Raw genomic sequence first — 114,403 nt, 5'->3', positions numbered from 1 at the left:
CACATCAACAACGCGGACTACCTGGCCCGCCCGCTGCGGCTGGCCGCCGCGGAGGCGCTCGCGCTGCTGACCGCGCTGCGGACGCTGCGCGAGGTGACCGCCGGCCCGGACCGCGACGCGGTCGACCGGGCGATCGCCAAGCTGGAGTGTGCGGCCGGTGAGGCGGCCGCGGCCAGTGAGGGTGCGGCGGCGCACGTCCACGTCGAGCCCGCGGCGCCGGAGATCGCGGCGATCGTCAACCGCGGACTGGCGGCGAAGCAGCGGTTGCACCTGACGTACGACGTACCCTCGCGGGACGAGACCACCGAGCGGGACGTTGACCCGATGCGCCTGGTCGTCTCCGAGGGCCGCACGTACCTCGAGGCGTGGTGCCGGCTGGCCGAGGACGTGCGGCTGTTCCGCCTGGACCGCATCGCGGCCGTCAAGCTGCTGGACCTGCCCAGCGAGCCGCCACCCGAGGCAACGCCCCGCGACCTGTCGAACGGCATGTTCCAGCCGTCCGAGCAGGACCTCCTGGCCACCCTCCAGCTGGCGCCTCCGGCCCGCTGGGTCGCCGAGTACTACCCGAACGAGTCCGTCGAGGAAGGCCCCGACAACTCGCTCATCGTCAAGCTCCGGGTGGCCGACACCGCCTGGCTGCAACGGCTCGTCCTCCGCCTGGGTGGCACCGCGACGGTCCTGGATCCGCCCGACCTCAGCACTCAGATCGCCGCCACGGCCCGCGAGGCGCTCTCGGCGTACGACGACCAGCTCAGCCCTGGCTGAGCAGCTTCTCGAGCGGGGAGCGGAAGCGGGGCGTGACGCGGACGCCCGCCAGCCAAGCGGTCCAGCGCTCGGCTTCGGCCTCGATCATCGCGGTGATGTCGGAGCCGACGTCTTCCAGCAGCTGAAATCGGACCTCACCGGACTCGGGCTGGCCCCAGCCGCCGATGATCTGGCCGTTGGACCAGATGGTGGGGCCGACGTTGCCGGTGGTGTCGAACAGCTTCGACTTGTGCGGGCCGAGGTACCAATCACGGTCCTTCCAGCCCATCGGAGTCGGGTCCAGGCCGGGGAGGAACGCCACCCACGGATCCACCGGGACCTCGGGCGCCTCGTCCCCGGGCAGCACGTAGCCGATCTGGCCGTCCAGGTCCACGGCGACGGCCTCCACCGCTGCCAGCGCCTTCTTCGTCTGCCCGAGCGTCCAACCGGCCCACCACTGCAGATCGGCCGCAGTGCCCGGCCCGAACGACGTCAGCCAGGCCCGCGCCAGCAGCTCCCGAGCCTCCTCGGCGGCGGGCTTGTCGGCGGGGCCGTCAGGCAACCAGTCCGCCGCGGGCGACCACTGGTGCTGACCGCTCAGCCACGTCCCGAGCGGCCTTCCGCGCACGATGCGGCCCTCGGCGGACAGCTGGAACAACACGCGACTCGTCACGTACGGCTGAGCGGCGTACGACTTGCCGGTCGCCATGTTCAACCGTGTCCGCAGCCGGGGCTCGTCGGCGGACAGCTCCTGCGCCGTCGCCGACCCACGCAGCGCCAGCGCGGTCGCTGTCGACTCCTCGACCGCGGCGAGCCAGCGCCCGCAGCCGTCCGCGTCCTCGGCCACCCCTGCCTCGCCGAGATGCTTGACCAGCAACTTCCGCTGCTTCACCGCGATGTCGTCCGTGCACGCCGCCTGCACGACCGGCGCGAACGGCGTCGGTACGACGAACACGGTCCGCCGCATGCCCAGCATCCGGATCAGCGACCGATCGTCGTACAGTGCACGCTCCGTGCCCGCGACGTCACTCCCCGGAACGCGGGCGGCAACGCTGAGATGCACGGTGGCCGGATCGGTGGCGTGCAACGCGACCATCGCCGCGGCCGCCTCGACCGGGTCCGCCGCCTGGCAGCCCGCTGCGAGCCGGTGCCGCCGCCCGAGCCGCGTACGCCGCTCCTCGATCCCGATCCGCACCATCAACGACCCTCGTCTCGCTCGGAAAAGCACCCGGACCACGCTCGGAACAGCTCATCACGCGTGGGTTCACCCCTGCGGGACACTCGGTTTTACCATCACGTTCCGACACCGTTGTCCACCGAGACCCACCGCGGGACGTGGGTCCCGGGCCGGATCGGGTTAGGCTCCTGGGTATGTACTGGTTCCTGCTCTTCCTCGCGGTGGTGGCGGTGTGGCTCCTGGTCCTCGCCCTGCTCGGGCTGAAGCTGTGGGGCCAGGGCAAGGCACTGACGCGTGAGTTGGTCGCCGCCCAGTCCAAGCTGGAGGCAGCGCAGTCCTCGGCCGGGTCCGGACAGACCCGCGGGGACGGCTGGAACCCGGCGTAGTATTCGGCCACGAACTCAGGCTCGAGCCCCGAGTTTGATGTTGGCAGTGTTTGATGGGAAAGGGAGATCGACATGGCAGCACCGCTCCTCGGTATGCCCCAAGGCGCAGAGTGGCTCGTCATTCTCGCGATCGTCGTGCTGCTGTTCGGTTCGGCCAAGCTGCCGGCGCTGGTGAAGCAGCTCGGCAAGTCGAAGAAGATCTGGGAAGAGGAGGTCGGCCCGCGCAAGAAGGACGGTGAGCTGACCGAGAACGCCTCGCAGCCCCCGGCGCAGCAGGCGGCCCCGCAGGCCCAGCAGGCCCAGCCGCAGGCGAACCAGGTGAACGGCCAGGCGCCGGGCGACGGCCTGCCGCCGACGCACACGGCCAACTGAGCCGAACGCCGCACTCGTGTCAATGGTGAAGTTCGGGCGGCGGAAGGAGAAGAAGGACCGCCACCCGAAGGACCCAGAGGGTCGGATGACCCTGCGCGAGCACATCGTCGAGCTCCGGAACCGGCTGCTCATCGGTGTGCTCGCGATCGTGGTGTGCACGGTGATCGGCTGGATCTTCTACAACGACGCGTTCAAGTTCCTGACCCAGCCGTTCCACACCAGCGTCGGTGACATCGCCCGGGAACAGGGCAAGGAGCCGATCCTGACGTTCCCCGGTGTCGGTGACGCGCTGACGTTCCGGATCAAGATCTCCGCGTTGTTCGGTCTGGTGCTGGCCAGTCCGGTGTGGCTGTACCAGCTCTGGGCGTTCGTCGCGCCCGGTCTGCACCGCAACGAGCGCAAGTGGGCCTACATCTTCTCCGGGATCGCGGCACCGCTGTTCGCGACCGGTATGGCGGTCGCGTACTGGACGCTGCCGAAGGGCATCGCGATCCTGATCAGCTTCACGCCGCTCGACATCCAGAACCTGATCGAGCTGCCGACGTACCTGGACTTCGTGATCCGGACGATGCTGGTGTTCGGTGTCGCGTTCCTGATACCGCTGGTCGTCGTGCTGCTGAACATGGTCGGCGTGGTGCCGGCGGCCGCGCTCGGGAAGTTCCGGCCGTACATCATCCTGGTCATCTTCGTGTTCGCGGCCGTCGCGACCCCGTCGGGTGACCCGTTCACGATGTGTCTGCTGGCGATCCCGATGTGTCTGCTGTTCTTCGCGGCCGAGATCATCTCGCGGATCAACGACAAGCGCCGCGCCTCCCGCTCCGAGGAACTGCTGGCGGACTGACGTGAGCCGAAAGATCGCGCTGGTGGTGAATCCCGCCGCCGGCCGGGGGCATGGTGCCCGGATCGCGCCGGCCGTGCACGCACGGCTCGTGAACGCCGGGCTCGCCGTCGACCGGTACGAGACGACCTGTGCCGAGGATGTCGGGACGATCGCGGCCGAGGTGGTCGCGTCCGGTGCGGACGCGGTCGCGCTGATCGGTGGCGACGGCACGATCCATCTCGGCGCCCAGGTGCTGGCGAACTCCGGGATGCCGTTCGGCGTCATCCCGGCCGGCACCGGTAACGACTTCGCGCGCGGGATCGGCGTACCGCTGAAGGACCCGGTCGCGGCGGCGGACCTGATCGTGGCCGGTAAGACCCGTGTGGTCGACCTCGCGGTCGCGAAGGACCGGTTCATCACCACCGTGGTGGCGGGCGGCTTCGACTCGCTGGTGAACAAGCGCGCGAACGCGATGAGCTGGCCCAAGGGCAGCTCCCGCTACACGGTCGCGACTCTCGCCGAGCTGCGCACGTTCACCCCGCTCGAGTACGTCGTGAGCGTCGACAGCCAGGTGATCGAGACCAGGGCCATGCTGGTCGCGGTCGGCACCGGGCCGACGTACGGCGGGGGACTGCAGATCTGCGCCGGCGCCGCGATCGACGACGGCCTGCTGGACGTGACGATCATCGAGCCGGTGTCCCGGCTGACGCTGCTGCAGCTGTTCCCGAAGCTGTCCAAGGGCACGCACGTCGGCCATCCGGCGGTCCGGGCGTTGCGCGGCCGCTCGGTACGGCTCGAGTCGCCGGGGATCACGGCGTACGCCGACGGCGAGGTGCTGGGCGCGCTGCCGGTGGACGTGTCGATCGCCCCCGCGGCCTTGACCGTCTTCGGCTGAGCGGAAACCGTAACAGTCCGAGCTGTTCTCATCTCCGGGCTCCGTCTGATAGGAAAGCTTCCTAACAGTTCATTCCTCGGACGCCCCTCGGAGGATCCACATGGAGAACCGCCCCACCCGCCGGTCCGCGCTGCTGCTCGGTCTGTCGCTCGCCGCCGTCCCGGTCACCGGCCTCGCCGTCGCGCGCTACGCACCGCAGGCCGACGCGGCCGAGTTGTCAGGAACGGTCCAGGCGACCGGGCTCGACGATCCCGCGAAGAAGGAGATCGCGATGCAGATCGTCTGCAGCGCGGAGAACTCCTCGCTGGACTGGAAGGCGCAGTACAAGTACATCGAGGACATCGACGACGGCCGCGGCTACACCGCGGGCATCATCGGGTTCTGCTCCGGGACCGGTGACATGCTCGACCTGGTCGAGCTGTACTCGGACCGCAAGCCGGGCAACGTGCTGGAGAAGTACCTGCCGGCGCTGCGGAAGGTCGACGGCAGCGACTCGCACTCGGGTCTGGACCCGAACTACACCAGGGACTGGAAGACCGCGGCCAAGGACACCGTCTTCCAGGGCTGCCAGAACGACGAGCGCGACCGGGTGTACTTCAACCCGGCCGTCAAGCAGGGCAAGTCCGACGGGATCCGCACCCTCGGGCAGTTCTGCTACTACGACGCGATCGTCATGCACGGTGACGGCGACGACGGCACCAGCTTCGGCGGGATCCGCAAGCGTGCGCTCGGCAAGGCCAAGCCGCCGTCGCAGGGCGGCAACGAGACGACCTGGCTGAACGCGTTCTTGGATGCCCGGGTCTGGGCGATGAAGCAGGAAGAGGCGCACAGCGACACCAGCCGGGTCGACACCGCGCAGCGGGTCTTCCTCCGCAACGGCAACTTCAACCTGGACACCCCGCTGGACTGGAAGGTCTACGGCGACCCCTACCACATCGGCTGAGGCTAGGGCTTCGCCTTCGGCTCGGTGCGGTCCGTCCGGTGATCGGCTTCCGCGCGCTGTCGCAGCATCGACAGTGACGTGGCGAGCTGGTCGAGAACCGGCGCGGGCAGCACCGAGCCGACCCATGTTCGCAGTTCCTCCTCGACGGTGGGTTTCGCGGCGTTCAGCACTCGTTCCCCTTCGTCGGTGAGGGCGACCAGCGAGGATCGCCGGTCGTCGGGGTTGGCGGTACGCCGGACGCGCCCGGCGGACTCGAGCCGGTCCACGGCCTTGCTGGTGGCGCCGACCGTGATGGCCATCTCGCGGGCGATGTCGAAGACCCGGGTCGTCCCGTGCGCCTCGATGAACCGCAGGAACTCGAACTGCCCGAGCGGGAGCTCGTGCTCCGCCTTCAGCCGGACGTCGAGAACGTTGTAGAGGCGCGTTTCCAGGCGGACCAGATCCGTGAACAATGCTGTGAGATCAGTCACGGAATTAGATTCCTCGGAATGTAGTTGGTGAGAACTATATTCCTCGGAATCTATCATCAGGAGATGGACCCATGGGCGCTGAAGAACGTGAAGCAGCACGCGGCATGATGCGGAAGGGTGCGGTCGGGCGATCGCCGCAGGAGCAGCGCGCCGACTTCGACAAACTGTTCGCCGACCTCCCGCTGGGTGACGACGTGACGCTGGCCGAGCGGACGCTGGGCGGCGTACCGGCGCTTGATGTGCGGGTCGAGGGTGCGGACAAGGCGGGCGTGATCCTGTATCTGCACGGCGGTGGTTACGTGATCGGCTCGGCGCGGACGGGGGCCAACCTGGCGGCGCCGCTGTCCCGGCGCAGCGGCGTTCCGGCGGTCTCGCTGGAGTACCGGCTAGCGCCTGAGCATCCGTTCCCGGCGGGGATCCATGACGCGCTGGCGGCGTACCGGGAGTTGGTCGAGAGTGGCCAGACAGTGGTGATCGCGGGCGATTCGGCCGGTGGTGGGCTGGCGCTGGGGACACTGCTCGCGGCCCGGGCCGAGGGGCTGCCGCAGCCTGCGGGCGTGGTGCTGTTCTCGCCGTGGACCGACGTCGCGCTGACCGGTCCGAGCATCGACTCGCGCGGCGCCTTCGATCCCTTGTTCAGCCGCCCCAACATGGCGGAGTCCGCCGAGCTGTACCTCGGTGGCGCGGATCCGCGGAACGAGCTGGCCAGCCCGGTACTCGCGGACCTCGAGGGCCTGCCGCCCCTGCTCGTCCAGGTCGGTACTGCGGAAGTGCTGCTCGACGACTCGCTCCGCCTGGTGGCCCGCGCCGCGGAGCAGGAGGTCGACGTCAGCCTCGACGTGGTGGCCGGGGCGCCGCACGTGTTCCAGTACTTCGCCGGGCTGATGCCGGAGGCCGACGAGGCGCTCGACCACGCCGCGACGTTCATCGCGAACCGCCTCCGCGACAAATCTGTAGGTGCCGTCGCATAGATTGGTGCCATGGGCGAGCGGAGCGAGGCCATCATTCAACAGAGCGAGCTGTGCTCACGGGCGCCCGCAGCGAAGCGAGGACGTTTGTGAGCACCCCGTCCGAGAAATATGCGACCTTCCGCTCGGACCAGGAGCATCCCGCTGTGAAGGAGTTCCGGGGGCTCTACGACTTCGAGCTGGACGAGTTCCAGCTCCGCGCCTGTGCCGCCCTCGAGGACGGTCACCAGGTGCTGGTCGCGGCGCCCACCGGCTCCGGGAAGACGCTGGTCGGCGAGTTCGCCGTCCATCTGGCCCTGCAGCGCGGCCAGAAGTGCTTCTACACGACCCCGATCAAGGCGCTCAGCAACCAGAAGTACTCCGATCTCGTGAGCCGGTACGGCGCGGACAAGGTCGGCCTGCTCACCGGTGATAACTCGGTCAACTCCGAGGCCCCGATCGTGGTCATGACCACCGAGGTCCTCCGGAACATGCTGTACGCCGGATCGAGCACCCTGCTCGGCCTGTCGTACGTCGTGATGGACGAGGTGCACTACCTGGCCGACCGGTCCCGCGGCGCGGTCTGGGAAGAGGTGCTGATCCACCTGCCGGACTCGGTGAGCGTGGTCTCGCTGTCGGCGACGGTCAGCAACGCCGAGGAGTTCGGCGACTGGCTGGAGACGGTCCGCGGTAACACCGTGGTCGTCCTGGAGGAGAAGCGGCCGGTGCCGCTGTTCCAGCACGTGATGGTCGGGAAGCGGCTGCACGATCTGTTCGCGGGTGAGGCGCCGACCGCTCGGGTCGGCGCTCCCGCGAAACCGGCCAAGTCGGGGAACCCGGCGAAGGCGGCCGCGAAGGGCGACCTCAAGGACCTGGTGAACCCGCAGCTGGTCCGGATCGCGCGGGACGACAACCGGATCTTCCGGGACGACTCGCGCAAGCCGCGGCGCCGGCGCGACCTCCCGAAGGGGCGGCCGTCGAAGAGCCACTTCACGCCGTACCGCTCGGATGTGGTGGAGGAGCTGGACGCCGGGGCGCTGCTGCCGGCGATCTACTTCATCTTCTCCCGCAAGGGCTGTGAGGACGCGGTCGTGCAGTGCCTGCGGTCCGGGCTGCGGCTGACCAAGCCGTCGGAACGCGACGAGATCAAGCGCGTGGTCGCCGAGCGGACGGCGGATCTCCCGGACGAGGACCTCGGCGTGCTCGGGTACCACGACTTCGCCGAGGCGCTCAGCCGCGGTATCGCGGCGCATCACGCGGGCATGCTGGCGGCGTTCAAGGAGGTCGTCGAGGAGCTGTTCGCGCGCGGCCTGATCAAGGTCGTGTTCGCCACCGAGACGCTTGCCCTGGGCATCAACATGCCGGCCCGTACGGTCGTCCTCGAGAAGCTCTCGAAGTGGAACGGCGAGGCGCACGTCGACATCACGCCGGGGGAGTACACCCAGCTCACCGGGCGCGCCGGGCGGCGCGGGATCGACGTCGAGGGGCATGCGGTCGTGCTCTGGCAGCCCGGGTTCGACCCGCGGGAGGTCGCCGGCCTGGCGAGCACCCGGACGTATCCGCTGCGGTCGTCGTTCTCCCCGTCGTACAACATGGCCGTCAACCTGGTCCGCCAGGTCGGGCGGACCAGGGCGCGCGACATGCTCGAGCTGTCGTTCGCGCAGTTCCAGTCCGACCAGGCCGTGGTCGGGCTGGCGCGGCAGGTGCAGCGCAACACCGAGGCGCTGGAGGGGTACAAGGAGTCGATCGACTGCCACCTCGGCGACTTCCTCGAGTACGCCGATCTGCGCCGCCGGATCGGTGAGCGGGAGGCGTCCGGTTCGAAGCGGCGCAAGCTCGACCGCCGGATCGAGGCGCAGGAGTCGATCGAGAAGCTGAAGACCGGCGACATCATCCGGATCCCGGCCGGCCGCAGCGCGGGCTGGGCGCTGGTGCTCGACCCGGGGATGCGGTCCGAGCGCGAAGGACCGCGGCCGACCGTCCTGACGCTGGACCGGCAGGTCCGCAAGCTGTCGATGGTCGACTTCCCGACCCCGGTCGAGGCGATCGGGGTCCTGCGGATCCCGCGGAAGTTCAACCCGCGCAACCCGCAGCAGCGCCGCGAACTGGCACAGGTCCTGCGGACCCGGACCGATCTCCTCGGTGAGGACGGACCGCCGTCGCGGACCCGTGGCCGGGACGTCGTCAGCCACGCGGACGACCCGGAGCTGCAGGAGATGCGGGCGCAGTTGCGCGCACACCCGTGCCACGGGTGCTCGGACCGTGAGGACCACGCCCGCTGGGCGGAGCGGTACTTCCGGCTCGACCGGGAGAACCGGGAGGTGCAGCGGAAGATCGAGCAGCGGACGAACACGATCGCCCGCCAGTTCGACCGGGTCTGCCAGGTGCTGGACGCGCTGCACTACCTGGACGGCGACAAGACGACGGAGGCCGGCGACCGGCTGGCGCGGATCTACACCGAGCTCGACCTGGTCGCGGCCGAGTGCCTGCGGCAAGGAGTGTTCGACGACCTCACCGTGCCCGAGCTGGCCGCGTGCCTGGCCGCATTGGTCTACGAGTCGAGGTCGAAGGACGAGCCGACGTCACCGCGGTTGCCGCGCGGCGACGTACGGCTGGCGCTGGAGCGGATGGGGTCGATCTGGCGAGACCTGTCGGCGCTGGAGCGGGACATGCGGGTGGACTTCCTGCGCTCGATGGACCTGAACTTCTGCTGGCCGGCGTTCCGGTGGGCGTCGGGTGCGTCCCTGGCCGAGGTGCTGTACGAGTCGGACCTGGCCGCGGGTGACTTCGTCCGCTGGGTGAAGCAGCTGATCGACCTGACCGAGCAGATCGCGGACGCCGCCGGCGACAGCGAGCTGCGGCGGACGGCACGCGCCGTCGTCGACCAGATCCGCCGAGGCGTGATCTCCTACGCGACCGTCGTCGACTGACACACCACCCCCACGCCACCGCCCGGAAAAGGGCCACCACCCCAATCGCGCCGTCAGCCTTTCGGTGGCCTCCGGCGGCGGGATACCACCGTGATGCGGCATGTGTCTACCGTAGGCAAGACCGCACCGTCGGGTTCGGTCCGCCAGTCGGCACATCAGTTCCGCGTTCCGCCCTCGCCGGGGATGATTCTTCGAGATCGCCTGGAAAACAAGGGATTCTTCGGGAAACTGTCGGTGGTGGTGGGTAGGGTTTTCGGTATGGATGTTCTCGGTGGGCGGTCGGTGGTTGCGTTGGGCAACCATGAGCTGCTGTCTGCGCTCGATGAGCTGGACGCGGAGATCATCCGGTTGCAGGGACTTCGGTTGCAGGTCGTCGCGCGGGTGGAGGAGAGCGGTTACGCGCAGGAGCTCGGTGCGCGGGACACGGTCGAGTTGCTGGCGTTCCGGCATCGGCGGGACCGGTCGGAGGCGTGGCGGGACGTGCGGCTGGCTCGCGCACTGCCGAAGTACGCGGCTGTCGATGCCGCGCTCACCGCGGGGATCGAGTCCGACGGTCTGGTGCAGCCGCTGCAGACCGCGCAGGCGGCGGCAATCGTGTTCGAGCTCGAGCGGGTCCGTTCGCGGGTGCGGGTGGAGGACCTGGACGTCGCCGAGGCTCAGCTGGTGTCGCTGGCCGCTCATCTTGCGCCGAAGGAGGTGCGGTCCGCAGCGAAGCAGCTCTGCGACCTGCTCGACGCGGATGGTCCGGAGCCTGCAGAGCAGAAGGCGTATGCCCGCGAGTCGCTGACTCTGGCCGCGGCCGAGAACGGCGTGAACTTCAGGGGCTACCTGGCCAACGAGAATGCGGAACTCCTGCGTGCCGTCGTCCATGCCGGTGCCCGCCCTCACAAGACCGTCGACGGCGAATACGACCCTCGCTCGCGCGACAAACGCCAGGCCGACGCCCTCACCACGGCGCTCACGATCGCCGCCAACGCCTGGGACACCAACACGGCGGCCTCCGGACAGGTGCCCGGGCACGGCGCCAAGGCGAACATCACGTCACCATCGACCTCGACGACCTCAAGTCCGCCACCGCCACCGCCACCGCCACCCGCACAGCCACCGCCACAGCCACAGCCACCGCCACAGCCACCCCCACAGCCACCGCCACCGGTACCCCCACAGCCACCCCCACCGCCACGGCCACCGGCGCGACCGCCACGGCTCATGCCACCGGTCAGACGGTGTACGGCGATGCCCTGTCCGCCGCGGTCATCCGTCGCTTGGCCTGCGATGCGAACGTCATCCCGATGGTCCTGGGTTCGAACTCCGAGCCCCTGGACGTCGGTCGCCGCGAACGCCTGGTCACCAAGGCGATGCGGCACGCGCTGAACACCCGCGACCGCGGCTGCGTAGTGTGTGCTGCACCGCCGGTGATGTGCGATGCCCACCACCTGATCTCCTGGCTCGACGGCGGCGGCACCGCCCTCACCAACCTCGCCCTGCTCTGCCGCCGCCACCACGTCGACCTCCACGCCGGCCGCTGGACCATCACCATCACCAACGGCCAAGCCCACGTAGCCCGCCCGACCTGGGCGACCCGATCACCCGCAGTCCCTGCCCAACCTGCAGGCCCAGACCCCACTCGCCCTGCTGGTGTGTGCGTCGCCCGACCTCCTGGCGCGGGTCCCACCCAACCTGGAGATGCAGATCCTGCCGGTGCTGCCCGTGCTGCCCGTGCTGCCCGTGCTGCCCGTGCTGCCCGTGCTGCCCGTGCTGCTGGTGCAGCCCGTGCTGCTGGTGTGCTGGCCGCCGGCTGCGATTCGCCGGTCGGCAAGTGCACCACGCCGTTCGAGTCTCTCGGGTCGACAGGCGGTCCTTGGGGCGACGCAGATCTGGCCGCTCCGCGGGACGGCCGTTGGAAGGCTGACGGAGCGACCCTCAGTGCCGCGGCTCGGTTCGCTGTTTGGGGTGAGCGCAGCGGCACGGAGTCCGACACCGGGCCACCGTGCTTCGCAACCATCTGAGTCCATTGGCTCGGGTTGGACGAGAGATACCAACACACGGTCGCCGCCCACCCGCGAACCCGACCACGCCAGACCACGCCCACCCGCGAACCCGCCTGCGCCCGACCGCGCCCACCCGCGAACCCGCCTGCGCCCGACCGCGCCCACCCGCGAACCCGCCTGCGCCCGACCGCGCCCACCCGCGAACCCGACCATGCCCACCCGCGAACCCGACCGCGCCCACCCGCGAACCCGACCGCGCCCACCCGCGAACCCGACCGCGCCCACCCGCGAACCCGACCGCGCCCACCCGCGAACCCGACCACGCCCGATCGCGCCCGATCGCGCCCGACCGTGCGCTGTGAGTCGGTTGAGCTGAGACGGGTTGGTTCTGTGCGGCGGAGTAGACCTCTTGGGTGAAAGACTTTCCGGGTTAGCTGCTGCCCCTGTGTTGAAGTTGAAGGAGAAGGCGTTCGTGGAGTTGTCGCGGCGGAGTTTCGGGAAGTTGGCTGTTGCTACTGGTGCTACCGCTGCGGTAGGTACTGGGGCCGGGTACCTGATCGGGCGGCCCGCCGATGCGGCCGCGACCTGGAAGACGACCGGGACCGCGGTCTCGGCGCTGGCCGGGTTCGACAATCAGATGAAGGCGTTCATGCAGGCGCGGGGGATCACCGCGGGGCAGGTTGCGGTGACGTACAAGGGGCGGCTGGTGCTTGCCCGCGGCTACAGTACGTCGACCGCGCTGACCGTGCAGCCGACCTCGCTGTTCCGGATCGCGAGCCTGTCGAAGTCGCTCACCGCGGCGGCGATCGTGAAGCTCGCGCAGGACGGGAAGCTGAGCCTGTCGACGCCGGTCGCGAACATCATCGACATCACGCCGGCGACCGGGCTGACGCGCGACCCGCGCTGGTCGCAGATCACGCTGTGGAAGGTGCTGCAGCACCTGGGCGGCTGGGATCGGGACGTGTCCGGCGACCCGGAGTGGAAGGACGCCACGATCTCCCGGACGCTCGGCGTACCGATGGAGCTGCACACCGCCGACGTGATCAAGTACGTCGCCGGCCAGAAGCTCGACTTCGACCCGGGCACGAAGTACGCGTACTCGAACTTCGGCTACACGCTCGCCGGACGGGTGATCGAGAAGGTCAGCGGACTGAGCTACGAGCAGTACGTGCAGCAGAAGCTGCTCGCGCCGCTGAAGATCAAGCGGATGGCGCTCGGGTACTCGATCGCGAAGCACAGCGGTGAGACGTCGTACGAGTCGCAGTACTCCGGACCGACCGTGCTGGACATGTCCGGGAAGACGGTGCCGGCGCCGTACGGGTCGTTCAGCATGCGGATCCAGGACGCGAACGGTGGCTGGATCGCGAGCGCGCCGGACCTGGTCCGCTGGGCGAAGATGTTCGACGCGCCGTCGAGCGTCCTGAACAGCACGTCCCTCGGCCGGGTCTGGGCGAAGCCGTCGATCGGCGTGAACGCCGACGGCTGGTACTACGGTCTCGGCTGGCAGATCCGCCCGGTCAGCGGCGGCACCGGGCGGAACACGTGGCACACCGGCAGCATGCCGGGCACGTACTCGATCCTCGTCCGCACGTACAACGGGATGAGCTGGGCCGCCGTGTTCAACCGGCGCGACGACCCCAGCGGCAAGTCGTACGGCGACATCGACGCCGCGCTGTGGACCGCGGCCAACGGCGTGAAGTCGTGGCCGACGAACGACCTGTTCCCGCAGTACTTCAGCTAGGGCGTGCCTCCCAATCCCCCGCCTACTGCGCGGGATTGGGAGACACGCCCTAGAACATCAACGCCCGGAAGTGCGGGCTGCTGATCTGGGCCTCGCCGGCCATCTCGGTCAGCACCTCGCGCAGGGTGTCGATCGCCGCGTCGCCGAGGCGCTTGCGGAGCCGGCGTTCGTAGGACTGGTGGAACTTCCGGGCCGCTGACAGGGCGGCCCGGCCCCGGTCGGTGAGGTGCAGGAGGCGCGCCCGCGCGTCGGCGGGATCCGGGCGGCGCTCGACGTACCCGCGGCGCTCCATGTCGTCGACGATCTGGCCGGCGCCCTGCTTGGTGATCTCGAGCCGCTCGGCCAGGCCACTGATCGTGGTCGGGCCGGCGGCCAGCGTCCGGAAGACGAAACCGTCCGACCGGCCTTGGTCCTCGTACCCGAGGCCGGCCACGTGTCCACGGAGTTCGCGGACGAACTCCTGGTCCGCCAGCAGTAACAGGATCCCCAGATCAGGCTTGCCCGTGTGTGTCATACGGGTCATGATAGTCAAGCTGGCTTGGTCAAGTCAGCTTGACTATATGGATGGGGGAACGATGCACGTGACGCATGCGGCCGACGCGCCGCGCTTCCAGCTGCCGGGAGTCGAGTTCGCCGGGCTCGCCGCGCCGAGCCGCGGGTCGGCAGGGCTGTGCACCTGGCGGCTCACGGTCGAGGCCGGGCACGGCGGCGACGCGCCGCACACGCTCGACCGCGACGAGGTGTTCATGGTGATCAGCGGTACCGTCCAGCTCGCTCCGGACGGCGACAAGCTCGGTCCGGGCGACGCAGTCGTCGTACCGGCGGGGGAGCCGATCTCGCTGACCAACCTCGGCGAGGACAAGGCGGAGCTGTACGTCGCCATCACCGCAGGATTCACCGGCTACCTGGCCGACGGTACGGCGGTCCAGCCGCCCTGGGCCCAGTAGAAAGCCCAGTAGAAAGCCCAGTAAGAAGCCCAGTAAAAAGCCCAGCAGCCGTCAGCAGCGCCGGATCGGTGCCGTGTACGTCGTGTTGCTCGCAGTGGCGACGTAGTAGTCGGTGACCCAGCTCCCGTCAGTGAGGCGGTCCCAGACTGCCGTAGTACCGACTCGCGAACCGGCCTGCTGGCAGGTGATCCACGCCAGCGCCCCGCCGGGCAGCGCGCCCGGGTACGTCGCGTACGCCGTACCCGGGCCGTGCCGGCGCGACAGACCGTTGACGGTGGTCTGGAACGGGAAGCTGCAGCCGGGGATCGGTGCGCTGTACCCGGGCTTGCTCGGAGTGCGCGTGTAGTAGTCGGTGATGTAGGTACCGTCGATGAGCTTGTTCCAGACGGTGGTGGTGCCGATCTTCTGGCCGAAGGTCTGACACACGACGCGGACCCCTGCGTTCGCCGCGATCGTGGAGCGGACCGGGTACGCCGTCGACGGGCCGCTGTACGAGTGGACCGTCGTACGGACGCTGTAGTGGTAGACGACGCTGGCGACCGGCGCGTCGAAGCGGTCGTTGTCGATGTTGAGGGTCACGCCGCCGTACGTCTCGGTGTGGTCGCCGCGGTACTGCTTGCCGCGCTGCCCGACCGCCCAGAAGGTGTCGGGGATACCGGCCCAGCCGGTCAGCGCACTGTTGCCGTCCCAGCGGGCGATCCACAGCGCGTCGGGCCGCGCGTACAAGGTGGAGTTGTACACCGCGGCCAGGTCGGGTGCACCGGAGGCCAGGTTGGCGTAGACGCCGGAAAGGTAACGCTGGACGTGCAGCTGCTTCGTCCACGCGGACAGGTAGTGCAGTACGGCGTTGCGGCAGACCGCGTTGGTCTTGTCGTAGTTCTCCATGTCGTTGTAGATCGCACTGCCCGGCAGAATGCCCAGTGCCTTCGCCTGCGCGACCGCGTCATCCGCGTTGCGGACCGCGTCGCGGTTCGACGCGGCTGTCGACATCTTGTACTTCCTGGTGCCGCAAGGAGCCTGGAGGCCCAGATAGATGGGCACCAGCCGCCAGCCCATCGCGGTCACCGACGTCACCCAGGACGCGGTGAGCTGCGGCTGCGCACAGGTGCGGTTGACCCCGCCGATGTAGATACCGATCGCCTTGTACGGCGAGGTGCGCCAGGCGGTCATCTGGGCGAGCGTGGGCGCCGTACAGGTGTCGAACGCCAGGCCGGCGAATCGGGTCGCGGTGGTGCCGGCGTTGTACGTGATCGGCGTCGTCGGCTCGGCGAACGCAGGGGCCGAGGGCCCGGCCAGCAGAACCGCGAGTGCAGCCACCACAACCTTGACCTTGAACACGGCGGTCACCCCCCGAACTCATTACATGCCGAGCAGCCCGCCCGCGCCAGTAGTCCGGCGTGGATCGCGCTAAGTTGTGCCCAGGACCGAGTTGGGAGGATCGATGCCGGAGATCGTAGAAGTCGGAGAACGCCCGTACGTCGCCCTGCGCGGCAAGGTCGCGATGGACGGGATCGCGGCGTTCGCGGACCGGTTGCGCGAGGTGATCGACTGGCTGGCGGCCAAGGAGATCGCTCCGAACGACGCACCGTTCTTCAAGTACGACGTGGTCGACATGGACGCCGGCCTGGTGCTCGAGATCGGGTTCCCGGTGGACGACCTGCACTCGGGTGAAGGCGAGATCGTCACCGGCGTACTCCCGGCCGGTCGGTACGCACAGGTCAGGTACCACGGCCACCCCGACGGGCTGCGGGGCGCTACGGGCGACCTGCTGGCGTGGGGCGAGGAGCAGGGCCTGGAGTGGGACGCCAACGGCGACCGGTGGACCGCGCGGCTGGAGATCTACCGCTCCAACCCGCGTGAGGTCCCGGACATGAACGACTGGGACACAGACCTGCAGTTCAAGCTGAAGGACTGACGGCGTGCCGACTGTCCTCGCTGGGGTCGGTCGGCTCGACGGAGAGCGGATCCGGCATGTGGCGTCGCCGCTGATCGAGCTCGGCTGTGCCCTGCACGTGCTGGCCGAGCCCTCGCACCATGAGCGGGTCGAGTGGGCAGCGTCGGCACCACTGTCCGCGGACCTACGCGCTGAGCTGACGCAGTGGGCGTGGACCGTACGTGCGGTCCGGGCGCGGTTCTTCGCCACCACGTCCGCTACCGGCCTGCCGTCCTGGTCCGACGAGCTGGCCGCGCTCCGCTCGCGTCCACCGGAGGAGGTGGCGGCCGAACTGGTCCGGCCGTTGCGCGGGCGCCCATTGAGCAGCCGGCACGTCGACTCGGACGCCGTACTCCACTGGGCGCGCAGTCGCGGCCGGTCCGTCGCCGCGCTGGTCGAAGCGCTGCTGACCGATCCCGCAGAGCCGGTACGGCGGTTTGTCGACCTGCTGGACGCCTGCTGGCAAGAGTGGTTCCGTGACGTCTGGGAGTCGTCGCGGGACACGCTGGCGGCCCGCGGCCGGCACGATCGCGACCTGGCGATCCGGGACGGTGCCGGGGCGATGCTGTGTTCGCTCGACGGCTCGATCGTGGTGCGGGACGGCGACAGCGTCGTCGTACAGAAGGTGCAGAGCAAGCGGATCGACGTCAGTACGCGGTCGCTGTTGCTTGTGCCGAGCAACTACATCGCGCCGCACCTGTTCCTCGGCGAGATCCCAGGTGAGCCGGTGACGGTGATCTACCCGGCCGACGGGCGCGCGGCCGTCGTACCGACGGCTCAGCAGATCCGCGCTCGCCTCGATGCGCTCGCCTCTCCCGATCGGCTCCAGGTCTGCCGGGCCGTCGCCAGCGAAGCCCGTACCGCCGGTGAGATCGCCGCGCTGTGGGGCCTGCACCCGACCCAGGTGACCCGTCACCTGCGGGCCCTGACCCGGGCCGGCCTCGTCACGGCCGAACGCCAAGGGCGTTTCGTCGCCTACCGCTTGGACAACACCGCGCTGACGACCCTGGGCACCGATCTCCTGACCCTGATCCTGCGCTGATGGTCAGGCGGCCACGGGCTTGAGGAGGTCGCGGAGGTCTCGGGCGGCGCTGAAGCCGGCCCGGTTGGCGCCGATGGTGCTGGCGGACGGCCCGTAGCCGACGAGGTGGATGCGTGGGTCGGCGACCGTGGCTGTGCCGTTCATCCGGATGCCACCGGACGGCTCGCGGAGGTGCAGCGGCGCGAGATGGGCCAGGTCGGCGCGGAAGCCGGTCGCCCAGACGATCGTGTCGACGGACTCGCGGCGGCCGTCGGGCCACTCGACACCGTCAGGCGTGATGCGGGCGAACATCGGCAGCCGCGTGTACACGCCACGGTCCCAGGCGGCCTGCTCCTGCTGGCGGATGTGCAGGCCGGTCACGCTGACCACGCTCCGGGGCGGGAGGCCGGCCCGGACCCGTTCCTCGACCCGGGCCACGACCTGGCGCCCGTACTCGGGGGAGAAGTCGTCGTTCGTGCGCCACTCCGGTGGTCGGCGCGTCACCCAGGTCGTGGTGGCGACCTCGGAGATCTCGGCGAGCAGTTGGACGGCAGAGGCCCCGCCACCGACCACGAGCACGAGTTGCCCGGCCAGCTCGGCGGCCCCGCGGTAGTCGGCGGTGTGCAACTGCCTGCCCTGGAACGTCTCGATGCCGGGGTACCACGGAATGAACGGCCGGTCCCACGTCCCGGTCGCATTCACCAGTGCAGCGGTCTCGTAGGTCCCGTTGGACGTCTCGACCACGAAACCTTCGTCCGCGGGCCGCACGCTCTCGACTGCCATCGGCCGCAGTACCGGGAGATCGAAGGTCTTCTCGTAGTCCGCGAAGTACTCCGGTACGAACTCGTTCGCCTGCTCCGCACCCGCGCTCGGCGGCACCGGAACACCCGGCAGGTTCGCGATCCCGTGCACGTCGTGCATCGTCAACGAGTCCCACCGGTGCTGCCACGCGCCACCGGGCCGCTGGTTCCGGTCCAGCACGACCACCTCGTCGTACGGCGTGAATCCCAGCCGCACGAGATGGTACGCGGCCGACAGTCCCGCCTGTCCCGCACCGATCACCGCTACCTCGAGCACATCATCACCAACGCCCGGTGCGGCTGGTGTCTTCCCGGCTACCGTGACGACCATGGACCTCAGCGCGGCGTACGGCTTCCGGATGGACTGGCTCGTCAGCTTCGTCGCCGTCACCCGGTACGGCGGGTTCTCGGCGGCAGGGAAGGCGGTGCACCGGGGGCAATCGCGGATCAGCGAGCATGTGGCGGATCTCGAGCGTGCCCTCGCCGTACAGCTCTTCGACCGCGGCTCGCACCCGCCACGCCTGACGCCCGAGGGCCGCGCGCTGCTGCCGCGGGCCGAGGAGATTCTGCGCGGCGTGCAGACCCTGGCTGCCGGGGGAGAGGTGCGCTTCGGTGCCTACCCGAGCGCCGCGGCCTGGCTCTTCCCCCAGGTCGTACGGCGGCTCCCGGACGGCATCCGGCTGCTACTCGTCGAAGGCCCGAGCATCGACCTGGAGGCCGCGCTCGTCCGCGGCGACATCGATCTCGCGATCCGGCCGGTGCATCCGCTCGTCGCCGACGAGTCGTTGATCCACGAAGTCCTCTGGACGGAACCGCTGACCGCCGTGTTCCCCGAGCGCCACCCGCTGGCCGCCGCCGAGTCCGTCACCCTCGGGCAACTCAGCGAGCTCCCGCTGATCTCGATCGGCGAGAGTGACGACCCGCGGCAGTTCGAGTCGCACCTGGCCTTCGCGTCGAAGGGACTCACGCCGGAGTTCGCGTTCCGCACCAACCAGCCGCAGACCCTGCTGTCCTTGGTGCGGCACGGGCTCGGTGTTGGCGTCACCAACCAGTTGGCAGTTACCACGGCCAACCTGACCGGTGTGCGCCTGGTACCCATCCACGACGCCGGGGTGGCGCGTCAGGTCGCCCTGTTCACGCGTCGGGACCACCCGTCGTCGCCGGCGTTGCTGAAGGTAGTCGAGGTGGTTCAGCGGATGAACTGGTCGACGTAGCCCGCGCCCAAACCGTTCGCGCCGTAGTGGTCCCGGCACAGCTGGATCTTGGTGAAGGTGTCCTCGTAGCCGGTCTGGTTCCCGGCCTCGTCGACGTAGATCATCGCGCCCGAGATGTTGAAGAACGTGATCATCTCCGTGCAGTCCTCGGGGACGCGCAGCGTGTGGATCTCGCCTGGCGGCTCGTACACGAAGGACCCGGTGTCCGCGACCCAGTCGTGTTCGTCGTACTGCCACTTGCCCTTGATCACGTAACCGAACACGGCGCTCGGGTGCCGGTGCCGGGAGACGACGCCGGCCCGGGTGACCTTGAGCAGGTTGCACCACTGACCGGTGATCGTGTTCAGCATCAGCGGCCGGAACCATACGTCCGGGGCCTGCGGCACCCAGAGCCGGTCGTCGTCGGGGACCGCCTGGACGGCGATCTCCGCGGGGACACCGGTAGCGACCGGGATCATCTGGTTCTCCTCACATGCTCAGGTAGCCGCCGTCGACGGGGACGACGGCGCCGGTGACGAAGCCCGCATCCGGTCCGGCGAGGAACGCGATCACGCCCGCGACCTCGTCGGGGGTACCCCACCGAGCCATCGGCGTACGGGAGAGGATCCGGTCCGAGGCGACCGCGTCGGACTGCAGTGCGGCGGTCAGGTCGGTGGCGATCCAGCCGGGCGCGACCGCGTTCACCCGGATGCCGTCCGCGGCCCAGGCGACCGCCAGCGACCTGGTCAGCTGGACGATCCCGCCCTTGGAGGCGCTGTACGCGGGAACCAGCGGCCCGCCGAAGTAGCTCAGCATCGACGCCACGTTGACGACACAGCCGCGACTCGCGGCGAGCAGCCCGTACGCCGCCTCGGCCGCGCGCATCGCCCCGGTCAGGTTGATCTCCACGACCTCCCGGAAGACCTCCGGCCGGTGCTCGTCCCCGCGCCGGATGACGCCGGCCGCGTTCACCAGGACGTCGAGACTCCTCAGCGACCCGATCAGCTCCTCGAGTGCGCCGTCGGCCCGTAGATCGAGCTCGACCTCGGAGGGGCCCGCTTCGAGCCCGGCCGCGACGACGTGCAGTCCGTCCGCGGCGAGCCGCCGTACCGCGGCCGCGCCGATGCCACTGGTGCCGCCGACGACCAACGCTGAGCGGACTGTCATGCCCGTCATGGTCTCGGGCGCCGCGGGTCGCGGCAAGGAAAACCCGGAGGGCGGATCGATGCGATCCGCCCTCCGGTACCCGGCTGCCTCCCCGCCCCGTGCCGATCGAGAGTCGGCACCGGGCGGTGGATCAGCCGGCGCTCACGTCGATCCGCCGGTGGTACCGCTGGCCGGCCTTGCCGCCGATCAGCGCCGCGAGCAGCGTGATCACCACGCCCGCGATCAGCGCCACCACCCCGCCGGACGTCAGCGTGTCGGTGGCGATCGGAACCGACGGCAGGTCGACCCGGTCCAGTACGTCGTACTGCGAGCCCGCCAGTGCCGCGACACCCGCGACGACCGCGGTCACCACGACACCGATCATCCAGACGCCGAAGCCTTGCCGGGCACCGTCGAAACGCGCCAGCCGCCCGGCGACGTACCCGCCGTTGTAGTACCCGATCGCCAGGATCAGCACCAGCACCACGCCGGACGCGATTCCGATCGTGCCGGCGTTGGCGCTGTTCCACGCGATCGGGCTGTTCCACGAGTTCGGGATGGCGTAGTCGATCGCCGCCGCGATCGCCCCGGCGATCCCGGTCAGCAGTGTGGTCAGTCCGATCGCGACCAGCCAGCCGAAGAACGCCGCGCCGGCCTTGTACCCGCGGTACGCCGGATCCACCTCGGCAGCCGGCGACGTGGTGACGTCCGCCCGGTGCCGGCTGTACCCAGCGTCCCCGGCGTCCCCGGCGTCCCCAGCGTCCCCAGCGTCCCGGTGGTCCTCGTACGTCGCGGACGGGTCCAGTCGCTCGACCCGCGTGTCTTCCTGGTGTTCCTGAATCATTGTCAGCTTCTCCTCACCGGACAAGCCCCGTGTGACCACCCGGTACCCCGGTGTGAAACCGACAGATTCAGACTGCCGGTCAGAGCAGCTGGTCGATCCGGTCGTGGTAGCGGCGGCCCGCCTTGCCGCCGATGATCGCGGCCAGCAGCGTGAGCAGCAGCAACGCGGCCGCGGCGGCGATCCCACCGAGGGCGAGGGTGCTGTTCGACAGGGCGACGTCCGGGCGGTTCAGGTCGCTGATCACGCCGTACTGGTGGTCCAGGAACCAGCTGCCGCCGCCCGCGACGGCGCCGACGAGCAGCGCGATCATCCAGACGCCGAAGCCCTGCCGGCCGCCGTCGAACCGCGCGAGCCGGCCGGCGACGTAACCACCGGTGTAGAAGGCCAGGGTGAGCATGAAGATGCTGACCGCGGCAGCGGTGATCGCGGCAGCGCCGGGCTGCGCCTTGGCGTCGCTGGTGCTGTAGTCGAGGATCTCGGCGGTCCCGAGCGCGGCGGCGGACACCGCTGCCATCAGCAGGACCGACATCGCGATCGCGATCAGCCAGCCGAAGAACGCGGCGCCGAACTTGAACCCGCGGTACGACAGCAGGTCCGGATCGACGTCCGGGTCCGCGCCGACGGCACCCGCGGAGCCCTGCCGGTCCGGGGTGACCGAGATCGTGGTCATCGCCCGGTTGGCGGCCGCGCGAGCCTCCTCGTAGCGCTGTGTGCTGGTCGTATCGCCCGCGGGCGGGGTGATCGTCGCGGTGTCGCCGGGGTACTGCTGACTCATGTCCGCTGGCTCCTCACTGGTGGGGCTTCGGGGCGGTCCCTACCCGTCCGCACCGCAGCTGACACGGGCGGTGCCCGGATTTAACCGACTCCTGGCGTGGTCTCACTGACCGTCGCCGGGTATCGGCGCGGAGTGATGACCAGCGGTCCGGCCGGGCGGGGCACAGTACGGGTCTGTGACGAGCCGACCAGGAGCAGACACCGCATGTCAACGGTTTCCGGTACGAGTTCGGCCAGCGTTGTCACGGTGATCATCTCCTCCGGACCGCCCACGTCGCGGCCGACGACCACCGGCGTACCGGGGGCGCGGTGCTCGAGCAGCAGGTCCCGGGTCGCCGCCACCTGCCAGGTGCGGGACTTCGACGCCGGGTTGTAGATCGCGATCGCGAGGTCCGCGGCCGCGGCGGCGCTCAGCCGCCGGGCGATCACGTCCCACGGCTTGAGCCGATCCGACAGCGACAGCACGCAGTAGTCGTGGCCGAGCGGCGCTCCGACGCGGCTGGCGACGGCCTGCGCGGCGGTCATCCCGGGCAGCACGTGAACGGCGATATCGGCGTACTCCGGCTCGGCGGCGACCTCGGTGACCGCGCTGGCCATGGCGAACACGCCGGGGTCACCGGACGAGACCACGACGACGGTGGAGCCCTTCCGGGCCAGGTCCAGCGCGAAGGCGGCGCGTTCGGACTCGACGCGGTTGTCCGAGCCGTGCTTGCGCTGCCGCGCGCGGTCGGGCAGGCGGTCGACGTACGTCGTGTAGCCGATCACGTCGTCGGCACCGGCGATCGCGGCGCGGACCTCCGGGGTCATCCACTCGGGCCCGGCCGGTCCGAGGCCGACCACCGTGACGGAGCCTTCGGTGGCGGTCCTGGTCGCCGGGGGAGCGAAGGTGTTGTTGATCGGGCTGGGCAGGAGCGCGAGGGAGAAGTACGGGACGTCTTCCGGGTCGACCGCGGTGAGCGGGGCGGTCCGCTGGGCATCGGTGGTCGCGCGTTCGACGTACCAGGCCTCGTCGGCGCGGCCGGCCAGCTCGAAGGCCTCGCGGACCCCCGCGAACGTACGGCCGAGCTTCAGGACGGCGGCCGCGTCGGTCGAACGGAGCCGCTCGGCGAGGACATCCGGCGGGAGCGTGCCGGGCAGGACAGTGAGGATCTCGTCGCGCTCACACAGTGGGCGCCCGAGCACGGCGGCTGCGGCGCTGACCGACGTCACGCCGGGAACGACCTCGCACGGGTAGCGATCGGCCAGCCGCTTGTGCATGTGCATGTAGGAGCCGTAGAACAACGGATCGCCTTCGGCCAGCACGACGACGTCCCGGCCGGCGTCGAGATGCGCGGCCAGCCGGGCGGCGCAGTCGGCGTAGAAGTCGTCCATCGCGCCCTGGTAGCCGCCGGGGTGGCCGGTCGTCTCGGTGGTCAGCGGATAGACCAGGTGCTCCTCGATCTGGCCGTCGGTCAGGTACGGCGCGGCGACCGATCGCGCGATGCTCCGCCCGTGCCGTGCACTGTGGAACGCGATCACGTCGGCGGCCCCGATCAGCCGCGCCGCCTTGACCGTCACCAGTTCCGAGTCGCCGGGCCCGAGCCCGACTCCCCACAGCCGCCCACTCATTCGGCCTCACTCGCGATCGCGTTGACGGCGGCCGCGGTGATCGCGCTCCCGCCGCGGCGGCCCCGGACCACCAGGTACTCCAGGCCGAGGTCGTTCGCGGCCAGCGCGTCCTTCGACTCGGCGGCGCCGATGAACCCGACCGGGAGCCCCAGCACCGCGGCCGGACGCGGCCCACCCGCGGCGATCACCTCGAGCAGCCGGAACAGCGTGGTCGGTGCGTTGCCGATAGCAACCACCGCGCCCGGCAACCGGTCCAGCCACAGGTCGACGGCCGCGGCGCTGCGGGTGGTTTCCAGCTCCTGCGCCAGCTCGACCGTCCGGGCGTCCTGCAGCGTGCAGATCACCTCGTTGCCGGCGGGCAGCCGTCGCCGGGTGATCCCGGCCGCGACCATCTGCGCGTCGCACAGGATCGGTGCACCGCCCTGGAGCGCGGCTCGCGCGTTCTTCACCACGGTGGGCGACCAGGCGAGATCCGCGACCAGGTCGGTCATGCCGCAGGCGTGAATCATCCGGACGGCGACCTGCGCGACGTCCGCCGGCAGTCCGTCCAGCGCCGCCTCGCCGCGGATCGTCGCGAACGACCGCCGGTAGATCTCCGCGCCGTCGCGCACGTACTCGTAACTCACAACCGCACCCCGTCCACCAGATACCCGTCACTCACCGCAAGAACATCCACGAACGCCGCAGCCGGTTTCCCGCACCGCCGCTCGCACCCGGACCAATGCACCCGCCGCCCATCCCTTCGCATACCTGGCATCAGCTGCGTCGCATCCGCCCGGACGTCAGCCAGCGCCTTCGCACACCGCGGTCGACCCGCGCAGGCCGTGACACCCTCCCAGACCGAGTCCGGCGTCGTCACCAGCCCAACGTCCTCCAGTCCGGCGTCCTCCAGTCCGGCGCTGTCCGCCGGGACCACGACGGAACGCCAAGGCGTCACTCGGATCTCGCCTGCCACCTGAGTGAGCGCAACGGCCTGCTGCTGCGTCAGACTGCCCAGCGGCACGGTCACGACCAGCGCGGTCCCCTGTACGCCGGCAGTCACGCGCGTCGCGTGACTCGCAGCGACCTCCTCTGAGGGCAGTCGCAGTCGGTCGAGAATGCGCTCAGCGCCCTCAACGAGCTCAGCGATCCGCCACTCCTGATCACGCATCGCGAGAAAGGCCTCCGCCGCAGCCAGCATCAGCTCGGGCATCTGACTCCACTCGACTCGCGCTCCGCGAGTCCCGAGGCTCAGTACGCCGGTCCGCTCGTCAACCGCCCGCACCGCGACATCCGCCTTCACGTCCGCGAGATCGCCGCGCCCGTCGTCGAGCGCGAAAAGAAACCGCCCAGGCAGATCTGCCAGCGCAGGGCGAGCACACAGCGCCTGATCCAGCGCGGCTGCCATCGGAAGTACGTCGTACCGCGTGTGTTGGTCCAGACCGGAGAGTGGTGAGGCGAGGACGTTGCGGACGCGCTCGTGGGCTATCGACGGGAGCAGGCCGGCTGCGAAGAGCCGGTCGGAGAGCTCCCGCGGCCCGTCGGTGTTCAGCCCGCGGATCTGGATGTTCCCGCGCGACGTGAGCTCCAACCGGCCGTCGCCGAGGTCGGCGGCCGCAGTTCGCAGTACGTCGAGCTGTACGGCGGTCAGCAAACCGCCGGGCACGCGGACGCGCGCGAGACCACCGTCGGCCGCCTGGTGCACCGCCAGCACACCAGGGCATCGATCGCCTTCAGTCCTCGCCACAGCCGTGATGCTACGTGCCCGAAACTTGCTGTGTTCTGGACCACAGCAGCACCCCGACCGTCAGCACCGCGCACGCGCCACCCGCGACCATCGCGACCGACACCGACCACGCGTCCACCACGAGTCCTCCGAGCAGCGCTCCGATCGACAACACCGCCTGGAACGAGGACGTGAACCACACGGTCGCTGCCTCCCGAGACTCGGGTGTCGCCTGCGCGAACATGGTCATCGAGCAGACAGGTATGCCGCCGTACCCGAGGCCCCAGATCACCAGCAGTAGCAGGGCTCCCGGCGTACTCCGGCCGACGACTGGCATCAGAAGCGTCGCGACGGCGATCAAGGCAGCGCAGGTGATGAAGGTGCTGTTGAGGCTGCGTGCGACGGACAGGCCGGCGATGACGTTACCGACCAGGCCGGCCGCGCCGTAGACGAGCAGGAAGAGGCCGATGAGTTCTGGGCGCACCACGTCGCGGAGGAACGGTGTGACGTAGGTATAGGTCGCAAAATGCGCCGTCACGATCAGGCAGGTGACCAGGAGCGCACTTCGACTGCGAAGGAGGGCTTTGCGCAGTACGGCGGCCCGCGTGACCTGCAGGGGAGGGAGCGGCGGCACTGTGGCGCGTAGCGCTACCAATGCGAGCAGAGCGAGGACTCCGAGGGCGAAGAACGACGTACGCCAGCCAGCGAGCTCTCCGACGAACGTACCCGCTGGTACACCGAGCACCGAGCCCAGTGGGACTGCCGAGAAGATGACTGCCGTCGCTCGCGTTGCCCACCGCTCCGGGACCAGCCGGCCGGCCAGACCGGCTCCGATCGACCAGAAGCCTCCGATAGTCAGTCCGACGAGGATTCTGGCGACCAGCTCGAGACCGAAGACCGGCGCGGTCGCCGCGAGGAAGCCCGCAGCGGCCAGCAGCAGCATCAGTGTGCAGAGCATGAGCCGCCGGTCCAGTCGTGCTGTGACGAGGGTGACGACCGGTGCGGCGATCGCTGCGACCAGTCCGGGGATGGTCATCAGCCAGCCGGTCCGTCCCGGAGTGAGGGCGAAGTCGGCGCCGATCGGGGTCAGCAGTCCGATCGGGAGGATCTCGGTGGTGACGATCGCGAAGATCCCGAGCGTCACCGCACCGACGCCGAGCCATCGGACGGTCGCCGGCCGGGTTGCGGTCAGGGTTGTCATGGGTTCCAGGCAACCGCCCGCGATACGCGGCGGCTCGCGGTTTCGCGACACCGCGGTCCCGCGCGAGATAGCCGTCGCTTTCCCGCGACTGCCGGTGCGGGGTTACCGGCGGTCGCGGGGAATGATCCGGCTCGGGATCATCTGCCGGTAGATGATCCCGCGTTACCCTCGAAGGTATGGCGCAGCTCCCGGAACGTACCGTCCCCGACCTCACCGGCTACCTCACGCATGCCGGTCATGTCCTCGAGACGCAACTCTCGGCGGCGCTCGCGGAGGTCGGTCTGACGCTGCGCATGCAGTGTGTACTGCGGCACGCGCTGGAGGCGGAGCGTACGCAGATCCAGATCGCCGAGCTGTCGTACCTGGACAAGACCACGATGGTGGTCACCGTGGATGCACTGGAGAAGGCCGGGTACGCCGAGCGGAAGCCGTCCGCCACCGACCGCCGGGCCCGGATCATCGCGGTCACCGAGGCCGGCGCGAAGATCGCCGCCGAGGGACAGAAGATCGTCGACCGCGTGCACGCCGAAGCCCTCGCGACCCTCACCGCCCCCCAGCGCCAGACGTTCGTCGACGCTGTCACCACCCTGGTCGACGGCCCGCTGGCCACCCCGGTCTCCGCCCAGCCGGTACGCCGCTCCCGCCAGCGCGCAAGCTGACCACCCGCACCAGCCACTCCACGGCATTAGTCCGATAAGAGATCGTCTATTACGGGACTATCTGTTAGGGTCCTTCTTGTCGGATTCGAGGACAAGGAGAGACCTGTGAGTGTGGACGTGGTGGAAGCGGCCGTGGGGCGCGGGCGGGCCCTGGTCGTGCTGTGCGTGATGCAGCTGATGATCATCCTCGACGGGACCGTCGTGACCGTGGCGCTGCCGACGATCCAGCAAGACCTCGGGTTCTCGCAGGCGGGGCTCGCCTGGGTACTGAACTCGTACCTGATCGCCTTCGCCGGGCTGCTCCTGCTGGCCGGCCGGATCGGGGATCTGATCGGCAGCAAACGCGTGTTCGTCGCGGGCCTCGGCCTGTTCACCGCGGCCTCGCTGCTGTGTGGCCTGGCGGCGAACGCGGAGGTGCTGATCGCCGGCCGGTTCCTGCAGGGGGTCGGCGGCGCGCTCGCGTCAGCGGTGATTCTCGGGATGATCGTCAACCTCTACCCGGCACCGGGCGAGCAGGCGCGGGCCATGGGGGTCTACAGCTTCACGGCGGCCAGCGGCGCGTCCATCGGGCTCATTCTCGGCGGCGTGATCACCCAGACCATCGGCTGGCACTGGGCGTTCCTGATCAACGTCCCGATCGGCGTGCTCTCGTTGGTGTTCGCCGTACGGGTGCTCGGTCACCAGCCCGGGCTCGGTCTTTCGAAGGGCGCGGACGTCGTCGGCGCCGTGCTCGTGACCGCCGGCCTGTCACTCGGCGTCTACACGATCGTCCAGACCGCTGAGCCGCAGGCGACGCTGACCCGAACTCTCCTGCAGGCTGCTGCCGCGCTCGTGCTGCTGGCGGTGTTCGTCGTGCGCCAAGCCCGCATCAAGAACCCATTGCTTGCCCTGCGCATCTTCCGGCGCCGGCAGCTCAGCGTCGCGAACCTAGTCGTCGTACTGCTCTTCGCGGCCGGCTTCGGCTTCCAGTTCACCACCGCGCTGTATGTCCAGCGGGTTCTCGGCTACGACTCGCTCACCACCGGCCTCGCCTTCCTGCCGGCGCCGCTCATGAACGCACTGATGTCACTGTCCATCGCACCGCGGCTGACCGTCCGCTTCGGCCCTCGCAAGATGCTGGTCGCCGGACTGATCGTCTTCCTGCTGGCCCTGCTCTGGATCAGCCGCGCACCGGTCGACGGCTCGTACGTCGTCAACGTCGGCCCCGTGCTCGCAGTGATGGGTGCCGGCATCGGAGTGGCCATCCCGGCGTCGATCATGCTCGCCATGTCCGGTGCGGACCCCACCGACGCCGGGCTGGCCTCCGGACTCAACAACACCGCACAACAAGCCGGTGCGGCCATCGGCACCGCCGTACTCGCGACGCTGGCCGCCTCGACCACCACCCGCCGCCTGGGCCAGCACGCCGGCGACCTGCTCGCCCTGAGAGACGGGTACGGCGCTGCGTGGCTCGCCGCGGCCGGATTCGTTCTCGCGGCGGTACTGCTGTCGATCGGTCTACTGAGGGCGGCCCCAACCGACCAGTAGTCTTTCGGCCGTGAGTACGCCGAGAGATCCCGATCGCCTGGTCCTGTTCACCGACGCAGTCGTGGCGATCGCGATCACGTTGCTCGTGCTGCCGCTGGTCGACCTGGTCCCGGAGGTCAGGTCGGACGGCGGCGACGCGGTCTCGGTGATCACCGACCATCGGCAGGAGCTGTTCACGTTCCTGCTGAGCTTCGTGGTGATCGCCAACTTCTGGCTGGGGCACCACCGGGTGTTCGAGCACGTCCGCGCCTACAACCCGCTGCTGATGCGACTGAACCTGCTCTGGCTGCTCGCCATCGTCGTGCTGCCGTTCCCGACCGAGATTATCGGTACGTTCGACAGCGACCGCTTCACCGCCGGCATCTACGTGGGGACGATCCTGGTCCTCAGCATCCTGCAGTCCGCGATCACCTGGCTGGTGCACGGGCACAAGGAGCTGGAGGACCCGGACAACCCGGTCAGCAAGCGCCAACTCGTTGGCACGCTGCTGCTGACCGGGCTGACCGTCGTCGCGTTCCTCCTGGCGGCCCTGGTGCCGGGAGTGAACTTCTACGCGATGCTGCTGCTACTGCTGTCCCCGTTGCTGATGCCGGTGTGGAGCAAGCGCTTCACGCGCCAAGAGCAGTCCACAACCCACACTGGTGCTCAGCAGTGAGGTTCACCGGCTGAATCCCGTTCTGGTCGGTCGGCGCGAGCGACAGCCCGTTGACCGCGCGGACGCCGGTCGGTGACCAGTGCGGCCGGTCCGGTCCGTTCGGGTCGCCGGTCCGGGCGAACGCGGTCCAGTAGTCGATCATCTGGTCCGACAGCTTCTGCTGCGTCGCGGTCAGCGGCAGGTCGTTCCCACCGAGCCGGAACAGGTACGGCAGCTCCGACGCGTGGACGGCGCCCAGTCCGGCCGGTGCGATCGGCGAGTGCTTGTCAGCGAACTCATAGGCGTACACCGGTACCTTGCGCGCCGCCTGCTGGTCATTCGCCACCTGAGTGCACGACCAGATCCGATCTGTCGTGACAGCACCCCACGCCGCGGCCGGCGTCCCGTAGCGGGACTGCGGGTAGTGCCGCAGTACCACTGGTGCCTGCTTCGGGCCGACCATGTTCTCGACGAGCTTCGGGTAGTCCTTGATGTCGCCGAACGCGGCCAGCCAGGCGTTCGCCTCGTCGTGGTTGTTCCCCGAGACGATCGGCACCCGGTGGAACAGTCCGGCCTTCATCGCCCTCGCCGGGCTGAGCGGTACGACGGCAGTCCCGCCGTACCCGATCTGTGTGAACTGGAGCGTGTCGTCCACGAGTACGTCGGACTTCGCGGCGCGAAGGCAGTCGAGCATGGACTGACCGGGCTTGCAGGCCAGCTCGGACTTCTTGCCGGCCGCCCACTCCTTGCCGTTCGCCTGCACCTGGCCGGCCGGGATCCACGGAGAGTCCGCGGCCTGGCCCGGGTACTGGCTGTTGTCGGCCCAGTTGAACGCGCACGAGCCGCTCTGCATGATCGCCTTCGCGAACAGGCCCGTCGAGGTCGGAGAGGTGAGCTGGGCGCAGACACTCATGCCACCGGCCGACTCACCGGCGACCGTGACGTTGCTCGGGTCGCCGCCGAAGGCCCGGGCGTTGCGCTGCACCCAGCGCAGGGCGGCCTGCTGGTCCTGCAGACCGTAGGTGCCGGATCCCGCCAGGCCCGGGTATCCGAAGAAGCCGAAGATGCCGAGCCGATAGTTGACCGTGACAACGACCACGTCACCGCGGGCGGCGAACTTCGACGCCTCGTAGCTGCTCCCCGCGCCGGAGAAGAACCCGCCGCCGGGCAGCCACACCACGACCGCGCGCGACTTGGTCGTGGGCTTCGCGGGCGTGGTCACGTTCAGGTACAGGCAGTCCTCGGTGGACGACCCCTTCGGGGCCTCGGAGTTCGCCTGCTGCGGACACACGTTCTGGACCTTCGACTGCCGTACGCCGGTCCACGCCGCGGCCGGCTGCGGCGCCTTCCAGCGCAGCGCGCCGACCGGGGGAGCGGCGTACGGAATCCCGTCGTACACCAGGGCGTCGCCGACCGTCCTGCTCGCGACGAGCCCTTTGTCGGTTCGTACATCCGGTTGGGCCGCTTCACCGGGACCGGCGAAGGCCACCAACAGTCCGAGCGGCACCACGGCGGCCGCCATCGTTGCCAAGAGTCTGTTCGTCATGCGGTTCGTCATACTGGCAGCCTCGGCCAGATGACGCTTCGGCCGCTTCGTCCCGGCGGCCAGGGTGCCTAAGACTTTGGTCTACGTCTGAGCAGGTAGGTGTCCATGATCCAGCCCTTGCGGTCGCGGGCCTCGGCGCGGACCTTCTCGATCTCGCCCGCGACCTCGCGGAGCGGGCCGGAGATCAGCAGCTCGTCGGGAGTGCCGAGGTACGCACCCCAATAGATGTCGGCGCCGGTGTCGAGATGCTCGGTGAACGCGGTCTGCGCGTCCAGCATCACCACCACATCGTCCACGTCCTCCGGCCACTGCTTCGCGAGCCGTCGCCCGGTGGTGATCTGGATCGGGCGGCCGACCTGGTTCAGCCCCACCCGGTGCCGGGCCGCGAGCGTCGACACGCTGCTGATCCCGGGGATCACCTCGACCTCGAACGTGAGCTCGCCGCGGCACAGGATGTCGTCCAGGATCGCCAGCGTGCTGTCGTACAGCGACGGGTCGCCCCAGACCAGGAACGCGCCCACCTGGTCCTCGCCCAGCTCCGACGCGATCAGCTCGGCGATCACGTCGGCACGGCGCCGTCGCCAGTCGTCGACGGCCTCGACGTACGCCGAGGTGGTGCGGTCCCGCTCCGGGTCCTGGCCGACGACGACGCGGTACTCCTTGCTCGTCGCGTACCGGCGGAGGATCTCCGACCGGAGGTCGACCAGTTCCTGCTTGACCTCGCCCTTGTCGAGCACGAAGAACACGTCGACCCGGTTCAGCGCCGACACGGCCTGCATCGTCACCTGCTCCGGATCGCCAGCACCGACTCCGACGACCACGATCTCGCGCATGCGGCAGACCTTACTGCCCGCTTACTGCCTGCCTATTGCCTGCCTATTGCCTGCCTATTGCCTGCCTATTGCTTGGCCTCCCGCCACTCCCGCTCGAACGGCAGCCGCCAGGCGCGCGGGGCGATCAGCTGGTGGATCGCGTTCGGGCCCCAGGTGCCGGGCTGGTAGGTCTTCGCCGGCGGCGGGTCGTCGAGCAGCGGCGTGGAGCGGTCCCACAGCGACTCGATGCCCTCGGCCGTCGTGAACAGCGTGTGATCACCGCGCATCGCGTCCAGGATCAACCGCTCGTAGGCCTCCAGCACGTCGGCCGCGTTCTCGGTCTCCTGGGTGGAGAACTGCATCGACAGCTTCTCCAGCCGCATCCCGGGTCCGGGCCGCTTGCCGTAGAACGACAGCGACACCCGCGACGAGTCGGCCAGGTCGAAGGTCAGGTGGTCCGGGCCCTCGGAGCCGACGCCGGAGCCGGACGGGAACATCGTCTTCGGCGCCTCCTTGAAGGCGATCGAGATGATCCGCTGGCCCTCGGCCATCTTCTTGCCGGTGCGCAGGTAGAACGGCACGCCGGCCCAGCGCCAGTTGTCGATCTCGACCTTCAGCGCGATGAACGTCTCGGTGTCGGAGTCCGGCGCGACGCCCTCCTCGTTGCGGTACCCGGAGTACTGCCCGCGGACCACGTCGGTGGGGTGGATCGGCAGCATCGACCGGAAGACCTTGTTCTTCTCCTCCGAGATCGCCCGCGGCTCCAGGGCGGTCGGCGGCTCCATCGCGACGAACGACATCACCTGCATCAGGTGCGTGACCACCATGTCCTTGAACGCGCCGGTCGGCTCGTAGAACGTGGCCCGCTGGTCCAGACCGAGCGACTCCGGGATGTCGATCTGCACGTGGTCGATGAAGTTCCGGTTCCAGATCGGCTCGAACAGGCCGTTGGCGAACCGGAACGCGAGGATGTTCAGCGCCGCTTCCTTGCCGAGGAAGTGGTCGATCCGGAAGATCTGCGCCTCGTCGAAGGTCTGGTGGACGAAGTCGTTGAGCTTGATCGCGCTGGCCAGGTCGTCACCGAACGGCTTCTCCATCACGACCCGTGCCCGGTCGACCAGGCCCGCGTCGCGGAGCATCGCGATCACCGCCTGCGCTGCCTTCGGGGGCACCGACAGGTAGTGCAACCGGCAGGCGTCCGGGCCGAGCAACTCCTCGGCCTTCTTCACCGCGGACGCGAGCGCCTCCGGCCCGGCGGTGACCGGCACGTACTCGAGCCGCTCGGCGAACTGCGCCCACTGCTCGTCGGTCATCTTGTGCGTGCCGAACTTCTCGACCGCCTGCTTGGCGCGCTCCCGGAACTCGTCGCAGCTGAGCTCCTCGGTCGCGGTGCCGATGATCCGGACGTCCGGCGCGAACCGGGACTGCTGCAGGTAGGCCAGCCCCGGCAGCAGCTTCCGCTTGGCCAGGTCGCCGGTGGCGCCGAACAGCACGATCACATGCGGCGCCAGCGGCTCCGGATCCCGTCGCGACGGCCGCGATCCGGGGGACGGATACGCAATGGTCTGAGTACGGTCAGGCATTCAGTCCTCCCGAGGACGCCACCGGAGCCAACACACCTCGCAGTCTAGGCACTCGGGAGTGAACTGGCGGTGTACGTCGGCCGGCAGCCCGCCGCGGCCGGGTGGCGCGCGAGCGGGTTGCCGGTTCTCCGGTTGCCGCCGGCAACCGTGGGACGCGACCGCTACGCGGTCTGCCAGAGGCCGAGGATGTTGCCCTCCGGGTCCTTGAAGTAGGCCGCGAAACCCATGTCGCCGACCGGTAGCTTCTCGCCGATCGGCTCGCCGCCGAGACTCTCGATCGTCTTCCAGGCCGCGTCGATGTCCGGGACGTCGACGGTCAGGATCGGCCGGGTGAGCTCGGCGGTGCGCTGGAACATGCCGCCGTTGATGAACCCGGGCTCGGACGGCATCGACTGCTCGTCCACCGGACCGGTCGAGACCATCGTGTAGTTCATTTCGGGCATCTCCATCAGTTTCCACCCGAACGCCTCGCGGTAGAACGCCCGCGCTCGCTCCGCGTCGTCGTACGGCACCTCGAAGTGCACGATCCGGCCTGTCATCGCAGCCCCCTCCCACTGGTAACGCCACTACGGCCGACGCTAGACCCGGTACGTCGGTGCGGCCACCCCTGAACCGATTACCGTTTGGGTGTCTGTCTCCGGCGTACCCGTTCGTCGGTGGGATGACAGAGAGGACGGGCCAGATGAAGTACTTGCTGATGATCTGTGGTGACGAGTCGCACGCCAACGACGGGTGCGGCGGCTGGAGCGAGGAGATGACGGCGCGGGGCGTGGTGGCCGGTGGCGCGGGGCTGCGGCCGCCGAACGAGGCGACGACGGTCCGCGTGCGCCACGACGAGGTGCTGCTCACCGATGGGCCGTTCGCCGAGACGAAGGAGCAGATCGGCGGCTTCGTGCTGATCGACTGCGCCGACCTGGACGAGGCGATCGAGATCGCGGCGAAGCACCCCGCGGCCGGCTACGGCACGATCGAGATCCGGCCGGTCCTGGAGCCGCCACCAGGAGTGGTGTGACGTTCGAGGACGTCTACCGGCAGGAGTGGGGCCAGGTGGTCGCCACTCTGATCGGGATGACCGGTGACTGGGAGCTGGCCGAGGAGTGCGCACAGGAGGCGTTCGCCGCGGCCCTGGAGCGGTGGCCGCGGGACGGCGTACCGGACCGGCCTGGTGCGTGGCTGACCACGACCGCACGCAACCGGGCGATCGACTGGCTGCGCCGTGAGGCCGTGGGCGCCGCGAAGCTCAAGGAGGTGGCCGCGATGCAGGAGGAGCCGGAACCGCCGTACGACGTACCGGACGATCGGCTGCGGTTGATGTTCACGTGCTGCCATCCGGCGCTGGCGATGGAGGCGCGAGTGGCGCTGACGCTGCGGACGCTGGCGGGCCTGAGTACGACGGAGATCGCGCGGGCGTTCCTGGTGCCGGAGTCCACGATGTCGAAGCGCCTTACCCGCGCCAAGCAGAAGATCCAGCACGCCGGCATCCCGTACCGCGTCCCGCCCGCGCATCTGTTGCCGGAACGGACACCCGCCGTACTGGCGGTCCTCTACCTCCTCTTCAACGAGGGGTACTCCGATGTTGTCCGTAGCAACCTCAGCGGTGAAGCGATCAGACTCGCGCGCCTGCTGGTCCATCTGATGCCAGACGAACCAGAAGCCGGCGGACTGCTCGCGCTCATGCTGCTGCACGACGCCCGCCGCGAGACGCGCCTGGCGCCCGACGGTGCGCTGATCACGCTCGAGGACCAGGACCGCACGCGCTGGGACCACGCCCAGATCACCGAAGGCGTGGACCTCCTCGACTCGGCGCTCCGGCGCGGTGAGCCCGGCCTTTACCAGGTCCAGGCCGCCATCGCCGCCTGCCACGCCACCGCCCGCACCGCGGCCGACACCGACTGGCCGCAGATCGCCGCTCTGTACGCCCAGCTCCCGCAGACCCCTGTCGTCGCGCTCAACCGAGCCGTAGCGATCGGTATGTCCGACGGACCGGCCATCGGCCTTCGCGTCCTCGACGACCTGTCCACCGGACCACTGGCCGACTACCACCTCCTCCCAGCCACGCGAGCCGACTTCCTGCGCCGACTCGACCGTCACTCCGACGCAGCAACCGCCTACCGCGAGGCGCTGGCGCTGGCCGCCACCGAGTCCGAACGGCGGTATCTCCAGAAAAGACTGCGCGAGGTGTCTGCATCGGCCTGACCCGTTCGTCGGTGGGTCATGACGGATATCAGAAGTGTGGTGACCGCCGAGCGGTCCGAGTTCGCGGACGTGCTCGCGGGGCTGACAGCGGACCAGTGGGACCAGCCGACGCTCTGTGCCGGATGGCGGGTCCGGGAGTTGGTGGCGCACCTGACCATGCCGTTCCGGACCTCGACGCCGCAGTTCATCGCCGGGATGGTGCGCGCCGGCGGGAAGTTCGACCGGTACGCCGATCGGCAGGCGCACCGCGACGCGGCGGAGTTGTCGTCGGCGGAGCTGCTCGACTGCCTGCGGCGGAACGTGAGCCACCCGTGGAAGCCACCGGGCGGCGGGTACGCCGGCGCACTTTCACACGACGTGATCCACGGCCTCGACGTGACCGTTGCGCTAGGCATCGACCGCCGCGTGCCACTGGAGCGGCTGCAACTCGTCTTCGACGCCGTGAAACCCCGCCAGCTCAAGTACTTCGGCGTCGACCTGAACGGCGTGCAACTGCAAGCCACCGACCTGGACTGGTCCTACGGCACCGGCACCCCGCTGCAACGCCCCGCGCAGGAACTGCTCCTGCACCTGTGCGGCCGGACGACGGGAGTCACCCGATGATCATCTGCCTCCCGATCGAGGACCGCCCGCGCTCGTACGCGTTCTACCAGGAAGCGCTCGGCCTGAAGCCCGTCGGTGAACCGGACGAGGACGGGATTCCCGAACCGCTGCGGTTCGCGCTCGCGGACGACGTGACCATGATGCTGATCCCGACCGGTGGCTTCGGCTGGGTGCTCGGGGACCAGCCTGCCGCGCCGCGTGGGCAGAGTGAGTGCATTCTGAGCGTGCGCGCCGACAGTGCGGATGCTGTCGACGCGCTGCATGCTCAGGCGGTCGCCGCCGGGGCAGTGCAGGTGACGGCGCCGACCAGAAAGCCGTGGGCGTACCTGGCCACCTTCACTGACCCCGACGGACACCTGTGGATGGTCACCACCGGTTAGAGCACGCGGTGCCGGAAGGTCGTGGTGCTGCGGGCGCCCGCGGCGTGGTGGCGGAAGAGGCGGCCGCCGTAGCGGAGCCACTCGACCTGACCGTCGTCGCCGCGGACGAAGTTGACGCGCACGTGGGTCGGCGTACCGTCCGGGTTCTGGGCGAGCGCGTAGTCCTTGCGGTAGAAGGCGAAGCGGAACAGGGCTTGTCCACTCGCGCTCGCGGCCAGCTCGCCCTTGTCCGCGGTGACGTCGAGTCCGAGCTCCTCCGGCTTCCCGTCGAAGCCGATCTGCTGTGACACGTACGTGCCCTCGAACTCCGCCAGCTGACGCGCCGGCAGCTCCCGCGGTACGGCGGGCAGGTTGTTCACGCCGGCGAACTCCCGCAGCGCCCAGTCGTCGGCGAACAATTCCGCCACCAGCAACGGACCAGTCTCCGAGTTCGTCAGCAGCGTGATGGCGAAGTCCCGCTGCGGCACGAACAGGAAGCCGGAGTGCTGCCCGTTCCAGTCGCCGCCGTGCTGCACGACCGTCGGGCCCTGGAGCGTCGGCCGCAGCATCCAGGTGACGCCGACGCCGTTCAGCTCGACGAACAGCGTGCCGCCGGGCCCCGGGTGCGACTGCATGGCCAACCGCGCTCGATCGCTGAGCAGGCGCGGGAATCCGGGGTGACCCATGTGGAACCGCGCGTACCGCAGCTGGTCGCGGGGGCTCGAGATCAGCCCGCCGATCGAGTGCAGCGCCCGCGGCATCGCGTCGAACGAGGGCTCGACGACCGCCTTGCCGTCGACCACGTTGTGCGACGCGGCGACGCTGAACCCACCGAGCTCGCTGTGGAAGAACCGGCTGTGCGCGAGCCCCAGCGGGTCGACGACCAGTTCGCGGGCGGCGGTCTCGTAGGGCTTCCCGGTCACCACCTCGATGATCCGCCCGGCCACGCCGATCGCGGCGTTGTTGTACGAGAACACCTTCCCGAGCGGAGTGAGCTGCGGGATCTTCGTCATGTCCGCGACGTACTTCGCCAGCGCGCCGGTGTCCTGGCCGGTGTCCTCGAAGTAGTCGCCCTGCCAGCCGGCCGAGTGGTTCAGTAACTGCCGGACGGTGACCCGGGCGGCCACCGACTCGTCCTGGGTCGCGAAGTCCGGCAGGTAGGCGCGCACCGGCCGGTCCAGGCTGATGCGGCCGCTCTCGACGAGCCGCATGATCGCGGTCGCGGTGAACGTCTTGCTGGTCGAGCCGATCCGGAACACGGTGTCGGCCGACACCGGCTCGTTGGTGTCCACGCTCGTCACGCCGAATCCGCGGACGTACTCGCGGCCGCGGTACCAGACCCCGAGGCCGGCGCCGGGGATCGCGTACTTCGCCATCGCGGCCTCGATCTTCTCGGCGAGCCGGCCGATCGCGGCGGGTTCCCGGACACCGCCGGCCGCGACCGGCAGAGTGGAGAGAGCAGACCCGGCGGCGAGCGGTACGCCGGCGGCCAGGGACTTGAGCACGGTACGACGGGTGAGCGACACGTCAACGTCTCCTCGGGCGATGGGGAATGCTTCCGATGCCGCTATTATTACCATCGATGGTATCAATGGATACCCTGAAAGAACCCTGATGGAGAGCCGATGGAGGAGTCGCCGACCCCGGTGCTGGACGTCCTGCTGCACCCGATCCGCTGGCGCATCGTGCAGCGCGTGCTCGGTCGCGAGGTGACCACCACCGACCTGAAGCGCGACCTGCCCGACATCCCCACGACGACGCTCTACCGGCACGTCGCCGCGCTGATCGACGCCGGCTACCTGACCGTCGTCCGCGAGCGCAAGATCCGCGGTACGACCGAACGCACGCTCAGCCTGGACCAGACCAGGGTCGGCCGGATCGACGAGCGCGAGGCGCGGGCGATGACGCCGGAGCAGCACCGTCAGGCGTTCCTGCTGATGCTCACCCGGCTCGCGGCGGACTTCGACCGCGTGGTCGACAGCGGCGACCTGTACCCGCGGATGAACCAGCTGGGCTACTCGCAGCTCGCGCTCTACCTCAGCTCCGAGGACATGGCCACCTTCCGGGACCGCTTCGCCGAATTGATCGAGCCCTACCTGGCGGAGTCACCCGGCAAGGACCGCGTCGTCCTGTCGATCTTCTCGCTGCCGGACAGCTAGCGGCGAGTGAGCCGCAACTGACCGACGTCGAGATACCCGGAGGCGAAGCCGGCCTCGCAGTAGCCCAGGTAGTACTCCCAAGCGCGCCTGAACGTCTCGTCGAACCCCTCCGCCTTGACCTCGTGCCAGTTGGCGGTGAACCGGTGCCGCCACCGGCGGAGTGTCTCGGCGTAGTCCGCACCGAACCTGTGGTCGTCGTCGACCACCAGCGTGGTGTGCTGCGCCAGCGTCTCGTCGATCGCGGTCCGGGACGGGATCAGGCCCCCGGGGAAGATGTACTTCTGGATCCAGCCGTACGAGTGCCGGGTGGCGAGCATCCGGTCGTGCTCCATCAGAATCGCTTGCAGGGCGACCGATCCGCCCGGTGCGAGCAGTTGGTCGAGCGCGCGGAAGTACTGCGGCCAGTACTCCTCGCCGACCGCCTCGATCATCTCCACGCTGACGATCGCGTCGTACGAACCGGTCACCGCCCGGTAGTCCTGCAGTCGCAGGTCGACGCGGTCGGTCAGTCCGGCGTCGGCGACGCGCTTCTGGGCCAACTGCAGCTGTTCGGTCGACAACGTCACGCCGGTGACCTGTGCGCCACGACGGGCCGCTGCGATCGCCAGCGTGCCCCAGCCGATCCCGATCTCCAGCACCTGCCTCCCGGGTCCTACGCCGGCCTGGTCGAGGATGCGCTCGACCTTTCGCGTCTGCGCGTCCTCGAGGTCCTGGGCGGACAGCGGTACGTCGTGGTCGAACAGTGCGGAGCTGTAAGTCATCCCCGGGTCCAGGAACGCGCCGAACAGCGCGTTGCTGAGGTCGTAGTGCGCGCTGATGTTGTCCCGCGCACCAGTCAGCGTGTTGCGTTGCCGGCTCGGGATGCGCTGGTCGACGACCCGCCGGAAGCGCAGCAGCCACCGCGGCACCAACTGGGCGACTCGGGCGGCGAACGGCGTCAGCAGGTCGCCCAGATCGGTCCCGTCGGCCGCGGTCCAGTCGCCGGCCATGTACGCCTCGCCCAGACCGATCTTCGGGTTGTGCGCGAGCCGCTCGAACATCGACTGCGGCCGGACGATCCGTAGTACCGGTGCGTCCGGGCCGCCGCCACCGCGCACTGTGCCGTCGGGGTAGAGCGCCCGTACCGGCACCTGGTCGAGCATCCGGTCGACGATCAGCCGGGTGAACCACGCGCGCACGCACAGCGGACGCAGGGCGGGGTGCCGGAGGCAGAGCGGTTGGGCAACGGTCAGAGTGCTCATCGGAGTCCTTCCTGGAGCGGGTGCACCGGCCGCTTGACCACGGGGAGCCGGCGGGCCCACAACCACAGGCCGTGCAACCGGATCAGCGCCGACACCCGTTGTGGCATCAGCGGCATGCGTACTGCGGTGGACAACACGGCTCGACGCGTCGCAGGACGCGGTACGCCGTCGAAGCTCGCGCCGAAGACCGTCCGGTCGCCACGGGACAGGCTGACCTGCACGCGGACCTGATCGCGGCCGAGCTCGAAGCTGAGACGGTACGTGCCGGACACGTCGTTGAACGGCGAGACGTAGAACTCCTTCGCGGTGTCCGCGCTGCCGTCCGCATCCGGGCGCAGCAGGTAGACGTGCCGCTCGCCGTACGTGTTGTGCACCTCTGCGACGACGTACGGGCTGTCGACGCACCAGAAGACAGTGAGTGGATCGAAGACGTGACCGAGGACGCGGGCGTTGGCCAGCATCACGACCCGCCCGTCGTACTCGATCCCGTGACTGGACAGGTAGCGCAGCAGATCGGCCTTGAGGGTCGGACCGTGGCCACCGAGGTGATCGCGGGTCTCGAACCGCGCCAACGGACGCAGGTACCACGGCAGCCGTGGTACGTCGTCCAGATCGATCAGCCACTGGTACACCCGATGCCGGAACGCGTGCCGGACCGGGCCGGACCGCCCGTGCCGGACCGTGCCGGTGACGATCGCCGGGAGGGAGGGGTGCTGTCCGGCGATCGTCACCAGCGGACTCCCAAGGACTCCGCCGCCGCGACGCCGGAGCGGCAGCCGTCCTCATGGAAGCCCCAGCCGTGGTACGCCCCCGCGAACGCGACCAGGCCGGTGTTGAGGCTCGCCAGCCGGCTCTGCGCCGCGACGGCCTCCGGGGTGTAGATGGGGTGCTCGTAGTCCATCCGGGCGATCACCGTCGCCGGATCGACCGTCTCCGCGCCGTTCAGCGTGACGAGGTACGTCTCGTCGGTGTCCAGCCCCTGCAACCGGTTCATCCAGTACGTCGTCAGCGGGGTGCCGGGACGCACCACGTAGTTCCAGGAGGCGCGCGCGTTCTTCGTTGCGGGCAGCAACGACGAGTCGGTGTGCAGGACGGTCTCGTTGCGGCTGTACTCGAACGGCCCGAGCACCGCCTTCTCCTCGGGCGTGGCGTCGGCCAGCAGGTCGAGCGCCTGGTCGGCGTGGGTCGCCAGCACCACCCGGTCGAAGTCGAGCGTGTTGCCGTCAGCAACGGTCACGCCGACGCCGTCCGGATGCCGCTGGACCGACTGCACAGGCTGCCCGGCGCGGACCGCTTCGAGACGGTCCGCCACGGCAGTGACGTACTGTCGGGAGCCGCCGGTGACGGTCAGCCATTGCGGTGAGCCGCTGACCGAGAGCATGCCGTGGTGGTCGAGGAACCTGAACAGGTAGCGGGCCGGGTACGTGAGGGCCGAGTTACCACCGCACGACCAGACGCAGGACACCACCGGGACGGCGTACAGGCGGATGAAGGCCGGGCTGAACTTCTCGTCCTCGAGGAACTCGCCGAGCGTCACGAGGTCGTGGTCGTCGGTCCGCGCCAGGTAGGCGGCGGCGCGGCGGTGGAAGCGGCGTACCTCGGTCAGGAGCTGCAGGAATCGCGGGTCGGCGAGCCGGCGACGCTGCGCGAAGATGCCGGTCGCTCCGCGGCCGCCCGCGAACTCCAGGCCGCTGGCCGGGTCGCTGATGCTCATGCTCATCTCGGTCGGCTGCGTCGGCACACCCAGCTCGCCGAACAGCCGGCGGAGCAGGGGATAGGTGCGGTCGTTGTGCACGATGAAGCCGGTGTCGATCGCCAGCCGCTGCCCGGCCGGGTCGGTGATGTCGTGGGTATGGGCGTGTCCGCCGAGCCGCGCGTCGGCCTCGAACAGGGTGACGTCGTAGCGCCGCGCGAGTAGATAGGCGGCGGTCAGGCCGGACACTCCGGCTCCGATCACAGCCACGGACTCGGTCATGAGCAGGGCCTCCAGGCTGTCTAAGGTTTGTCTAGAGATTAGCCACGCTTACCTGCACTAGTCAAAGGTCTGTCTAGAGTTTGTATAGTGTCCTCGTGGAGACTTCGGTGCGAGGTGGCCTGCGGATCGGTGCGTTGAGCAAACGCGCCGGTGTCAGCGAGCACGTCCTGCGTGCGTGGGAGACGCGCTACGGCCTGCTGGCCCCGACGCGCTCGTCCGGCGGCTTCCGGCTGTACTCCGAGGTCGACGTACACCGGGTGCAGCGGATGCGGGCCTATCTCGCCGACGGACTGTCCGCGGCCGAGGCCGCCCGCGCGGTCCTGGCCGAGCCGGCGATGACTCCGTCTGCACCGGCAGTGGGAGCGCTGAGGGCGGAGCCTGGCGGTGTCGCCGGGCTGCGGGCCGCGTTGGACGAGCTGGACGAGCGTGCGGCGCACGTCGTCCTCGACCAGCTGTTCGGTGCGCTGACGATCGAGGCGGTGATCCGCGACGTCCTGATCCCGTACCTGCACGACCTGGGCGACCGCTGGGCCCGCGGTGAGGTCACGGTCGGGCAGGAGCACTTCGCCAGCAACGTGATCCGCTCCCGGTTGGCCGCGCTGTCGCCAGGGTGGGGCGGTGGCCACGGCCCGCGCGCCTTGCTCGCCTGTCCACCCGGAGAGCTGCACGACATCGCCCTGTTGTCGTTCGGCCTGGTACTCCGGCGCTCGGGCTGGCGGGTGGTTTTCCTCGGCGCCGACTCGCCGATGAACGATGTCGAACGCACCACCGAGGCGCTGGCGCCCGATCTGGTCATGCTGGCCGCCTCCGATGCCACCCGCTTCGACTCCATCCGTCCCGAACTGGTCCGGCTGGCGCGAAAACGTTCCCTCGCGCTGGCCGGACCTGGGGCCTCCACCGAGCTCGCAACCGCCGTCGGAGCGCAGTACGTCGAGACCGACCCGGTCACCGCCGCGGAGCGATTGGCTGAACGATGACCAGAGTCTTGGTGACTGGAGCGACCGGCTACATCGGCGGACGGCTCGTCCCTGAGCTGCTCGCGGCCGGGTACGACGTCCGCGTCCTCGCCCGGCGCCCGCAGCGGCTGGAGACACGTTCGTGGCGGCCGGCGGTCGAGGTCGTCGAAGGTGATGCCTCCGACCCGACAGCGTTGACGAAGGCGCTGGAAGCCGTCGACGTCGCGTATTACCTGATCCACTCACTCGGGACCGGGCGTCGCTTCGAGGAGCGCGACCGGCGTACCGCACTGGCCTTCGGTACGGCGTGCCGCGAGTCCGATGTCGGCCGGATCGTCTACCTCGGGGGGCTGTACCCCGAGGGCGAGGAGCTGTCGCCGCACCTAGGGTCCCGGCGCGAGGTGGGGGAGATCCTGCTCGCGAGCGGCGTACCGACGACCGTGCTGCGCGCTGCGGTGATCATCGGGTCCGGCTCGGCGTCGTTCGAGATGCTGCGTTACCTGACCGAGCGGTTGCCCGTGATGGTGACGCCACGCTGGCTGGACACGCGGATCCAGCCGATCGCCGTGCGCGACGTACTGCACTACCTGGTCGGGTCGGCCCGGATGCCGGCCGAGGTGAACCGTGGCTTCGATATCGGCGGTCCGGACGTGCTGACGTACCGCGCGATGATGCAGCGGTACGCCGCCGTCTCCGGCCTCCGCCCGCGGCGCATCGTGACGCTGCCGCTGCTGAGCCCCGGCCTGTCGAGTCACTGGGTCGGACTGGTCACCCCGGTCCCCAGCGGCATCGCACGGCCGCTCGTCGACAGCCTGGTGCACGAGGTGGTCTGCAAGGACCACGACATCGACCAGTACGTCGTTCCGCAGACCGCAGGCGGGATCGGCTTCGACCGCGCGGTCGAGTTGGCCCTGAAGAAGGTGCACGACCTCGACGTGAGTACGTCGTGGGCCTCCGCCTCGACACCGGGCGCACCGAGCGATCCGCTCCCCAGCGACCCGGACTGGGCCGGTGGCTCGCTGTACGTCGACGAACGCGACTGCCTCGTCGATGCGGAGCCCGAGCGGCTCTGGAAGGTCATCGAGGGCATCGGCGGCCAACGCGGCTGGTACTCGTGGCCGCTCGGCTGGTGGACCCGCGGACTGCTCGACCGGATCGTCGGCGGCCCCGGACTCCGCCGCGGCCGGTTGCACCCGGACACGCTGTCGGTCGGCGACCCGCTCGACTGGTGGCGCGTCGAGACGATCGAACGCGGCCGCCTGCTCCGGCTCCGCGCCGAGATGCGCCTGCCCGGCGAGGCGTGGCTCGAACTGCACGCCAGGACCGACGGACAGGGCCGCACGCTGTTCCGGCAGCGCGCCCTGTTCCATCCACGGGGACTGCCGGGGGAGCTGTACTGGGCGGCGATCCGCCCGTTCCACGACGTCGTCTTCGGCGGTATGCAGCGCAACATCGCCCAGGCCGCCGAACGAACGAAGGAGTCCCGATGATCGTCATCGAACGCGAAGTAGCGATAGCGGCCACCCCTGAGCGGGTGTTCGACTACCTCGCCGATTTCCGCACCACGGAGGAGTGGGATCCCGGCACGGTCCGCACCACGCTGGTCAGTGGCGACGGCGGGGTCGGTACGACGTACCGCAACACCTCCCGCTTCAACGGCCGGGAGACCGAACTGACGTATGTGGTCGAGGACTTCACCCGGCCGGACCGTGTGGTCCTGCGCGGCGAGAACCGCAGCATCGTCGCGCGCGACACCATGACGTTCCGCTCCGACTCCCACATCACCCGGGTCACCTACCGGGCCGAGTTCCAGCTGAAGGGCCTGGCGCGCTTCGCGGAGTCGTTCCTGCGCAAGCCGTTCGAGCACTTGGGCGAAGAAGCCGAGGAGGGCCTGCGCAACGCCCTGGGGAAGCTGGCCGCATGACCCTGGACACCTTGCTGGACCGTGCGGTCGTCCCCGGCTACACAAAACTCGGCTACGCAATCCGCAGCCGCACCTGGCCGAAGAACGACCCGGCCCCAGACTCACTGACCGGCAAGACCGCCGTCGTCACCGGAGCCCGCACCGGCCTGGGTAAAGCCACCGCGGCGGGCTTGGCGCGCATCGGCGCCACCGTCCACCTGGCTGTCCGCAACGCCGAGAAGGCCGCGCCCGCCCTGGCCGACCTGCAACGCGAAGTCCCCGACGCCACCTTCGTCCTCGACGAATGCGACATCTCCGACCTGGACTCCGTCCGCGCGTACGCCGCCACGATCACGAGCCCCGTCCACGCCCTGATTCACAACGCCGGCGTCATGCCCCCCAAACGCACCGAGTCAGCCCAGGGCCACGAATTGACCCTCGCCACCCACGTCCTGGGCCCCCTACTACTGACAGACCTCCTGCGGGACCGCCTGACGACCGGCCGGGTAATCCTCGTGGCCTCGGGTGGCATGTACACCCAGCCCCTCCCCAAAGACCCCGAGTACCAAGACGCCCCCTACAAGCCCGCCACCGCCTACGCCCGCACCAAACGCATCCAGGTAGCACTGACCCCACTCCTGGCCGCAGACCTCACCCCCACCTTCGTAGCCTGCATGCACCCCGGCTGGTCAGAAACCCCCGGCCTGACGGACTCACTCCCCGGGTTCACCCAACTGACCCGGCGCCTCCTCCGCACCCCTGAGGAAGGCGCCGACACCACCATCTGGCTGTCAGCCACAAACCCCCGCCCCCCAACCGGCAAGTTCTGGCACGACCGCCGCTCCCGCCCAACCCACTACTTCAACCTAACCCAAGAGTCCCCAGAACAACGCGATTCCCTCTGGCGCCACTGCCGCACAGCAGCGGGCATCCCGGACTGACCACGAGATCGGCACGGGCGTCGCCGGGGGGTCCGGGGGGCGAAGCCCCGCCGGGCGGGGTCTGGGGGTTGCACCCCCAGAAAACACGACGGGCGATCCAGGTCGACGCTTTCCGTCGACACAGATCGCCCAGATCGTCCGCGCCCCCGGCAGGATTCGAACCTGCGCACCCGCCTCCGGAGGGCGGTGCTCTATCCCCTGAGCTACGGGGGCTCAGGAACGTGGTGAACAGTAGCAGGAAGTTCATCCAAATCCCGAATTGGGGTGACCGTCGGCGTGCTAGAAACCTGAGATGCGCAAACTGGGGATCTCTCTCGTTCTCGTGCTAGCCGCCCTCCTCCTGCCCACCCAGGCCCACGCCGTCGCCGGATGGCACGTGGTGGGCTCCGACAACGCCCGTCCGCTCGACGAGAGTCAGGGCCTCGCCACGGTCACCCGTGACGGCTCCACGCAGTACCGCTACACCGGGGTCGGGACGATTCCGGCCGACCTCTTGGTGCGTGGCTGGAACCACGTCGGCGACCCGGGGTCGTCGCAGGGCTGGTACGTCGAGCCGTACCAGCGGGACGACCGCAACGGGAAGCTGTACCGGGTCCAGTCGCCGAGCGGCGCGTGGGCGAACTACGTGCACGCGCTCGAGTCGTGGGAGGCGAACAACAACAGCTTCGCTGCCGTCTCGCCGGACGTGCGGTGGATGGTGACGGGGGAGTGGGGCACGATGGACCGCCTGCTCGTCCTGCCGATGCCCGGTGTGGCCGCCACGGACCCGGGCAAGAACCTCCCGTACGCCGCGGCGGTCCGCCTGGATCACCCGGTGCGCGACGTCCAGGGCTGTGACTTCGTGACTGCCACGCAGCTCCTGTGCTCGTCCGACGACCCGGACGGCAGCCTGTTCGGTACGACGAAGCCGCTGCTCCAGGTGGACCTGTCCGCGCCGGTCGGCTCCAGCGACGTCACCGGCCACGTCACGTCACTCGGGCAGCTCCCGCTGCGGAGTGCCTGCTCGGGGCAGTTCGAGGTCGAGGGGCTCGACTACTACGAGTACGACGGGACGCTCCGGGTGGTCGTGATGTCGCCGGGTGCCTGCGTGGGGATCGACAGCAAGACGTACCGCCTCCAACGGTGAGGACCGGTTCCAGGATCACCCTGAGTGAACCCTGGAACCCCGGTGCGGCGGGAGCAGTTCCGCGGTAGGCGCCGTCATAGTGGACGTAAGCCCAACAGCGGAAAGGAAACAGGTACTCCTCATGGCTAGCTCTCTGGTCCGCCCGTCTCACGATCGCTGGATCGGCGGTGTCTGCTCCGGACTCGCTCGCCGGTTCGGTATCTCGCCCAACACGATGCGGCTGATCTTCGTGGTCAGCTGCCTGCTGCCCGGCCCGCAGTTCCTGATCTACATCGCGCTCTGGATCATCATGCCGTCGGAGCGCTGACCCCGGCGGTCGGCCGTCCGGGCGCCACGTGGCAACCTGGCTCTCCATGAGAGCAGGTACGTGGCGCCGGGCGGCCCTGACGGCCGCTCTGCTCCTCGCCAGTGGTGCGGTCGGCGGCTGCCAGGTCGGCCCGGCGCCGCCCGCGGCCGCTGATCTGCGGACCGGTGCGCCACCGTGGGACGCGCCCCGGGACGCGGTCTCCTACATCGACAAGGCCGGATTCGAGCGGCTCCCGCTGGACTTCTCCGGCCCGTCCCCGTACACGCTGAACATCGCGGTCACCGTCGACGGCAAGCCGGTGCAGGTGGCGGCCGGGATCGGCGTCGACCGCCTGCGCGCCCAGCAGGCCGCGGTCCACACCCACACCACCGACGGCGTGGTCTGGGTCGAGTCCAAGACCGCCGCCGAGCAACCCACGCTCGCCCAGTTCTTCACCCTCTGGGGCATCCGGTACGACGCCAACTGCCTCGCCGACGCCTGCCAGACCCTGAAAGTCACCGTCGACGGCAAGCCGGCCCCCTGGAACACCCCGCTCACCCGCAACACCCACATCACCGTCACGGCCCGTCACTGAGCCCGGCCGGGAACCACGAACTGCTCGACCAGTGGCAGTTCCGGGGGAGTGCCGCCGTACCGGGCTGTGGATGGTGAGTCAAGGGTTTGGGTGCAGGCCCATTAGGCTGAGCCGGTGACTCCGGAACAGCTCGCTGCGAAGATCCTCCAGGCCCTGGCCGCGCTCGCCGACGACGGCACCATCACCGTCGAGGGCGGGCTGCCGCGCGAGCTGAAGGTCGAGCGCCCCAAGAACCCCGAGCACGGGGACTACGCCACCAACGTCGCGATGCAGCTCGGCAAGCGCGCCGGGCTGAATCCGCGGCAGTTCGCCGAGCTGCTGGCCGCCCGGCTCCGCGACGACGAGGCGATCACCGCGGTGGAGATCGCCGGGCCGGGTTTCATCAACCTGCGGGTCGCGGCGGATGCCCAGGGCAAGGTCGCGCAGGCGATCCTGGACGCGGGCCCGGCGTACGGCACCAGCGACAGCCTGCACGGCCGGACGATCAACCTCGAGTTCATCTCGGCGAACCCGACCGGACCGCTGCACCTCGGCCACACCCGCTGGGCCGCCGTCGGCGACGCGCTGGCCCGGGTGCTGACCGCGGCCGGCGCGAGCGTGAGCCGTGAGTTCTACATCAACGACCGCGGCAACCAGATGGACAAGTTCGGCGCCAGCCTGCGGGCGGCCGCGCACGGCGAGCCGATCCCCGGGGACGGGTACCACGGGGAGTACATCCTCGACCTGGCCAAGCGGATCGTCGCCGAGGTGCCCGGGATCACCGAGCTGCCCGCCGACGAGCAGGTGATCGCCTTCCGCGAGGCGGGGTACGAGCGGCAGCTCAAGGAGCAGCAGGAGCAGCTCGAGCACTTCCGGACCAAGTTCGACGTCTGGTTCTCCGAGCGCAGCCTGCACGAGCAGGACGGCGTACCGCACGCGATCCAGAAGCTCCGCGACCAGGGCCACCTGTACGAGTCCGACGACGCGCTCTGGATGCGGACGACGGACTTCACCGACGACAAGGACCGGGTGCTGATCCGGTCCAACGGCGAGCCGACGTACTTCGCCTCCGACGCGGCGTACTACGTGAACAAGCGCGAGCGCGGGTTCGAGACCTGTATCTACCTGCTCGGCGCCGACCACCACGGGTACGTGAACCGGCTGAAGGCGATCGCCGCCTGCGCCGGTGACGACCCCGAGCACAACATCGAGATCCTGATCGGCCAGCTGGTGAAGATCCTCAAGGGTGGCGAGGAGATGCGCCTGTCCAAGCGGGCCGGCACCATCGTCACGCTCGCCGAGCTGGTCGAGGAGGGCGGCGTCGACGCGCTGCGCTACACGCTCTGCCGCTACCCGGCCGACTCGCCGCTGACCCTGGACATCGAGGAGATGACCCGCCAGGCCAGCGAGAACCCGGTGTTCTACGTGCAGTACGCGCACGCCCGGCTGGCCTCGATCCTGCGGAACGCCGACGAGCTCGGCATCAAGCTGGACGAGTTCGACCCGGGCCTGCTCAGCCACGAGCGCGAGGGCGACCTGCTCCGCGCACTCGCCGAGTTCCCGCGGGTGGTTGCCACCGCCGCCGAGCTGCGCGAGCCGCACCGGATCGCGCGGTACCTCGAGGACACCGCGTCGGCGTTCCACAAGTTCTACGACAGCTGCCGCGTGCTGCCGCGCGGCGACGAGGAGGTGGAGCCGGTGCACAAGGCTCGCCTGACCCTGGTCTCCGCGACCCGGACCGTGCTCGCCAACGGGCTCGACCTGCTCGGCGTCTCCGCACCGGAGCGGATGTGAGGGCGCACGAGGCGGGCGCCCTGCACGCCCAGAACGGCAACCGCGTCCCGGCCTGGCTGCTGACCCCGCACGACGTCAACGACCTGGTCCCGCAGCTGTGGTCGTCGACCGCGAAGAAGTCCGCCGAGGGGTCGCTGACCGTCGGCGGTGTCGACCTGCGTGACCTGGTCGCCGAGCACGGCAGCCCGGCGTACGTGCTGGACGAGGACGACTTCCGGGCCCGGGCGCGGGCGTTCAAGCACGCCTTCAAGGACTTCGACGTCTACTACGCCGGCAAGGCCTTCCTCTGCACGACCATCGTCCGCTGGGTGCTGGAAGAGGGCCTGAATCTCGACATCTGCAGCGGCGGCGAGCTGGCCGTCGCGCTGCGCGCGGGCGCGGACCCGAAGCGGCTGGGTTTCCACGGCAACAACAAGTCGGAGTCCGAGCTGGCCCGGGCGCTGGACGCCGGGGTCGGCCGGATCATCGTCGACTCGCAGTACGAGATCTCCCGGCTGATCGAGCTGGCCCGCGAGCGCCGTACCACCGCGCCGGTGATGATCCGGGTGACGGCCGGCGTCGAGGCGCACACCCACGAGTACATCGCGACCGCGCACGAGGACCAGAAGTTCGGCTTCTCGATCACCTCCGGCGCGGCCTTCGAAGCCGTTGCCCGGGTCAACGAAGCGCCGGAGCTGGAGCTTCTCGGCCTGCACTCGCACATCGGCTCGCAGATCTTCGACTCGTCCGGGTTCGAGGTGGCCGCGAAGCGCGTGATCGCCTTGCACGCAAGGGTTTCCGACGAGCTCGGCGTCGACATGCCGGAGCTCGACCTGGGCGGCGGTTTCGGGATCGCGTACACCACCCAGGACGACCCGTCCGACCCGGCGCAGCTGGCCACCGAGATGGGCAAGATCGTCGAGCACGAGTGCCGGGCGTTCGGCGTCGAGGTGCCGAAGGTCTCGATCGAGCCGGGGCGCGCGATCGTCGGTCCGGCGGTGTGCACGGTCTACTCGGTCGGCACCGTCAAGGAGGTCGAGCTGGACGCCGGCGCCTCCCGGACCTACGTGTCGGTCGACGGCGGCATGAGCGACAACATCCGCACCGCCCTGTACGACGCCGACTACTCCTGCACGCTCGTCAACCGGTACTCCGAGGCCGAGCCCACGCTCGCCCGCGTCGTCGGCAAGCACTGCGAGGCCGGTGACATCGTCGTGAAGGACGAGTTCCTGCCGTCGGACGTGCGACCGGGCGACCTGATCGCCGTCCCCGGGACCGGTGCGTACTGCCGGTCGATGGCCAGCAACTACAACCACGTGCCGCGGCCACCGGTGATCGCGGTCAAGGACGGCCGAACGCGTGTCGTCGTCCGCCGTGAGACCGAAGACGACCTGCTTCTCCTCGACATGGGGGCCGCCGAATGAACGCTGTGAAGGACGACAAGCCTCTCAAGGTGGGCCTGCTCGGTTGTGGTGTGGTCGGCACCGAGGTGGTGCGGATCCTGACCGAGCAGGCAGACCACCTGGCCGCCCGCGTCGGCGCCCGCCTGGAGATCGCCGGCATCGCGGTACGCCGGGCCGGGCGCGAGCGTGACATCGCGGTCGACCCCGCCCTGATCACCACCGACGCGCAGGCGCTGGTCTCCCGCGGCGACCTGGACCTGGTGATCGAGGTGATCGGCGGTCTCGAGCCCGCCCGCGGCCTGATCCTGACCGCGCTCGAGCACGGCGCCTCGGTCGTCACGGCGAACAAGGCGCTGCTCGCCGAGGACGGCCCGACGCTGTTCGCGGCCGCGGAGAAATACCAGCGCGACCTGTACTTCGAGGCCGCCGTGGCCGGCGCGATCCCGATCCTGCGGCCGCTGCGCGAGTCGCTCGCCGGTGACGACGTGATCCGGGTGATGGGCATCGTCAACGGCACCACGAACTACATCCTCGACAAGATGGACACCACCGGCGCCGGTTTCGACGAGGCGCTCGAGGAGGCCCAGGCCCTCGGGTACGCCGAGGCGGACCCGACCGCTGACATCGAGGGGTTCGACGCGGCGGCGAAGGCGGCGCTGCTGGCCAGCCTCGCGTTCCACACCCGGGTCTCGATCGCCGACGTGCACCGCGAGGGCATCACCGAGGTGTCCGCGACCGACATCGCCTCGGCCCGCGAGATGGGCTGCGTGGTGAAGTCGCTGGCGATCTGCGAGCTGGACGAGGCGACCGACTCGGTGAGCGCCCGGGTGTACCCGGCGATGATCCCGGTCACCCACCCGCTGGCCAGTGTCCGGGACGCGTACAACGCGGTTTTCGTGGAAAGCAAGGCAGCCGGGCGGCTGATGTTCTATGGTCGTGGTGCCGGCGGCGCCCCGACGGCCAGTGCCGTCCTCGGGGATCTGGTGTCCGCCGCGCGCAACCGGCTCAAGGGTGTGCCGGGGGTCGGCGAGTCGTCGTACACCCAGCGGGCCGTGCGGCCGATGGGCGACGCGGTGACCCGCTACCACGTGTCGCTGGACGTGGCCGACAAGGCCGGTGTGCTGGCGGCGGTGGCCCATGCCTTCTCCGAGCACGACGTGTCCATCCAGACCGTCCGCCAGGAAGGCCGGGGCAGTGACGCGCAGCTGGTGGTGGTCACCCACACCGCGACCGACGCCGCGTTGTCCGCGACCGTGGAGTCCTTGCGGGACATGGACATCGTCCGTGAAGTCAGCAGTGTGATGCGGGTAGAAGGCGAGTAATTCAATGGTTCACCAGCGTCGTCATCAATGGCTAGGCGTGATCGAGGAGTACCGGGACCGGCTTCCCGTTTCGGCGGACACGCCGGTGGTCACGCTCGGCGAGGGCGGGACGCCGCTGGTGGCCGCGCAGTGGCTGAGCGAGCAGAGCGGGTGCGAGGTCTGGCTGAAGGTCGAGGGCAACAACCCGACCGGCTCGTTCAAGGACCGCGGGATGACGGTCGCGATCTCGCTGGCCGCGCAGGCCGGTGACAAGGCGGTGGTCTGCGCCTCGACCGGCAACACCTCGGCCTCGGCGGCGGCGTACGCCGTCCGGGCCGGGATGCTGCCGCTGGTGGTGATCCCGGCGGGCCGGATCGCGAAGGGCAAGCTGGCCCAGGCGATCGTGCACGGCGCCAAGCTGGTGCAGATCGACGGCGGGTTCGACGACTGCCTGCGGATCGTTCGCGAGCTCGGCAAGAACTACCCGGTGGCCCTGGTGAACTCGGTCAACCCGGTCCGCCTGGAGGGCCAGAAGACCGCGGCCTTCGAGGTCTGCGACGCGCTCGGCGACGCGCCGGACCTGCACCTGCTGCCGGTCGGCAACGCGGGCAACATCGCGGCCTACTGGAAGGGTTACCAGGAGTACGCCAAGGACAAGCTCGCCACCCGGACCCCGCGGATGTGGGGTTTCCAGGCGGCCGGCGCGGCGCCGATCGTGCGCGGCGCGATCGTCGAGAAGCCGGACACCGCGGCCACCGCGATCCGGGTCGGCAACCCGGCGTCCTGGGTGCTCGCCGAGGCGGCCCGGGACGAGTCCGGCGGCCGGATCGAGATGATCACCGACGAGCAGATCCTGACCGCGCAGCGTGAGCTCGCGGCGCGCGAAGGCGTCTTCGTCGAGCCGGCCTCGGCGGCCGGTGTCGCGGGTCTGCTGCACGCGAAGGCCGAAGGCTGGCTGCCGGGTGGCTCGACCGTGGTGATCACGGTCACCGGCCACGGTCTGAAGGACATCGACACCGCGCTCGACCACGCCGCCGTCGAGGAGCCGCCGGTCACCGCGGCCGACACCGATGCCGTCGCCCGCGTCGCCGGCCTGAACTGAGATGGCCGACCCAAGGCCGGAGCCGGAGTCCGGCGGCAATCGGCGGCCCTGCGACCAGGTGCGGGTCCGGGTGCCCGCCACGAGCGCGAACCTCGGCCCCGGCTTCGACGCCTTCGGCCTCGCCCTGACCCTGTACGACGACCTCGTCGTCACCCCGGGCGGTTCCGGGGTCACCGTCACGGTGAGCGGCGAGGGCGAATCCGACGTACCGCTCGACGAGACGCATCTGGTGGTGCGGTCGATCCACGCCGGGCTCGAGGCGCTGGGTGCCCCGGTGCCGGGGTTCACGTTGCGCTGCGAGAACCGGATCCCGCACGGGCGCGGACTCGGCTCGTCGTCGGCCGCGATCGTCGGTGGGCTGGCCGCGGCGTTCGCGTTGGCCGGCGAACCGCTCGATCGCGAGCGTCTCGTCGTACTGGCGAATGCGATCGAAGGGCATCCGGACAACGTTGCAGCGGCCGCTCTCGGTGGGTTCACGATTGCTTGGACGGAAGGCGAGGCGGGCCGCGCGGTCCGGTTGGAACCGGCGGACGGAATCGCCGCGGTCGCTTACGTACCTGACAATCGCGTGCTCACCAAGCAGGCGCGCGGGTTGTTGCCAGGCGTTGTTTCCCACACCGACGCCGCGGCGAATGCCGGAAAGGCCGCGTTGCTCGTCGCCGCGCTGACCGGGCGGCCCGAGTTGTTGCTGACCGCGACCGAGGACCGGCTGCATCAGGAGTACCGCGAGCCGGCGATGCCGGAGAGTCTCGCGCTGGTGCACAAACTGCGCGGGAGTGGCCTGGCCGCGATCGTCAGCGGGGCCGGCCCGACGGTCGCCGTACTGGGTGGTCACGGCGAGAAGGGTGCAGGTCACGGCCAGTTTTTCCGTGGTACGCCGGATGCGCCGGACGGCTGGGCGAAGTACGAACTGGCGATCGATCCAGTCGGCGTACAGGTCTGGTCGATGGAAGCCGGCTAGCTCGGGGAATGGTCCGGCGCTGACACGCGTTGTAGCGGGTGAGACAGGCAGAGGACCCGCAGTGGTGCTAGTCTCGACTCACCCGATCCCCTCCAGGTGATCGGTGTGCTCTCGCCACGATCCGGGCTGTGCTCCCGGCACCCTGTGTTGTGTGGCGACCCTCCTGTGGATGTGACCTGGCGCCGCCTGCGTCGGAGATGTCCGGGGGGCTCAGATCGAGCGAGAGTCTCTTGTACCCCACGTGCCCGTTGTGCGGTCGTGGGTGGAATGAAATGTGGTCGATGAGCCTGTCGGACATCGACGATCCGTGTGGGAAGGACCTCACGTGACAGAAACTGTTGAAGCCTCCAGCGGAGCCGGTACGTCGGCCCCGGGTACCGACGCCGTGGCCACCACCACGACGCGTCGCCGGAAAGCCGGAGGCGGCCTCGAGGGCATGCTGCTCCCCGAGCTCAAGCAGCTCGCCGGGACGCTCGGCATCAAGGGCACCGGCGCACTGCGCAAGGGCCAGCTGATCGAGGCGATCAAGGCTGCTCAGACCGGCGGGTCCGCCGGTTCGGCGGGCGGCTCGACCGGCGGTTCCCGGGCGAAGGCGACGCAGCCGACGCTCGACGAGGCCGCCGAGGCGTCCGCGCCGAAGGGCGCCGAGACGCCGGCCAAGCGCGAGGGTGGCAGCCGCCGGACCCGCGCCGCGGCCCAGAAAGACGCGCCGAAGGACGCGCAGAAGGACTCCGTCGACGAGGCCCCGCAGAACCCGGGCCGCAACGGCGTCGCCGCCGAGGCAGCCGTCGAGGCGCCCGCGGCGAGGGAGACGCAGGCGGACACCGTCGCCCAGAACGGCACCCAGAACGGCACTCAGAACGGCACCACCGAGCGGGTCGAGGTCCGCGGCGACGAGCGCGCCGACGACCGTGGCGAGAACCAGGGCCGCAATCGCGACCGGAACCGGGACAACACCCGGGACGCCAACCGCGAGCAGAACCGCGACCGGAACCGCGACAACCAAGGTCGCGACAACCAGGGTCGCGAGAGCCAGGGCCGTGACAACCAGAACCGGGACAACAACCGGGACGGTCAGCGCGACGGCAACCGGGACAACCGCGGCGACCGCGACAACCGCGGCGACAACCAGCGGAACCGCCAGGACCAGAACGACCGGAACGCCGACCGGGGCGAGGAAGGCGAGGGCCGTCGCCGGCGTCGCCGGGGCCGCGATCGGGACCGCAACCGCGACGGCAGCCAGAGCAGCACCCGCGACACCGGCACCCGCAACCGCGGCCGCGGCGAGCGGTACGACGCCGAGCCGACGATCAGCGAGGACGACGTCCTGGTCCCCGCGGCCGGCATCCTCGACGTGCTCGACAACTACGCCTTCGTCCGGACCAGCGGCTACCTGCCCGGCCCGAACGACGTGTACGTCGCGCTCTCGATGGTGAAGCGCTACGGCCTCCGCAAGGGTGACGCGATCACCGGCGCGGTCAAGCAGCCGCAGGAAGGCGAGCGCAAGGAGAAGTTCAACCCGCTGGTCCGGATCGACACCGTGAACGGTGCGGACCCGGAGATCGCCAAGCAGCGGCAGGACTTCAACAAACTCACGCCGCTGTACGCGACCGAGCGGCTCCGCCTGGAGACCGAGCCGGGCATCCTGACCACCCGGATCGTCGACATCGTCAGCCCGATCGGCAAGGGCCAGCGCGGTCTGATCGTCTCGCCGCCGAAGGCCGGTAAGACGATGGTGCTGCAGGCGCTCGCGAACGCGATCACCACGAACAACCCCGAAGTACACCTGATGGTCGTGCTGGTGGACGAGCGGCCCGAAGAGGTCACCGACATGCAGCGGACGGTCAAGGGCGAGGTCATCGCCTCGACGTTCGACCGGCCGGCCGACGACCACACCACGGTCGCGGAGCTGGCGATCGAGCGGGCCAAGCGGCTGGTGGAGCTCGGCCACGACGTCGTCGTACTGCTCGACTCGATCACCCGGCTCGGCCGCGCGTACAACATCGCGGCCCCGGCCAGCGGCCGGATCCTGTCCGGTGGCGTGGACTCGTCGGCGCTGTACCCGCCGAAGCGGTTCTTCGGTGCGGCCCGGAACATCGAGGACGGCGGTTCGCTGACCATCCTCGCGACCGCGCTGATCGAGACCGGCTCGAAGATGGACGAGGTGATCTTCGAGGAGTTCAAGGGCACCGGCAACATGGAGCTCCGGCTGCGCCGCGAGTTCGCCGACCGGCGGATCTTCCCGGCCATCGACGTGGTCGCCTCCGGCACCCGCCGCGAGGAGCTGCTGATGTCCAAGGACGAGACGCAGGTCGTCTGGAAGCTCCGCCGGGTGCTGTCCGCGCTCGACGGCCAGGCCGCCCTGGAGCTCCTGATCGGCAAGCTCAAGGAGAGCAAGTCGAACATCGAGTTCCTGCTGCAGGTCAACAAGACCACCCCGTCGACCAGCGCCGGCCACAACACCACGAACGGCGACTGACTCACCCGCCGCGCCGGGGCCGCGCACCGCCGCCCGGCCCCAGCGCGGCGGCCCGCCGGCCTGATCCGTTTGAGGGGTTCACCCGTGAAACGGCCCGTTCCTGCCTTGCATCCAGGGCAGGAACGGGCCATCTCACAGGTGAACCCCTCAAACGATTCTGGTCACCAAGGACCGGCGCCGGTGGCTGGGAGTGGGCGGCCGAGGAAGGGGGCCGCTGAGGGGCCGGATTTCCGCCGGATCGACGGGTCGTGGCACACTTGATGGCTGGTTCCGGTTCACGTTCGCACCGTGCGGACGACCCGGGGCACCTGAAACCTAGGAGACTGTCTTGAAGAGCGACATCCACCCGACGTACGTGGAGACCCAGGTGACCTGCACCTGCGGCGCGACGTTCACCACCCGCTCGACGGCGGAGAACGGCGTGATCCACGCCGACGTGTGCTCGCAGTGCCACCCGTTCTACACCGGTAAGCAGAAGATTCTGGACACCGGTGGCCGGGTCGCCCGCTTCGAGAAGCGGTACGCCAAGAAGTAGCTTTCCTGCCGCGCGCCGGTTCCGCCCGTCATGGGCGGGACCGGCGCGCGGTTTCAGTTCAGTGGTCCCGAGAACAGGTCATGGGGCCTCCCGGTCTGGACTGAGGAGCGCAGGGAGCGAAGCGACTGGAGCGACGAGGGAAGACCGGGAGCCGCGCCCCATGACCACGCCGGTGCCGAAGGCCCGGCCGAAAGCAGAGGTGCGGCATGTTCGAGGCTGTTGAGACGCTGAAGGCGGAGTACGCCGAGCTGGAGCGGCAGATGGCGGAGCCGGAGCTGCACTCCGACCAGGCCAACGCCCGCCGCGTCGGTAAGCGGTACGCCGCACTGGCGCCGGTGGTCCGTACCTACGACGAGTGGCTGCAGACCGGTGACGACATCGAAGCCGCGCGTGAGCTCGCCGCCGAGGACCCGGCGTTCGCCGAGGAGGCCACCAGGCTGACTGCCCGGCGTGAGGAGCTGGCCGAGCGGCTGCAGACGCTGCTGGTGCCGCGGGACCCGAACGACGACAAGGACGCGATCCTCGAGATCAAGGCGGGCGAGGGCGGCGACGAGTCCGCGCTGTTCGCCGGCGACCTGCTGAAGATGTACCTGAAGTACGCCGAGTCGCAGAACTGGAAGACCGAGGTGCTCGACTCGGCCGAGTCGGACCTCGGCGGGTACAAGTCGATCACGGTCGCGGTGAAGGCGAAAGGCACGCCGGAGCCGGGCGAGGCGCCGTACGCGAAGCTGAAGTTCGAGGGCGGCGTGCACCGGGTGCAGCGGGTACCGGTGACCGAGTCGCAGGGCCGGATCCACACGTCCGCGGCGGGCGTCCTGGTGCTGCCGGAGGCCGAGGACGTCGACGTCGAGATCGACCAGAACGACCTGCGGATCGACGTGTTCCGCTCCTCCGGTCCGGGTGGGCAGAGCGTGAACACGACCGACTCAGCGGTCCGGATCACCCACCTCCCGACCGGCATCGTGGTCTCGATGCAGAACGAGAAGTCCCAGCTGCAGAACCGTGAACAGGCGATGCGGGTCCTGCGGGCGCGGCTGCTCGCGGCGGCGCAGGAGGCGGCCGACCAGGAGGCGTCGGACGCCCGGCGGTCGCAGATCCGTACCGTCGACCGCTCGGAGCGCGTCCGCACGTACAACTTCCCGGAGAACCGGTTCTCGGACCACCGCGTGGGCTACAAGGCGCACAACCTGGACCAGGTCCTCGGCGGCGAGCTCGAGCCGGTCATCCAGGCCCTCACCGAGGCGGACCTGACCGCCCGCCTCGAGGCCGTCGAGTCCCAGTGAGCACGAAGACGCTCGTCGCCGAGGCCGCTGCCCGGCTACGGGAGGCGGGCGTTGCCTCGCCGGACTTCGACGCCGCCGAGCTGCTCGCCTTCGTCACCGGCTCCAGCCGCCTGCACCTGCGCGAACCGTCCGCCGACCAGGAAGCCCGCTTTCAGCACCTGGTCGAACGGCGGGCAGGCCGCGAGCCGTTGCAGCACCTCACGGGTACGGCGGCCTTCCGGTACCGGGAGCTCGCGGTGGGGCCGGGGGTGTTCGTGCCGCGGCCGGAAACCGAGGTGATGGTCGGCTGGATCCTGGACCGGATCGCCGGCGTGAAGGATCCGCTGGTGGTCGACCTGTGCACCGGGTCCGGCGCCATCGCCGGGGCGATCGCGACCGAGCGGCCGGACAGCACCGTGCACGCGGTCGAGTTGTCGGCGGACGCGGTCGGGTGGGCCCGCCGGAACCTGGCCGGCACCGGTGCGATCCTGCACGAAGGCGACATCGACGGTTGCCTGCGGGAGCTCGACGGGCAGGTCGACGCGGTGATCTCCAACCCGCCGTACATCCCGTTGACGGCCTGGGAGTCGGTGACGGCGGAGGTCCGCGATCACGACCCGGCGCTGGCACTGTGGTCCGGTGACGACGGGCTCGACGAGATCAAAGTGGTTGCCGCCACCGCCGGCCGGTTGCTCGAGCCGGGCGGCTGGTTCGCCTGTGAGCACGCGGATGTCCAGGGCGAGTCGGCGCCTGCCGTCTTCGCGGCCACCGGGCTGTTCACCGAGGTCCGCGACAACTTGGACTTGGCCGGCCGCAACCGGTTCGCGACCGGCCGGAGAGTCTGACCGTCCCTACCGCAGGACGAGATCCGCGGCGAACGCCGCCGCGGCCAGCACCAGCAAGATGCCTGCGGCAACTAGATCCGCACGGCCGCCGTTCACCATCCAGTAGGCCCGGATCCGATCCATCGCGGCATACCAACCACTCGTCATCACGACACAACTTTCCTGCGAGCACCAACGGGCGGTTTTCTGTGCCCGCAGACAGAGATATCCCGTCCACACCCGCTTGAAACATCCGATGACGGGATCAGGTCCGGCCGAATCCCCGGCCCCCGGCCGGCGGTCGCGCGGAGGGCGGCCGGGCAAGGTCCTGCTCCCGGATCCGGCCGGTTCCTGGCACCGGCTGCTCCCGGCGGCTGAGGCGGCAGACGACCGGGTAGTGGTCGGCTCCGGGTAACGGGAGAACCTCGACCTCGCGGGCGACGAGGTCCCGGGTCGAGAACAGCCGGTCGATCGACCGTCCGTCCGGTGTCGTCCGGGGTGGCGGGTCGCCGAACGCGTCGACCAGTCCCAGGCCCTCGCCGAAGAACTCCCGTGGATCGGGCATGTTCAGATCCCCGGCGAGGACCGCCCGCCGCACGCCCCGGGCCGCCAGCTCCTGACGCAGGTACGCCGTCAGCTCAGCACCGGCCGCCCGGCCCGCGCCCTCGCGATAGCTGTACTCGACCCCCTCGGCGCTGCGGAACATGTGGATCGGGCAGGCCTGCCCGCCGACGATGTCCACCGCGCCCAAGGCGCCGAACTCGCCGCGCGCGACCAGGAACCCCTTCGGATGCGGGGGAAGCGGCTGACCGGTCCGCCAATGCAGGAAGTCGATCGACGGATTCGGCAGGTCGATCCGCGGCAACTCGGTCATCGGGTACGCCGACGCGATCCCCACGCCCAGCTTTCGGACCCCGGGAATGTGCGCGTCCGAGAATTCGTGCCGCAGGTACTGCGTCGTGCGTCCCGGCATCGCGGCCGCGGCGAGCCGTTCGAGCTGGTCGCCTGTGGGGTCCAACTCGGTGACGATCAGCACGTCGGGTTGCAGACCGGCCAGCGCCCGCGCGAAGTCCGCCGTACGGTCGGCATCGACGTAAGCGCCGTCGTCGTCGACGAACCGGCCGCCTGCGACGTTGGCGAAGGCGATCGAGATCATTCGTAGATCACCAGCTCGGGCCGCGGTTTCAGGGCGAGCACCTGTGGTGGGGTCATCAGGTCGCCGTGGCGGGTGTCCTCGGTGTAGAAGAGCTTGAAGCCGGCGTGGACACCCGGTGGCAGCTTCGCGGTCAGTTTGGCCCAGGTCTTGAGCTTGTCGGTGCGTGCGCCGATCCCGTCGACGGACTTGATCACCGCCACGCCCGGGTGAGGCTTGAGCGCCTTCTCGTCGCTGACGATCCGCGTGGACAGCTGGTGGAACACGAACGCCTTCTCCGGCAGGGCGTTCGCCGTCACCAGCCCCGACAGGTACGCCGCGATGCTGTCGAGTTCACCGCCTGTCGTGTGCCCGAAGACCCGGCCCGGCACCTGCGTCGGCCCGACGGCCCACTCGGGGTCGAACGCCAGCCCGACGTCGGGTTCCTTCAGCCACCGCTCGAGCCGTTTCACCTCGGGGAGGATCTTCGCGCGCCCCGGCTGGATGTCGAGCAGCAACAGCATCTTGTGCTTCCGGGCGACCGCCAGGTACTCCTCGATCGCCGAGTCCGGCAGCCGCCCGCGATACAGCCCGTCCTTGCCGCGCGAGCCCTTCGCGACGACCGTGATCAGCTCCATCACCGGCAGCGGCGTCCGGCCGCCCGCGTAGGCACGGGACAGCGTCTCCAGCTTCGCGGCCTTCGCGTCGAGGTCCTTGTCCAGCGGCCCGAGTGCGGGTGAGCCGGGCAGGCCGACGTACCCAACCAGTTGATGCTTGGGGAAGATCGTGCGGCCGCCGCGGGGCAGTTCTCCGTCGGCCGGTGGTGGTGGGGGAGTGGGGCTGGGGCTCGAGTGGGTAGTCGTCGGTGACGAGCTGACCGATGCGGGTTCGTCGCTGCAGGCCGTCACAGTCAGCAGTACTACGGCCAGCACCCCACAGACTTTCCGCATCGGTCCAGGGAAGCACACCCAGCCAGCTACCCCGCGTTTGCCTGGACGTAGGTGTCGATCTGCGACACCAGCGACTCCTTCACCGAGTCCTCCGCGAACGACTCGCGGACCGCGGTCTTCGCCAGCTCACCGGCACCGGCCGCGTCCAGGTCCAGCAGTCGCGCCGCGACGGCGTACTCGTTGGTGAGGTCGGTGCCGAACATCGGCGGGTCGTCGGAGTTGATCGTGACCACCAGGCCGGCGTCGACCATCGCGCGCAGCGGGTGGACGTCGTACGACTCGACCGCGCGGGTGGCGATGTTCGAGGTCGGGCTGACCTCGAGCGGGATCCGGTGTTCACCCAGGTAGTCGACCAGGGCGGGGTCCTGCATCGTCGACGTACCGTGGCCGATCCGCTCGGCCTTCAGCACCCGCACCGCGTCCCAGATCGTCTGCGGGCCGGTCGTCTCACCCGCGTGCGGCAGGCTGTGCAGTCCTTCCGCGATCGCGGCCTCGAAGTGCGGCTGGAACTGCGGTCGCGGTACGCCGATCTCCGGGCCGCCGAGGCCGAACCCGATCAGCCCTTCGGGACGGATCTTGGTGGCGATCCGCAAGGTCTCGTCGGCGGCCGGGAGACCCGCCTCGCCGGAGATGTCGAAGATCCAGCGCAGCACCAGGCCGAACTCCTTCTCGGCCGCGACCCGCGCGTCCTCGATCGCCTCGCAGAACGCCTCCGCCGCGATCCCGCGCACGACCGAGGTGTACGGCGTGACGGTCAGCTCGGCGTACCGCAGGTTCTGCTGCTCGGACATCTCGCGGGCGATCTCGTAGGTCAGCAGCCGGACGTCCTCGGGCGTCTTGATCAGCTCGACGACGGACAGGTAGATGTCGATGAAGTGGGCGAAGTCGCTGAACTTGAAGTACTCGGTCAGCGCGGCCGGGTCGGACGGCACCGGTGAACCCGGGTGCCGGGCGGCGAGCTCGGCGACGATCCGCGGCGACGCGGACCCGACGTGGTGGACATGCAACTCGGCCTTCGGCAACCCGGCGAGGAACTCACGCGACACAGTCATGGTCGGGATCCTAAAGAGAGCGGCCGGTCGGTGGCTCGGAAATTGACAATTGGGTGTCAGAGTTCATCCCGGTTGGAGTCCGGGACCGCGTGAGTGGCACGATTCACTCCGTGAGTGAGCGCTTCGACTTCACCGGGGACGAACTGGCACCGGCGTACCGCGCAGCGGTGGACGCCATCGAGGCCGGAGACCTGGTCGTGCTGCCGACCGACACCGTCTACGGGATCGCCGCCGACGCCTTCAAGGCCGACGCCGTGCAGCGGCTGCTGGACGCCAAGGGCCGCGGCCGCGACATGCCGCCGCCGGTGCTGATCTCGGTGGTGGAGTCGCTCGACGCGCTCGCCACCGACGTACCGGACAACGGCCGCAAGCTCTGCCAGGAGTTCTGGCCGGGGCCGCTCACGGTGATCTGCCACGCGCAGTCGTCGCTGATGTGGGACCTGGGCGAGACCCAGGGCACCGTCGCGCTCCGGGTGCCGGACCACGAGAACACCCGCGAACTGCTGTCCCGCACCGGGCCGCTCGCGGTCAGCTCCGCGAACAAGTCCGGCCGGCCGGCGGCGCTGGACGTGTACGACGCCGAGGATCAGCTGGCCGAATCGGTCGCCGTGTACCTGGACGGCGGCGCGGTGACCGGGGGAGAGCCGTCGACGATCGTCGACATCACCGGCGACACCCCACGCGTGGTGCGCGTCGGCGCACTCTCCGTCGAACAACTCCGCGCCGTCGTCCCCGAGGTAGCCACCGAGGACGACAAGCCCACGGACACCCAGCCGGCCGCCGAAGCCCAGCCCGCGGACGAAGAGAAGGCGGCGGACGAGACGAAGCCGGTCGACGAAGCCAAGCCCGCGGACGAAGCCAGGCCGGTCGAAGAAGCCGAGCCCGCGGACGAAGCCAAGCCGGTCGAGGAGAAGCCGGACGAGAAGCCAACTGACGAGCCGGTCCAAGCGTCCAAGAAGGACGAGGACAAAACCGACTCCGATGTGAGGCCTGCGGACTAGTGCGCGAGTACCTGCTGGTCCTGTTCGTGGCGATGGCCACGACCTTCCTGCTGACCGGCGTGGCCCGGCAGATCGCGTTGCGGTACGGCGCCGTCGCCAAGGTCCGGGCCCGGGACGTGCACAAGGTACCGATCCCGTACTTCGGCGGCCTGTCGATCCTCGGCGGCCTGATCGCCGGGTACGCGGTCGCCTCCAGCCTGCCGTTCCTCGGCAACAGCCTGCAGGTCGCGCACGACGCCCGGGCGATCCTGGTCGGCGGTGTGGTGATCTGCGCCGTCGGTGTCGTCGACGACCTGTACGAGCTGGACGCGATCACCAAGCTGGCCGGCGAAGTCCTCGCGGTCGGCGTACTCGTTGTCCAAGGCATCCAGTTGTACTGGTTGCCGCTGCCAGGCGGCGTGATCTCGCCGTCGCCTGCGCAGCTCGCGGTGCTGACCGCGGGCATCATGCTGGTGTCCTGCAACGCCGTGAACTTCGTCGACGGCCTGGACGGTCTGGCGGCCGGCGTGACCGCGATCGGCGCGACCGCGTTCTTCATCTACTGCTACCTGCTGAACGTGCACGAGAATCTCGACCGCGCGACCACGTCGACGCTGATCACGGTCGCGCTGGCCGGCGCGTGCCTCGGCTTCCTGCCGCACAACTTCTTCCCTGCCAGGGTTTTCATGGGTGACTCGGGTGCGCTGCTGATCGGTCTGATGCTGGCCGCGTCGACGATCAGCCTGACCGGCCAGATGGACCCGAACGCGGTGCCGTACGAGGTCGGCGGCTCCAGCCTGCTGCCCGCACTGCTGCCGCTGGTGCTCCCGATCGCCATCCTCGCGATCCCCGCGCTGGACCTGACGATGGCGTACATCCGGCGTACCAAGGCCGGCCGGTCGCCGTTCGCGGCCGACAAGCAGCACCTGCACCACCGCCTCATGCAACGCGGCCACTCGCACCGCCGCGCAGTGCTGCTGATGTACCTGTGGACCGGCCTGATCGCGTACGGCGTCGTGATCCTCGGCCTGTGGCTGTACTGGTGGACCGCCCTCATCGTGCTCGCCGTCGCGGTGACCGCGGTGGTGCTCACGACCGGTCTGCCGCGACGTTCCCGGAAACCGCTCGCCAAAGTCTGATCCCCGCTGGGAGGGACCAGACCACCCGCCCGCGTGGCCTACCGATAGGGTGTGCCTGTACAGCGGGAGGGGACTCTCGTTTTGCTGACGGTGCAGACTTTGTGCTAGTTTTCACAAGCACCAGCAAAGAACAGCGACACCCCTGACCCCGCCCACCCGACGATCTGGCCGCGAGACCAGCTCGCCTGCAGGACGGAACCACCAGATGGCTCCTTCGGCCAACAGCCCGAAACCCGCCGGACAAGCGACCAAGCACCCGGCGCTGGCGATGTTGCGCGGCGCTCTGGTCGCCGCGCTGGTGGTCGGGGTGAACGCGACCGCGGTGTCCACGGTCGCCGCCGGTGTGCCCGGTCTGTGGGGCGCGTTGCTCGGCCTGCTGATCGTGATCGTCTTCTCCGGCGTGGGTCTGCTCGCGCTGCACCTGTCCCGCAAGACCAGTCCGACCATGCAGCTCGCCGTCGCGATGGCCAGCTACACGGGCCGGATCGCCGTCTTCGGCGGTCTGCTCGCGGTCGCGCTGAGCTCGGACAGCCTGGCCAGGCACGTGAATCTGACCGTGCTCGGCCTGGTCGCGCTGGTTGTCGTGATGGGCTGGATGGCCGGCGAGATCTGGGCGTGGTCCCGGCTCCGGGTGCCGATCTACGACCTCGACAAGGAGGTGACGGCGTGAGCACCATCGGTAACGATTCGCCTGCTGTGGTGGAGATTACGGGGGTCGATGTGACCGCCGATGTCGTCAACTGGTACGTTTCGATTGCCAATGAGCGAGCATCAGGATCCGAAGCCATCACCCGGAGGGGGCGACGGCTGGCGGGTCCTGTCCTACTTGATCGGCGGTGTCGTGGTGTACGGCGGCATCGGGTTCTTGTTGGATCGCCTCTTCGGCACCCAGTTCCTGGTTCTGGTGGGCATCGTGCTCGGTGCCGGCCTCACCATCTTGCTGTTGCACTTCCGGTACGGGTCGCGGTCCTGACCACAGGTCTGATCCCTACCGGGTCTGACGTTGTTGACCGCCATGCCCTGAGCCGCCCTGCCCTTAGCTACAAGGCGTCCGACTTGAGCACGACGCGAGAGGAGACCCGGTGACCGCCGGCGTTCCGACCGAGTTCATCGCACCCGGTCCACAGAGCTTCAACACTCCGCCGATCATCGACGGAGTGGACTGGTTCACCAAGCCCGTCCTGATCAGCGCGCTGACCGTCGTCGTCATCGTCTGGTTCTACTGGGGTGCGTCCCGCAAGGCCGCGATCGTCCCGACCAAGCTGCAGTTCGCCGGCGAGCTCGGGTACAACTTCGTGCGCAACTCGATCGCGCGCGACGCGATCGGCAGCCAGGAGTACATGAAGTACGTGCCGTACCTGTGCGGCCTCTTCTACTTCATCCTGCTGAACAACGTCGCCGCGACCGTTCCGCTGCTGCAGTTCCCGACCTTCAGCCACATCGGCTGGGCCTACGTGGCCGCGATCATGAGCTGGGTCATCTACAACGCGGTCGGTATCCGCAAGCACGGCGCCTGGGGCTACTTCAAGCACCAGACGATGCCGGCCGGCGTGCCGGTCTGGCTGATGCCGCTGATGATCCCGATCGAGTTCATCTCGAACATCCTGGTGCGCCCGGTCTCGCTGAGCCTGCGGCTGTTCGCCAACATGTTCGCCGGCCACATCCTGCTGCTGGTGTTCGTCCTCGGCGCCGAGTACATGGTGTTCGAGTCCGGCAGCATCGCGCTCGGCGGCGTCGGCGTCCTCACCTTCCTGATGGGCCTCGCGATCGCCGGACTGGAGCTGTTCGTCCAGTGCATCCAGGCCTACATCTTCGTGGTGCTGACCGCGCAGTACATCGGCAGCGCCATCGCCGACGACCACTGATTCGCAGTACCCCCCAACAGACCCGTAGCAACGGAAACCCGGATAGCCCCTATCCGTACCGAAAGGAAACACCGCAAATGAGCAACATCGCTCTCGCAATCACCGGCAACATCGCCGTCCTGGGCTACGGCCTCGCCGCGATCGGCCCGGGCGTCGGCGTTGGTCTGATCTTCGCGGCGGTCATCAACGGCACCGCGCGGCAGCCGGAGGCCCAGAGCAAGCTGCAGTCGATCGCGTGGATCGGCTTCGGTGTCACCGAGGTTCTGGCCATCATCGGTATCGCGCTGGCGTTCGTGTTCAAGGCCGGCGCCTGATCCCCCTTTTCCAGACTGACTGACAGGACACGGACATGATGACGATGGTGCTCCCTCTGGCTGAGGCGGCCGGCGAGGACGTCAACCCGCTGATCCCGCACACCGCCGAGATCATCTTCGGCTTCGTCTTCCTGGTCCTGCTGGCCATCGCCTTCGCCAAGGTCGTCGTACCGAAGTTCGAGAAGGCGTACGCCGATCGGACCGCGGCGATCGAAGGCGGGATGAACGAGGCCAAGCAGGCCCAGGCCGAGGCGAAGGCGGCTTTGGAGAAGTACAACGCGCAGCTGGCCGAGGCCCGGCAGGAAGCTGCGAAGATCCGCGAGGACGCCCGCGAGCAGGGTGCGGCGATCATCGCGGAGATGCGTGAGCGGGCGAACGTCGAGGCCGAGCGGATCGTCACCCACGCGCGGACCCAGATCGACGCGGAGCGCGCCCAGGCGGTCGCTTCGCTGCGGGGCGAGGTCGGCACGATGGCGACCACGCTGGCCGGCCGGATCGTCGGTGAGTCGCTCGAGGACGAGGCCCGGCAGCGCCGGACCGTCGAGCGCTTCCTGGCCGATCTGGAGGCCTCGGAGTCCGCTCGTCAGGCTGTCGGAACGGACGGCTGATGCGCGGCGCGTCGAACGAGTCGTTCGCCCGGGCCGAGCAGGTCCTGGCGAGTGTCAGCCCGGCCGAGACGCTGGGCGGCGAGCTGTTCTCGATCGCCAAGTTGCTGGACGGCAGCGGCGCGCTCCGGCGCGCCCTGACCGACCCGGCCCGGCCGGCGGCGTCCAAGACCGCACTGGCCCAGCAGTTGTTCGGCGGCAAGATCTCCCCCCAGGCGCTGGAGATCCTGTCCGCCGCGGTGGCCGGTCGCTGGGTCAGCGGCCGGGACCTGGGCGACGCGCTGGACCAGTTGAGCGTCGAGGCCGAGGTGGCCTACGCCGACAGCCGGCGCAAGCTGGACGAGGTCGAGGACGAGCTGTTCCGGCTCGACCGGGTGGTCGCCGTCGAGCGGACGCTGGCCGACAAGCTCGGTGACCGGAGCATCCCGGTCGAGCACCGGCAGGAACTGATCCGCGGACTGCTGCAGGGCAAGGCCGACATCAGCACGGTGCGGCTCGCCGAGCAGGCCGTGGACGGCCGGGGCCGCGCGTTCGCGGCGTCGATGCGGGCCTTCCAGGTCGCCACGGCGAACCGGCGGAACGCCAGCATCGCGACGGTGCGGGTGGCCACCGACCTGACCGAGGCGGAGCGCACCCGCCTCGCGACGGCGCTCGGGCGGCAGTACGGCCGGGAGATCCAGCTGAACGTGATCGTCGACGCAAGCGTTGTCGGCGGCGTCCGGGTGGACATCGGCGACGAAGTGATCGACGGAACCATCGCGGCCAGGCTCGACGACGCGCAACGGCGCATCGCGGGCTGAGCGCCCCTTAACGACATAAGCGGCGCTAAGGGTCGGGAAGCCTTTAGAGCCACAACAGGCCAGCAAGGTCAAGGAAGCAGGAAACACAATGGCTGAGCTCACGATCAGGCCGGAGGAGATCCGGGACGCCCTGGATCGGTTCGTCACCGAGTACCAACCGGCCGACACCACCGCCGAAGAGGTCGGCACCGTGGTCGACGCGGGTGACGGGATCGCGCACGTCGAGGGCCTGCCCTCGGCGATGACCAACGAGCTGCTCGAGTTCGAGGACGGCACCCGCGGTATCGCGCTGAACCTCGACGTCCGCGACATCGGTGTCGTCGTCCTCGGTGAGTTCGACGGGATCGAGGAGGGCCAGCAGGTCCGCCGGACCGGACAGGTCCTGTCGGTGCCGGTCGGCGAGGGCTACCTGGGTCGCGTCATCGACCCGATGGGCAAGCCGATCGACGGTCTCGGCGAGATCACCGACCTCGAGGGCGACCGCCCGCTGGAGCTCCAGGCGGCCGGCGTGATGGACCGCCAGGAGGTCCGCGAGCCGCTGCAGACCGGTATCAAGGCCATCGACGGGATGATCCCGGTCGGCCGTGGCCAGCGGCAGCTGATCATCGGCGACCGCAAGACCGGCAAGACCGCGATCGCGATCGACACGATCATCAACCAGAAGGCCAACTGGGAGTCCGGCGACCCGAAGAAGCAGGTCCGCTGCATCTACGTGGCGATCGGCCAGAAGGGTTCCACCATCGCGTCCGTCCGCGGCGCGCTGGAGGAGGCCGGCGCGATGGAGTACACCACCATCGTCGCCTCCCCGGCGTCCGACCCGGCCGGCTTCAAGTACGTCGCGCCGTACACCGGCTCGGCGATCGGCCAGCACTGGATGTACCAGGGCAAGCATGTCCTGATCGTCTTCGACGACCTGAGCAAGCAGGCCGAGGCGTACCGCGCCATGTCGCTGCTGCTGCGCCGCCCGCCGGGCCGTGAGGCCTACCCGGGTGACGTCTTCTACCTGCACAGCCGCCTGCTCGAGCGTTGCGCGAAGCTGTCCGACGAGCTCGGCGCCGGCTCGATGACGGGTCTGCCGGTCATCGAGACCAAGGCGAACGACGTCTCGGCGTTCATCCCGACCAACGTCATCTCGATCACCGACGGCCAGATCTTCCTGCAGTCGGACCTGTTCAACGCCAACATCCGCCCGGCCATCGACGTCGGTATCTCGGTGTCCCGCGTCGGTGGTGCCGCGCAGGTCAAGGGCATGAAGAAGGTCTCCGGCTCACTGAAGCTGGACCTGGCCCAGTTCCGCGCAATGGAGGCGTTCGCGATGTTCGCCTCCGACCTGGACGCCACGTCCCGCCGGCAGCTGGACCGCGGTCAGCGTCTGGTCGAGCTGCTCCGTCAGCCGCAGTACTCGCCGTACCCGGTCGAGGACCAGACGGTCTCGATCTGGGCGGGTACGAACGGCAAGTTCGACGACGTCCCGGTGATCGACGTGCTCCGGTTCGAGCGTGACTTCCTGGACTTCCTGAAGCGCGAGAGCAAGGTGCTCGACGCGATCCGGGAGTCCGGCCAGTTCGGCGACGACGAGGCGGCGGCCGTGACCGAGGCGCTGGACAAGTTCAAGCCGACCTTCCAGACCTCCGACGGCAACCTGCTCGGCACCGAGGCTCCGGCCGAGGCGATGGACGAGTCGGACGTCGACCAGGAGCAGATCGTCAAGCAGAAGCGGGGCTGATCCACCGTGCCAGCCAACCTGCGGGAGCTTCGCGATCGGAAGGCCTCGGTCACGACGATCAAGAAGCTCACCCGCGCGATGGAGCTGATCGCGGCGTCCCGGATCGTCAAGGCGCAGCAACGCGCCCAGGCGGCCGGTCCGTACGCGCGTGAGCTCACCCGTGCGGTGTCGGCGGTGGCGACGTTCTCGAACGTCGACCACCCGCTGACCACCGAGAAGCCGAACCCGAGGCGGGCGGCGGTGCTGCTGATCACCTCCGACCGCGGCCAGGCCGGCGCGTACTCGTCCAACGTGATCCGTGAGGGCGAGCGGCTGAACCAGCTGCTCCGCGAGGACGAGAAGGAGATCGTCCCGTTCCTGAGCGGTCGCAAGGGCGTGGCGTACTACACCTTCCGCCAGCGCGAGGTCGCGCAGTCGTGGACCGGTGACTCCGACAACCCGAGCTTCGCCCGGGCCCGGGAGATCGCCGACGCGCTGATCGAGGCCTTCCTGACCCCGACCGAGGAGGGCGGCGTGGACGAGATCCACATCGTCTTCACCCGGTTCGTGTCGATGCTCACCCAGCGCGCGGACGTCATCCGGCTGCTGCCGCTGGAGGTCGTCGAGGGCGAGGAGGCACCGGCGCCGGACGACGTCCTGCCGCTGTACGAGTTCGAGCCGTCCGCCGAGGACGTGCTGGACGGGCTGCTGCCGAAGTACGTCGCCAGCCGGATCCACTACTGCATGCTGCAGGCGGCAGCCTCCGAGCTGGCCAACCGGCAGCGCGCGATGAAGTCCGCGACCGACAACGCGCAGGACCTGATCGAGAGCCTGACCCGGGACCTGAACCAGGCCCGCCAGGCGCAAATTACCCAGGAAATCAGCGAGATCGTCGGTGGCGCCAGCGCGCTGGCCGACGCGAACGCCGGGAGCGAGTGAGAGAGATGACTGCCACGGTTACCGAGAAGAACAACGAGGCCGGCGCCGCGGGCGTCGGTCGCGTCGCCCGGGTGATCGGCCCGGTCGTCGACGTCGAGTTCGCGGCCGACGCGATGCCCGACATCTACAACGCGCTCGAGGTCGACCTGACCATCGGCGAGCTCACCCAGACGATCACCCTCGAGGTGGCGCTGCACGTCGGCGACAACATCGTCCGGGCGATCTCGATGAAGCCGACCGACGGTCTGGTCCGGGGCGCCGAGGTGCGCGACACCGGCGCCGCGATCTCCGTCCCGGTCGGTGACGTCACCAAGGGCCGGGTCTGGTCCGTGACCGGTAAGTGCCTGAACCAGGACGAGTCCGAGTTCGAGATCACCGAGCGCTGGCCGATCCACCGCAAGGCGCCGGCCTTCGACCAGCTCGAGTCCAAGACCGAGATGCTGGAGACCGGCATCAAGGTCCTCGACCTGCTCACCCCGTACGTGCAGGGTGGGAAGATCGGCCTGTTCGGCGGTGCGGGCGTCGGCAAGACCGTCATGATCCAGGAAATGATCTACCGGATCGCCCACAACTTCGGTGGTACGTCGGTGTTCGCCGGCGTCGGTGAGCGGACCCGTGAGGGCAACGACCTCATCAACGAGATGGAAGAGGCCGGCGTCTTCAAGGACACCGCACTGGTGTTCGGTCAGATGGACGAGCCGCCGGGCACGCGGCTTCGCGTCGCGCTGTCGGCGCTGACGATGGCGGAGTACTTCCGCGACGTCAAGGAGCAGGACGTACTGCTGTTCATCGACAACATCTTCCGGTTCACGCAGGCCGGTTCCGAGGTCTCCACGCTGCTCGGCCGGATGCCGTCGGCCGTTGGTTACCAGCCGAACCTCGCCGACGAGATGGGCGTGCTGCAGGAGCGGATCACGTCGACCCGCGGTCACTCGATCACCTCGATGCAGGCGATCTACGTGCCCGCCGACGACTACACCGACCCGGCGCCGGCGACCACGTTCGCCCACCTCGACGCCACCACGGAGCTCTCGCGTGACATCGCGTCGCGTGGTCTGTACCCGGCCGTCGACCCGCTGACCTCCACGTCGCGGATCCTCGACCCGCAGTACATCGGCCAGGAGCACTACGACGTGGCCGTCCGGGTGAAGCAGATCCTGCAGAAGAACAAGGAACTGCAGGACATCATCGCCATCCTCGGTGTCGACGAGCTCTCCGAAGAGGACAAGATCACCGTCGCGCGGGCGCGCCGGATCGAGCAGTTCCTCTCGCAGAACACCTACATGGCGGAGAAGTTCACCAACATCGCCGGTTCCACGGTGCCGCTGAAGGACACCATCGAGTCCTTCAAGAAGATCACCGAGGGCGAGTGCGACCACATCGCCGAGCAGGCGTTCTTCAACGTCGGATCGCTGGACGACGTCGAGCGCAAGTGGGCCGAGCTGCAGAAGGACAACTGAGATGGCCGACGAGTCTGCCAAGCACCTCGAGGTCGCGCTGGTCGCGGCCGAGCGGACCGTGTGGCAGGGGCAGGCCAAGATCGTGATCGCCCGGACCACGGACGGTGACGTCGGTATCCTGCCCGGCCACGCGCCGCTGCTGGGCCTGTTGCAGGGCGGCACCGTCCAGGTGCGGACCGTCGACGACGAGTACTTCGTCGCGGCCGCGCCGGACGGGTTCGTCTCGGTGGCCAACGACCGGGTCTCGATCCTGGCCGAGAACGCCGAGATGGGTCACGACATCGACCTCGAGGAGGCTCGGCGCGAGCTCGAGCAGGCGATGGCGGCCGGCCTGGCCGACGCCGACGCCGACGAGGTACGACTCGCCGAGGCCCGGGTACGGGCCGCCGAGCAGACGTCCTGACCCGACCTGCCATAATCGAATATCGTCACTGACAGTACGGTTCTCCGGAGGTGCCCGGAGTAGCACCCGAATTGGCACCGGAAATGGGGTCGGCAAGGTATGAGGACAGTCCTCGATGTCGTCGGGGTCTGTCTGGCTGCCGCCGTACTGTTCATCGTGCTCGTCGCGTTCCGCCGTCGCTGGTTGTCCAGGGACGGCGGAACTTTTGATTGCAGCCTGCAGCTCGCCGAGAAGGAGCACGGGCGCGGCTGGGCCCTCGGCCTGGCCCGGTACGTCGGCGACGACCTGCAGTGGTTCCGGGTCTTCAGTCTCGCCTGGTGGCCGAAGCTGACGGTGAACCGCCGCCAGCTCGAGGGCGTCACCACCCGCCGCCCGATGGGCAACGAACCCCTGGTCACGTACGCCGGTCACGTCATCGTCGACGCGAAGCTGCGTGACCGCACGGTCCATTTCGCGATGACCGAAGAGGCGCTCACCGGCGTCCTCGCCTGGATGGAGTCAGCTCCACCCAGCACACAGACCTACCTCTGAGGCGCCCTACCTCTCGAGTGCGGTGAGCAGCATCGGCAGGGAGGCGTGCAGCTCGCGCTGCCAGTAGGCCCACCCGTGCGTGCCCGGCCCGTAGAAGTTCGTCGTCAGGTGCTTCGCGCCGGCCTGTTCCAGCTCGGCCGCGAGCGCGTGGTTCTGCCGGTTGAAGTCGGCTTCCAGCGCGTCCGTCTTCCCGGGCGGGTCGAAGGGGCCGGCGGTGCCGTCGCCACACGAGAGGTAGACGGGTAGCGACTTGAGCCGATGGGCCAGGTAATACGGGTCGTGGGCTTCCCAGATCCCGCGTTGGGCGACCGGATCGCCCCAGACCCGGAGCGGGTCGTTGCCCTGACCGGCGAAGAAGCCCTTGATCCGGTTGATCGACTCGTCGTTGAGCAGCGGATGCGCCGAGCCGGAGTACGCCGCGACCGCGCGGAACATACCGGGATGGCGGGCGGCGTACAGGAGCGCTCCTTGGCCGCCCATCGAGAGCCCGGCGACGACGCGGTTCGAGCTCGCGCCCCAGTCGTGTTCCAGCAGGTGCGCCAGTTCGACGGTGTGGAAGGTCTCCCAGGCCGGGTCGCCGCCGGCGCCGTAGTTCCACCAGTCGCTGTACCAGCCGTTCCAGCCGGCCTCCGGCATGACGACGAGTACCTTGCGGAGGCTCGGGATCGTCGCGATGTCGGTGCCGGACCAGGACGTGTAGTCGCCGCAGCAGCCGTGCAGGAGCCAGAACGTCGGCCAGTGCTGACTGCGGTCCGCGGGGTTCCAGCCGTCCGGTGTCAGCAGACGGACGTTGACGGTGCGGCCGCCGAGGGCCTGGGAGCGCACGGTCAGGTCGGTCAACCGGTTCGCTACCTGCTTGACCGCGACGACTTCAGCGCCGCGTGGTGCGGCCTGGACGACCGCGGGCGGCTGAGCCGCCTGCGCGGGAGCTATGGGGGAGAGGCCGAGGAAGACAGCGGCGACGAGCACAGCTCGGCGGCCGAATCGGGACAAGTGTGCGTTCACGAGCAACCTCCGGGCGGGGGACTGTGCTCACAACGTGTTGCCTGACGACGACCTGAAGTTAAAACCCTGCGTGTTAATTACTCAAGACCGTAGCTGGTGCTGTCGACCGGTGGTGCGGGATGTGCGGCGAGCGGTCGAAAACCGGTGGGCTCCCGGCGGCTCGTGTGCCACGATCGCCCGCATGACGAGTTTCTTCCGACGCGGCTGACTTCCGTCGGCCCGTCGCGTGGCGTTCTGCCCGTGGTCGGCGACGCGGGAGTAGCCCCTTGGTTGCTCCCGGGCGCTCACCGGGAGATTCGTCATGCCTGCGCTCGTTCTCGTGCGAACCGTGTCGGGGTTGGAATGGCTTGCCGCTGAGGAGGTTGTGGCGGCTGGGCATCGGGTGGTCGAGATGTCCAAGCGGCAGTTGATCGTCGAGCCGACCTCGGAGGTGCTGATCGAGCAGCCGCCGCGGGTCGCCGACGACCTGTTCGAGGTGCACGGCCTGGCGCCGGATCCCGGGCGGTCGAAGGCCGGGCTGGTCGATGCTGTCCGCCTGGCGTTGCAGGCGGCCCCGGCTGACCGTGGCGCGTTCGCTGTGAGCGCGTCGTTCGTGGGGGCGCGGACCTTCAATCGGTTCGATGTCGAGGATCGGGTGGGGGAGCGGATCGCGCGGCTGACGGGCGGGCGGTACCACTCGCGCCGGCACGGTGTCGCGCCACCGGACGAGCGGTCCGAGTGGCGGGTCGTCCTGGACGGCAAGACGTTGTGGATCGCGCTGCGCCCGTACGCCGTACCGCTGCATCGGCGGACGTGGCGCCGACGGACAGTGCAGGGAAGTCTGCACCCGCCGGTCGCTGCCGCGATGGCGCGGCTCGCAAGACTTGCCCCTGGGTACGACGTCGTCGATCCGTTCTGTGGTGCCGGGACACTGCTCCTGGAAGCGCACGCACTCGAGTCGCGAGCACGGTACGTCGGCCTGGATCGTGACCCGGCGGCGATCGAAGCAGCTCAGGAGAACGGGTCCACCATCACCTGGCGACGCGGCGATGCGGCATACCTGACGACGCCCGCCGATCGCATCGTGACCAACCCGCCCTGGGACCGCCGCGTGCACATCGGCGACCTGCGCCCGTACATCCGCCGCTGGCACCGGAGCCTTCGCCCCGGCGGCCTGCTGGTCGCGATTCTCGCTGCCCACCAGGTCGGCCAACTGGCCCGTGGCTGGCAGGTCCATGCCCGTCACGAGATCGCGGTCGCCGGGCAGCATCCAGCCATTGTCGTTGCGGGGCCGTCTCGGTCTTGACATGTGTGCGTAACGTTCGTAGGTTCCTGCGCATACGTAAGAGCATCGCTTGAATAGCTCATATTCGAGTGCTCATACGTATGAACGTGCAGCCGCTCTAGTCCTGGGGTGAGAGATATGCGCAGTCGGTGGCGGGTGTTGATGGTGGTCGGTGCGATCCTCGTGGCGGGCTGTTCGGGTCCCGCGGCGCAGCCGGCCGGTGGTGGTGCAGCAGCAGGCGCGTCGATCGTCTACGCCAAGACCGACGGCGGTACGACGTTCGTCCGCAACTACAACGTGATGGGCCCGGCGACGGACAAGGCGCCGAACATGGAGCTCGTCTACGAACCCCTGATGCGTGTCGACTACAGCGACGGCGGCGTGGTGAAGCCGTGGCTCGCGGAGAGCTGGGTGTTCGGCGAGCAGGGCAAGCTGCTGACGATCAAGCTCCGCAGCGACGTCACCTGGTCGGACGGTCAGAAGTTCACCGCGGACGATGTCGCGTACTCGCTCGGTCTCCCGATCGAGAAGCCGGACTTCAGCATCGCCGGGATCACCTACAAGTCGGTGGCGAAGACCGGCGAGCACACGATCCAGGTGCGGTTCGCGGAGCCGTCGTACGCGACCCTCAACCAGTTCGCGAACATCCTGCTGCCGATGGTCCCGAAGCACATCTGGGCCGGCCAGAACCTGAACACCTGGACCAACCCGGACCCGGTCGGCACCGGGCCGTTCACGCTGAAGGAGTTCAAGCCGCAGCAGATCACGCTGCAGGCGCGCACCGACTACTGGGGCGGCAAGCTCCCGATGAGCACGTACAAGATCATCCCGACCAGCGCGGACGCGCTGAAAGCCCAGTTGCTGAAGGGCGATATCGACTGGGCCTCCGCGAGCTGGCCGAACGGCGAGAAGGAGTACGTCGCCAAGGACCCGGACAAGCACCTGTACCAGCTCTACTCCAACGGCGGCGCGATGTCGGTGCTCTTCAACACCGGCAAGGCCCCCTTCAATGACGAGCACGTACGGCGTGCGCTCGCCCTCACCATCGATCGCACAGCGGTCGTCACCACGCTGCAGCGGCCGGGTACCGAGGCGGGACCGACCGGACTCTCCGAGCAACTGTTCGCCGACTGGCTCGACCCGGCGTACAAGGGCAAGGTCCAGAAGGTCGACGCGGACGCGGCGAAGGCGGAGCTCGCCAAGGGTGGCTGGGCGGTCGACAACGGCGCCCTGGTGAAGGACGGCAAGCGGTACCAGCCGAGCATCCTGTTCAACTCCGACTGGGGCTGGGGCAACTACGCCGACATCCTGATCAACACCTGGAAGCAGAATCTCGGCCTGCAGGTGAAGAGCGCCGGCCAGCCGAGCGCCGGGTACTACGACAAGCAGAACCTCGGCCAGTTCGACCTGGTCGCCGCGTCCACCGGCGGCTCCGGGGTGTACGGCGTCTATCGCTTCCTGAGCAGCCAGTACCTGACGCCGATCGGCAAGTCGGCCACCCTGAACCAGGGCCGCTGGAACGACCCGCAGACCGACGCGATCATCGCCGCGATGCAGCGCACCGACGACGTCGAGCAGTTGAAGACGCTCGGCCGGCAACTGCAGAAGATCGTCGTGGACAAGGTCCCGTTCAGCCCGATTTACAACAACTTCTACTTCGTCGACATCAACGCGACCCGCTGGACCGGCTGGCCGGCGCCGGACAACTTCGAGCACATCCCGTTCGTCGGCATGGGACCGGACACGATCCTGACGCTGCTGAAGCTTCAGCGCCGGGGGAACTGACGATGCGGTGGGCGTTCCTGGCCCGGCGGCTGGGGTTCTACCTGGCTGCCGCGGCCGCCGCGATCGGGCTGAACTTCCTGCTGCCGCGGCTGATGCCCGGCGACCCGTCGTCCGCGATCGTCGAGGAGCTGGAGCGGGTCAGCGGCCAGCAGGTGCCGGCCGAGACACTGATGTCGATCCGCGCGATCTTCGGCAACCCGCACGCCAACCTGGCCCAGCAGTTCGCCGACTATCTCCGGCAGTTGTCCCACGGCGACCTCGGGGTCTCGGTGGTCAACTTCCCGGTCCCGGTCGCCGACCTGGTCTGGCAGGCCTTGCCGTGGACCCTCCTGCTGGTCGGTACGACAACCGTCACCGCCTTCGCGATCGGCACCCTGCTCGGCGTGGTCGCCGGCTGGCGGGCGGGCAGTCGCCTGGATGCGATCCTGACCCCGTTCACCACGTTCCTGAGCAGCGTCCCGTACTTCTGGGTCGCGCTCCTCGCGCTCTGGGTGTTCGGCTTCGTCCTCGGCTGGACCCCGTTGTCCGGCGGGTACGACGCCGACCTCCCGCAGGGCTTCAGTCTCGCGTACGCCGTCAGCGTGCTGCACCACGGTGTGTTGCCCGCAGCAACCATCGTGTTCTCGGCCTTCGGCGGCTGGCTGCTCGGGATGCGGAACATGACCGTCACCACCGTCCGCGAGGACTACGTGCTGCTCGCGCAGGCCAAGGGCCTCTCGCCGCGGCGGGTGATGTTCCGGTACGCCGCGCGAAACGCGATGCTGCCGAGTTTCACCGGGTTCGCGATGGCACTCGGTGGTGTCGTCGGTGGCGCGCTGCTCACCGAGATCGTCTTCAGCTACCCCGGCATCGGGTACCTGCTGTACGAGTCCCTGCAGAAACGCGACTACCCGATGATGCAGGGCGTCTTCCTGCTGATCACGCTCGCGGTCCTGCTGGCGAATCTGGTCGCGGACCTCGCGTACGTGCTGCTCGATCCGCGGATCCGGGCGAGGGGATGATCATGCTCAGGAGCTGGAAAGTCCGCATCGGCCTCTCGATCCTGACGTTCTTCGTGCTGCTCGCCGGCTTCGGCCCGATGATCGGCGGCGACCCGCGCGCGAACGACATCAGCGCGATCTCACAACCGCCGAGCGCGCACCACCTGTTCGGCACGACCCAGTTCGGGCAGGACGTGCTCGCGCAGACCATCGCCGGTGCCCGCGGTTCGATGCTGGTCGGCCTGCTGGCCGCCGCGATCGGCACGCTGATCGCGATCCTGGTCGGCGTCCCGGCCGGGTACTTCGGTGGCGCGGTCGACAACGGCCTGAACTTCCTCACCAACCTGTTCCTGGTGATGCCGGTCCTCCCGCTGATCCTGATCGTCGCGGGCTACGTGCAGGGCACCGGTCCGCTCGTGATCGCGCTGATCATCGGCCTGTTCGGCTGGTCGGGCGGGGCACGCACGCTCCGGGCCCAGTCGCTCAGCCTGAGCAGCCGGGACTTCGTGCTCGCGATGCGGATGGTCGGCGAGCCGCACCGCCGGCTGATCTTCTGTGAGGTGCTGCCGCACCTCACCGGCTGGATCTCGGCGATGTTCCTGCACGGCATGATCGGCGGCGTGATGGCGGAGGCCGGGCTGGCCTTCCTCGGTATCACCGACTCCGCGTCGATCAGTTGGGGCACGATGATCCAGGCGGCGCAGCAGCAGAGCGCCGTACTGCGTGGCCTGTGGTGGTGGTTCGTGCCGCCGGGGCTGTGTATCGCGCTGATCGGTACGGCGGCGACGCTGGTCAACTTCGGCGTCGACGAGTTGTCGAACCCGAAGCTGCGGATGGCGCGGCGTTCCGTCGTGGTCAAGGCCCGGAAGGTGGTCGAGGCATGAGCGACGTACTGGTGGTGGACGGGTTGACGGTCGACTATGTGACCGGGGATCGGCCGGTGCGGGCCTGTGACGACGTGACGTTCGAGCTGCGCCGCGGCGAGATCCTCGGCGTGGCGGGGGAGTCGGGGTCGGGGAAGTCGACGCTGATCACCGCGCTCACCCGGCTGCAGCGGCCGCCGGCGGTCACCACCGCCGGCCGGATCGAGTTCCACGGCACCGACCTCGTGGCGCTCGGCCCGGACGACCTCCGCAAACTCCGCTGGACGTCGCTGGCGATCGTCCTGCAGAGCGCGATGGATGCGCTCAACCCGGTGATGCGGCTCGGAGCGCAGTTCGTGGACGTTCTCCGCGAGCACGACAGGAAGCTGGGCAGAGCCGACGCGTGGACCCGGGCGGCCGAGCTGCTCGGCATGGTCGGTATCTCGGCCGACCGCGTCCGCGCGTACCCGCACGAACTCTCCGGCGGTATGCGTCAGCGCGCCGGCATCGCGCTCGCGCTGGCCTGCGGGCCCGAGCTCGTGGTGATGGACGAGCCGACGACCGCGGTCGACGTGGTGATGCAACGCCAGATCCTCGCCCAGGTACTGCGCCTGCGCCGTGAGCTCGGTTTCGCGGTCGTGTTCGTCACGCACGACCTCTCGCTGCTCCTCGAAGTCGCCGACCGGATCGCGATCATGTACGGCGGCCGCATCGTCGAGATCGGCACCGCGGAGTCGCTCTACACCAAGCCCCGCCACCCCTACACCCGCGGCTTGCGCGACTCGTTCCCACCGCTGCGCTCCCCACTGCGGAAACTCACCGGGATCCCCGGCAGCCCGCCGGACCTCCGCAACCCGCCGCCCGGCTGCCCGTTCCACCCGCGCTGCGCGGACCGCTTCGACGGTTGTGACGAGCAACGACCGGAGCTCTTGACCATAGAGGATCATGCCGTCGCATGCCGGCTGTACCCGTCGGGAGATGATCGAGCATGAGCCAACCCGTTCTCGAGGCCCGGGCGGTCTCGAAGCATTTCACGGCCGGGCGGTCGACGGTGCGCGCGGTCGAGGACGCGACGCTGGCGTTGCAGCCGGGGCGGATCGTGGCGCTGGTGGGCGAGAGCGGCAGTGGGAAGACCACGCTGGCGCGGCTGCTCGCGCGGTTCTATCCGCCGACGTCGGGGGAGATCCGGTTGCACGGCGACGTCGTGAAGGGCAAGCCGCGGGCGTACTACAGCGACGTTCAGCTGATCTTCCAGGACCCGTTCGGGTCGCTGAACCCGTTGCACCGGGTGCGGTACAACCTGGAGCGGGCGGTCAGGCTGCATCACGCCGTACGGTCCAAGGACGAGCTGGAGCGGCGGGTGGTCGAGCTGCTGGAGCGGGTGAGTCTGACGCCGACCGAGCAGTTCATCGATAAGTTCCCGCACGAGTTGTCCGGCGGGCAACGGCAGCGGGTGGTGATCGCGCGGGCGCTGGCGGTCGAGCCGAAGGTGCTGCTCGGGGACGAGCCGATCTCGATGCTGGACGTGTCGATCCGGCTGGAGATGCTGAACCTGCTGGACCGGCTGCGGACCGAGGACGGTCTGGCGCTGCTGTACATCACGCACGACATCGCGAGCGCGCGCTACCTGTGCGACGACATCGTCGTGATGTACGCCGGTCAGATGGTCGAAGGCGGTCCCAAGGAGGACGTGATCGCCGACCCGTTGCACCCGTACACGCAGCTGCTCATCGACTCGTCACCGGATCCCGAGCGCCGCGACCGCGACGGCCTCTTCGACGCGGAGGATCTCGGCGAGCCGCCGAGCCTGATCGACCCGCCGGCGGGCTGCCGGTTCCATCCGCGGTGCCCGTTCGCGATGGACGTCTGCCGCACCGACGCACCGCCCCGGACCGAACTACCCAACGGGCGCTGGACCCATTGCTGGTTGCAGGAGAAGAAATGAAAGCACCACGACAGTCCGACGTCGCCCGGCTCGCGGGCGTCTCCCAGTCCGCGGTCTCCCGGGTGGTGAGCGGGGACGTGGACCGGATCCCGGTCGAGACCCGGGACCGCATCCTGGCGGCGGTGAAGGAGCTCGGGTACGTCCCGAACGCGGCCGCGCGGAACCTGCGCAACAAGCGCAACCGGCTGCTCGGCGTCCATACCTTCGAGGCCGTGTTCCCGCATGCCCGCGAGGACTTCTACTTCGAGTTCCTGCTCGGGATCGAGGAGCGGGCCGAGGAGATCGGGTACGACCTGGTCCTGTTCACGTCGACAGGGACCAGTGATGGCCGGCGGCGGATCTACCGCGACGGCACCAACCGGCTGAACCTCGCCGACGGGACCGTGCTGCTCGGTGCCGCGACCGATCGCGAGGAGCTGGCCCGGTTGTGGCACGACGGGTACCTGTTCGTCCACATCGGCCGCCGCGAGGTGCCCGGCGCCGAGGTGCCCTGCATCGTGCCGGATTACCACAGCGCCGCCGGCCGGCTGGTCGAGTCGCTGGCGGACCGCGGCCACCGGAACCTCGCCTACCTACGCTCCGGCATCGAGCAGGAGGCGTACGCCGATCGCCGCGCCGGGTACCGCGACGCCGTGGAGCGCCTTGGCCTGCAGGACAGGTCGCCCGGGTTCCACGGCGTGCCGGATCTGTCCGAGGAGTGGCTGGACGAGCTCGTGAGCGGACCTGAGACCGCGGTCGTCGCGGAGAGCGTCGGCCTCGCGGAGGACCTGCGGACCCGGCTCGCCGCGCGCGGGCTGAGCATCCCCGAGGACCTGTCCGTCGCCGTGCTGGAAGGCTCCGGCGACGAGCCCGGTCACCGCTGGGACTGCCTGGTGATCCCGCGTCAGGAGATCGGCCGGATCGCGATCGACGCCCTGGTGGCGCGGGTCGAGAACCCGGATGCGGAGCCGGTCAGCCAACTGGTGGCCTGCGATCTGGTGGCGGGCGAAACCGTCGCCGCGCCCAGACTTAAGGAGTAACGGTGGAACTGGAAACTGATGTGCTCGTCGTCGGCGGTGGCCTCGGTGGAGTCGCCGCCGCGATGACCGCGGTCCGCCTCGGGCATCGCGCCGTACTGACCGAGCCGACGGACTGGCTGGGTGGACAGCTCACCAGCCAGCTCGTCCCGCCGGACGAGCACCCCTGGATCGAGCAGTACGCCGCCGGCGGGTACGCCGAACTTCGCCGGCGGATCCGCGACTACTACCGGCGGAACTACCCGCTGACTCCGGAGGCGGCCGCCGACCCGCTGCTCGATCCCGGCCTCGGCGTCGTCAGCCGCTTCTGCCACGAACCGCGGGTCGCCGCAGCCGTTCTCGAGGAGATGCTCGCCCCGTGGCGCGCCTCCGGACGCCTGACGGTGCTGATGGAGCACGAGCCGATCGCGGCCTCCACGTCCGGCGACGAGATCGAGGCAGTGACCCTGCGGGACCTTCGCGCGGGCGGCGAAGTGACCGTCTCAGCGACGTACGTCGTGGACGCGACCGAGCTCGGTGATCTGCTGGAGCTCGCGAACGTCGAGCACGTGATCGGCGCCGAAGGCCGCGACCGGACGGGTGAGTTGCACGCGCCCGAGGTCGCGGATCCGCTGGATCAGCAGGCGTTCTCGTGGTGCTTCGCCCTCGAGCACCGGGCGGGGGAGGACCACACGATCGAGCGGCCGGCCGGGTACGAGCACTGGCAGACCGCGGTCGCGCCGTTCTGGCCGGGACCGCAGTTGTCCTGGACGGACGTCGTACCGTCGACGCTGGAGCAGCGGGAGTGGAAGCTGCTCGACGCGAACCCGGAGCAGCGGGCGCCGTTCTCGCTCTGGCGGTACCGGCAGATCCTTGCTGAGAGCAACTTTGTCGACAAGGCGATCCCCGCGGTCACGGTGGTCAACTGGCCGCAGCTCGACTACTGGGAGCAGCCGCTGCTGGGCGCGCCCGACCCGGCGAAGGCGCTGGCCGCGAGCCGGGACCTCTCGCTGTCGTTCCTGTACTGGATGCAGACCGAGGGCGGCTACCCGGGCCTGCGGTTGCGTCCGGACGTCACCGGTACGCCGGACGGCCTCGCGAAGACGCCGTACATCCGCGAGGCGCGGCGGATCCAGGCCGAGTTCACCGTGCTGGAGCAGCATGTCGGCGTCGAGGCACGACCGGACGGAGCGGGCAGCGAGGTGTTCGCGGACACCGTCGGGCTCGGGCGCTACCGGATCGACCTGCACCCGAGTACGGCGGGCCGCAGCTACGTCGACATCGAGGCGTACCCGTTCCAGATCCCGCTCGGCGCGCTGATCCCGGTACGTGTCGACAACCTGCTGCCGGCGAACAAGAACATCGGGACCACACACATCACCAACGGTTGTTACCGCCTTCACCCGGTCGAGTGGAGCATCGGCGAGGCGGTCGGCGCACTGGTCGGCTTCTGCCTGACCGAAGGCCTGTCTCCGCGCAAGGTCCGCAACGATCCCACCCATCTGGCCGACTACCAGCGCCTGCTGGCGGACCGCCTGAAGACCCCGCTGGCATGGCCCGAAGAGATCCGCACCCATCGCGATTGAAGGGATGATGCTGTGCTCCGAAAGTCTTTGGCCGCCCTGTGCAGTGCCCTGCTCCTCTCCACAGCTGTGGTGAGCGCGTCCGCGTCCATCACCGCCCTTCCGGCTCTGCACACCGAAGGCAACCGCATCAAGAACTCCGCAGGTACCGATGTCACCCTCAAAGGTGTCTCCGTCATCGCCCCCGAACAGAACGACGTCTGCACCGACTGCAACTCCAAGCCGCTCAACGACCTGATCGACATGACGGTCGCGAACGGCTGGCAGTCCAAGGTGCTGCGGCTGCTCGTCACCGAGGCGATCGGCAAGGACCTGAACGCCTACGACGCCACCTACATCAAGCCGTACGTCGACCACGCGGTGGCCAAGGGTCTCTACGTGATCATCGACCTGCACCTGGTCCGCAACTACGGTGACGCCGCGGGCGCCGTACCGCAGGCCGATGTCAAGGGCTTCTGGGACGTCATCGCGCCGCGGTACGCGAACAACCCGAACGTGCTGTTCGAGGTGTTCAACGAGCCGATCGCGCCGGACAACTGGGCGACCTGGAAGTCCTACATCCAGCCCGTCGTGGACTCGATCCGGTCGGTCGCGTCCAACGTCATCCTGATGGGCAGCCCGTCCTGGAGCACCCGGCTGAACGGGGCGCTCACCGATCCGATCACCGGCGGCAACATCGCCTACGTCTACCACCTGTATCCGAACCAGGGGCCGGCGACCGCCGCGAACCTGGATCCCAAGTTCGGTACGGCGGCCGCGACACTGCCCGTCGTCCTGACGGAGTTCGGCTGGGACCCGTCGCCGTCGGCCAACGCGGTCACCGCCGGTACGACGTCCGGCTGGGGGCTGCCGTTGCGGCAGTACCTGGACGCGCGTCCGCAGATCGGGTGGCTCGGTTGGGTGTTCGACAACTTCTGGGCGCCGGTGATGTTCGACAAGTTCTGGAACCTGCTGTCCGGCGAGTACGAAGGCGCTTTCATCCGCGACTGGCTGGCCGGTGCTCCGGCGACGTCACCGTGCTCCAGTCATCTCGCGCGCGGGGCGAGCGCGACGGCGTCGTCGACGTACGACGCGAACTCGGGTGCGGTGAAGGCGGTCGACGGGTCGTGTACGGACAGCGGGCGGTGGATGTCCGCGGTCGGTGACACGACGCCGGTGCTGACTCTGAACTTCGGTGGGTACAAGGACGTCAACCAGGTGGATGTGTACAGCGGCTACGGCTACCCGAACGTCGCCACCGGGACCACGCTGACGGCGTTCAGGGTGGAAGGGCACACCGCTGCCGGGTGGGTCCAGCTCGGTAGTGTCACCGGTAACACCCGGTCGCTGGTCTCGGTGCCCGGGCCATCCGCGACAATTGACCAGTTGCGCCTGACCGTGACCGACCCGTCGAACACGACACCGGACATTGCCCGCGTCTACGAGGTGGCCGCTCACTGAACCCCAGTGGCCGGCCGGCTCACTTGGAGGAGGCCGTTGTCAGCGTCCCGACCGAGACGATTCGTCGCTGCGTTCCTCGCGGGTGCCCTCGTGTTCCCGCTGGTGCCGGCGGTCGCCGCACGGCCGGTGAAGCTGCAGGTCCTCTCCAGCCGCGCCGACACGGTGACGGGCGGCGACGCGCTGGTGCACGTCGACGTCCCCGATCCGGACGGTCAGGTCCGGGTGACGCTCAACGGTCAGGACGTGTCGGGGGCGTTCGTCCCTGACGACACCGGCCGGACCGGACTGGTCGACAACCTCCGGCCCGGAGCCAACGTGCTCCGGGCCGAGGCGGGCGGACGGCGTACGACGCTGGACGTGCGCAACTACCCTCGGGAGGGCCCGGTGTTCTCGGGTCCGCACGAGCAGCCGTTCGCGTGTGAGACGGCGAAGTTCAAGATCCCGGTGATCGGCGGCACGCTCGGCGCGCCGCAGGACGCCGACTGCACGATCGCGCCGCGGGTCGACTACTTCTACCGGACCACCGCGCGCCGCTGGGCGAAGTGGCCGGCCGGTACGTCGAGGTACCCGGCCGATCTCGCGGAGACGGACTCCGGTGATCCGTTCATCGTCCGGATGGAGACCGGGAGCGCGAACCGGGCGGTCGTGCAGACGACCATGCTGCACGACCCGCTGCGCGAGGGCGCGCCGACTCCGACCGAGCGGTCGTCGGGCTGGAACGGCCGCGCGATCTTCACGCTCGGCGGCGGCTGCGCCGGTGGGTGGTACCGCTCCGGTGCCACGACCGGCGGCGTCACGGACCCGTTCCTGCTCGGCCGCGGGTACGCGTTGATGTCGTCGTCGCTGAACGTCTTCGGGCAGAACTGCAACGACGTGACCGCGGCCGAGTCCGCGATGATGACCAAGGAGCTGTTCGTCGAGCACTACGGGCGGCCCGAGTTCACCATCGGGTTCGGCTGCTCCGGCGGTTCCTACCAGGCGCACCAGATCACCGACAACTACCCGGGGATCTTCGACGGGATCATCGTCGGCTGCTCGTTCCCGGACGTCGGCTTCGGCACCGTGCCGTTCATCACCGACGCGCGGCTGCTCGACTCGTACTTCGCGAGCCGCGCCAAGGTGCCGTGGACGAAGGACCAGAAGCGCCGGGTGGCCGGTTTCGCGAAGTACGCGACGCTGCCGAGTATGGCGGTCAGCGCCGGCCGGATCGACCCGCGGCGGAACTGCGCCGCCGTCCCCGTGGTGCTGCGCTACAACCCGGTCACGAACGCCCGCGGTACGCGCTGCGACGTCTTCGACCACACGATCACCGTGTACGGCACGGACCCTGCAACCGGCTTCGCGCGGCGGCCGCTCGACAACGTCGGCGTGCAGTACGGGCTGAAGGTGCTGCGGTCCGGCGTGATCACGCCGGCGCAGTTCCTCGATCTGAACGAGCGGATCGGCGGGTTCGACGCGGACGCGAACCTGGTCCCGGCGCGGACCGTTGCCGACCCGGAGGCGGTGCGGGCGGCGTACCGGACCGGGCGGCTGACCAATGGCGGGGGAGGGCTGAAGGACGTGCCGATCATCGACTACCGCGCGTACTCCGACAACCTCTCGTACGGCGACATCCACACCCGCTACCACACGCTCTCGATGCGCGCCCGGTTGCAGAAGGCGAACGGGACCGCGGTCAATCAGGTGAGCCTGCTCGAGGACACGAAGTACGGACTGTTCAGTACGGCGAGCCCGCTGCTGCGGCACGCGGTCGACGAGATGGACAGCTGGCTGACCCAGCTGACCGCCGACGGGACCAACCGGCCGCGGATCGACAAGATCGTCGCCGCGAAACCGTCCGGTCTGGTCGAAGGGTGCCGCGGACCGGACGGCTTCATCGCACAGCCGCTGGACCGCAACCCGTCGTCCCGCTGCGAGAAACTCTTCCCGTCCGCGTCGTTCCCACGCGAGGTAGCAGGCGCCGGCGTCGCCTCGGACATCATCAAATGCGAGCTGCGCACGCCGAACCGTTCGGAGTACCCAGGCTTCACCGATGATCAGTGGGACCAGCTCCAAGCGATCTTCCCGGACGGCGTCTGCGACTGGTCGAAGCCCGGCGTCGATCAACAGCCCCTCGCCGGCACCTGGCTCAGCTACCCAAACTGAACCTGAAGCGATGTTTCCGGGGTTGGAGGTCGTGCGGCGGGAGGATCGGTGCGCCGCTGGTCGGGCTGCCGAGCCCGTGTTGTAAGGCGTCCAGGGTGATCCACACGCGATCGCTTGCGACGAGGTCCGCTGGGTGCTCGGCGGCGGCCAGGTCCGCGATGGTCCAGCGTCGGACGGTCAGCGCGAAGCTCGGGTCGCCGGTGAGGCGGAGCTTGCCCGCGGTGCCGGACAGCTCGGCCCAGCGGACGTCGCCGCGGGCACCGTTCTCCTGGGGATACAGGTACGGGATCTGCAGGTCGTCGATGGTGCTTGTGTAGCGGCCGATCCGGGCCGCCGACCGCGAGTCGGGATAGGCCTGGCCCGGTCCTCGGCCGAACCACGTCAGCTCCCTGAAGCCGGCCGGCACCCCGAAGGTCACGCCGAGCCGCGCCCACGGCACCAACCACTCACCCAACGGCTCCACGTCGACATCGGCCGTCAGGCTGTCGCCGTCGGTGGTCCAGTGGTACGTCGTGAGCACGCGCGCGTCCGTCGCCGCGGCCCCCACCATCGTCACCACCGTCAGTTCGTCGTCGGACCGCTCCACGGCGACGGTCCGGTACCGCAACCGGTCGAGCCCCGCGTTGGCCCACCGGGACTTCCGGTCCAACGTCGTCGCATCCCAGGTGCGCGCATCGTGCTGAGTCGGCGCCCGCCACAGTTCCAGCGGTACGTGCTCCACCTCCCAGCCGCTGAGCCCGATCAACCGTCCCGTCCGCCGGCAAAACCGCCCCGCCCCCAACTGCCCCGCCCCCAGCTGCCCCGCCCTCAGCTGCCCCGCCCTCAGCTGCACCGCCGAGGGTTCACCCTTCCCCCGGCCCGTTTCCCCACCCGTATGCGGGGTGGAAACCGTCGGCCTGATGGGTTCACCCCTGAAATGGCCGGTGGGTGGGGGAGAGGGGTGGAGTTGGAGTTGGTGCTGCGTGAAGGCGACTTCGTGGCCCGCGCGGGCCCAGGGGGTGTCGCTGGTGAGGACGGCTCGGATCGTCAGCCAGCGTTCGCGGTTCCGGAGGTCCGGGAGGTCGGGGAGCTTGACCGTGGTGGAGTCACCCGCGGAGACGACCGGGAGGTCGAGGGTGCCACGGGCCACGACTGTGCCCTCGTCGGCGACGTCCCATTGCAGACTGAGGTGCGAGGTGTCCGAGACGTCGTACCGGTTGAGGATGGTGAGGACGTCGTCGGTGACGGTGAGGCGGACCGGTTCGTAGACCTTGTGGACCTCGGCGAGGACCGGCTGTGGTGTGAGGTCGGGGAAGACGAGGCCGTCGAGGACGTATGTCCCGTCGTGCAGTTCCTCACCGAAGTCTCCGCCGTACCCGTAGGAGCCGTCGGGCCGCAGGATGCCGTGTTCCATCCATTCCCACAGGAAGCCGCCCTGGCAGCGTTCGTACCGGTCGAACAGGTCCTCGTACTCCGGGAGTCCGCCGGGACCGTTGCCTCCGGCATGCGAGTACTCGCACAGCACGAACGGCATCGCCCGCCGGCGCGCGTCGAGGGCCGGATCGTCCAACGGCTTCTCGGCCCGTTTCCCGATCGCCTCGACCTCCGCATGCGACGCGTACATCCGGCTGTACACGTCCACGTCCGCGCATGACAGATCACCCTCGTAGTGCAACGGCCGCGACGGATCCCGGTCGCGGGTCCACTGCGCCATCGCGGTCAGGTTCGACCCGACGCCGGCTTCGTTGCCGAGCGACCACATGATCACCGACGGGTGGTTCTTGTCCCGCTCGACCGTCCGCCGCATCCGGTCGATCGACGTGTCCAGGAACCGCGGGTCGTCGGCCGGGTTTCCCTTCCACCCGAGCAGGAAGAAGCCGTGCGTCTCGTAGTCGCACTCGTCCATCACCCAGAACCCGAGCTCGTCGCACAACTCCAGCAGCTTCGAGTCCGGCGGGTAGTGGCTGGTCCGGATCGCGTTGATGTTGTGCCGTTTCATCACCAGCAACTCGGCTCGCAACCGCTCGTCCGGTACGGCGCGACCGAACACCGGATCGTGCTCGTGCCGGTTCACCCCGTGGAAGACGATGCGGCGCCCGTTGACCCGCAGTACCCCGTCGACGATCCGCACCGTGCGGAAGCCGATCCGCAGTGACACCTGCTCACCCGGCAGTTCCACGACCGCGTCGTACAACCGGGGCTCCTCGGCGGACCACGGCTCGACGGCCGGAATCGTCAGCGGCTCACCGCACGGCGCCTCGACGCCGAGTTCCGGGATCCGTACGACGGCACCCGGGATCGACTCCACCCGCAGTACCCCGGCACCGTCGACGTAGTCCGCGTGCACGAACACATCCGCGTCGACGGGCCGCGCGATCAGCGTGACGTCGCGGAAGATCCCGGGCAGCCACCACATGTCCTGGTCCTCGAGGTACGAACCGGACGACCACTGGTGCACGCGGACCGCGAGCACGTTCCGCCCGGGCCGCAGTACCTCGCCGACCGCGAACTCGGCCGGCAGCCGCGAACCGCGCGTCACCCCGAGCTCGACCCCGTTCAGCCAGACGCGCGCGCACGAGTCCACGCCGTCGAACCGCAGTACTGACGAGCCGGTCCACGAGGCCGGGAGCTCGAACGCCAGCCGGTGGTCGCCGGTCGGGTTCTCGTCCGGCACGTACGGCGGGTCCACCGGGAACGGGTACTTCTGGTTCGTGTACGCCGGACTCCCGTGACCGTGCATCGGCCAGCTCGACGGCACCGGCAGCCAGTCCCAGTCGGAGTCGTCGAAGTCGATCGCCTGGAACCCGTCCGCGGCGTCCGCCACGGTCGGCGCCCACCGGAACCGCCACTGGCCGTTCAGGCTCAGCCGCGGCGCATCCGACCGTACGGCGGCCCGCGCCGGCAGCACGCCGTACCCGGGTCCGGGATCTTCCCAGTAGGTCATCGGGCCTCCCGGCCTGGACTGAGGAGCGGAGGGAGCGTAGCGACTGGAGCGACGAGGGAAGGACGGGAGTCACAGCCCGATGACCCGCCGCGACGGAGTCGCGGCATGTACAGAGTCACGCGTCCTCCCGGATCCACACCGTCATCGGGCCGACCGTCCGGTTCGCCCACGCGTAGTAGGGAATCGCGGTCAGCGGGCCGTCCCGTCCCGGCACCTCGACAGTCGTCACGCCGCCGAGCAGATCGGGCTGCTCGCGCTCGACGAGGTCGCCCGCGACGACAGCTGTCTCGTCGAGGACGACGTCGGTGTCCTGCTGCTCGAAGCAGTACACCAACGGTCCGCGTTCGATCGCGACGCAGCCGCGGACCGAGTCGATCCGATCGTCGGGCCTCGTACGACGGGCCGCGACCGGCAACTCCAGCACGACCTCGTCGCCGACCGCCCACACTCGCCGCAGTGGTCCCTCGTGTCCGTTGACGGTCAGCCGATGACTCTCGGCCCAGGCGGGAATCCGCAGCCCCAGCGTCCACGGCGCGTCCGGCGCCGCCGTGATCCGCACCCGTACGGTCCCGTGCCACGGGTACTCGGTCTCCACCTCGAACCCGACCTGTCCCGCCGGCAGCTCGGCACTCACCGAGGCCGGTGCGTACAACTGGATCTGCACGCCGTCGTCGTCCGAGGTCGCGATCAGCTGATCCAGTGACGACAAGGTGCGCATCACGTTCGGCGGGCAGCACGCGGTCCCGAACCAGGGCTGCCGGCCACCGACCGCGGATCGCTGATCGTCGGCGAAGGCGTTGTTCCGCACCTTCAACGTGTTCACGTAGAAGAACCGGTCGCCGGCGAGCGAGACGCCGGAGATCACCGCGTTGTACAGCGTCCGCTCGATCAGGTCCGCGTACTTGCTCTCCCCCGTCGCGAGCAGCAGCCGCCAACTCCACTGCACGCTGGCGATCGCCGCGCAGGTCTCGCAGTACGCCGCATCCGGCGGCAACTCGAACGGGTCGCCGAACGCCTCGCCGTACCAGCGCGCGCCGACGCCACCGGTCAAGTAGGTCTGACTCTCGACCATCGTCGCCCACGTCGCCCGCAACGCGCCGAGCAGCTCGTCGTCGCCGGTCTCGACCGCCACATCGGTCGCGCCGGCCGCGAGATAGAGCGCCCGGACCGCGTGACCGGCGATCGTCCGCACCGCACGCACCGGCAGGTGATCCTGGAAGTACGCCGGTCCGTGGTGACCCGGGACCGTGAGCATCCCGTGCCCGCGGGCCTCGACGAAGTACCTGGCCAGCTCGAGGTACGCCGCGGTTCCGGTCTCGCGATAGAGATCGACGAGCGCCATCTCGATCAGCGGGTGCCCGTCGATACCTTCCAGCCGGCCGGGCCCGAATGTCTTGCAGAGATGATCGGCGAGGCGGCACGCGACGTCGAGCAGAAGGCGATCCCCGGTGGTCCGCACCTGCGCGACCGCCGCCTGCAGCAGATGGCCCGCGCAGTAGAGCTCGTGGCCCTTCTCCAGGTCGCCGTACCGCCGGCCGTCGAGGACGAGCCGGGTGTAGGTGTTCAGGTAGCCGTCGGCCTCCTGTGCCGCCGCGACCAGGGCGCTGCCGCCGGACTGCCAGGCAGCGAGCTGGTCCGAACGGCCGCGGGCCTGTTCCCAGGCGACGGCCTCGAGCCACTTGTACACGTCGGTGTCGGCGAAGAGCTTGCCCTCGAACCCGGTGACCGGCTCCTGCCCGGACGCCTGCCGGAAGTTCCGCAGCGTGCCGACCTCCTCGAGCCGCCGCGCGGCCGCCGGGATGGTGGTCTCCCGGTTGATCCGCTGGCGGTTCGACCAGAACCCGCCGCTGAGCTTCGAACCGCCGAGGGGAAGTGGGCGCACAGGCATGGGGGCAAGGTAACCACCGCTCGCGAGGTCGGGGCAAGAGTTCGGTGCAAACGATTGCGAGTTCGGAATCCTGTGTGTGCAAACGATTGCAATCTCTCGGCGTCACGCCCTTGACATCGGCTCGTAACCTCCGTGACCATGAGGGCCGTCGTTCCATTCGGAGTTGACTAGATATTCAGACTGCGCACCTCAGCAGCCGCCCCCTGCCGAAAGCGAGGCATGGACGATGACCGAAATCTCCCCGGACACCGCGTCCGCCGCGGAGCCGCCCCTCACCTCGACGACACCGCCCGGCTGGTCCCGGCGCGGCTTCGTCGGAACCACCGCCGCCGCCATCGGGGTCGCGTCGCTGGGTGTCACGCCGACCGCGAGTGCGAAGACCGCCGCCGTCCGGACCGCGAACGACGACCGGCTGCCGGCCTTCCCCGGTGCCGAGGGCGCCGGCAAGTGGGCCAAGGGCGGCCGCGGCGGATCCGTGTACGAGGTGACCACGCTGGCCGATTCCGGACCCGGGTCGCTGCGGGACGCCGTCTCGGGTTCGGACCGGACGATCGTGTTCCGGGTCTCCGGCACGATCCAGCTGGAGACCGGCCTGCTGATCGCCGGCAGCAACCTGACCATCGCCGGACAGACCGCGCCTGGTGGCGGGATCTGCGTGGCGGGCCACAGCACGAACATCAAGGGCAGCGCGCACGACATCGTGATCCGCTACCTGCGGTTCCGGCTCGGCGACGAGAACGAGATCGCCGACGACTCGTTCAACACCAACGTCCCCGGATCGGTCAGCCCGCAGATCCGCAACCTGATCATCGACCACTGCTCGTTCAGCTGGGCGGTCGACGAGTGCCTGTCGCCGTACGGGAACTTCGACGTCACCGTGCAGTGGTGCATCGTGTCGGAGGGCCTGGCGCTGTCCGCGCACCCGAAGAACCGGCACGGGTACGGCGGGATCTGGGGTGGTGAGCGCAACACCTACCACCACAACCTGATCGCCCACGAGGGCGGCCGGAACCCGCGGTTCGGCTACACCGAAGCCATCACGCTCGAGGTCGACCACTACAACAACGTGATCTACGACTACGGGTACACGTCGTTGTACGGCGGCGAGTGGGCCAACGGAATCAACATCATGAACAACTTCTACAAGCCGGGCCCGACCACCCAGGACGAGGTCGCGCCGGTGGTGCTGAGCGCGAACCGCGGCGGCCAGTGGTACGTCGCCGGCAACCAGGTCGAGGGCTACCCGGACGTCACCGCCCACAACCGTAAGGGCATCCGTTACCCGATCGGCGGCATCGTCGAACTGACCCAGCCGCACCCGATCCCGGGCCGCGGCGATGTCCAGGCGCCGAACAAGGCGTACGACGCGGTGCTCGCGGGCGCGGGTGCGATCCTGCCGAAGCGGGACGCGGCCGACGCCCGGGTGATCGCCGAGGTGCGCAACGGCACCGGCCGGCTGATCAACTCGCAGAAGGACGTCGGCGGTTACCCGGATCTCGTCCAGACGCCAGCGCCGGTCGACTCCGACCACGACGGCATCCCGGACTGGTGGGAGAAGGCGAACGGTCTCGACCCCAACGACCCGTCCGACGCGCAGAAGATCGCCCCGAACGGCTACACGAACCTCGAGAACTACCTGAACTCACTGGTCCCGGACCCGGTCGGCAACCCGACGGTCGCGATCACCAGCCCCGCGCAGAACCAGACGATCCCCGGCCGTACGCCGCCGACTGTCACGGTGCAGGCGGATGCCGCCGCCGCGAAGGGCGGCCGGCTCGCGAAGGTCGAGTTCTACGTCGCGGACCAGCTGATCGGCAGCGCGACGAGCGCGCCGTACCAGGTGCAGTGGAAGAACGTTGCCGACGGCTCCTACTGGCTGACCGCCCGGGCGACCGACCAGAACGGTACGTCGACCCAGTCGACCGCCGTCCAGGTCCACGTCAACCGGCAGACCGGTACGGCGGCCTGGACCTCGACCTCGGTCGGCAGGCCCCCGGTGCCGGGCTCCGGCAACCTGGAGAACGGCGTCCTGACGATCAAGGGCTCGGGCCGGATCTACGGGCGGAACAGCAACTTCCACTACGTGTACCGCAAGCTCCAGGTCGGCGGTGCCGGCGCGGTCTCGCAGATCACCGCGCGGCTGGACAAGATCAGCAAGATCGCGAACGGCCTGACCGCGGGCCTGATGATCCGCGACAGCCTCGACCCGGCCGCGCCGTACATGTACGGAGGCATCGGGTACGGCGTCGCCGGTGGGTACGGCACCGTCAACGACAACGCGAGCGCCGCGCCGACCGCCACCGACGACGGCGGCATGAAGGCGCAGGCGATCCGGATCCAGACCGACGGCACTGTGCCGAGCGTCGGGCCGTGGCCGTGGGACGGGACCTACCTGGACCACACGAAGGTCTACTGGCTGCGGCTGCTTCGGCGTGAACGCCCGGAGTTCGGGGACGTCGAGTTCGAGGCCTACATCGCAATAGCAGATGGCATCTCCACGGATCAGGTCAAGTGGGACCGCTTCGGCTACGAGAAGCTCGTGATGCCGAGCCGGACCTTCTCCATCGGTTTCGCCGTCGACGGCGGCCAGATCGACAACGGTCTCGTCGACTACGGGACGGCGCAGTTCAGCAACATCACGCTCGAGCAGCAGTGAGGTCAACCATGAGATCTGGGTCTGAAAGTACCTTGAACCGTAGGCGTCTGCTGCAGGGCGGTCTCGGCCTGCTGGCGGTCGCCACCATCCCGGGCTGCGGCTTCTTCGACACCAAGCCGGCCGGGTCCGGCGCGCAGGCCGCGACGGCCGGCGAGAAGGAGTCGCCGATGCTGAAGGCCCTGGTGGACAAGGGCTCCCTGCCCGCGCTCGCCGAGCGGTTGCCGAAGAACCCGCCGGTGATCAAGCCCCTGGAGGGCAAGGCGCAGTACGGCGGCACCTGGCGCTCGGCGATGCTGACCCAGGAAGACACCCAGTGGCTGTGGTACGCGATGAACTACGAGCCGCTGGTCCGCTGGAAGCCGGACAAGACCGGCAAGCCCGGGTACGACGAGATGGAGGCGAACGCCGCCGAATTCACGGTCGATGCCGAGAGCAAGGTGTTCACCTTCAAGCTCCGCGACGGCCTGAAGTGGTCCGACGGCAAGCCGTGCACCGCGGACGACATGCTGTTCACGATCCTCGAGGTGCAGTGTGACGAGCAGCTGCACCCGGACGGCATCTACGACGCGTTCCTGTCACCGGACACGCAGAAGCTCGCGAAGGTCGAGAAGACCGACGAGCGCACGGTGACGATCACCTACACCGCGCCGCAGCCGTCGCTGCTCGGCCAGATCGCCGACGGCATCTTCCTCCGCGAGGGCGCCTACGGGATGCTGCTGCCGAAGCACTACTTCCAGCAGTTCCACCTGAAGTACAACAAGAGCGCTCAAGCTCTGGCGAAGAAGGCCGGCGTCGGCAGCTGGACCGACCTGTTCACCCAGAAGCAGAACCCGTGGACCAACCCGGACCAGCCGACGCTGGCGCCGTGGAAGGTGACCACCGCGCTCGGCAAGGGCTCCGCGGTCACCCTGACCCGGAACCCGTACTACTGGAAGGTCGACGACGCCGGCCGCCAGTTGCCCTACATCGACAACTGCCGCGTCGAGGTCGTCCAGGACGCCCAGGTCGAGCTGCTGAAGGTGATGAACGGCGAGTTCGGCATGCAGTACCGGAACTTCGGTACGCCGCAGAACAAGCCGGTCGTCGCGCAGAACCGGCAGAAGGGCAACTACAAGATCATCGAGGTGCCGACGCAGCTCACCAACACGATGGTCCTCGGGCTCAACCTGACGCACAAGGACGCCGTCAAGCGGGCGCTGTTCTCGAACAAGGAGTTCCGGGCCGGCCTGTCGGTCGCGATCAACCGCAAGGAGGTCATCGACGCGGTCTATGCCGGCCAGGGTGAACCCTGGCAGGGCGCGCCGCCGAAGGACTCGCCGTACTACAACGAGCAGCTGGCCACCCAGTTCCTGGAGTTCGACGCCGCGAAGGCGAACCAGCACCTGGACGCGGCCGGGCTGACGAAGAAGTCGTCCGACGGCAAGCGGCTCGGCGCCGACGGCAAGCCGGTGTCGATCGCGGTGCTGGTCAGCGAGTCGTTCCCGGACCACGTCGAGGCGATCGAGTTCATCAAGAAGCGCTGGGCCGCGGTCGGGATCGAGTTGCGCGCCCAGCCGGTCAGCGAAGACCTCTACAAGGAACGGGTCAAGGGCAACGACCACGACGCCGGCACCTGGACCTGCGGCACGTTCGTGCTGCCGACCGGCACCGGCGGTGACCACTACTGGGTCCCGACCAACGACGGCAGTGCCCGGTACGGGATCGGCTGGGCGCAGTGGTACCAGTCGAAGGGCGAGAAAGGGATCAAGCCGCCGGCCGAGGTACAGAAGCAGCTCGAGCTGTTCACCAAGGCGCGGCAGGAGCCGGACCCGGACAAGACCCTCGACCTCGGCAAGCAGGTGCTGCAGATCGCGGCCGACCAGTTCTACTACATCGGGATCAGCTCGGTGCCGAACACCTACGGTGTGGTGAAGAACGACTTCCACAACGTGCCGGCGGAGATGAACGAGTCGGTGGCGCCGGGCATCGTGCACCCCGAGCAGTTCTCGATGGAGCAGTAGCCGATGCTGCGCTTCGTGGCCCGGCGGCTGGTCTGGATGTTCCTCACGCTGGCGGCGATCTCGTTCGTCACCTTCGTGGTCATCAAGCTGCCGCCGGGCGACTACACCACCACGGTGATCGCGAACGCCGAGGCCCGCGGTCAGGACATCCCGGACTCGCAGATCGCCGAGCTGAAGCGGCACTACGGTCTCGACAAGCCGTTCATGGTCCAGTACCTGACCTGGATCGGGGGCGTCGTCCTGCACGGCGACCTCGGGCAGTCCTTCGCGTGGAACCAATCGGTGTCCAGCTTGATCGGGAGCCGGGTGCTGCTCTCGATGGTGCTGTCGATCGCCAGTCTGTTGTTCGTCTGGGCGATCGCGTTCCCGATAGGTATCTACAGCGCGCTGCGGCAGTACTCCACCGGCGACTACCTGGCCTCGTTCCTCGGCTTCATCGGGATGGCCGTCCCGGAGTTCATGCTCGCGCTGGTGATGATGTACGTCGGCTTCCGGTACTTCGGTCAGAGCGTCGGCGGACTGTTCTCACCGCAGTACGCCGACGCGGCCTGGAACCTGGGCAAGCTCATCGACCTGATCTCGCACCTGTGGATCCCGATCGTCGTGGTCGGAGTCGCCGGTACGGCGGGTCTGATCCGGATCACCCGGGCGAACCTGCTCGACGAGCTGCACAAGCCGTACGTCGCGACCGCCCGGGCCAAGGGACTGCCGGAGTGGAAGCTGCTGCTCAAGTACCCGGTCCGGATGTCGCTCAGCCCGTTCTTCAGCACCGTCGGCTGGTTGCTGCCCGGCCTGATCAGCGGCGAGACGATCGTGTCGGTCGTGATGAGCCTGCCGACCAGCGGCCCGCTGCTGCTCGGGGCGGTGAAGAGCCAGGACATGTACCTGGTCGGCAGCTTCGTCCTGATCCTCAGCACGCTGACGGTGATCGGCACGATGCTCAGCGACCTCGCACTGGCCTGGTGGGATCCGCGGATCCGCACCCGGTTCCAGAAGGGATAGATCTAGATGGTCCAGCAGACCGAGGCGATCGCCCCCGATCCCGTGCACGATTCTGGGCACGCGGCGCCGCCGGGGGAGGTGGTGAAGAGCCTTCGTGACCACGGCGCGCTGCCGCAGTGGCGGTTGATGTGGCGGCAGTTCCGCCGGCACCGGCTGGCGCTGATCGGATTGATCGTGCTGATCCCGATCTACTTCGTCGCGCTGTTCGCGGGGTTCTTCGCACCGTCGAACCCGGACACCGCGCACACCGCGCTGCCATACGCCCCGCCGCAACGGATCCACGTCGACAGCGAGCACGGGATGTTCGTGTACGGGTACTCCTCGACGCGCGACAAGGAGACGTTCGAGCAGACCTTCACCGTCGACAAGTCGAAGATCGTCGACATCGGCTGGTTCGTGCGCGGTGACGAGTACTCGGTCCTCGGGCCGATCAGGTCGAACCTCCACCTGATCGGACCGACGACGGCCGGCGAGCCGTTCTTCCTGGTCGGTGCCGACCAGTCCGGCCGGGACCTGCTGTCGCGGCTGATTCACGGTGCGCGGGTGTCGCTGTCGATCGGCCTGGTCGGGGTGTTCGCGAGCTTCCTGCTCGGCATGCTGATCGGCGGTATCTCCGGCTACCTGGGCGGCACGGTCGACAACATCATCCAGCGGATCATCGAGTTCATCATGTCGATCCCGACGCTGCCGCTGTGGATGGCGTTGTCGGCGGCCCTGCCGGGCAGCTGGGGACCGTTGACCAGGTACTTCGCGATCACGGTGATCCTGTCGCTGATCGGCTGGACCGGTCTGGCGCGGGACGTCCGCGGCCGCTTCCTCAGCCTGCGCGAGGAGGACTTCGTGATGGCCGCCCGCCTCGACGGGGTCGGCCGGACCGGGATCATCTTCGGCCACATGGTGCCGTCGTTCGCCAGCCACATCATCGCGTCGGTGTCGATGGCGGTGCCGCGGATGATCCTCGGCGAGACCAGCCTGTCGTTCCTCGGTCTCGGTCTGCAGCCGCCGGCGGTCAGCTGGGGTGTGCTGCTCGAGGGTGCACAGAACGTCCGCGCGGTCGCCACCGCCCCGTGGCTGCTGACTCCCGGTCTCGCGGTCGTGGTCGTCGTACTCGCGATGAACTTCGTCGGTGACGGTCTCCGGGACGCCGCCGATCCCTACAAGTGAGGAGCCTGTTATGCGGCCTCTGCTGGAAGTGCGCGAGCTCCGCACTCATTTCGAGCTCGGCGACGGTGTGGTCAAGGCGGTCGACGGCGTCAGCCTGACGGTCCGGCGTGGCCGGACGCTGGCCGTGGTCGGCGAGTCCGGGTGCGGGAAGAGCGTCACCGCGCGGTCGATCCTGCGGTTGGTCGAGAAGCCGGCCCGGATCGTCGGCGGCGAGATCCTGCTGCACGACGACGAGCCGGGCAAGGACCCGCTCGACCTGCTGGCCGCGAAGGACAAGCGGCTGCGCAAGGTCCGGTGGGCCGACATCGCGATGGTGTTCCAGGAGCCGATGGCGTCGCTGAGCCTGGTGCACACGATCGGCGACCAGATCGTCGAGGCGGTCCGGCTGCACGAGAACCTGAGCAAGCAGGCCGCCCGGGAGCGGGCGATCGAGATGCTCGGCCGGGTCGGGATCCCGGACCCGCAGCGCCGGGTCGACTCGTATCCGTTCCAGCTCAGCGGCGGCATGCGGCAGCGCGCGATGATCGCGATGGCGCTGTCGTGCCGGCCGCGGCTGCTGATCGCGGACGAGCCGACCACCGCGCTGGACGTGACCACGCAGGCACAGATCCTCGACCTGCTGCAGGATCTCCAGGAGGAGCTGGGGATGGCGATCATGCTGATCACCCACGACCTCGGGGTGGCGGCGCAGGTCGCGGACGAGGTCGCGGTGATGTACCTCGGCGAGGTCGTCGAGCAGGGACCCGCGTCCGCCGTACTCAGTGCGCCAAAGCATCCGTACACGCAGGCGCTGGTGCGGTCGGTGCCGCGACTCGGGCAACAGGGGCAGGACCGGCTGGTCGCCGTACGAGGGACCGTGCCGCCGCCGTACGAGCGGCCTTCGGGGTGCCGGTTCCATCCGCGCTGCGACGCGTTCATGGCCGGGAAGTGCGACCAGATCGTGCCGGCCCGGGTCCGCAGCGACGAGATCGACGTGGCCTGTCTGCTGTACGGCGAGGAGGGGCGATGAGCCTGCTGGAAACCAAGGGCCTGACCATGCACTTCCCGATCGAGGGCGGGCTGCTCGGGCGGAACCGCGGCTTCGTGAAGGCGGTCGACGGGGTCGACCTGTCGATTCGCGCCGGCCGCACGCTCGGCCTGGTCGGTGAGTCGGGCTGCGGCAAGACGACCCTCGGCCGGTGCATCGTGCGTGCCTACGAGCCGACGTCGGGCAGCATCATGTTCGACGGCGTCGACCTGGCGTCGCTGTCCGAGAAGCAGCTGAAGCCGTACCGCGCGCAGGTCCGGCTGATCTTCCAGGACCCGCACTCCTCGCTCGACCCGCGCAAGACCCTGCGCGACATCATCGCCGAGCCGCTGCGGGTCCAGGAGGCCGGCTCGCGCGACGAGATCGACGACAAGGTCGCCGCGCTGTTGCGGCGGGTCGGGCTCCGGGCGGAGTATGCGCACCGCTACCCGCACGCGTTCAGCGGCGGTGAGCGGCAGCGCGTCGTGATCGCCCGGGCGCTCGCCACCGAGCCGCGCCTGGTGGTCGCCGACGAGGCGGTCAGCGCGCTCGACGTCTCGGTCCGGGCCCAGATCCTGAACCTGCTGCGCGATCTGCAGGAAGAGTCCGGCCTCACCTACCTGTTCGTTTCCCACGACCTCGGCATCGTCGAGCACGTCGCCGACGACGTCGCGGTGATGTACGTCGGCAAACTCGTCGAGAGCGCCTCGACCGAAGAGCTCTACTCCAAGCCCCTGCACCCGTACACCGAGGCGCTGCTGAGCGCCGTACCGGATCCTGACCCCGCCACTCGCGGGCACCGCGAGCGGATCAAGCTCCGCGGCGAGATCGCGGACCCGTCCAAGGTGCCGGCGGGCTGCCCGTTCCATCCCCGGTGCGGGTACGCCGAGGCCCGGTGTGCGTCCGAAGTCCCGCGGCTGCGCGAGCTCGGGGGCCGCAAAGTCGCGTGCCACCTCGCCGAGCAGCTCGACCTGAAGGGTGTCCTCACGGCCACCACCGCCCCGTAGGAAAGGTCCACCATGTCTGATTCGTCCGAAGGAAACATGTCCCGTCGTGGTCTGTTACGCAACGGCGCCCTGATCGGCGGCCTGGCCGCGTTCGGCGGCGCGCTGCAGGCCGCTCCGGCCAATGCCGCGACCAGCTCCGCCAGCGCCGTACCGCGGGCGACCGCGCAGTCCGCGGCCGGGACCGTCGACATCCCGAACAAGTACAACGTGCCGTTCTCGGTCGACGACGACGAGCTGTTCGTCTTCGCCGCCAACTTCAAGCCGTTCGAGCTCGGCGGCAACGACAGCGGCCGCGAGGCCCACCGGTACTTCGACTCGGTCTTCGGCGACGCGATCCGGGCGAAGTTCCCGAACATCAAGGTCAAGTACGCCACCTGGGACTACCCGGTCCGCTACGAGGACCTGGCCAAGGCCGGCCGGGTGCCCGACCTGATCCTGGAAGACCCGCGGCTGCGGATCGACCGGGACCTCGAACCGCTCGGCTGGACCCAGGACATCACCGCCGCCGTCCAGGGCGCCGGCATCGACCTGTCGACGCTGAACCTCGCTTCGGTCGAGCAGATCAAGTCCCGCTCCGACGGCGGCCTGTACGGCGTCCCGTTGTGGATCGACGAGAGCCTGCTGTTCTACAACAAGCTGATCTTCGACAAGTTCGGGGTCAAGTACCCGACCGTCGGGTCGACGTACGACGACGTCTACAAGATCGCCCAGAAGCTGACCCGGCAGGACGGGATCGACCACTACAAGGGCTACATGCAGCACCCGGACAACTACCTCGCGATGAACCAGCTCGGGCTCTACCCGTTCGTGCCCGGCGACAGCGAGCAGCCCGCGCCGGAGGACGTGAAGGTCAACCTGACCAGCGCGGACTGGAAGACCGTCGCGAACAACCTGTACCGATTCCTGATGATCCCGCGGAACAACTTCACCACGGTGGACGACTTCTTCAAGGGTGACATGAGCTTCCCCGGCCACCTGGCGATGGCGGTGAACAACCTCTCGAAGCTGAACGCGTACGCCCTCAGCTCGTACTACATCGAGGAGGACGACGCCGCGCAGTACGCCGAGTGGGCCAAGAGCGTCAAGATCGGCGTCACCTCGATGCCGGTGCTGTCCCGCGGTTCGACGACGATCTACCAGCCGGACACCCGGGCCGCGTTCATCCCGCCGCAGTCTAAGCACCAGGACCAGGCGCTCGACGTGGTCAAGTACCTGGTGTCGGAGGAGATGCAGAGCCGGATCTCGTCGTACGGCATGAAGGCGGTGCTGAAGACCGACGCCACGGTGAACGCCTTCGGCACGTCGATCCCCGAGCTCGCGGCCATCGACACCTCGGCCGTGTACTGGGGCGACAACGCGGTGATCAAGAACTACCAGAACACCGAGTACTGGGACATCCCGCTGTACAAGGTGTTCCGGCAGCACGTGCTCAAGGACGGCATGGACGTCGCGTCGTCGCTGCAGGTCGCCGAGCAGGTCGACATCCCCGATTACATCAAGGCGCAGGTCGCGCGCGGGCTCACCTGGTGACGGGGATGGTGATCGACCCCAGGTTCGACGGCCGCATCCGGGAGGGTGCGGCCCTCCTGCCCACCATCCATCCCGGCGACAGCCACGCCGCGACGCTGGTCGAGACCGCGTCCGGCGACCTGCTCTGTGCCTGGTTCAACGGGCCTCGCGAAGGGGACCCGGACACGAACATCGTCCTGTCCCGGCTGCCGGCCGGGGCGGACACCTGGCTGGAGCCGGTGCAGCTGTCCTCCGACAAGCGCCGCTCCGAACAGAACCCGCTGCTGTTCTGTGCCGGGTCGGACGTGTGGCTTCTGCACACCTCCAACGAGCCGCATGACCAGTCCACCTCGCGCGTCATCCGGCGGGTGTCGCACGACGGTGGGCTGACCTGGGACCAGAGTGAGGTGTTGTTCGACCACCTCGGCAGCTTCATCCGCAACCCGATCGTTGTATTGAGCAACGGTGACTGGTTGCTGCCGGCGTACGACTGCGACAAGACCGCCGAGCGGACGGTGCTGAAACTCAGCACCGACCAGGGCGAGACGTGGTCGACGGTCGAGGTACCGGACGCGATCGGGCAGGTGCAGATGAGCATCGCCGAACTGTCGCCGGGTGAGCTGGTCGGGTACTTCCGCAGCCGAGCCGCCGACCGCATCCACCGGTCGGCGTCGAAGGACAACGGCCGCACCTGGACCTCGCCGGAGAAGACCGCGCTGCCGAACAACAATTCGGCGATCCAGGTCCTGCGGCTCACCGACAGCAGGCTCGTCATGGTGTTCAACGACTCGTCGGCCGAGCGCGACCAGTTCCGCTGGGTCGACGACGGCAAGGGCGGCGTACGCCGCAAGACCCTGCGGACCCCGCTGACGCTGGCGTTGTCCGAGGACGACGGCGCCACCTGGCCGTACTGGCGGAACCTCCAGGTGCAGGACGAGGAGTACCACGAGAACGAGTTGGGCTACTCGTACCCGACGCTGCTGCAGACCCGGGACGGCCGGTTGCACGTGGCGTACTCGTACCTGCGCAAGACCATCAAGCACGTGATCCTGGCGCCCGAGTGGATCCAGGCGGGAGATCGACAGCCATGACAATCGCGAAGTGGGGCCTGCACGAGCTCACCTTGTCCGGACCGTCGGAACTGGCGGGCGGCAACCCGTTCGCCGACGTGGAGTTCCAGGTCACCTACCAGTTCCGGAACCGGATGGTGACCGTCGACGGCTTCTACGACGGCGACGGGACCTACCGGGCCCGGTTCTCGCCCGACCGCGAGGGCAGCTGGGAGTACATCACCAGCAGCTCCGCACCCGAGCTGGACGGGCACCGGGGCCGGTTCGAGTGCACGCCGCCCGGCCCCGGCAACCACGGTCCGGTCGAGGTAGCCGGCAGGCACCACTTCGCGTACGCCGATGGCACGCGGTACGACTGCATCGGGACCACTTGCTACCACTGGACCTACGAGACCAAGGAACTCCAGGAGCTCACGCTCGAGTCGTTGCGGTCGGCACCGTTCGACAAGGTGCGGATGTGCCTGCTCCCGACCGAGGGGATGCGGCCCGAGCGCCTGCCGTTCGTCGGCACCACGCCCGGTGAGGTGGACGTGGACCGCTACGACCCGGCGTTCTTCCGGGAGTTCGAGGCCCGGATCGCGGATCTGCTGACGCTCGGGGTGCAGGCCGATCTGATCCTGTTCCACCCGTACGACCGGGGCGTCTGGGGTTTCGACCGGATGACGCCGGCGCAGGACGCGGCGTACCTGCGGTACGTCGTCGCGCGGCTGGCGGCGTACCGGAACGTCTGGTGGTCGCTGTCGAACGAGTACGACTTCAACCACGAGAAGACGATCGCGGACTGGGACCGGCTGCTGCAGCTGGTGCAGCGGTACGACCCGTACCAGCGGCTCCGGTCGATCCACAACGGAACCAAGATGTACGAGATCTTCTCGCCGTACGACTTCTCGAAGCCGTGGATCACGCACCAGAGCGTGCAGCACTGGGACGGTGCCGAGGTCGAGGTCTGGCGGGACTGCCCGAAGCCGGTGGTGATCGACGAGATCGGCTACGAGGGCAACGCCGGCCGCCGCTGGGGCAACCTGACCGCTGACGAGATGGTGCACCGCTTCTGGCAGGGCATGTCGCTCGGCGGGTACGTCGGCCACGGCGAGTCGTTCGTCGACCGCGAGACCCGAGCGTGGATCTCGGTCGGCGGCCGCCTGTACGGCGAGAGTCCGGAGCGGATCGACTTCCTGCGTGGTGTGTTCGCCGGACTGCCGCGGCAGTCGGACGGTGAACTCGACGGTGAACGCTGCGTGCTGCACTACCTCGGCGACCGGCAGCCGTCCGCGGTCGAGCTCGACCTGCCGGCCGGTTCACCCTTCCACTTCGACCTGATCGACACCCGGGCGATGACCATCACCCCGCTGGCCGACTACTCCGGCCCGAGCCGCATCCCACTGCCCGCCACCCCGTACCTCGCCCTGAGAGGGACCCGATGACGTCAGTAGCACGCTGGGACGTGCTCGAACTGCCCGTGGCCGGACCGACCGCCGTGACGTTTCGCCATGCCGACGGCGCACTGGCCTACGCAGAGTCGTTCCAGTCCGCAGGCGGGTGGAAGGTCCGCTTCAGTCCCGGCCTGGAAGGCATCTGGTCGTACGACGGTGGGACGTTCGAGTGCACGCCTGCGACTTCGCACGGGCCGGTCCGCCGCTGCGGCACCACGCTGCGCTTGGCCGACGGAACGCCGTACCGTCCGCTGACCACTGCCTGGTTCGGTCTGGTTCATCAGTGGCCCGCGGCACGCCCCGCGCTCGCGGCGTCGCCGTTCAACCGCGTCCGGCTCCAGTTGACCGAGGTGATCGAGGAGCAGGTCCGGGACCTGCTGGCCGCGGACATCTTCGCCGACATCGTGCTGCCGGCGGACACGGTCGCCGTCCGCGACGTGGTGAACCGGCTCGCGGCGTACCGCAACGTCACCTGGTGCCTGAAGGCCGGACCGAATTCCCGCGCGGTCGCCGAGCTGATCGGGGAGCTCGACTCCGGGCGGCACCTGATCTCGATGCATGAGGCAACCGATCCGGGGACGCCGTGGCTGACGCACCTCAGCGTTCGGCTGGAGAACCTGCGTGGTGTTTCGGCGCTGCGACGTGACTTCGCCAAGCCGGTCTTCGTCGACGCCTGCGGTCACGAGGGCAACGGGACCACGCCGGACACCAGCTTGCGCCCCGAGGAGATGCTGACCCGGATCTGGGAAGGGACGGTCCGCGGCGCCTACGTCACCCACGGCGAGTGGTACGTCGACGCGGAGACCGGACCGTGGTCGGCGGGCGGGGCGCGGCCGGGTGGAGTGGTGGCGCAGCGGCTGCGGCTGCTGCGCGAGGTGCTGGACGAGCTTCCGGACGGTGTGGAGCCGATCGACGACTACCGTGATGCGCCGACTCTCGCGGTGCCTGGCTCGTACTACCTGCAGTACCTCGGCGAGCACCAGTTCCCGGACCGGACCTTCTCATTGCCTGCCGGGGAGTACGACGTCGACGTGCTGGACGTCTGGAACCACTCGGTCCGGCGTACGCGGGAGACGGTCGCGGACACGCTGACGGTGCGGCTGCCGGGAACGCAGTACCAGGCGATCCAGATCCGGCGAGCGTCCTGATGCCTGCGTTGACGTCCGGTCCACGTCAGGCCGAGTTGCGGCGTACGCCCGATGGCGTCGTACTGCAGCTCGGTCTGACGAACGGGACGACCTATCTCGAGCGGCCGGTGGTGAGCCTGCTCAGCTTCTCGACCGGTCGCCCGTGGCAACCGAGCCACCTGCAGCCGACCAACGGCTGGTGGATCTCGCGGCGGGCGGGGGAGCACCGCGCCGGCTGCCGGACGGGACCGGTGGCCGTCGAGCTGCGGCTGTCGTTCGACGCCGCGGGCCGGCTGAACCTCGAGGTCCGCTGGCGCAACGCCAGCCAGCGACGGCTCGCCGATCTGGCCGTCGGGCTGCTGCTGGACCTCGGGCGGGTGAAGGACAGCCAGGTCACGCTTCCCGGTCTGATCTACAACGACAACCCGTCCGCCGACCCGGCGCGCGCCGTACCGCGGGTCGGTCCCGCGCCGGGCGGCGGTTTCGTCGCGGAGGAGGACCGGCTGCCGATTCCGGGCGTCAACCTGGAGTGGCGCGAGGGCCGCGAACGCCGCTGGCTGTCCGTCTTCTCCCGGCCACGGGCGCGGCGCTCGCCCGATGGTCAGGTTCGGTACGGGTCGCTCGGGGTTCTTCGGCAGGAAGGACCGGTGCTCGCGGCGCTGAGCGGCGTCCTGATGTTCGACGGCAAGCAGGACATCCGCTACGTCAGCAAGGCCGAGACCGAGGTGACCGAGGACGGCTACCTCACGGTGCGTCCCGGCGAGGCGTACACCCAGGAGCTGGTTCTCGACTGGGGGCCGCAGGACCTCCGCGGCCACGCCTTCCGTCAGCTGGTGCACACGGGCCGGTCGCTCTTCACAAGTCCGGGGGCTCCTGGGCTGACGCTCGAGGAGCTGGTCACCCGCAAGACGGTTGCCCTGGACAACAGATGGCACCGGTCCGGCGCGGTGGCCGGGTACACCAAGTTCAGCGAGATCCCCGGCAACGGGCCGGACAAGCCGGTGCATTTCCTGTACGGATGGACCGGCCAGGCGCTCAAGCTGGCCTGGTGCGACGCCCACGTCGGCTTCGACCGGCGGGATCGCCTGCGCATCGACCGCTGTCGCGCCGCAGTCGAGTTCTACCTCGCCGGGAGCTCGACCCAGACGCCTGGGCTGCGCCACAACTCTTATCACGTCAGCACTCGTCGCTGGACCAGCTTCCGCGCCGGCAGCCGCCCGATGATCTCCAGCCGGGCGTACGGCGAGACGGTCGCCGACCTGGTGGACATCATCACGCTGTTCCGCCGGTTCGAGGAGCCGGTGCCGCAGTCCTGGCTGGACGCGCTCCTTGAAGCCGTCGCGTTTCTTCGGGGTGCACAGTTGCCGGACGGGACGTTTCCGGTTGGGTGGCGGATGGACGGTTCCCCCGCTGCGGCGACGGTTTCGGCGGCCGGCATTCCGTGCGTGCTCGCTGTGCTCAAGGCTTCCGAGGTGTTTGACGATCCGCGGCTGTTGGCCGAGGCGACTGTCTGGATGACGCGGTACCACGACCAGCATGCGCGGACGTTCGATCGCCCGTTCGCGCGCTCGACGCTGGACGCGGCGTGCGAGGACAAAGAAGCCGGCATGTACTACTTCATGGCGGCGTACGAACTCTTCCGGCGTACCGGGGATCCGTTGTACGCCACGTGGTGCGAGATCGCCGCCGATTGGCTCCTCACGTGGGTGTACGTGTGGTCGCCGGAACAGGACGACGATGCGCCGCTGCGGGCCGCCGGCTTCAACGCGGTCGGTTGGCCGAGCGTGAGCGTCCAGAACCACCACCTCGACGTGTTCTTCCCGACCTATGAACTCCTCGCCTTCGGTCTGGCAGCCGACCGCCCGGAGTATGTCGCCGCGGCTCGAACCACCCTGCACGCCCTCACCCAAGGCATCGCGGCCGACCCCGGCGACTGGAACTTCCGCCTCCCCGGCGAACAAGGCGAAGCCGTCTTCCAAACCCACTGGCAACGCCGAGGCGACACCAATACCTGGAACCCCTCGTGGGTGATCGCCGTCCCGCTGGCCAACGCCCTCCGCATCCAGCAGTTGAGCACCGAATGACCGACTACCTGATCACCGAGTACGGCACGCATCTGAACCGGGACGCTCGCACGGGCTCGGAGGCCGGCCCCGGTGAGGACTGGTCGGGGGCGATTACGGCGGCTGTCGAGGCTTGTGCGCTGACGGGTGGGCGGGTTGTTGTGCCGGCGGGGGTCTTTCACACGGGGCCGATTCGGTTGCGCGGTGATGTCGAGTTGCATCTGGCGGCCGGCGCGACGCTGCGGTTCCGCACCGACCCAGCGGCGTACCCGATCGTTCGGACGCGCTGGCAAGGGATCGAGTGCTTCAGCCACTCGCCGCTGATCTACGCGTACGGCGAGGTGAACGTCGCGGTCACCGGCACCGGCACGCTCGACGGTGGCGCCAACCCGGACAACTGGTGGCGCGACACCCGCCCGCGCATCGACTGGCAACGTCTCCTGCAGATGGTCGAGGACGACGTACCGGTCGCCGAACGCGTCTTCGCACCCGGCCACGGGTTCCGCCCCAGCTTCATCCAGCCGTACTCGTGCCGCCGCGTCCGGATCGAGGACGTCCGGATCGTCAACGCACCGATGTGGGTCGTCCACCCGGTCTTCTGCGATGACGTGCTGATCCGCGGCATCACCGTCGACTCGCTCGGCCCGAACAACGACGGCTGCAACCCGGACTCGTGCTCCGACGTACTCATCACCGGCTGCTCGTTCACCACCGGCGACGACTGCATCGCGATCAAGTCCGGCCGCGACGCCGACGGCCGCCGCGTCGCCCGCCCGTCGGAGAACATCCGCATCGAGTCGTGCCGCTTCACCGCCGGCCACGGCGCCCTCACCATCGGCAGCGAAGCCTCCGGCGACGTCCGCGACGTACACGCCCGCGACCTCCACATCACCGGCCCCGCCGTGGACCACGCCTTTCGCATCAAAACGAACTCCCAACGCGGCGGCCGCATCGAACACATCACCATCGAGAACGCTGTCGTCGACGCCGTCACCACCTCCGCCGTCCTCATCACCACCCGCCACGCGGAACCCGCCGAGTTCGCCGGCCACGCTCCTGTCGTCCGCGACATCAACCTCACCAACCTGAAGGTCCACTCGGCTCCCCGAACCATCGAGCTCGCCGACACCCCCCAGTCCTCCATCGAGAACTTCACCCTCACCACCAAGCACTGGTGAACAGGTCCGCGCCGCCCAGCTGTCCCGGCTTCAGCAGCACCTCGATGCCGTCGAGCTCTCCCGCCACGACCCGGCAGCGGTGTACCCCGGCGGCGATCGGTTCGCCAACGCCAATCAGCTCCAGCGCAGACACCCCGAGCTCGCGTAGCACCTGCCCCGATGTGTCCCCGCCGGCGACCACCATGCGCCGTACGTCGGTCCGCGCAATCACCTGCCGCACAATCTGTGCCAACTCAGCAGGTGCATCCGCCACGTCGGCGGGCCGCAGGTCGTTGGTGTGGACGACTGCTCCGTCAGCGCCGTTGCGGCACGCGCCAACCACCTGGTCCGCTACCTCCACGGCTCGCGCACCGTCGTCCCCTGAGAGCCCGATGACCGTCCAGCCGGCGTCGCGGGCGTGCTCGATCTGCTCCCTCGTCCGCTGAGATTGACTCCCAGAAACCACCAACACCACGCCATCCGCAGTGGGCGAGGGTGTGGGGTTCGGGGCGGGTGTTGGGGGTTGCGGGAGGGCGAGGGCTAGGGCTCGGGAGAGGCCGCCGGAGCCGATGGTGAAGCTTGGGTTGGTGGTGCTGTGCTGGAGGAGGGTCGAGCCGATGGCGCGTAGGTGGTCGTCGGTGAGGGCGTCCAGGACTACTGCGTCGGCGGAGAGGGTGGCGTAGTGGTGGGGGAGGGTCTCGTAGGTCATGACGTGGAGGGCGGCGATGGAGAGGTTGGTTTGGGCGGCGAGGTGACGGCGGAGGTCGGATTCGTGCATTGGGGTGGTGGGGTGGGTGGACATGGTCGGCTGGCGGTCGAGGCGGTGGATGATGCCGGCTTCGGCGGCGAAGTGGTGGCTGAAGACGGTGTAGCGACCCAGCTCCGGTTGTGCGACGAGGATCGGCACCAGCGCCGGCCCGAACACGTCGCGCCCGATCTCCAGGGCTCGGCCGATGCTCCCGCAGGTGGGGGAGGAGTCCGCCGTCGAGCAGACCTTGTACTGCACCACCCGCGGCCCAAGCTCACGAAGTGCCTCCAACGCCGGCCGGACCTCGGCCTCCTGCTCGTCCGGCTCCAGCGACCGCCCGACACCCGCCACCCCGATCACGTCGTACTGCGTCGCGAGCTCCGCCAACTCAGATGCCGACGGCAACGTCACCAGCAGCACCGCCCGGAACCCGACCCGCGCGTACTGCGCCAACGCATCCGTCGACCCGGTGAAGTCGTCCCCGTAGAACGCCGCCTCAACCACGCCCGGCCCTAGCGGGGAACGCCTCGAGGGCCTGCTGAAGGGCAGGCGTTTCGCGAGCAGCTGCTTCGATGGGTGTGCCGGACACCGCAGCTGACCAGGCGGCGCGCATCGCGGCGACGCCGGCGCCGGGGCCGCCGGGATGGCCGTGGATGCCACCGCCGGCCAGGACGAGCAGGTCGGTGGTCTTGGTCTGGCGGTACGTCTCCGGCGCAAGCCCCGGCGTCTGGCCCGAGGACAGCACCGGGAGAGTTTCGTAGCCTCCCAGGAGAGGCGTGCGGACGGCGGCGATCGAGCGCAGTACCTCCTCGTCGGTCTCGTAGAACTTGTTGGACAGGCCGTTGGTGTGCAGCTGGTCGGCGCCGGACAGCCGCGCGAGTTTGGACCACGCGACGTAGTCGATCCCGAGCTGTGGAGCCCGGGTGTAGACGCCGGTCATGGCGCGGTGGCCGTGGATGGGGAGGGCGCAGCGTTCGCGGAGCCAGGCGAGCCCGGCGAAACCGACCAGGTTCACGCAGACCATCACGCAGGTGCCGCCCGCAGCCTTCACCAGGTCGTGATTGGCCGCCATCCGGTCCAGGTCGTCGGTGATGTTGAACGCGTACATCGGACGCCGACCGGTGCGCGCGGCAACCTTGTCGAGCTCCTCCGTGACAACGGCGACCCGCTCGGCGAGCGGCGAGTGGGGCGGGTTGCCCATCAGCTCGTCGTCCTTGATGAAGTCGATGCCGGCCTCGGCGAGTTCGCGGACGACGAGGCGGAGCTCCTCGGGCGGCAGGCCGATGCTGGGCTTCACGATCGTGCCGAGCAGTACGCCGTCCGGCCGGTCGAGCAGCTCGCGGGTCCCGCGCACGCCGTACTGCGGTCCCGGGTAGCGCTCGGCGAACTCGGAGGGGAGCTCGAGGTCGAGCAGCCTGATGCCCGCGACCTGCCGGATCTCGAACAGGTTGCCCGCGACGGCGGCGAGCAGGTTGGGCAAGGACGGCCCGAAGTTGTCCAGCCCGAAGGAGATCCGCACCCGCGCACTCCGCTTGACAGCGTCTGCCGGGCGCGTCGTGCCGGGGAGATCGGCAGTGCCGGTGGGCGGGAGTTCTTCGATCGACAGCACCCTGGCGGCGAAGCGTTCGCGCAGGTCGGAGGTTTCGCGCGCGACGCGGACGAACGTCCCGGTGGACTGTTCGCCGGCGATGACCTCGGCGGCCTGGCCGAGCGGCAGATAGGTCTCGACAAGGTACGTCGCCACGACCTCGGCGGCGCTCATCGAGCCGGATCGATCTGCGTCTTGAGGTGGTCGGCCCCACCATCGATCGCCAACAACACGTCGGGCACATGTCCCAGCGGCACGACGTCCGAGATGTACGGGCGGACGTCCAGCGCCCGCGTGTTGACCAGCCGCGCGGCCGCCGCGAAATCGGCCGGGGTGTAGATCGTCGAGCCCTGCACTGTGACCTCCTTGAGAACCACCGGATTCAGATCAACCGTCAACGCGCCACCGAACATCGGCAACAGCACCACCTGCCCACGCGGCCTGCTCAACGCCAGCGCCTCCGCCAGACAACTCGGATGCCCCGACGCCACCACGACCACGTCGAAGCCGTCACCACCACTCGCTTCCACCCCGAGGGACACCAGATCCGAGGCCAGTGGATCCACCACGACCTCCGCGCCTTGCGCCGTCAGGAAGGCGCGATTGTGTTCCTTGACGTCGCTCACCATCACTGTTCGCGCCCCGCGGTACCGGCTGATCGCGGCGGCCAGGCTCCCTATCGCGCCACCACCGAGCACCGCGACCGCGTCCCCGCCCCGCACGGCTGACGTCGCTCGCCATCCCACCGCGACCGGCTCGATCATCGCGCCCTCGTCGTACCCGATCTGGTCGCCGAGTGGCACCAGGACGCGCGCCGGGGCGACGAAGTACTCGCTCAGCATTCCCGCCCAGCCGAGACCAGGGACACGTTTGTGGACACAGAGATGGGGGTTGCCCGCCTCGCACCGCGTGCACTCCCAGCACGACAACGCGGGCATGACCGCGACCCGATCGCCTGGCCGGAAGCGTGGATCACCTGAGGAGACGACCTCGCCCGCACCCTCATGGCCGAGCACGACGGGAGGTTTGCGGAACGGATGATGACCGCTCCAGGTGTGCAGGTCGGAGCCGCACAACCCGACCGCGCGCATCCTGAGCAGTACGTCGGCACCCGCGTCCGGGTCCGGCACGTCGGTGACCGAGACGCGCCGCGGCGCCTCCAGAACCGCTGCTTTCATCGGGGCACTCCTTCGTTCGGGGTCGAGCCAGTCTCCGTCGGCAAACCTCAAGAAAACAAGGCCGATCCGCCAGCCTGTGGATAGCCGGTTGACTTTGAGGCTCCAGGAGGCAAAGGTTTTCCCATGGTGATGATCCCAGCGACCCTGCTCCTCGAGGAACGGGCCGCGCTGGCGATGAACGCGGTGACCGGCCTGGCCGACGACGACCGGGACGGCATCCCGTTCTTCAGCGCGAACCTGTTGGCTCGCCCTGCCCGCATGGACCACGGCGACTGGGACTACGGCTCCAGCCACGGCCGGCTCACCGATGCGATCCTCCTGACCCGCCAGATGACCGGCGGCAAGGACTGGGAGCCGCGGTGGGACACCATCGCCGACCAGTACCGGCAGCGGCTGTTCGCACTGCTCGCCGAGGACGGTCTGACGTACCGGCAGGCCCATCCGAAGGGCCACTGGTTGCCCAACGCCAATCTGATCGACCAGCGAGCCACGCTGCTCGCCATGACCACCGCAGTGGTCGCAGCCGACGATCCACAGGCCCAGCGGGCCGCGGACCGGCAGGTCGCCGCGCTGAAGCGCATCGCGATCAAGGAGCGGGACGTCTGGTTCTACCCGGCCTCGGAGTACACGGCGGACGGCTGGCCGTCGTCGAACGCGATCGACCTCCACCTGGCGCCGGACCCGGCGTCCTTCTCCGGCCGGCTGATCATGCCGCTGCTGCGCTACCACCAGGCGACAGGGAATGCCGACGCGCTCGAGTTGTGCGAGTGGTTCGCCCGGCTGATCGTCGAGAAGAGCGGTGTCTTCAACGCGGACGGCAGCTTCAACCCGGCCCGTGCGTACCGCAGTGGTCACTTCCACACCCGCGTGGGCACGCTGGAAGGGCTGGCGCGGTTGGCCAGGCACACCGGCGACCACGGGCTGACCGAGTTCGTGCGGCGTAGTTACGACTGGGTGCTGGGCGAGGCGACCGGCTTCGGGTGGACTCCAGGTGACCTCGCCGACCAGCAGTACGAGCACGAGACCTGTTCACTCGTCGACCTGATCGGCCTGGGTACGACGCTGGCGGGCAGCGGACTCACGTCGTACTGGGCGGTCGTGGAGCGGTTCGTCCGTAACCACCTGGCCGCCTCGCAGCTGCAGGACGTCAGCTGGGTGGAGTCCGCGCCGGACCGGTCGCAGGACGAGCCGGGGTGGCGGACGTACGTGAACGTCGGCGAGCGGGTGCTCGGCGCCTTCTGTGGGTACGGCGCTCCGAACGACTACGTGTCCGACGTACCACTGGGTCGTGGACACACGAACGACGTCCAGGCCTGCTGTGTCGGGTCAGGCGTCCGCGGACTCTTCTGGGCGTGGAACAGCATCGTCACCGGTGACAGCCGACTGACCCGCGTGAACCTCCTGCTGAACCGCGGCCACCACACGGTCGACGTCGTCAGCCACCTGCCGGTCGAGGGCAAGGTCGAGCTGCACGTCAACGAGCCGATCGACGATCTCCGCGTGCGCATCCCCGAGTGGGCCGGGTACGCACGGCTTCGGCTGCAGCGCGGCGACGACGAGTGGACCGGCGCCGAGCGCATCTGGGCGCCGGACGGCTACCTGTCGATTCCGAAGGCCCAGCCGGGCGAGCGCGTCGTGGTGACGTTCCCGATGGTCGAGCGGACCACCACGGAGCTTGCGGCCGGCAACGAATTCC

General features: G+C 69.1%; 106 protein-coding genes and 1 tRNA gene (2 of these 107 running past the window's edge). 75 read left to right on the top strand and 32 right to left on the bottom strand.

Annotated elements, in window-relative coordinates:
* On the top strand, positions 1-765 hold the 3' portion of the coding sequence (locus tag ACFYRH_RS22105) for a helix-turn-helix transcriptional regulator (RefSeq protein WP_387778129.1). The gene continues 222 nt to the left of window position 1, outside the view; the window shows 765 of its 987 coding nt (coding positions 223-987); its start codon lies beyond the left edge, outside the window; it ends in the stop codon at positions 763-765.
* Here ACFYRH_RS22105 and ACFYRH_RS22100 read toward each other — a convergent pair.
* On the bottom strand, positions 752-1,942 hold the full coding sequence (locus ACFYRH_RS22100) for a winged helix DNA-binding domain-containing protein (RefSeq protein WP_387778126.1): 1,191 nt from the start codon (positions 1,940-1,942) through the stop codon (positions 752-754). The two genes, ACFYRH_RS22105 and ACFYRH_RS22100, sit on opposite strands and share 14 nt — an antisense overlap.
* A 173-nt stretch (positions 1,943-2,115) precedes the next feature.
* On the opposite strand from ACFYRH_RS22100, the gene ACFYRH_RS22095 reads away from it, so the two are divergent.
* The 5 genes from ACFYRH_RS22095 to ACFYRH_RS22075 all read left to right on the top strand — a co-directional run bounded on the left by ACFYRH_RS22095 (position 2,116) and on the right by ACFYRH_RS22075 (position 5,337).
* A complete protein-coding gene (locus ACFYRH_RS22095) occupies positions 2,116-2,307 on the top strand; it encodes a hypothetical protein (RefSeq protein WP_387778123.1) in 192 nt (63 codons plus the stop codon).
* Between the two features lie 72 nt (positions 2,308-2,379).
* Complete coding sequence (locus ACFYRH_RS22090; RefSeq protein WP_387778120.1) at positions 2,380-2,679, top strand: twin-arginine translocase TatA/TatE family subunit; 300 nt, start codon at positions 2,380-2,382, stop codon at positions 2,677-2,679.
* A 22-nt stretch (positions 2,680-2,701) separates the two neighbouring features.
* Complete coding sequence (gene tatC, locus ACFYRH_RS22085) at positions 2,702-3,520, top strand: twin-arginine translocase subunit TatC (RefSeq protein WP_387778117.1); 819 nt, start codon at positions 2,702-2,704, stop codon at positions 3,518-3,520.
* 1 nt (position 3,521) lies between these two features.
* A complete protein-coding gene (locus tag ACFYRH_RS22080) occupies positions 3,522-4,394 on the top strand; it encodes a diacylglycerol/lipid kinase family protein (RefSeq protein ID WP_387778114.1) in 873 nt (290 codons plus the stop codon).
* A gap of 100 nt (positions 4,395-4,494) precedes the next feature.
* Entirely contained in the window at positions 4,495-5,337 is an 843-nt protein-coding gene (locus ACFYRH_RS22075; RefSeq protein WP_387778111.1) for a chitosanase, read from the top strand.
* A 2-nt stretch (positions 5,338-5,339) separates the two neighbouring features.
* On the opposite strand, the gene ACFYRH_RS22070 is transcribed toward ACFYRH_RS22075, so the two are convergent.
* Positions 5,340-5,807, bottom strand: a complete 468-nt coding sequence (locus tag ACFYRH_RS22070) for a MarR family winged helix-turn-helix transcriptional regulator (protein WP_387778108.1) — start codon at positions 5,805-5,807, stop codon at positions 5,340-5,342.
* A gap of 71 nt (positions 5,808-5,878) precedes the next feature.
* On the opposite strand from ACFYRH_RS22070, the gene ACFYRH_RS22065 reads away from it, so the two are divergent.
* The 5 genes from ACFYRH_RS22065 (at position 5,879) to ACFYRH_RS22045 (ending at position 13,416) form a co-directional block, all read left to right on the top strand.
* Positions 5,879-6,778: an alpha/beta hydrolase gene (locus ACFYRH_RS22065; protein WP_387778105.1), complete on the top strand. Its 900-nt coding sequence runs from the start codon at positions 5,879-5,881 to the stop codon at positions 6,776-6,778.
* Positions 6,779-6,864: 86 nt separating this feature from the next.
* Positions 6,865-9,684, top strand: a complete 2,820-nt coding sequence (locus tag ACFYRH_RS22060) for a DEAD/DEAH box helicase (protein WP_387778103.1) — start codon at positions 6,865-6,867, stop codon at positions 9,682-9,684.
* Positions 9,685-9,942: 258 nt separating this feature from the next.
* Positions 9,943-11,058, top strand: a complete 1,116-nt coding sequence (locus ACFYRH_RS22055) for a DUF222 domain-containing protein (RefSeq protein ID WP_387778100.1) — start codon at positions 9,943-9,945, stop codon at positions 11,056-11,058.
* Positions 10,977-11,693: an HNH endonuclease signature motif containing protein gene (locus ACFYRH_RS22050; protein ID WP_387778097.1), complete on the top strand. Its 717-nt coding sequence runs from the start codon at positions 10,977-10,979 to the stop codon at positions 11,691-11,693. The genes ACFYRH_RS22055 and ACFYRH_RS22050 overlap by 82 nt, the downstream gene beginning before the upstream one ends.
* Before the next feature lie 427 nt (positions 11,694-12,120).
* Positions 12,121-13,416, top strand: coding sequence for a serine hydrolase domain-containing protein (locus ACFYRH_RS22045; RefSeq protein ID WP_387778094.1), 1,296 nt, complete (start codon positions 12,121-12,123; stop codon positions 13,414-13,416).
* 49 nt (positions 13,417-13,465) lie between these two features.
* Here the strand turns inward: ACFYRH_RS22045 and ACFYRH_RS22040 are convergent, their stop codons facing one another.
* Positions 13,466-13,939: a MarR family winged helix-turn-helix transcriptional regulator gene (locus ACFYRH_RS22040; RefSeq protein WP_387778091.1), complete on the bottom strand. Its 474-nt coding sequence runs from the start codon at positions 13,937-13,939 to the stop codon at positions 13,466-13,468.
* Positions 13,940-13,976: 37 nt separating this feature from the next.
* Between ACFYRH_RS22040 and ACFYRH_RS22035 the strand changes: the two genes are divergently transcribed.
* Positions 13,977-14,363 carry a cupin domain-containing protein gene (locus ACFYRH_RS22035; RefSeq protein WP_387778088.1) on the top strand — a complete coding sequence of 129 codons (387 nt, stop codon included), beginning with the start codon at positions 13,977-13,979 and terminating at the stop codon, positions 14,361-14,363.
* 51 nt (positions 14,364-14,414) lie between these two features.
* Here ACFYRH_RS22035 and ACFYRH_RS22030 read toward each other — a convergent pair whose 3' ends face one another.
* Positions 14,415-15,710, bottom strand: coding sequence for a glycoside hydrolase domain-containing protein (locus tag ACFYRH_RS22030; protein ID WP_387778085.1), 1,296 nt, complete (start codon positions 15,708-15,710; stop codon positions 14,415-14,417).
* A 94-nt stretch (positions 15,711-15,804) separates the two neighbouring features.
* Here ACFYRH_RS22030 and ACFYRH_RS22025 point away from each other — a divergent pair, with 94 nt between their 5' ends.
* Positions 15,805-16,278 carry a GyrI-like domain-containing protein gene (locus ACFYRH_RS22025; protein WP_387778082.1) on the top strand — a complete coding sequence of 158 codons (474 nt, stop codon included), beginning with the start codon at positions 15,805-15,807 and terminating at the stop codon, positions 16,276-16,278.
* 4 nt (positions 16,279-16,282) lie between these two features.
* Positions 16,283-17,338, top strand: coding sequence for a DUF5937 family protein (locus ACFYRH_RS22020; protein WP_387778079.1), 1,056 nt, complete (start codon positions 16,283-16,285; stop codon positions 17,336-17,338).
* 3 nt (positions 17,339-17,341) lie between these two features.
* Here the strand turns inward: ACFYRH_RS22020 and ACFYRH_RS22015 are convergent, their stop codons facing one another.
* Complete coding sequence (locus ACFYRH_RS22015) at positions 17,342-18,394, bottom strand: FAD-dependent oxidoreductase (RefSeq protein ID WP_387778076.1); 1,053 nt, start codon at positions 18,392-18,394, stop codon at positions 17,342-17,344.
* 52 nt (positions 18,395-18,446) lie between these two features.
* Between ACFYRH_RS22015 and ACFYRH_RS22010 the strand changes: the two genes are divergently transcribed.
* Complete coding sequence (locus tag ACFYRH_RS22010) at positions 18,447-19,331, top strand: LysR family transcriptional regulator (protein ID WP_387778074.1); 885 nt, start codon at positions 18,447-18,449, stop codon at positions 19,329-19,331.
* Here ACFYRH_RS22010 and ACFYRH_RS22005 read toward each other — a convergent pair.
* From ACFYRH_RS22005 to ACFYRH_RS21970, 8 genes are all read right to left on the bottom strand, one after another.
* Complete coding sequence (locus ACFYRH_RS22005; protein WP_387778072.1) at positions 19,307-19,789, bottom strand: 2,4'-dihydroxyacetophenone dioxygenase family protein; 483 nt, start codon at positions 19,787-19,789, stop codon at positions 19,307-19,309. The two genes, ACFYRH_RS22010 and ACFYRH_RS22005, sit on opposite strands and share 25 nt — an antisense overlap.
* A 10-nt stretch (positions 19,790-19,799) precedes the next feature.
* Positions 19,800-20,477, bottom strand: a complete 678-nt coding sequence (locus tag ACFYRH_RS22000; RefSeq protein ID WP_387778070.1) for an SDR family NAD(P)-dependent oxidoreductase — start codon at positions 20,475-20,477, stop codon at positions 19,800-19,802.
* Between the two features lie 130 nt (positions 20,478-20,607).
* Positions 20,608-21,300, bottom strand: coding sequence for a hypothetical protein (locus ACFYRH_RS21995; RefSeq protein WP_387778068.1), 693 nt, complete (start codon positions 21,298-21,300; stop codon positions 20,608-20,610).
* Positions 21,301-21,379: 79 nt separating this feature from the next.
* Entirely contained in the window at positions 21,380-22,075 is a 696-nt protein-coding gene (locus ACFYRH_RS21990; protein WP_387778065.1) for a hypothetical protein, read from the bottom strand.
* Between the two features lie 80 nt (positions 22,076-22,155).
* Entirely contained in the window at positions 22,156-23,682 is a 1,527-nt protein-coding gene (locus tag ACFYRH_RS21985) for a precorrin-2 C(20)-methyltransferase (protein ID WP_387778062.1), read from the bottom strand.
* Positions 23,679-24,308 carry a precorrin-8X methylmutase gene (locus tag ACFYRH_RS21980; protein WP_387778059.1) on the bottom strand — a complete coding sequence of 210 codons (630 nt, stop codon included), beginning with the start codon at positions 24,306-24,308 and terminating at the stop codon, positions 23,679-23,681. Before ACFYRH_RS21980 ends, ACFYRH_RS21985 begins: the two co-directional genes overlap by 4 nt.
* A complete protein-coding gene (locus ACFYRH_RS21975) occupies positions 24,305-25,408 on the bottom strand; it encodes a precorrin-3B synthase (RefSeq protein ID WP_387778056.1) in 1,104 nt (367 codons plus the stop codon). The genes ACFYRH_RS21980 and ACFYRH_RS21975 overlap by 4 nt, the downstream gene beginning before the upstream one ends.
* Positions 25,409-25,418: 10 nt before the next feature.
* A complete protein-coding gene (locus ACFYRH_RS21970) occupies positions 25,419-26,588 on the bottom strand; it encodes an MFS transporter (protein WP_387778053.1) in 1,170 nt (389 codons plus the stop codon).
* Between the two features lie 176 nt (positions 26,589-26,764).
* Between ACFYRH_RS21970 and ACFYRH_RS21965 the strand changes: the two genes are divergently transcribed.
* The 3 genes from ACFYRH_RS21965 (at position 26,765) to ACFYRH_RS21955 (ending at position 29,429) form a co-directional block, all read left to right on the top strand.
* Positions 26,765-27,247 (top strand): MarR family winged helix-turn-helix transcriptional regulator, encoded by a 483-nt coding sequence (locus ACFYRH_RS21965; RefSeq protein WP_387778050.1) that lies wholly within the window; start codon positions 26,765-26,767, stop codon positions 27,245-27,247.
* A gap of 105 nt (positions 27,248-27,352) precedes the next feature.
* Positions 27,353-28,774, top strand: a complete 1,422-nt coding sequence (locus tag ACFYRH_RS21960; RefSeq protein WP_387778047.1) for an MFS transporter — start codon at positions 27,353-27,355, stop codon at positions 28,772-28,774.
* 10 nt (positions 28,775-28,784) lie between these two features.
* Complete coding sequence (locus tag ACFYRH_RS21955; RefSeq protein WP_387778044.1) at positions 28,785-29,429, top strand: TMEM175 family protein; 645 nt, start codon at positions 28,785-28,787, stop codon at positions 29,427-29,429.
* Here the strand turns inward: ACFYRH_RS21955 and ACFYRH_RS21950 are convergent.
* The 4 genes from ACFYRH_RS21950 to ACFYRH_RS21935 all read right to left on the bottom strand — a co-directional run bounded on the left by ACFYRH_RS21950 (position 29,383) and on the right by ACFYRH_RS21935 (position 33,888).
* Entirely contained in the window at positions 29,383-30,954 is a 1,572-nt protein-coding gene (locus ACFYRH_RS21950) for a carboxylesterase/lipase family protein (RefSeq protein WP_387778041.1), read from the bottom strand. The genes ACFYRH_RS21955 and ACFYRH_RS21950 overlap by 47 nt on opposite strands.
* Before the next feature lie 68 nt (positions 30,955-31,022).
* Entirely contained in the window at positions 31,023-31,787 is a 765-nt protein-coding gene (gene cobF / locus ACFYRH_RS21945; RefSeq protein WP_387778038.1) for a precorrin-6A synthase (deacetylating), read from the bottom strand.
* Between the two features lie 65 nt (positions 31,788-31,852).
* Positions 31,853-33,349 (bottom strand): glucose-6-phosphate dehydrogenase, encoded by a 1,497-nt coding sequence (gene zwf, locus ACFYRH_RS21940; RefSeq protein ID WP_387778035.1) that lies wholly within the window; start codon positions 33,347-33,349, stop codon positions 31,853-31,855.
* Between the two features lie 161 nt (positions 33,350-33,510).
* Positions 33,511-33,888, bottom strand: coding sequence for a VOC family protein (locus ACFYRH_RS21935; RefSeq protein ID WP_387778032.1), 378 nt, complete (start codon positions 33,886-33,888; stop codon positions 33,511-33,513).
* 143 nt (positions 33,889-34,031) lie between these two features.
* Between ACFYRH_RS21935 and ACFYRH_RS21930 the strand changes: the two genes are divergently transcribed.
* From ACFYRH_RS21930 to ACFYRH_RS21915, 4 genes are read left to right on the top strand one after another with little or no spacing between them, the layout of a single operon-like run.
* A complete protein-coding gene (locus tag ACFYRH_RS21930; protein WP_387778029.1) occupies positions 34,032-34,361 on the top strand; it encodes a YciI family protein in 330 nt (109 codons plus the stop codon).
* Positions 34,358-35,545 (top strand): RNA polymerase sigma factor, encoded by a 1,188-nt coding sequence (locus ACFYRH_RS21925; protein ID WP_387778026.1) that lies wholly within the window; start codon positions 34,358-34,360, stop codon positions 35,543-35,545. The genes ACFYRH_RS21930 and ACFYRH_RS21925 overlap by 4 nt, the downstream gene beginning before the upstream one ends.
* An 18-nt stretch (positions 35,546-35,563) precedes the next feature.
* Positions 35,564-36,148, top strand: coding sequence for a maleylpyruvate isomerase family mycothiol-dependent enzyme (locus ACFYRH_RS21920; RefSeq protein ID WP_387778023.1), 585 nt, complete (start codon positions 35,564-35,566; stop codon positions 36,146-36,148).
* The gene (locus tag ACFYRH_RS21915; RefSeq protein ID WP_387778020.1) at positions 36,145-36,528 is read left to right on the top strand and encodes a VOC family protein; all 384 of its coding nucleotides are present in this window, start codon (positions 36,145-36,147) and stop codon (positions 36,526-36,528) included. Before ACFYRH_RS21920 ends, ACFYRH_RS21915 begins: the two co-directional genes overlap by 4 nt.
* On the opposite strand, the gene ACFYRH_RS21910 is transcribed toward ACFYRH_RS21915, so the two are convergent.
* Entirely contained in the window at positions 36,525-38,033 is a 1,509-nt protein-coding gene (locus ACFYRH_RS21910; protein WP_387778017.1) for a serine hydrolase domain-containing protein, read from the bottom strand. The two genes, ACFYRH_RS21915 and ACFYRH_RS21910, sit on opposite strands and share 4 nt — an antisense overlap.
* A gap of 99 nt (positions 38,034-38,132) precedes the next feature.
* Here ACFYRH_RS21910 and ACFYRH_RS21905 point away from each other — a divergent pair, with 99 nt between their 5' ends.
* Positions 38,133-38,666, top strand: a complete 534-nt coding sequence (locus tag ACFYRH_RS21905; RefSeq protein ID WP_387778014.1) for a helix-turn-helix domain-containing protein — start codon at positions 38,133-38,135, stop codon at positions 38,664-38,666.
* Here the strand turns inward: ACFYRH_RS21905 and ACFYRH_RS21900 are convergent.
* From ACFYRH_RS21900 to ACFYRH_RS21890, 3 genes are read right to left on the bottom strand one after another with little or no spacing between them, the layout of a single operon-like run.
* Positions 38,663-39,907: a class I SAM-dependent methyltransferase gene (locus ACFYRH_RS21900; protein WP_387778011.1), complete on the bottom strand. Its 1,245-nt coding sequence runs from the start codon at positions 39,905-39,907 to the stop codon at positions 38,663-38,665. The two genes, ACFYRH_RS21905 and ACFYRH_RS21900, sit on opposite strands and share 4 nt — an antisense overlap.
* Positions 39,904-40,638, bottom strand: coding sequence for a DUF1365 domain-containing protein (locus tag ACFYRH_RS21895; protein WP_387778008.1), 735 nt, complete (start codon positions 40,636-40,638; stop codon positions 39,904-39,906). Before ACFYRH_RS21895 ends, ACFYRH_RS21900 begins: the two co-directional genes overlap by 4 nt.
* Positions 40,635-41,882 carry an NAD(P)/FAD-dependent oxidoreductase gene (locus ACFYRH_RS21890; protein ID WP_387778005.1) on the bottom strand — a complete coding sequence of 416 codons (1,248 nt, stop codon included), beginning with the start codon at positions 41,880-41,882 and terminating at the stop codon, positions 40,635-40,637. The genes ACFYRH_RS21895 and ACFYRH_RS21890 overlap by 4 nt, the downstream gene beginning before the upstream one ends.
* Positions 41,883-41,977: 95 nt before the next feature.
* On the opposite strand from ACFYRH_RS21890, the gene ACFYRH_RS21885 reads away from it, so the two are divergent.
* The 4 genes from ACFYRH_RS21885 to ACFYRH_RS21870 are packed head-to-tail and all read left to right on the top strand — an operon-like array spanning position 41,978 to position 45,682.
* A complete protein-coding gene (locus ACFYRH_RS21885; RefSeq protein ID WP_387778002.1) occupies positions 41,978-42,859 on the top strand; it encodes a MerR family transcriptional regulator in 882 nt (293 codons plus the stop codon).
* Positions 42,856-44,328 carry an SDR family oxidoreductase gene (locus tag ACFYRH_RS21880; protein ID WP_387777999.1) on the top strand — a complete coding sequence of 491 codons (1,473 nt, stop codon included), beginning with the start codon at positions 42,856-42,858 and terminating at the stop codon, positions 44,326-44,328. The genes ACFYRH_RS21885 and ACFYRH_RS21880 overlap by 4 nt, the downstream gene beginning before the upstream one ends.
* Positions 44,325-44,762, top strand: a complete 438-nt coding sequence (locus tag ACFYRH_RS21875) for an SRPBCC family protein (RefSeq protein WP_387777996.1) — start codon at positions 44,325-44,327, stop codon at positions 44,760-44,762. Before ACFYRH_RS21880 ends, ACFYRH_RS21875 begins: the two co-directional genes overlap by 4 nt.
* Positions 44,759-45,682, top strand: a complete 924-nt coding sequence (locus ACFYRH_RS21870; RefSeq protein ID WP_387777993.1) for an SDR family NAD(P)-dependent oxidoreductase — start codon at positions 44,759-44,761, stop codon at positions 45,680-45,682. Before ACFYRH_RS21875 ends, ACFYRH_RS21870 begins: the two co-directional genes overlap by 4 nt.
* Before the next feature lie 141 nt (positions 45,683-45,823).
* Here the strand turns inward: ACFYRH_RS21870 and ACFYRH_RS21865 are convergent.
* Positions 45,824-45,895, bottom strand: a tRNA-Arg gene (locus tag ACFYRH_RS21865).
* A gap of 79 nt (positions 45,896-45,974) precedes the next feature.
* Between ACFYRH_RS21865 and ACFYRH_RS21860 the strand changes: the two genes are divergently transcribed.
* From ACFYRH_RS21860 to prmC, 12 genes are all read left to right on the top strand, one after another.
* A complete protein-coding gene (locus tag ACFYRH_RS21860) occupies positions 45,975-46,808 on the top strand; it encodes a hypothetical protein (protein ID WP_387777990.1) in 834 nt (277 codons plus the stop codon).
* Positions 46,809-46,929: 121 nt separating this feature from the next.
* Positions 46,930-47,115 (top strand): PspC domain-containing protein, encoded by a 186-nt coding sequence (locus ACFYRH_RS21855; RefSeq protein ID WP_387777987.1) that lies wholly within the window; start codon positions 46,930-46,932, stop codon positions 47,113-47,115.
* 46 nt (positions 47,116-47,161) lie between these two features.
* Positions 47,162-47,689, top strand: coding sequence for a hypothetical protein (locus ACFYRH_RS21850; RefSeq protein ID WP_387777984.1), 528 nt, complete (start codon positions 47,162-47,164; stop codon positions 47,687-47,689).
* A gap of 114 nt (positions 47,690-47,803) precedes the next feature.
* Entirely contained in the window at positions 47,804-49,462 is a 1,659-nt protein-coding gene (gene argS / locus ACFYRH_RS21845; RefSeq protein ID WP_387777982.1) for an arginine--tRNA ligase, read from the top strand.
* Positions 49,459-50,865: a diaminopimelate decarboxylase gene (gene lysA / locus ACFYRH_RS21840; RefSeq protein WP_387777979.1), complete on the top strand. Its 1,407-nt coding sequence runs from the start codon at positions 49,459-49,461 to the stop codon at positions 50,863-50,865. Before argS ends, lysA begins: the two co-directional genes overlap by 4 nt.
* Positions 50,862-52,166 carry a homoserine dehydrogenase gene (locus tag ACFYRH_RS21835; RefSeq protein ID WP_387777976.1) on the top strand — a complete coding sequence of 435 codons (1,305 nt, stop codon included), beginning with the start codon at positions 50,862-50,864 and terminating at the stop codon, positions 52,164-52,166. Before lysA ends, ACFYRH_RS21835 begins: the two co-directional genes overlap by 4 nt.
* Before the next feature lie 4 nt (positions 52,167-52,170).
* A complete protein-coding gene (thrC, locus tag ACFYRH_RS21830) occupies positions 52,171-53,247 on the top strand; it encodes a threonine synthase (RefSeq protein WP_387777973.1) in 1,077 nt (358 codons plus the stop codon).
* A gap of 1 nt (position 53,248) precedes the next feature.
* Positions 53,249-54,208, top strand: coding sequence for a homoserine kinase (gene thrB, locus ACFYRH_RS21825; RefSeq protein ID WP_387777970.1), 960 nt, complete (start codon positions 53,249-53,251; stop codon positions 54,206-54,208).
* A gap of 325 nt (positions 54,209-54,533) precedes the next feature.
* Positions 54,534-56,687 carry a transcription termination factor Rho gene (gene rho / locus ACFYRH_RS21820; protein WP_387777967.1) on the top strand — a complete coding sequence of 718 codons (2,154 nt, stop codon included), beginning with the start codon at positions 54,534-54,536 and terminating at the stop codon, positions 56,685-56,687.
* 328 nt (positions 56,688-57,015) lie between these two features.
* Entirely contained in the window at positions 57,016-57,222 is a 207-nt protein-coding gene (gene rpmE, locus ACFYRH_RS21815; RefSeq protein ID WP_387777964.1) for a 50S ribosomal protein L31, read from the top strand.
* A gap of 206 nt (positions 57,223-57,428) precedes the next feature.
* Positions 57,429-58,505 (top strand): peptide chain release factor 1, encoded by a 1,077-nt coding sequence (gene prfA, locus ACFYRH_RS21810; RefSeq protein ID WP_387777961.1) that lies wholly within the window; start codon positions 57,429-57,431, stop codon positions 58,503-58,505.
* Positions 58,502-59,329 (top strand): peptide chain release factor N(5)-glutamine methyltransferase, encoded by an 828-nt coding sequence (gene prmC / locus ACFYRH_RS21805; protein ID WP_387777958.1) that lies wholly within the window; start codon positions 58,502-58,504, stop codon positions 59,327-59,329. The genes prfA and prmC overlap by 4 nt, the downstream gene beginning before the upstream one ends.
* A gap of 6 nt (positions 59,330-59,335) precedes the next feature.
* On the opposite strand, the gene ACFYRH_RS21800 is transcribed toward prmC, so the two are convergent.
* The 4 genes from ACFYRH_RS21800 to ACFYRH_RS21785 all read right to left on the bottom strand — a co-directional run bounded on the left by ACFYRH_RS21800 (position 59,336) and on the right by ACFYRH_RS21785 (position 62,442).
* Complete coding sequence (locus tag ACFYRH_RS21800; protein ID WP_387777955.1) at positions 59,336-59,476, bottom strand: hypothetical protein; 141 nt, start codon at positions 59,474-59,476, stop codon at positions 59,336-59,338.
* Positions 59,477-59,573: 97 nt separating this feature from the next.
* The gene (locus tag ACFYRH_RS21795; protein WP_387777952.1) at positions 59,574-60,464 is read right to left on the bottom strand and encodes an endonuclease/exonuclease/phosphatase family protein; all 891 of its coding nucleotides are present in this window, start codon (positions 60,462-60,464) and stop codon (positions 59,574-59,576) included.
* A complete protein-coding gene (locus tag ACFYRH_RS21790) occupies positions 60,461-61,390 on the bottom strand; it encodes a hypothetical protein (protein ID WP_387777949.1) in 930 nt (309 codons plus the stop codon). The genes ACFYRH_RS21795 and ACFYRH_RS21790 overlap by 4 nt, the downstream gene beginning before the upstream one ends.
* Before the next feature lie 26 nt (positions 61,391-61,416).
* On the bottom strand, positions 61,417-62,442 hold the full coding sequence (locus ACFYRH_RS21785; RefSeq protein ID WP_387777946.1) for an adenosine deaminase: 1,026 nt from the start codon (positions 62,440-62,442) through the stop codon (positions 61,417-61,419).
* A gap of 110 nt (positions 62,443-62,552) precedes the next feature.
* Between ACFYRH_RS21785 and ACFYRH_RS21780 the strand changes: the two genes are divergently transcribed.
* The 13 genes from ACFYRH_RS21780 to ACFYRH_RS21720 all read left to right on the top strand — a co-directional run bounded on the left by ACFYRH_RS21780 (position 62,553) and on the right by ACFYRH_RS21720 (position 73,183).
* A complete protein-coding gene (locus ACFYRH_RS21780) occupies positions 62,553-63,443 on the top strand; it encodes an L-threonylcarbamoyladenylate synthase (protein WP_387777943.1) in 891 nt (296 codons plus the stop codon).
* Positions 63,443-64,561: a glycosyltransferase family 4 protein gene (locus tag ACFYRH_RS21775; protein WP_387777940.1), complete on the top strand. Its 1,119-nt coding sequence runs from the start codon at positions 63,443-63,445 to the stop codon at positions 64,559-64,561. The genes ACFYRH_RS21780 and ACFYRH_RS21775 overlap by 1 nt, the downstream gene beginning before the upstream one ends.
* A gap of 205 nt (positions 64,562-64,766) precedes the next feature.
* Positions 64,767-65,231 (top strand): hypothetical protein, encoded by a 465-nt coding sequence (locus ACFYRH_RS21770; RefSeq protein WP_387777937.1) that lies wholly within the window; start codon positions 64,767-64,769, stop codon positions 65,229-65,231.
* A 90-nt stretch (positions 65,232-65,321) separates the two neighbouring features.
* On the top strand, positions 65,322-65,534 hold the full coding sequence (locus tag ACFYRH_RS21765; RefSeq protein ID WP_387777934.1) for a hypothetical protein: 213 nt from the start codon (positions 65,322-65,324) through the stop codon (positions 65,532-65,534).
* A gap of 109 nt (positions 65,535-65,643) precedes the next feature.
* Entirely contained in the window at positions 65,644-66,426 is a 783-nt protein-coding gene (gene atpB, locus ACFYRH_RS21760; protein WP_387777931.1) for a F0F1 ATP synthase subunit A, read from the top strand.
* Between the two features lie 77 nt (positions 66,427-66,503).
* Positions 66,504-66,740, top strand: coding sequence for an ATP synthase F0 subunit C (atpE, locus tag ACFYRH_RS21755; RefSeq protein ID WP_359929978.1), 237 nt, complete (start codon positions 66,504-66,506; stop codon positions 66,738-66,740).
* Between the two features lie 35 nt (positions 66,741-66,775).
* A complete protein-coding gene (locus tag ACFYRH_RS21750) occupies positions 66,776-67,348 on the top strand; it encodes a F0F1 ATP synthase subunit B (RefSeq protein WP_387777927.1) in 573 nt (190 codons plus the stop codon).
* Positions 67,348-68,145, top strand: coding sequence for a F0F1 ATP synthase subunit delta (locus ACFYRH_RS21745; protein ID WP_387777924.1), 798 nt, complete (start codon positions 67,348-67,350; stop codon positions 68,143-68,145). Before ACFYRH_RS21750 ends, ACFYRH_RS21745 begins: the two co-directional genes overlap by 1 nt.
* An 88-nt stretch (positions 68,146-68,233) precedes the next feature.
* Positions 68,234-69,871 (top strand): F0F1 ATP synthase subunit alpha, encoded by a 1,638-nt coding sequence (gene atpA, locus ACFYRH_RS21740; protein ID WP_387777921.1) that lies wholly within the window; start codon positions 68,234-68,236, stop codon positions 69,869-69,871.
* A gap of 6 nt (positions 69,872-69,877) precedes the next feature.
* The gene (locus tag ACFYRH_RS21735) at positions 69,878-70,789 is read left to right on the top strand and encodes a F0F1 ATP synthase subunit gamma (RefSeq protein WP_387777918.1); all 912 of its coding nucleotides are present in this window, start codon (positions 69,878-69,880) and stop codon (positions 70,787-70,789) included.
* 5 nt (positions 70,790-70,794) lie between these two features.
* The gene (gene atpD / locus ACFYRH_RS21730; RefSeq protein WP_387777915.1) at positions 70,795-72,249 is read left to right on the top strand and encodes a F0F1 ATP synthase subunit beta; all 1,455 of its coding nucleotides are present in this window, start codon (positions 70,795-70,797) and stop codon (positions 72,247-72,249) included.
* A 1-nt stretch (position 72,250) separates the two neighbouring features.
* Complete coding sequence (locus ACFYRH_RS21725) at positions 72,251-72,652, top strand: F0F1 ATP synthase subunit epsilon (protein WP_387777912.1); 402 nt, start codon at positions 72,251-72,253, stop codon at positions 72,650-72,652.
* Positions 72,653-72,751: 99 nt separating this feature from the next.
* Positions 72,752-73,183 carry a DUF2550 domain-containing protein gene (locus ACFYRH_RS21720; protein ID WP_387777909.1) on the top strand — a complete coding sequence of 144 codons (432 nt, stop codon included), beginning with the start codon at positions 72,752-72,754 and terminating at the stop codon, positions 73,181-73,183.
* Positions 73,184-73,189: 6 nt separating this feature from the next.
* On the opposite strand, the gene ACFYRH_RS21715 is transcribed toward ACFYRH_RS21720, so the two are convergent.
* Positions 73,190-74,188, bottom strand: coding sequence for an alpha/beta hydrolase (locus ACFYRH_RS21715; protein ID WP_387777906.1), 999 nt, complete (start codon positions 74,186-74,188; stop codon positions 73,190-73,192).
* Positions 74,189-74,489: 301 nt separating this feature from the next.
* On the opposite strand from ACFYRH_RS21715, the gene ACFYRH_RS21710 reads away from it, so the two are divergent.
* The 10 genes from ACFYRH_RS21710 to ACFYRH_RS21665 all read left to right on the top strand — a co-directional run bounded on the left by ACFYRH_RS21710 (position 74,490) and on the right by ACFYRH_RS21665 (position 87,188).
* Entirely contained in the window at positions 74,490-75,473 is a 984-nt protein-coding gene (locus ACFYRH_RS21710; protein ID WP_387777903.1) for a methyltransferase domain-containing protein, read from the top strand.
* Positions 75,474-75,590: 117 nt separating this feature from the next.
* Positions 75,591-77,237 (top strand): ABC transporter substrate-binding protein, encoded by a 1,647-nt coding sequence (locus ACFYRH_RS21705; protein ID WP_387777900.1) that lies wholly within the window; start codon positions 75,591-75,593, stop codon positions 77,235-77,237.
* Between the two features lie 2 nt (positions 77,238-77,239).
* On the top strand, positions 77,240-78,238 hold the full coding sequence (locus tag ACFYRH_RS21700) for an ABC transporter permease (protein WP_387777897.1): 999 nt from the start codon (positions 77,240-77,242) through the stop codon (positions 78,236-78,238).
* Positions 78,239-78,240: 2 nt separating this feature from the next.
* On the top strand, positions 78,241-79,101 hold the full coding sequence (locus ACFYRH_RS21695) for an ABC transporter permease (protein ID WP_387777894.1): 861 nt from the start codon (positions 78,241-78,243) through the stop codon (positions 79,099-79,101).
* Positions 79,098-80,072 carry an ABC transporter ATP-binding protein gene (locus tag ACFYRH_RS21690; RefSeq protein WP_387777891.1) on the top strand — a complete coding sequence of 325 codons (975 nt, stop codon included), beginning with the start codon at positions 79,098-79,100 and terminating at the stop codon, positions 80,070-80,072. The genes ACFYRH_RS21695 and ACFYRH_RS21690 overlap by 4 nt, the downstream gene beginning before the upstream one ends.
* Positions 80,069-81,025, top strand: a complete 957-nt coding sequence (locus ACFYRH_RS21685) for an ABC transporter ATP-binding protein (RefSeq protein ID WP_387777888.1) — start codon at positions 80,069-80,071, stop codon at positions 81,023-81,025. Before ACFYRH_RS21690 ends, ACFYRH_RS21685 begins: the two co-directional genes overlap by 4 nt.
* On the top strand, positions 81,022-82,044 hold the full coding sequence (locus tag ACFYRH_RS21680) for a LacI family DNA-binding transcriptional regulator (RefSeq protein ID WP_387777885.1): 1,023 nt from the start codon (positions 81,022-81,024) through the stop codon (positions 82,042-82,044). The genes ACFYRH_RS21685 and ACFYRH_RS21680 overlap by 4 nt, the downstream gene beginning before the upstream one ends.
* 2 nt (positions 82,045-82,046) lie before the next feature.
* Positions 82,047-83,606, top strand: coding sequence for an FAD-dependent oxidoreductase (locus ACFYRH_RS21675; RefSeq protein WP_387777882.1), 1,560 nt, complete (start codon positions 82,047-82,049; stop codon positions 83,604-83,606).
* Between the two features lie 12 nt (positions 83,607-83,618).
* Entirely contained in the window at positions 83,619-85,043 is a 1,425-nt protein-coding gene (locus tag ACFYRH_RS21670; protein ID WP_387777880.1) for a cellulase family glycosylhydrolase, read from the top strand.
* A gap of 36 nt (positions 85,044-85,079) precedes the next feature.
* On the top strand, positions 85,080-87,188 hold the full coding sequence (locus tag ACFYRH_RS21665) for a DUF6351 family protein (RefSeq protein WP_387777877.1): 2,109 nt from the start codon (positions 85,080-85,082) through the stop codon (positions 87,186-87,188).
* Here the strand turns inward: ACFYRH_RS21665 and ACFYRH_RS21660 are convergent.
* Positions 87,172-90,111: a glycoside hydrolase family 2 TIM barrel-domain containing protein gene (locus ACFYRH_RS21660; RefSeq protein ID WP_387777874.1), complete on the bottom strand. Its 2,940-nt coding sequence runs from the start codon at positions 90,109-90,111 to the stop codon at positions 87,172-87,174. The two genes, ACFYRH_RS21665 and ACFYRH_RS21660, sit on opposite strands and share 17 nt — an antisense overlap.
* 115 nt (positions 90,112-90,226) lie before the next feature.
* Positions 90,227-91,999, bottom strand: coding sequence for a glycoside hydrolase family 127 protein (locus ACFYRH_RS21655; RefSeq protein ID WP_387777871.1), 1,773 nt, complete (start codon positions 91,997-91,999; stop codon positions 90,227-90,229).
* A 226-nt stretch (positions 92,000-92,225) separates the two neighbouring features.
* Here ACFYRH_RS21655 and ACFYRH_RS21650 point away from each other — a divergent pair, with 226 nt between their 5' ends.
* From ACFYRH_RS21650 to ACFYRH_RS21595, 12 genes are read left to right on the top strand one after another with little or no spacing between them, the layout of a single operon-like run.
* The gene (locus tag ACFYRH_RS21650) at positions 92,226-94,655 is read left to right on the top strand and encodes an Ig-like domain-containing protein (protein ID WP_387777868.1); all 2,430 of its coding nucleotides are present in this window, start codon (positions 92,226-92,228) and stop codon (positions 94,653-94,655) included.
* Between the two features lie 32 nt (positions 94,656-94,687).
* Positions 94,688-96,655, top strand: a complete 1,968-nt coding sequence (locus ACFYRH_RS21645; RefSeq protein WP_387777865.1) for an ABC transporter substrate-binding protein — start codon at positions 94,688-94,690, stop codon at positions 96,653-96,655.
* A 3-nt stretch (positions 96,656-96,658) separates the two neighbouring features.
* On the top strand, positions 96,659-97,657 hold the full coding sequence (locus ACFYRH_RS21640; protein WP_387777862.1) for an ABC transporter permease: 999 nt from the start codon (positions 96,659-96,661) through the stop codon (positions 97,655-97,657).
* A gap of 6 nt (positions 97,658-97,663) precedes the next feature.
* Positions 97,664-98,821: an ABC transporter permease gene (locus ACFYRH_RS21635; RefSeq protein ID WP_387777859.1), complete on the top strand. Its 1,158-nt coding sequence runs from the start codon at positions 97,664-97,666 to the stop codon at positions 98,819-98,821.
* Positions 98,822-98,831: 10 nt separating this feature from the next.
* Positions 98,832-99,830 (top strand): ABC transporter ATP-binding protein, encoded by a 999-nt coding sequence (locus tag ACFYRH_RS21630; RefSeq protein ID WP_387777856.1) that lies wholly within the window; start codon positions 98,832-98,834, stop codon positions 99,828-99,830.
* Complete coding sequence (locus tag ACFYRH_RS21625; protein ID WP_387777853.1) at positions 99,827-100,834, top strand: ABC transporter ATP-binding protein; 1,008 nt, start codon at positions 99,827-99,829, stop codon at positions 100,832-100,834. The genes ACFYRH_RS21630 and ACFYRH_RS21625 overlap by 4 nt, the downstream gene beginning before the upstream one ends.
* A gap of 12 nt (positions 100,835-100,846) precedes the next feature.
* The gene (locus tag ACFYRH_RS21620; protein WP_387777850.1) at positions 100,847-102,364 is read left to right on the top strand and encodes an ABC transporter substrate-binding protein; all 1,518 of its coding nucleotides are present in this window, start codon (positions 100,847-100,849) and stop codon (positions 102,362-102,364) included.
* 5 nt (positions 102,365-102,369) lie between these two features.
* Positions 102,370-103,434, top strand: a complete 1,065-nt coding sequence (locus tag ACFYRH_RS21615; protein ID WP_387777847.1) for an exo-alpha-sialidase — start codon at positions 102,370-102,372, stop codon at positions 103,432-103,434.
* Positions 103,431-104,837 (top strand): DUF5060 domain-containing protein, encoded by a 1,407-nt coding sequence (locus ACFYRH_RS21610; RefSeq protein WP_387777844.1) that lies wholly within the window; start codon positions 103,431-103,433, stop codon positions 104,835-104,837. The genes ACFYRH_RS21615 and ACFYRH_RS21610 overlap by 4 nt, the downstream gene beginning before the upstream one ends.
* The gene (locus ACFYRH_RS21605) at positions 104,834-105,994 is read left to right on the top strand and encodes a DUF5605 domain-containing protein (RefSeq protein ID WP_387777841.1); all 1,161 of its coding nucleotides are present in this window, start codon (positions 104,834-104,836) and stop codon (positions 105,992-105,994) included. The genes ACFYRH_RS21610 and ACFYRH_RS21605 overlap by 4 nt, the downstream gene beginning before the upstream one ends.
* Entirely contained in the window at positions 105,994-108,057 is a 2,064-nt protein-coding gene (locus tag ACFYRH_RS21600) for a hypothetical protein (RefSeq protein ID WP_387777837.1), read from the top strand. Before ACFYRH_RS21605 ends, ACFYRH_RS21600 begins: the two co-directional genes overlap by 1 nt.
* Entirely contained in the window at positions 108,054-109,214 is a 1,161-nt protein-coding gene (locus ACFYRH_RS21595) for a glycoside hydrolase family 28 protein (RefSeq protein WP_387777834.1), read from the top strand. Before ACFYRH_RS21600 ends, ACFYRH_RS21595 begins: the two co-directional genes overlap by 4 nt.
* Here the strand turns inward: ACFYRH_RS21595 and ACFYRH_RS21590 are convergent.
* The 3 genes from ACFYRH_RS21590 to ACFYRH_RS21580 are packed head-to-tail and all read right to left on the bottom strand — an operon-like array spanning position 109,195 to position 112,707.
* A complete protein-coding gene (locus ACFYRH_RS21590; protein WP_387777831.1) occupies positions 109,195-110,445 on the bottom strand; it encodes a four-carbon acid sugar kinase family protein in 1,251 nt (416 codons plus the stop codon). The two genes, ACFYRH_RS21595 and ACFYRH_RS21590, sit on opposite strands and share 20 nt — an antisense overlap.
* Positions 110,438-111,703, bottom strand: a complete 1,266-nt coding sequence (locus ACFYRH_RS21585) for a RuBisCO large subunit C-terminal-like domain-containing protein (RefSeq protein ID WP_387777828.1) — start codon at positions 111,701-111,703, stop codon at positions 110,438-110,440. Before ACFYRH_RS21585 ends, ACFYRH_RS21590 begins: the two co-directional genes overlap by 8 nt.
* On the bottom strand, positions 111,700-112,707 hold the full coding sequence (locus ACFYRH_RS21580) for a zinc-binding dehydrogenase (protein ID WP_387777825.1): 1,008 nt from the start codon (positions 112,705-112,707) through the stop codon (positions 111,700-111,702). The genes ACFYRH_RS21585 and ACFYRH_RS21580 overlap by 4 nt, the downstream gene beginning before the upstream one ends.
* 123 nt (positions 112,708-112,830) lie before the next feature.
* Here ACFYRH_RS21580 and ACFYRH_RS21575 point away from each other — a divergent pair, with 123 nt between their 5' ends.
* On the top strand, positions 112,831-114,403 hold the 5' portion of the coding sequence (locus ACFYRH_RS21575) for a hypothetical protein (protein WP_387777822.1). 140 nt of this gene lie beyond the right edge of the window; only the first 1,573 of its 1,713 coding nucleotides appear in the window; it begins with the start codon at positions 112,831-112,833; the stop codon falls past the right edge of the window.

Origin of the sequence: Kribbella sp. NPDC004875 (assembly GCF_042873375.1) — a bacterium.
In the GTDB taxonomy this organism is placed as follows: domain Bacteria; phylum Actinomycetota; class Actinomycetes; order Propionibacteriales; family Kribbellaceae; genus Kribbella.
This window is presented reverse-complemented; position numbering and strand designations above follow the sequence as displayed.

Bases quoted from the DNA above. Each gene is read 5' to 3' on its own strand.
- ACFYRH_RS22075 (WP_387778111.1), top strand. From the start codon at position 4,495: ATGGAGAACCGCCCCACCCGCCGGTCCGCGCTGCTGCTCGGTCTGTCG.
- ACFYRH_RS21635 (WP_387777859.1), top strand. From the start codon at position 97,664: ATGGTCCAGCAGACCGAGGCGATCGCCCCCGATCCCGTGCACGATTCT.
- tatC (WP_387778117.1), top strand. From the start codon at position 2,702: ATGGTGAAGTTCGGGCGGCGGAAGGAGAAGAAGGACCGCCACCCGAAG.
- ACFYRH_RS21625 (WP_387777853.1), top strand. From the start codon at position 99,827: ATGAGCCTGCTGGAAACCAAGGGCCTGACCATGCACTTCCCGATCGAG.
- ACFYRH_RS21765 (WP_387777934.1), top strand. From the start codon at position 65,322: ATGAGCGAGCATCAGGATCCGAAGCCATCACCCGGAGGGGGCGACGGC.
- ACFYRH_RS21860 (WP_387777990.1), top strand. From the start codon at position 45,975: ATGCGCAAACTGGGGATCTCTCTCGTTCTCGTGCTAGCCGCCCTCCTC.
- ACFYRH_RS21650 (WP_387777868.1), top strand. From the start codon at position 92,226: ATGACCGAAATCTCCCCGGACACCGCGTCCGCCGCGGAGCCGCCCCTC.
- ACFYRH_RS22100 (WP_387778126.1), bottom strand. From the start codon at position 1,942: ATGGTGCGGATCGGGATCGAGGAGCGGCGTACGCGGCTCGGGCGGCGG.
- cobF (WP_387778038.1), bottom strand. From the start codon at position 31,787: ATGCGCGAGATCGTGGTCGTCGGAGTCGGTGCTGGCGATCCGGAGCAG.
- ACFYRH_RS21690 (WP_387777891.1), top strand. From the start codon at position 79,098: ATGAGCGACGTACTGGTGGTGGACGGGTTGACGGTCGACTATGTGACC.
- ACFYRH_RS21725 (WP_387777912.1), top strand. From the start codon at position 72,251: ATGGCCGACGAGTCTGCCAAGCACCTCGAGGTCGCGCTGGTCGCGGCC.
- ACFYRH_RS21585 (WP_387777828.1), bottom strand. From the start codon at position 111,703: ATGAGCGCCGCCGAGGTCGTGGCGACGTACCTTGTCGAGACCTATCTG.
- ACFYRH_RS21705 (WP_387777900.1), top strand. From the start codon at position 75,591: ATGCGCAGTCGGTGGCGGGTGTTGATGGTGGTCGGTGCGATCCTCGTG.
- thrC (WP_387777973.1), top strand. From the start codon at position 52,171: ATGGTTCACCAGCGTCGTCATCAATGGCTAGGCGTGATCGAGGAGTAC.
- ACFYRH_RS21700 (WP_387777897.1), top strand. From the start codon at position 77,240: ATGCGGTGGGCGTTCCTGGCCCGGCGGCTGGGGTTCTACCTGGCTGCC.
- ACFYRH_RS22065 (WP_387778105.1), top strand. From the start codon at position 5,879: ATGGGCGCTGAAGAACGTGAAGCAGCACGCGGCATGATGCGGAAGGGT.
- ACFYRH_RS21685 (WP_387777888.1), top strand. From the start codon at position 80,069: ATGAGCCAACCCGTTCTCGAGGCCCGGGCGGTCTCGAAGCATTTCACG.
- ACFYRH_RS21970 (WP_387778053.1), bottom strand. From the start codon at position 26,588: ATGACAACCCTGACCGCAACCCGGCCGGCGACCGTCCGATGGCTCGGC.
- ACFYRH_RS22050 (WP_387778097.1), top strand. From the start codon at position 10,977: ATGGTCCTGGGTTCGAACTCCGAGCCCCTGGACGTCGGTCGCCGCGAA.
- ACFYRH_RS22035 (WP_387778088.1), top strand. From the start codon at position 13,977: ATGGATGGGGGAACGATGCACGTGACGCATGCGGCCGACGCGCCGCGC.
- atpE (WP_359929978.1), top strand. From the start codon at position 66,504: ATGAGCAACATCGCTCTCGCAATCACCGGCAACATCGCCGTCCTGGGC.
- ACFYRH_RS21605 (WP_387777841.1), top strand. From the start codon at position 104,834: ATGACGTCAGTAGCACGCTGGGACGTGCTCGAACTGCCCGTGGCCGGA.
- ACFYRH_RS22000 (WP_387778070.1), bottom strand. From the start codon at position 20,477: ATGACAGTCCGCTCAGCGTTGGTCGTCGGCGGCACCAGTGGCATCGGC.
- ACFYRH_RS21630 (WP_387777856.1), top strand. From the start codon at position 98,832: ATGCGGCCTCTGCTGGAAGTGCGCGAGCTCCGCACTCATTTCGAGCTC.
- ACFYRH_RS21965 (WP_387778050.1), top strand. From the start codon at position 26,765: ATGGCGCAGCTCCCGGAACGTACCGTCCCCGACCTCACCGGCTACCTC.
- ACFYRH_RS21615 (WP_387777847.1), top strand. From the start codon at position 102,370: ATGGTGATCGACCCCAGGTTCGACGGCCGCATCCGGGAGGGTGCGGCC.
- ACFYRH_RS21620 (WP_387777850.1), top strand. From the start codon at position 100,847: ATGTCTGATTCGTCCGAAGGAAACATGTCCCGTCGTGGTCTGTTACGC.
- ACFYRH_RS21745 (WP_387777924.1), top strand. From the start codon at position 67,348: ATGCGCGGCGCGTCGAACGAGTCGTTCGCCCGGGCCGAGCAGGTCCTG.
- ACFYRH_RS21660 (WP_387777874.1), bottom strand. From the start codon at position 90,111: ATGACCTACTGGGAAGATCCCGGACCCGGGTACGGCGTGCTGCCGGCG.
- atpD (WP_387777915.1), top strand. From the start codon at position 70,795: ATGACTGCCACGGTTACCGAGAAGAACAACGAGGCCGGCGCCGCGGGC.
- ACFYRH_RS21915 (WP_387778020.1), top strand. From the start codon at position 36,145: ATGATCATCTGCCTCCCGATCGAGGACCGCCCGCGCTCGTACGCGTTC.
- ACFYRH_RS21770 (WP_387777937.1), top strand. From the start codon at position 64,767: ATGGCTCCTTCGGCCAACAGCCCGAAACCCGCCGGACAAGCGACCAAG.
- ACFYRH_RS21935 (WP_387778032.1), bottom strand. From the start codon at position 33,888: ATGACAGGCCGGATCGTGCACTTCGAGGTGCCGTACGACGACGCGGAG.
- ACFYRH_RS21850 (WP_387777984.1), top strand. From the start codon at position 47,162: ATGAGAGCAGGTACGTGGCGCCGGGCGGCCCTGACGGCCGCTCTGCTC.
- ACFYRH_RS21920 (WP_387778023.1), top strand. From the start codon at position 35,564: ATGACGGATATCAGAAGTGTGGTGACCGCCGAGCGGTCCGAGTTCGCG.
- ACFYRH_RS21695 (WP_387777894.1), top strand. From the start codon at position 78,241: ATGCTCAGGAGCTGGAAAGTCCGCATCGGCCTCTCGATCCTGACGTTC.
- ACFYRH_RS22095 (WP_387778123.1), top strand. From the start codon at position 2,116: ATGTACTGGTTCCTGCTCTTCCTCGCGGTGGTGGCGGTGTGGCTCCTG.
- ACFYRH_RS21785 (WP_387777946.1), bottom strand. From the start codon at position 62,442: ATGACTGTGTCGCGTGAGTTCCTCGCCGGGTTGCCGAAGGCCGAGTTG.
- ACFYRH_RS21655 (WP_387777871.1), bottom strand. From the start codon at position 91,999: ATGCCTGTGCGCCCACTTCCCCTCGGCGGTTCGAAGCTCAGCGGCGGG.
- ACFYRH_RS21595 (WP_387777834.1), top strand. From the start codon at position 108,054: ATGACCGACTACCTGATCACCGAGTACGGCACGCATCTGAACCGGGAC.
- ACFYRH_RS21890 (WP_387778005.1), bottom strand. From the start codon at position 41,882: ATGACCGAGTCCGTGGCTGTGATCGGAGCCGGAGTGTCCGGCCTGACC.
- ACFYRH_RS21950 (WP_387778041.1), bottom strand. From the start codon at position 30,954: ATGACGAACAGACTCTTGGCAACGATGGCGGCCGCCGTGGTGCCGCTC.
- ACFYRH_RS21790 (WP_387777949.1), bottom strand. From the start codon at position 61,390: ATGCGGAAAGTCTGTGGGGTGCTGGCCGTAGTACTGCTGACTGTGACG.
- ACFYRH_RS21800 (WP_387777955.1), bottom strand. From the start codon at position 59,476: ATGACGAGTGGTTGGTATGCCGCGATGGATCGGATCCGGGCCTACTGG.
- atpA (WP_387777921.1), top strand. From the start codon at position 68,234: ATGGCTGAGCTCACGATCAGGCCGGAGGAGATCCGGGACGCCCTGGAT.
- ACFYRH_RS22005 (WP_387778072.1), bottom strand. From the start codon at position 19,789: ATGATCCCGGTCGCTACCGGTGTCCCCGCGGAGATCGCCGTCCAGGCG.
- ACFYRH_RS21930 (WP_387778029.1), top strand. From the start codon at position 34,032: ATGAAGTACTTGCTGATGATCTGTGGTGACGAGTCGCACGCCAACGAC.
- ACFYRH_RS21720 (WP_387777909.1), top strand. From the start codon at position 72,752: ATGAGGACAGTCCTCGATGTCGTCGGGGTCTGTCTGGCTGCCGCCGTA.
- ACFYRH_RS21710 (WP_387777903.1), top strand. From the start codon at position 74,490: ATGCCTGCGCTCGTTCTCGTGCGAACCGTGTCGGGGTTGGAATGGCTT.
- ACFYRH_RS22010 (WP_387778074.1), top strand. From the start codon at position 18,447: ATGGACCTCAGCGCGGCGTACGGCTTCCGGATGGACTGGCTCGTCAGC.
- ACFYRH_RS21990 (WP_387778065.1), bottom strand. From the start codon at position 22,075: ATGAGTCAGCAGTACCCCGGCGACACCGCGACGATCACCCCGCCCGCG.
- ACFYRH_RS21750 (WP_387777927.1), top strand. From the start codon at position 66,776: ATGATGACGATGGTGCTCCCTCTGGCTGAGGCGGCCGGCGAGGACGTC.
- ACFYRH_RS21880 (WP_387777999.1), top strand. From the start codon at position 42,856: ATGACCAGAGTCTTGGTGACTGGAGCGACCGGCTACATCGGCGGACGG.
- ACFYRH_RS22055 (WP_387778100.1), top strand. From the start codon at position 9,943: ATGGATGTTCTCGGTGGGCGGTCGGTGGTTGCGTTGGGCAACCATGAG.
- ACFYRH_RS21900 (WP_387778011.1), bottom strand. From the start codon at position 39,907: ATGAGCACTCTGACCGTTGCCCAACCGCTCTGCCTCCGGCACCCCGCC.
- ACFYRH_RS21995 (WP_387778068.1), bottom strand. From the start codon at position 21,300: ATGATTCAGGAACACCAGGAAGACACGCGGGTCGAGCGACTGGACCCG.
- ACFYRH_RS22040 (WP_387778091.1), bottom strand. From the start codon at position 13,939: ATGACCCGTATGACACACACGGGCAAGCCTGATCTGGGGATCCTGTTA.
- ACFYRH_RS21640 (WP_387777862.1), top strand. From the start codon at position 96,659: ATGCTGCGCTTCGTGGCCCGGCGGCTGGTCTGGATGTTCCTCACGCTG.
- ACFYRH_RS21855 (WP_387777987.1), top strand. From the start codon at position 46,930: ATGGCTAGCTCTCTGGTCCGCCCGTCTCACGATCGCTGGATCGGCGGT.
- ACFYRH_RS21985 (WP_387778062.1), bottom strand. From the start codon at position 23,682: ATGAGTGGGCGGCTGTGGGGAGTCGGGCTCGGGCCCGGCGACTCGGAA.
- ACFYRH_RS22025 (WP_387778082.1), top strand. From the start codon at position 15,805: ATGCCGGAGATCGTAGAAGTCGGAGAACGCCCGTACGTCGCCCTGCGC.
- ACFYRH_RS21905 (WP_387778014.1), top strand. From the start codon at position 38,133: ATGGAGGAGTCGCCGACCCCGGTGCTGGACGTCCTGCTGCACCCGATC.
- thrB (WP_387777970.1), top strand. From the start codon at position 53,249: ATGGCCGACCCAAGGCCGGAGCCGGAGTCCGGCGGCAATCGGCGGCCC.
- ACFYRH_RS21610 (WP_387777844.1), top strand. From the start codon at position 103,431: ATGACAATCGCGAAGTGGGGCCTGCACGAGCTCACCTTGTCCGGACCG.
- ACFYRH_RS21580 (WP_387777825.1), bottom strand. From the start codon at position 112,707: ATGAAAGCAGCGGTTCTGGAGGCGCCGCGGCGCGTCTCGGTCACCGAC.
- ACFYRH_RS21870 (WP_387777993.1), top strand. From the start codon at position 44,759: ATGACCCTGGACACCTTGCTGGACCGTGCGGTCGTCCCCGGCTACACA.
- ACFYRH_RS21600 (WP_387777837.1), top strand. From the start codon at position 105,994: ATGCCTGCGTTGACGTCCGGTCCACGTCAGGCCGAGTTGCGGCGTACG.
- prfA (WP_387777961.1), top strand. From the start codon at position 57,429: ATGTTCGAGGCTGTTGAGACGCTGAAGGCGGAGTACGCCGAGCTGGAG.
- ACFYRH_RS21680 (WP_387777885.1), top strand. From the start codon at position 81,022: ATGAAAGCACCACGACAGTCCGACGTCGCCCGGCTCGCGGGCGTCTCC.
- ACFYRH_RS21835 (WP_387777976.1), top strand. From the start codon at position 50,862: ATGAACGCTGTGAAGGACGACAAGCCTCTCAAGGTGGGCCTGCTCGGT.
- ACFYRH_RS21795 (WP_387777952.1), bottom strand. From the start codon at position 60,464: ATGATCTCGATCGCCTTCGCCAACGTCGCAGGCGGCCGGTTCGTCGAC.
- zwf (WP_387778035.1), bottom strand. From the start codon at position 33,349: ATGCCTGACCGTACTCAGACCATTGCGTATCCGTCCCCCGGATCGCGG.
- ACFYRH_RS22090 (WP_387778120.1), top strand. From the start codon at position 2,380: ATGGCAGCACCGCTCCTCGGTATGCCCCAAGGCGCAGAGTGGCTCGTC.
- ACFYRH_RS21875 (WP_387777996.1), top strand. From the start codon at position 44,325: ATGATCGTCATCGAACGCGAAGTAGCGATAGCGGCCACCCCTGAGCGG.